This window comes from Pseudomonas fluorescens (assembly GCF_000802965.1).
In the GTDB taxonomy this organism is placed as follows: Bacteria; Pseudomonadota; Gammaproteobacteria; order Pseudomonadales; family Pseudomonadaceae; genus Aquipseudomonas; species Aquipseudomonas fluorescens_A.
Map to the genome: position 1 here is coordinate 1 of NZ_JSAK01000017.1, position 101,107 is coordinate 101,107.

Below are 101,107 nucleotides of genomic sequence, written 5' to 3' on the forward strand. Positions count from 1 at the left end.
GTTTTCGGTCAGCGGCAACACTGCAGCCTCAACAGGCTCAGTTTGTTCGATAAACCGACAAAGAAGGACAAAACTGCAAATACGTAGCAAAGGTGCTACTTTGTACATGTGAGGAATAAGGTCTGAATTATCAAAGACTTGGTATGTCACGCCGCAGGCCGCGGCGACCCGCGAACTGGCGACTAATTTCGACAACAGGTTGTCCTTATCGACAACGCCCGCCCTAACATCATGCCATACTCTTTGGCCGGCTGAATCAATAACTATTGCATCCGGCCGTATTAATGGCCCGCCTAAATTGTCTGAGTATGTTTCATCGGCATCCGGGATCCAAAAACTTGAAACTTGATTGTTAAACTCCAGAAATATCAACCAATGAATAAGCTCTTCATGGCTTTCAAGTATAAGGTCGGCACCCGTTTTATGGCTGTAGCAAGTCCATAGGTAACTCGCACCTGACCTACGACTGCGCGCTTTGGAAATGAGGCGATTGGCAGGGCTTTTGCCGAAACGGACATGATCATACCCACTCTACATTGAGAGAACGTAGTTAGTGATATGACCAGCCTCGATAGCATTCCCTTAGGTGAAAAATGGGCGGGCATTCGTAAAAAGGATAGCAATGCAGTCCGCCAATCGTTATATTAAATTGGCAATAAAAATAAATTCTTATAAGCTTTCGTTTTATAAACATGGCAAGCTGCGGATATAACCATTTGGCATAAGCAGTTCGGAGTCCAACGGAAACAAGCGATCACATTTTCTAACTATTAGTTCCTTTGCCCGTTTCAAATGATTTATCAGACCAAATAACGAAACTAAAAAGCCAAGCCTCTTCAAAGGAAGAATTTATATACCTTTGATTTTTAAAGCTCTTTCTGCCATAAAAAATTCTAGATTTTAGTTCAGAGCACTTCTCTCGTGCGCGTTTCGGGCTGCTGAGATTTGTTGCCAGGTGCGTTCTCGTCAATGTCCATGCTGACCCTCCGTACAGATGCGCGGGAATTCCGTGCTTGTACATGAGAACCAGCAAAGCGTTTACAAGTGCAGCTCACTGGTTGAACCGAGAGAAAAAACCGGCTCACTGGCCAGGCTTTCTCTCCTATCTACGGCAATCTCACTGCATCTAGACCTGCGCAGCGAGATTCGCCTACGTGGCATCGAAGGACCCTATGGATATCCGAAACTACCTGCATCGTTGCATCTTCGATCGTTCCTTCATTACGGCATAAAACCCAGCCGTTATCTGAAACCGCTTGTTCAAACGCCTTGGTACACGCGACATGTTCCTCCAGCTTATGCATCACCGTGCTGCTCAGCCCACGCCGTCGTGCCGCTGCCCTCGCCCATGAAATTTCAGGGGCGGTGACCACCCCGACATGCAGGTCTGGCACGCGCACGTTTCGATCAATGTTCAATTGTAGAATTTCTGCAAACGGGACTATCCGGCGAAACGCCGCATCAGACGGGTACCAGCGATCAATCAAGATGATGCTGCCTGGTGGCTGTTTAGGCAGCACGTGCCGGGAAATCCAGCTACGGCTATCAGCGAGGCGCTGACAAACCTCCCACTCCAGATCCCGGATGGGATTTCTGACGAGTTTGTTTACGAGGCTCATTGTTTCACCCCTATGGGGATCGCTTTTTCTCTCGCAAAGCCGGATCACCATTATGTTGTCGGCCCTTAGCGCTTTGGTAATGGCCTCCAACAGTGTGGTTTTGCCGGCGCCCTTGGGCCCATCCAGAGAAACAAACAGCGGACGATTCATTTTTCACATAACGATAGATGTACGGTTGTTTTTGCCCGGATCGTTCGCTGAAACCGCTTGGCGCGACTCCGCGAATCGAGTGGCGGGAGCTTGTGAGCAGACATTGATGACCACTTTAACCCGCTTTCTGGCTCACGGGTCTCAACACTGCACCGTCGTTGGTCGGCGTCCCGCAATGGCAAGCCGCGATCTATACCTGTCACAAATCCGCCAATCCCTGACAAAAAAGAGCCTTTTGCTAACCTTTCAACGATCCCGCCAATCCCTGAGGCGCGCTGGTCTTCGATCAGGCACGTAATTGAGCAGCGATCTACGCTTGAATCAGAATTTATGATTTAACTAGGTAGTTAGCTATCTATATAATGCGCAAATCATTTCAACGGGACATTTAACGTGAAGCAGAGTCAACGCCTCTCGGGCATATCAAAATTCATTCTGGTCGGGTTGGGCGTGATCATCACCCTCCTCGGCTTGGCACTTGCTGCTGGGGGCATGAAATTGGTCAGCCTGGGAGGGTCCTGGTACTTCCTGGTGGGTGGGCTGGTGATGGCCGTTTCCGGTCTGCTGATCGCTCGCTTCAAAACGGCCGGTGCCTGGTTGTTCGCTGCGTTTCTGGTGGGCACGGCGATCTGGGCGGTGAGTGATGCCGGGCTGGTTTTCTGGCCGGTATTCTCGCGCCTGTTCATGTTCAGCGCCGTTGGCCTGGCGGTCACGCTGGTCTACCCGCTGCTAAAGCGTGCCAATGGCGGCGTCCCGGGTCGCGGCGCCTATGGCATTGCTGCTGTGCTGGCGATCGCGCTGGCGGTGGCTGCTGGCAACATGTTTGTTGCGCACCCGACTGTCGCCGCCACGGGCACTGGCCCGGGTCTGACGCCCGTCGAGCCAGCCAACGCGCAAAAGGACTGGGCTCACTATGGTAATACCGAGGGCGGTAGCCGTTTTGCTGCGCTGGATCAGATCAACCGCAACAACGTCGACAAGTTGAAGGTCGCGTGGACGTATCACACCGGTGACGTCGCCGAGAGCGATGGCAATGGCGCCGAAGACCAGCTCACCCCGCTGCAGATCGGCAACAAGGTGTTCATCTGCACCCCGCATAACAACCTGATCGCACTGGATGCGGACACCGGTAAGGAACTCTGGAAAAACGCGATCAATGCGAAGTCGAAAGTCTGGCAGCGTTGCCGTGGCATGGCTTATTTCGATGCAACAAAGACCATCGCTCAGCCAAGCAACTCGAGCATCATCGAAGCCACACCTGCCCCGGCAGCCAATTGCCAGCGCCGTTTGCTGACCAACACCATTGATGCCCGCCTGATTGCGGTCGATGCCGACACCGGCGAGTTCTGCCAGGGCTTCGGCAACAACGGTCAGGTTGATCTGAAGGCAGGCCTGGGTGATGTTCCGGACAGCTATTATCAGTTGTCTTCCGCACCGCTGATGGCGGGCACCACCGTGGTGGTTGGCGGTCGCGTGGCCGATAACGTGCAAACCGACATGCCGGGTGGCGTGATCCGTGGCTTTGACGTGATCACCGGCGCCATGCGCTGGGCATTCGACCCGGGCAACCCGCAGGATCGCAACGCGCCGGCCGACGGCAGTATTTATGTGCGCAGCACGCCGAACAGCTGGGCGCCGATGTCCTACGACCCGGCGACCAACACCGTGTTCCTGCCGATGGGCAGTTCCTCCACCGACATCTATGGTGTGGAGCGCAGCAAACTTGATCACACCTACGGCGCTTCGATCCTGGCGCTGGACGCCACCAGCGGTGAAGAACGCTGGGTTTTCCAGACCGTTCACAACGACCTCTGGGACTTCGACCTGCCGATGCAGCCGAGCCTGATCGACTTCACCAAAGACGGCAAAACCGTACCGGCGCTGGTCATCGGCACCAAGGCCGGGCAGATCTACGTGCTCGATCGAGCCACCGGCAAGCCGCTGACCGACGTTAAAGAAGTGCCAGTCAAAGCCGCAAACATCCCCAACGAACCGTACTCGCCAACGCAGCCGAAATCGGTGGGCATGCCGCAGATCGGTGCTCAGCACCTGACCGAAGCCGACATGTGGGGCGCGACGCCGTACGATCAGTTGCTCTGCCGTATCGACTTCAAGAGCATGCGTTACGACGGCTTGTACACTGCGCCGGGCATGGACAAATCGCTGAGTTTCCCAGGTTCGCTGGGCGGCATGAACTGGGGCAGCATCTCCACTGACCCGGTGCACGGTTTCATCTTCGTCAACGACATGCGTCTGGGTCTGTGGATTCAGATGATCCCGTCGCAGAACAAAGGCCAGGCCACTTCCGGTGGCGAAGCGTTGAACACTGGCATGGGCGCCGTTCCACTCAAAGGCACGCCTTACGCAGTGAACAAAAACCGCTTCCTGTCGGTGGCCGGCATTCCTTGCCAGGCGCCACCGTTCGGCACGCTGACTGCCATCGATATGAAGACGCAAAAAGTCGCCTGGCAAGTTCCGGTCGGCACCGTTGAAGACACCGGTCCACTGGGCATCCGCATGCACCTGCCGATCAAGATCGGTCTGCCGACCCTCGGCGGCACCCTGTCGACTCAAGGTGGCTTGATCTTTATCGCCGGCACTCAGGACTTCTACCTGCGCGCGTTCAACAGCGGCAACGGCGAGGAAGTGTGGAAATCGCGTCTGCCGGTCGGTAGCCAAGGTGGCCCGATGACCTACGTTTCGCCGAAAACCGGCAAGCAATACATCGTCATCACCGCCGGTGGTGCGCGCCAGTCGACCGATCGCGGCGACTACGTGATGGCTTACGCCCTGCCTTAAGCCGCAGTGCCCGCCTCACTGGTGGGCAATCTCTCTGAGCGCGGCACCTGCGGGTGCCGCGCTGCTTTGCGAAATCATTCAAGATTCCCCCAGGAAGATTCACATGTTTTTGGCTGTCCGCTTTTCTCATGCAGGCTGGCTTAACGGCTTGCTATTGGGCCTGACCTGCAGCACCACCCTTCCCGCCTTCGCCGATATCGACTCGAATCTATTGACCCGCAATACCCTGACCGGTGATTGGGGTGGCCTGCGCCAGCAGATGGATCAGGACGGCATTAAATTCACCGGCGATTACAGCGGCGAAACCGCTTACAACGCCGATGGCGGCCTGCGCCGTTCGGCCCGTTACTCGCAGAATATCAAGCTCGGCGCGCAGTTCGACCTGAGCAAACTGTATGGCGTGGATAACGCCGGCAAGATTCAGCTGACCATCAACGACCGACGCGGCAATAGCGCCTCCGAGGATCTGGTCGGCAACCGTCTGCCCATCCAGGAAAACTACGGCGGTCTCTACACTCGCCTGACTGAACTGAGTTACGAGCGCAGCCTGTTCACCCCGGCGCTCAATGTGAAGCTCGGTTACATGGCCATGGGCAACGACCTCGGTGGCCTGGACAGTGGCATTCTCTGCAACTTCATGAACGCTGGTTTCTGCGGCCATCCGCTGAACATGTCTGGCGGTAGTGGCTGGACCAACTACCCCAACGCCCACCTGGGCGTGCGCGTGAAGTACGACCTTTCGTCGTCCTGGCAGCTGCGCGTGGCAGCCTTCAATGTCGATCCTGAAAGCAACGGCAATTCCAGCCGTGCCTGGCATCTGGGCCCGAAACATACGACCGGCACCGTGGTGCCAATCGAACTGGTGTACAAGCACGCGGGTGAGTTGCCCGGCGAGTACAAGGTTGGCTACTACTACGACAGTTCTGACGTGACACGCATCGGCAGTGATAAAGAAGTGTCCGGCCGCAGCGGTCATTACCTGCTGATTGATCAGGCCGTGTGGAGCTCGCAAACGTCCGAGGGCCGCAGTCTGCACGCCTTCGGCCAATACTCGGCAGCCAGCGAAGCGGCTTCACCGTTCACCAAGTGGTACGGCACCGGCGTGGTTCTGTACAAACCGTTCGAAGGTCGCCCGCGCGACACCGTCGCTCTGGGCTATGGCCGTGCGGTGCCCAATCCACGCAGCCGCGATGTGCAGCAGGACGCCTCGCTCGCCAATGGCACAACGTACCCGAATCTGGACAGTGCCGAACAACTGATCGAGCTTGGCTATGGCTACCAGGCCACTCCTTGGCTGACGCTGCGCCCGAATGTGCAATACATCATCGAACCGGGCGCGTTTTCCGGGCAAGACATCGACAATGCGCTGGTGCTCGGTTTGCAGGTCAAAGCTACGCTCTGAGCTCTCGATCAGGGGGGGGGCAAAGAAACAGGAAAACCGGCGCAAGGCCGGTTTTTTTTGTCGTTTGATTAGTTGTGTTGCTCGCAAAGAATGTCATGTATGCGCTTATGTGGCGGCCAAAGTCTTTCATTCATGAACGTTCAAATACTCACGGTTTCGTTCGCTAATCGCACGACATCGCGTGTCGGGACACCCTCCTTCACTCATTGTTTGGCACGCTATGCACTACGCAATAACCGCGATTCATGCGGTTTGCAGTCGGATCATTCTGTTCGGCCAAATAAAAACAGGAGTACGCCTTGATCAACAAAACATTCGAATCCGTCGCTGCTGCACTGGACGGCATCGCCGATGGTTCGGTCATCATGGTCGGTGGCTTCGGCACCGCCGGGATGCCGTCGGAATTGGTAGATGGCGTCATCGCGTCGGGCGCTCGCGAGCTGACCATCATCAGCAACAATGCCGGCAATGGTGAAATCGGCCTGGCCGCATTGCTCAAAGCCGGGCGCGTTGCCAAGGTCATCTGCTCGTTTCCACGCCAATCCGATTCCTATGTCTTCGACGAACTCTACCTGGCAGGAAAGGTGCAGCTTGAGGTCGTGCCACAAGGCAACCTGGCCGAACGTATCCGCGCGGCAGGCTCTGGAATCGGTGCGTTTTATTCGCCGACCGGATATGGCACGTTGCTCGCCGAAGGAAAAGAAACACGGGTGATTGACGGTCGCAACTATGTGCTGGAAATGCCGTTGCACGCCGATGTCGCTCTGATCAAGGCCGAGAAAGGCGATCGCTGGGGCAATCTCACCTATCGCAAAGCCGCGCGTAACTTTGGCCCGATCATGGCGATGGCCGCGAAAACCACAATCGCCCAGGTCAAGCGGATCGTCGAGTTGGGAGAGCTGGACCCCGAACACATCATCACGCCGGGGATCTTCGTTCAGCGCGTGGTCGCCGTGCCGCAAGCCCCCATCTCGAAAGCCAACGTCAACTGAGGCCTGCCATGACTGTTATGAAAAAACTCTCGCGTAGCGAAATGGCCCAACGTGTGGCCGACGACATTCTCGAAGGCTCCTACGTGAACCTGGGCATTGGCGTGCCCACGCTGGTGGCCAACTACCTGGGTGACAAGGAAGTGTTCCTGCACAGTGAAAACGGTGTACTGGGCATGGGCCCGAGTCCTGCGCCGGGTGAGGAAGACGATGACCTGATCAACGCAGGCAAACAGCATGTGACGCTGCTGCCCGGTGGTGCCTATTTTCACCACGCCGATTCGTTCTCGATGATGCGCGGCGGCCACATCGATATTGCCGTGCTGGGCGCCTTCCAGGTCGCAGTCAACGGCGACCTCGCCAACTGGCACACCGGCGCCGAAGGTTCCATTCCGGCGGTGGGTGGCGCGATGGACCTCGCGACAGGCGCGCGCCAAGTGTTCGTCATGATGGATCACCTGACCAAGACGGGCGAAAGCAAATTGGTGCCGCAATGCAGCTACCCGCTGACCGGCATTGGCTGCGTGACTCGGATTTATACCGACCTGGCTATTCTGGACGTCACAGCGGAAGGCTTGAAGGTCCGGGAAATTGTTGCTGATATCAGTTTTGAGGACTTGCAAACGCTCAGTGGCGTGCCGTTGATTCGATAACGGATCGAGTTAGCGTGGTCACGCCGCAATGTGCCGGACGGTTTCAAGCCTGTCCGGCAACGGGTATTCACAGCTCCAGGGCTCAAGCTAAAGCGCGGGTTCCAGCCATTGGCCACCGGATCCACACCAAAGAAAGTGCCGCAGTTGTCAGTGGCGGTCTTGTCCCATTCCTGCAAATAAAACCCCTCGGCAACGAAGTTCTCTGACAGGTTCTGCGAGAGGTAAATCATGTCGTTGAAGACCTGCTCACGGCCTGCCAGATCCCGTGATGGCGCCCGCTAGTTACCCCGCCCTCCTCCAAACGACCACTCCTCACTGGCCGTAGTGGTGATCACCACCATGACATCCTCCGCGTTCAGGCCCGTCGCCCGCCCCAATTTCTCGACCAGGTCGCGGTAGAAACGCTGTTTGGTCTCGACACTTCGAGGCCGGCCTGCGGTAATCGTGATGAGTACAAAGTCATAGCTGCGCGGGCCGCCCAGGTAGTGGGGATCAAATATCAGCTCGCCGACCTCATGTTGGTGAATGGCCTGGAAGCGATCGGTCTTCGGCACTTCGAAGCTCTCGACCAAGGCATCGTGCAACCCCTCAGACAACGCCTGCAAATACTCGACCGACTTCCCGCGGTGTAGTGAAATTCGTGCAAACGGCATCAGCGCTTATTCCTGATTTTCTGGAAGGCAAACCTGAAGCTCACTGAGCAAATTCAGCGCCGAAGCAGCCGTCGGCCAACCGGAATAAAACGCCAGGTGGGTGATGACTTCGGCCAGTTCGTCGGCACTCAACCCGTTATCCAACGCACGTTGCAAATGGAATGGCAACTGCTCAAGCCGGTACATCGCCACCAGCGCGGCCACCGTCGCCAGACTGCGTTCACGAGGCCTCAATTGCGGACGTGTCCACATGTCGCCAAACAAGACGTTGTCGGTCAGCTCGGCAAACTTTTGCGGGTAGATGCTCTGTTGTTCCCGCCTCGTCACCATTGATGCGCTCATGATGTTTTTTCCCTGATATCCCAATTGACGGGGGCAAACTATCAAGTCGCGACAATTCCGAATATCAGATTTAATAGCGCCCATCATCCCGAATTAGTGGACTATTTCATGCGCCGCCCAACCTTCGACCTTGACGTATTGCGCACCTTCGTCACCGGCGTGGAGTTCAACAGTTTCGCCAAAGCGGCGGATCGTCTCGGTCGGTCGACGTCTGCCGTAAGCGCTCAATTGAAGAAACTCGAGGAGCAGATCGGTACGCCGGTACTGGCTAAATCCGGTCGCGGACTGGTCTTGACCCCCACAGGAGAAACACTCCTCAGCCATGCCCACCGTTTGCTGGAACTGAACGACAGCACTTTCCAGACCCTGCATGAAAGCCAGACCGCGGGGACCATACGCCTCGGCCTTCAAGAGGACTTTGGGGAGCACTTCCTGAGTGAAATCCTGCGACGCTTCGTCCAGCTTTACCCGATGGTGAAACTTGAAGTCCGGATCGCCCGCAACGCCGAATTACTTGCACGGGTCGAAAGCGCTGAACTTGACCTGGCCCTGACCTGGGACACCGGGCACATGTCGCCTTATGCCACGCGTCTGGGCGAAACACAGATGCACTGGATCGGAGCCCGGGATACGCCATTGCTGACGGCCCTTGATGGCTCACCGTTGCCATTGATCCTGTTCGACTCGCCTTGCGTCATGCGCAGCGCCGCCACCCAGGCGCTGGATGCCGCGCAAATACCCTGGCGGATTGCCCTCACCAGCCCCAGCGTCGGTGGTATCTGGGCGGCCGTCGCTGCCGGATTGGGCGTGACGCTGCGCACCCGCATCGGGCTGCCGAGCCATCTCACTGTCGTTCCCGCGTTACCCCCGGTGCCAAGCCTTGGCTATGTGCTTCACAGTGGAGGCGACAACACAACACCGGCTACCCGACAATTGTCCGCTTTGATCAAAGCGAGCCTGCAAGAACAGGCGTTTCGTTTCACGATGACGAAATAATCGACGGTACCCAAGTGTTCAATTCGAGCGATACGGATGGAAACTTTCGAAGCACTGAGGTGATGGGCCAATGACGGCTACCGGTGCAACATCCTGAACCGTAGGAATCGAACTGTGGATCCTTTGCCGAGGAATAACCGTTAACGACCGATAATCGAACGCTTTATTTATAGCTATAACCGATTGATATTAAACGATTAAATCTATTAAACAGAAAACTCAGCGGTAAATAATCAATTAACGCACTTTTCAATGGATCCATAAATTGATTGACTGGCACTGCACGGTGTCAGGTACAGCACCTGCCCGCTCATAAAAATAACAAGGGTGTCAGGATGAATGAGTTCTCAATCGGGTTCGAGCTTCGGCTTGCACCCAGCTTCGTATGCCTTCCTCGCTTTGCCGTTATGCAGCCTCTTCTCGAGGGGCAGCCATGAGTGTCGATCTGAAGAGCGTGGTAGATGAGCGTGCCATGGCGCGCTTCCAATGGCTGGCCGTGGGCATCTGCATTGTCCTGAACATGATCGATGGCTTCGACGTGCTGGTGATGGCCTTCACGGCTTCCTCGGTGTCTGCCGAATGGGGCTTGAATGGCGCGCAGATCGGATTGCTGTTGAGTGCCGGATTGTTTGGCATGGCGGCAGGCTCGCTGTTCATTGCGCCGTGGGCGGATCGTTATGGACGTCGGCCATTGATCCTGTTTTGCCTGCTACTTTCGGGGATCGGCATGCTGTTGTCGGCCCTGAGCCAGACGCCGCTCCAACTGGCGCTGCTGCGTGGCTTTACCGGCCTGGGTATCGGCGGAATCCTGGCCAGCAGCAACGTGATTGCCAGCGAATATGCCAACAAGCGCTGGCGCGGGCTGGCGGTGAGCCTGCAGTCCACCGGTTATGCCTTGGGCGCGACCCTTGGCGGGCTATTGTCGGTGTGGCTGCTGACGCACTTTGGCTGGCGTTCGGTGTTCATCTTCGGCGGCGCCGTGACCCTGGCGGTGATTCCCCTGGTGTTGCTGTACCTGCCTGAATCGCTGGACTTCCTGATCGCCCGTCGTCCCGCAAATGCCTTGGCACGCATCAATCGCCTGGCCGCACGTCTTGGCCAGCCGGAACTGCGTGAACTGCCCGTCGCCACATCAGCGCCGATTTCAGGCCGTGGCCGCCTGGCGCAGTTGCTCTCGCCGGATTCGCGACGCACCACCCTGCTGATCTGGCTGCTGTTTTTCCTGGTGATGTTCGGCTTCTACTTCGTGATGAGCTGGACGCCGAAGCTGCTGGTCTCGGCCGGGCTATCGGCACAGCAAGGCATCAGCGGCGGCGTGCTGTTGAGCGTAGGCGGCATCTTCGGCGCCGCGCTGATTGGCGGCCTCGCCTCGCGCTGGCGCCTGACCCGGGTGCTGTCGCTGTTCATGCTGATTACCGCGGGCCTGCTGGTGCTGTTCGTCGGCTCTGCATCATCGGTGTCGATGGCACTCGGCCTGGGCCTGCTGATCGGCTTGTTCGCCAACGGTTGCGTGGCTGGCTTGTACGCGCTGTCGCCGATTGTCTATGACGCTTCAGTGCGCACCACGGGGGTCGGTTGGGGCATCGGTATCGGGCGCATCGGCGCGATCCTGTCGCCCACCGTTGCCGGCCTGTTGCTCGACAGCGGTTGGCAGCCACTGCACCTGTATGGGGTGTTCGCCGTGGTCTTCGTGATTGCCGCTGCCGTGTTGCTGCAACTGCGGCCCAAGGCCCAAGCACAACCAGGTGCCGAGCCTATCCAGGCCTGAGCCATGCAGACTTGAGCCGCGCAAAACAGTAGCGAGGGCACGCCCTCGCTACTGACAACATCCTCCAGGAAAACAACAATAATGACTTACTTTCCTCTCCCTCCCCGGGCCCTGCTCGGCGGTGCCATAGCGCTTGCCCTGATGCCTTCGGCGCACGCTGAAAGCAACGGTTTTTTCGAAGATTCCAAGACCAGCCTGACCCTGCGAAACTACTATTTCAATCGTGACTTCAACGATCCCGGCGCCAGCAAGAGCAAGATAGAAGAATGGGCCCAGGGCGCGATCCTCAAGTTCAGCTCCGGTTATACACCGGGCGTTGTCGGCTTTGGCCTTGACGGTATCGCGATGCTGGGCGTCAAGCTCGACAGCGGCCCGCAACGCAGCGGTTCGGAGCTGCTGCCGGTGCACGACGATGGTCGCGCCGCCGACGACTACGGACGCGCGGGGCTGGCGGCAAAAATGCGTATTTCCGATACCGAGTTGATGCTCGGCGAGCTCATGCCGGATATTCCGCTGCTGCGCTACGACGACGGACGCCTGCTGCCGCAGACCTTCCAGGGCGCCATGCTGGTGTCCCGGGAGCTTCCCGGCCTGAGCCTGCAGGGCGGTCAATACACCTCGGTGAGCCTGCGCAATTCCTCGAACATGCAAGACCTCTCGGCCTGGGCTGCGCCCACCGTCATGTCGGACGGCTTCAACTATGCGGGTGCCGAATACCGCTTCAACGAACAACAGACCCTGATCGGCGCCTGGCACTCGCAACTCGAAGACATCTATCAGCAAAGCTATCTGAACCTGCTGCATAAACAGAAAGTCGGTGACTGGACCCTGGGCGCAAACCTGGGCTACTTCATCGACAAGGATGACGGCAGCGCCCTGATCGGCAACGTGCAAAGCCATACCGCCTACGGGCTGTTCTCGGCCAACCTGGGTGGCCATACCCTGTACCTGGGGCTGCAAAAGGTCAGCGGCGATACCGGCTGGATGTCAGTGTATGGCAGCAGCGGGCGGACCCTGGGCAACGACATGTTCAACGGCAACTTCAGCAACGCCGACGAGCGCTCCTGGCAGGCGCGCTATGACTACAACTTCGTCGCCGTCGGTATTCCCGGCCTGTTGCTGATGACACGCTACGGTCACGGCGAAAACGCCACCACCAAGGCCGGCAGCAACGGCAAGGAATGGGAACGTGACACCGAGGTCAGCTACACCCTGCAAAGCGGCCCACTAAAAAACCTCAGCGTGCGCGTCAACAACGCCACCAACCGTCGTAGCTTCAACAGCGACTTCGATCAGACCCGGGTGATCGTCAGCTACCCACTGTCACTCTGATCCTCCCCGCCAGGGGCGCTTGTCGCCCCTGCATCTCCTCACTCCTTGCGGTACTATGGCGCCCTCCCCTCTGGAAGTCGCCTGCATGAGCAAACCGGGTCAAATGGTGCTGGTCGCACTGCGCAAAATGATCGCCTCGGGCGAGCTGGCGGCCGGCGAACGACTGATGGAGATTCCGACGGCGGAACGCTTCGGCGTCTCGCGCATGCCGGTGCGCATGGCCTTCCTGACCCTGGAACAGGAAGGTTTGCTGGTGCGCCATGGTGGTCGGGGCTATCAGGTGCGCTCGGTGAGTGCCGACGATATCGCCGGGGCCGTGGAGGTGCGCGGGGTGCTGGAGGGTCTGGCTGCGCGGCAGAGTGCCGAACGCGGCTTGAGTGAGCAGGCGCAGGCGGCGCTGCGCGAATGCCTGGTGCAAGGCGATGCACTGTTCGACAAAGGCTACGTGACGGAAGAAGACCTCGAGGCGTTCCATGACCTCAACATGCGTTTTCATCAGGTGATCGTCGAAAGCAGCGCCAACCCGGCGATTGCCGAAGCCCTGGCGCGCAACGACCATCGCCCCTTCGCTTCAGTCTCGGCGCTGGCGATCGATCGCCAGGACATGGCCCGCGAATACCGGCGCTTTAACTTCGCTCACATGCAACACCACTCGGTCTTCGACGCGCTGGTCAGCCGCCAGGGCGCACGCGCTGAAGCCATCATGCGTGAACACGCCAATGCGACACTGCGCTACGCCGAAGTCTTCGGTGCGATCAGCAACAGCGACCGGATGAAAGTGATCGCACGCGGCGAGTGACCGACGGGTTCAGAGGTCCAGCACCAACAGCTTGGACTTGGCCCTCGAGCAGCAGGGCGTGAACTGATCATTGGCCGCTTGCTCTTCTTCGGTGAGGAACAGGTCACGGTGCTCCGGCACTCCTTCCAGCACACGGGTCAGGCAGGTGCCGCAGATGCCCTGCTCACAGGAAAGCGCAATCTCGACGCCGTGGCTTTCCAGCACCTGGACCACCGTCTTGTCGGCCGGTATGTCGAACACCTGTCCGCTGCTGCCCAGCTTGACCTGGAACGACCCGTCGGCACTGGTATCCACCGGAGCCGCGGCGAAGTATTCACGGTGCAAGTACTCGTCGCTCCAGCCCTGGGCCTTGGCGCTGTCGAGCACATGCTGCATGAAACCTGAAGGACCGCAGACATACAGGTGCACGTCAGGCTGCGGATTGGCCAGGACCTCGGCGGCATCCAGGCGCGAATCGGCCTCTTCATCGAAATGCAGGTGCACGCGATCGGCAAAGGATGCCCCTTTGAGTCGCTCGACAAACGCTGCGCGCTCACTGGAACGAGCGCAGTAGTGCAGCTCGAAATCGGCACCATCGTGGGCCAGGTGCTCGGCCATGCACAGGATCGGGGTGATGCCGATGCCACCGGCGAACAACAGGCTGCGCCGTCCCTCGGCCACCAGCGGGAACAGGTTGCGCGGCTCACTGATGAACAGCCGATCGCCGCTGTTGATCTGCTCATGCAGGCTCTGGGAACCACCGCGCGAGGCGACATCCTTGAGTACGCCGATCAGGTAGCGATGGCGTTCTTGCGGGTGATTGCACAGCGAGTACTGGCGGATCAGCCCGCCGGGCAGGTGCACGTCGATATGGGCACCGGCACTGAAGCCGGGCAACTCCCCTCCCTGCGCACAGGCCAACTCGTAGCTGCAAATATCCAACGCTTCGTTGTTGCGGGATGTCACGACGACTTCAATCATGGCGCACCTTCAAGACCGGCCACCGCAGTGGCCGGGAACAGTATCAATGGGAGTGGATGGCGTAGCGCTCGAGCTAGTTTGCCGTGGCGATAAGCTCGACAGCCGGCGCGCGCTCACGGGCGATGATTCGCTCCAGCACGCGCCTGGACTGCACACCACCGGCATCGATATTGAGCTTGAGCAAGTTGCGCTCGGGATTGGCCAGCAGGTTTTTCTGCTGCTGTTCGAGCATGTCGAGGTCTTCGCTGAAGATCTTGCCCTGGCCCTCGCGAATGCTGGCGGTCAGTGCTTCGTCGTGAGGATTGAAATTGCGCGCCATGCCCCAGAAGTACCAGATCGATGTTTCGGTCTCCGGGGTAATGAAGTCGACCACGATGCTCGCGGCCTTGTGTTGCGGCTCGGCGTGGTAACCGCCCTTGCCGGCGTGGGCCACGCCCACCTCGATCAACACGTGGCTGGGCGGACTGAAGCGGCAGATCTGCCAGCGGTCTACCGGCACGTCGTCGGCCAGGTTGTTGCCACGCAGGGCCATGCGCCAGAACGGCGGCGCCATGATGTTTTCCATGTGTCGCGCGGTGACCACCTCGTCACCCTCGACGGTGGTGACCGGCGCCGCTTCATCGATCTCTTTCTGGCCGATGCTCGAGGCGTGCACGTAGGTTTCGTGGGTGAGGTCCATCAGGTTATCGATCATCAATCGATAGTCGCAGTTGATGTGGAACAGCCCCCCGCCATACGCCCACTCATCGCTGACCGCCCACTCCAGATGATGGATCAGTGCAGGGTCAGCCTTGTCCTGCTCCCCGGGCCAGACCCAGATGAAACCGTAACGCTCTTCAACGGCGTAAGTCTTGTTGCACGGAAAGCCCCGTACGCGCTGACCGGGCATTTCGACGGTCTTGCCGTCACAGCCCATGACCAGGCCGTGGTAGCCGCAGACCAGGTTGCCGTTTTCAACATAACCCAGTGAAAGGGGGGCACCGCGGTGTGGGCAAAAATCTTCGACGGCGGCAACGCGCCCTTCTTGTCCACGATAGAAAACGATTTTCTCACCGCATATCTGCCGCCCCAGCGGCTTGGAAGCGATCTCGTCAGGGGTGCAGGCGACATACCAGGTGTTTTTCGGATACATAGGATTCTCCGGACAGGCTTGTTTTTATGGATCCAGTAAATCGGATCAACCCAATACAAGTCAAGTTTTCTCCGAAATAATAAGATTAATGGATCCATTAAAGCCTAAACAGTGACTCCAACATTTTGAACACCTGATGCATGCATAGTCAGTCCTGACTAACTCGATAAAACTTTTAAAGTGAGCCGCTTCAGCGCCTGCCTCGATAGTTAGTAGCTTACTGACGAACTGTCGAGGTCAAGCCTGACGAGCAAAACTACGGATTAAGTCAGCCCGAAACACTGAGAAGAGTGATAGTGGCCGCCGGCGGAAACCTTTGGGCGCAGCGAATCAGCGACAGGGAATCGGTGCCGTGACCCCGATCGCAGCGCTGCCCTGGATGACGCGCAGGCGCAGGGCAAAGGTGCAGGCGTGAGCGCTGCGGCGTGTAGCACCAGCTGCCTGCGGTGAATGGCGGATAATCTGCGCGCCTGCTCTCGGTCCGATAAGGGAGAAATCATACGGAGATCTGATTACCGAGATGCCAAGCGTGCTGCACTCACCAAGCCGTCCAGCCAGTCCTGGTGGCCGTTGATCATCGGATTGGGCTTGGCCTTGGCCAGATCCTCAGCAGGCTTACCCTTTTGTGTTTCCTGAGTGAGGATGCGAACGCGTCCTCCGGATAGATCTTCAATCAGCCAGGCATGGTGAACATCCAGCCGCGTATCAGCCTCACCCGCCCATCCATGCCATGCAATTCGGCCCGGGGAGGTGGGGGTTGGAGGCACGTACTCATTGCATTGGGCCTCGACCGGAAAGCCGAAGGTTTCGAAGTAGAAACACACGCCGTCTTGCAGATCCGGCCCGCTGTAATCATGAAATTGAATGTTTGCCGAGTTGGCGTAGTACGTGGGCCACTTGTGCGCCTGACTCAGCAGCGGCCAGATCTGCGCTGCATTCAAACCCGCGATAATGACTTCGTTAGAGACAAAGTTTTCGGTAAACCCTGGCAGGTAGCCTTAGGGCCAAATGATCTCGTTCATGGAAAATTCAACGCTCGATTGATGGGTTGGCGCCATGATGGGTGTAGGCTTGAAATAAGACCAATCGCCATATTTTATCTAGAGCATCATGAATCCTGATATCCGAAAACTCGAACTCAACCTGCTCAAGGCACTGGATGCATTGCTTGATGAGCGTAGTGTGACGCGAGCCGCGGATCGCCTGTCGCTCACGCAACCTGCCGTGAGCGGCATGCTCAACAGGCTCCGAGAAAGCTTCGATGATCCTCTTTTCGTGCGCGCCCAACGGGGTATCGTGCCGACATTACGCGCCGAACAACTTGCAACCCCGGTCAAGCAATTGCTGGCCGATATCGAAGGCATGCTTCAACCGCAAAACTTTGATCCGCTGACGGCAAGCATGACGATCAGAATTGCTTCGACCGACTATGCACTGCGCGCCGTAGTCGTGCCCTTCCTGAGCGCCTTAAGGAAGAAAGCGCCAAACATTCGCGTTAGCGTCCAACCCGTCGACCATCAAGAACTTCAGAGTCAGCTGGATCGAGGGGAAATCGACCTCGCATTGGTTACCCCTGAAGCAATAACACCAGGACTGCATTCGATAGCACTTTTTGATGAAAGCTATGTGTGCGTGATGCGTGCTGATCATCCAGATGCCCTGGATAACACCCTTTCACTGGATCGATTCTGCGCATTGGATCACGCCTTAGTCTCGCCCTCCGGAGGCGGGTTTCACGGGGTGACGGATGAGGCACTGGAAAAGCTTGGGAGATTACGGCGGGTCACGGTATCGGTGAGCAGCTTTCTGGTACTCCCTGAGATTTTGTTGTACAGCGATCTGATTGCTGTCGTCCCGCGCCGATTGGCCATACACAACGTTGGGCTGACGACGCTGGAGCCGCCTGTGGAAATACCAGGATTCAGGAAAACCCTGATCTGGCACGAACGGACGCATCGTGATGCTGCTCATCGCTGGGTGCGTTCGCTCATGGTTGAAACCGTTCGGACGGGCGGCGTATTCCGGTCAGGAATACGCCCATGAAAATCATGAATTTTATTTATCGCTGTGGATCTCGTAGCGTGCCTCCTTCTGCATAAGGAGATGACCCTGTGAATAGTTCCCGCCTGCGCTTGTACGTTGACTCTCAATTTTCCAGCCCCTATGCCATGTCGGCTTTCGTGGTACTGCGCGAAAAGGGCATCGAATTTGAAATGATCCCGCTAGACCTCGACGCATCCGAAAACCAGTCAGAGGACTATGCCAGCCTCTCGCAGACCCAGCGGGTACCCACACTTGTGCACGGCGACTTCGCCTTATCAGAATCCTCGGCGATCACTGAGTACCTGGAAGACGTTTTCCCCCAGGCGCCGGTTTACCCACAAGGCCTGATGCAGCATGCAAAGGCACGACAAGTCCAGGCATGGGTGCGAAGTGACCTGCTGCCCATTCGGCAGGAACGATCCACATTGGTTGTGTTTTATGGGCTCAAATCAAACCCCTTGTCGCCAGCTGCCGAGTCGGCAGCGCGCAAGCTGTTCGGTGCCGCACAAATGCTACTGGCCGACAGCCCCGAGTACCTGTTCGGCCAATGGTCGATCGCCGATGTGGATCTGGCCTTGATGCTCAACCGGCTGATATTCAATGGTGACTCCGTACCACCCGCGCTGGTGGAGTACGCGCAGCGCCAATGGCAACGACCAACCGTACAGGAGTGGGTCAAATTGCAACGTCCTCCGATGTAGTCGGCACACGTATCATTTTATGGAGAGCGGCTTATTTTTAGAGAGAGGGTTTCGGGCTCGTTTCAGAAACCAGGCCTGGGACCCTTTCTCGATGGCCGGATGTAACGCAGGCAGCTTCGGGAATAGGTACAGGGTACCCATCGAAAAACGCTTTCGATCAGCGGCGGCGATTGTAATCGGAGTGGGCATCGCGTTTCTGAGTAAACTCCAAGTTCGCCGACTGACCGACGGCTGGCCATCGTTCCCTTGGTTGCAGCATTCAGCGCCCGTTACCCGAACATCGTCGTCGACCTCACCCTCGGCGACGAAGTGGTCGACATTCTCGGCGGGCAGGCCAACGTCGCAGTCCGCTTTGGCCATCTTCCCGACAGCCCGCTGACCGCGCGCAGGATCGGCGACACGGGCCAGGTAGTGGTGGCATCGCCCGAGTATCTGCAGCGCCACGGCATCCCCCAGGAACCAGAAGACCTGCTACGGCACAACTGCCTGCGCTTCAATTTCCGGCGTGCCGAACCCAACTGGCCGATCATCCGCGATGGAAAAGAGTTTTCCCTGAAGGTCAGCGGCAACATCGAATGCAGCAGTGGTGAAGCGCTGGCACAACTCGCGCGAGTAGGTGCCGGCATTGCGCGTATCGGCGAGTTCAGCGTGAGTGAGGATCTGCAGCGCGGTGACCTGATACCGCTGCTGGAAGCCTGGAACCCTGGCGACCAGGAACCGATTCATGCGGTGTTCGCAGGTGGCTCGGCAATGCCGGCGCGGGTGCGGTTGTTCGTGGACTTCCTGTTGGAACACCACCGGATGTAAGCGGTGGCGTGACTTGATCCTTGCGGGTCCTCGTGGTGGTGTTTGCGTCAAGCGAGTTGGCTGGGATCCGTCTGCGAGCGTTTAACACTGTCGTTGCGAGCAGCCCATCGACTGCTCAAGGTCGCGCGCCTGTTGGCGGACCTTGAACAAGCCGACGGGATCAGACGCGAACTTTTTGCCGAGGATCCGCACTATCGGCAGACCATGCTCCAGCCGGTGTCACCCCTTGGTCAGATCAACCAACGGCGTCTGCCGCACCTCAGTCTCCCGCCCATCCTGAATCCCGCTCACCTGCTTCAAGGCCTTATTCACCGCCGCCTTGTCCACCAACAAGCTGTAGCTGATGCGGAACTGCTTGTGTTCCTGTGGCCCAATTGTCGGTACCAGGTTCAGTGGTCGCTGATAACGGCGGTTGTAGGAAAAACTTGTCCCCGGCTCCAGCCCCGTGACATAGCCCTGACCTTGGGTATCGGTGTTTTTCCACAGGGAAAACACAGGCAGTGTCTGGGTATTGAAGCCGACCGAAACGCCCAGGCTGCCGGCCTTGTTATGCAACACGGTCAACGTATCGCCCTTGGCATCGGCGTACGGCACCACGTTGTAAACCGTTTCGTCGTAGTCCCTGGTCGGTGCGCGGTAGGTTTGCCAGTCGGGCAGATCGCCCCTGGCCTTGTCGTTGAACGGCGACACCTGTTTCACCGGCGCGGCGAAACGAGCGCCCTCCTCCAGGAACGGGGTACTGAAGTTACTGTGATACAGCGCCTGGTATTCCTTCGGATAGTCGCCGTTGTTGGTCAGGGTATCGTTTAGGGCGAACTCTACGCTGCCGGGTTCGGTGACCAGTTCGGTCGCGACGGAGAAGTCGACCTTCTTGAATGCCTGCTCTTTCAGTTCGCCGCGCAGGGTGATGGCGTACGGTGGTTTTTCATCGATGTGCAGGGTGACTTTGTTCGCAGGAATGTTGGCGGCCCGACCGTGCAGGGTCAGCAGTTCGCCGTTGTCGACGCCGGGGTGGCCGACCCATTCGTATCCGCAGCGGGTGACCAGCTCATTGAAACCTTCCAACCAACCCAGACCACCGCGGCCATTGAGTTCGATGAAGGACGGATTGACCACTTCCTTGACCGGCGAATCCCAGCCCATGCGCACATTGCCGACCGAGGCCTGCAAGACGTTCATTCCGCGAGTCGGCACTACCGAGAGCTTCATCGTGCCGTTATCGATGTCGACGATGCTGACCCCCTCCTGCCGACCGCCGTGCAAAGTGCGCAGGGCAACGCTGAAGGGTTTGTCGGTTTTTATGCCGAGTTGCTGGCTGGTGACCTGCCAGTTCTGGGCGGCTTTGTCGGTGTCGAGCAGAACGTAATCCCAGGCCATGGCGTGGGAGGCAGCGGACAGTGCGCTGAGGGTCACAAAGAGTTTGAGCGGGGTCATGGCAGCAGCCTTTCTTGGAGTTGTGCGATTTTTATAAACTCGATGAAACGTTTCAGCAAGCTTAAAATGCCGAATAACGCAGGCAAATACCAAGAAAGATTTGGGACAAATCAAAAAGTAGAGTCGATGCCATCGGGGTAGCTGTCGTTGGCTGCCATTCCCCATCCAGTGCTCCCAGACAGAACCTGACCCAGCTATTTCAACGGGGCATCACTGATCAACGTCTTCGGTTCCAGATACGCGCTCATCCCCCACCTGCCCATTTCGCGCCCAAGACCTGAATGCTTGAATCCACCAAAGGGGGCACGCGGTTCGTGGGCCAGGGTGTTGATGAGCACGCGTCCGGAATCGATCTGACGAGCGACGTTCATACAACGTTCGGCACTTTTTCCCAGCACCAGGGCGCTCAGCCCGTAGTCCGTATCGTTGGCAATGCTGATCGCATCGGAATCATCCTCGTAGGGAATGATCGTCAGCACGGGGCCGAAAATTTCCTCACGCGCGATGCGCATCCGGTTGTTGGCATCCGTGAAGATCGTGGGCTTCACGAACCATCCGGCGTGCAAGCCTTCCGGACGACCTTCGCCACCCGCCAGCAGCCTCGCGCCCTCCTCCTGGCCGATACGGATATAGCGCTGCACCCGTTCCCATTGTTTCAGGCTCACCATCGGGCCGATATCGGTGTCGGCGTTGCGTGGATCGCCCGATTGAATCCGTGCTACCCCCTCCTTCGCAATCCGCTCGAACTCTGCCAGCCGGCTGCGCGGTACGAGGATACGAGTGCCCGCGATGCAAGCCTGGCCGCTGTTGAGAAATCCGGCCTGCAGCACCAACGGCATGACCGCCTGGAAATCAGCATCCTCAAGCACCACGGTGGGCGACTTGCCGCCCAGTTCGAGCGTCACGCGCTTCATGGTGTCGGCACCGGTTCTTACCAGATGCTGACCGACAGCGGACGAACCCGTGAACGAGATCTTGGCAACGTCGGGATGACGGGCGATCTCCTCGCCAACCACCTCGCCCCGTCCGTTGACGACATTGAATACACCCGGTGGCAGACCCGCCTCGTGCAACGCCCTGACCACGACCTGCGTCTGCAACGCGCTCATCTCGCTGGGCTTGATGACGGCGGTGCAGCCTGTCGCCAGCGCGGTGGCCAGCTTGTTGCAGATGAAGCCCGCATTGCTGTTCCAGGGCGTGATCAGACCAGTCACGCCTACGGGCGTCAGAATGACCCTGGCCATGCCGACCTGTTCCTCGAAATCGAACGCCTCCAGTGCATCGATTGCTTGCGCAATCACATCGACCGGATAAGTCGCCATCCAGCGCCCGCGAACCGCAGGCGCGCCGTATTCCACGAGAATGGCTTCCAGCAGCTCCTCCTCCCTTGCCGCCATGGCCCGGTGCATGCGCTGCAGTGCCGCAATGCGCTCCTCTCGGCTAGTGCGAGCCCACGCCGGGAACGCAACCTTCGCGGCTGCAATCGCACGCTGTGCGTCCAGTGCATCGCCCAGCCGAACCTGACCGATGACTTCCTCGGTGCTCGGGTTATGAAGGTCGAACCATTCCAGGCCGTGTGGAATGACGAACTCGCCGTTGATGTAGATATGTTCAATGCGTTGCATGGCGACTCCTCGCTCAAATGACTCGCCTGAATCGAGCCTCTGTGATGAAGTCTAAGAAAGGTTCATTATTCCGATAAGCCATCCTTTGGCTTATGACGTATCCTTGTATTCAGGACAATCCATGCACAGAACAGGAATGACCGAGCTGGAAGTGGTTCTGGCCGTTGCGCGCCGCAGCAGTTTTCGCGGCGCAGCACAGGAGTTGGGCATGTCCACTACCGCCGTAAGCAGCGCGGTGGCCGGCCTGGAAGCACGCCTGAAAGTGCGCCTGTTCAATCGCTCCACGCGCAGCGTTGCCCTCACTGATATCGGGCAACGCTATGTGGCACGCATCGCACCTGCGTTGGCACAGATCAAAAGTGCCGGCGAAGAAGCTAGCGTCGGCCCCGATGAACCCAGCGGCACATTGCGCATCAATGCACCGTATGGCGCGGCCTACCTGCTGCTCGATCCGCTATTGAAGCAGTACGCCCAACGCTATCCAGAAGTGCGCATCGACATCGTTAGCGAATCAAGCATGGTCGACATCATCGCCAGTGGCTTCGACGCCGGGATTCGCCTGGCAGAGTCTGTACCGCAAGACATGATTGCCGTGGCACTGTCAGGTGACATCCGGATGCTCGTGGTAGCAACGCCCGAGTACCTCGAACGCCACGGCGTGCCTGAGCATCCGCGAGATCTACTCACCCACCGGAGCATCGGCATGCGCATGGCCCATGGTGGCCTCTACCACTGGGAGTTGGAACGCGATGGCCAAAAGCTGCAGATGGATCTGCCGGTAAGCTTCGCCTCCAACGAGTTGCTGGCCATCAAACAGGCCGTGTTGTTGGGCCTTGGCATTGGTTTCATTTCGGAGTGGTTCATCCTGGAAGAACTGGCAAGCGGCACCCTGGTGCCGGTGTTGATGCCGTGGTGCCCGTCGTTTGGCGGGTTGAGGCTTTACTACTCGGGCCATCGCTTCGTGCCGGCGCGATTGCGTGCCCTGATTGAATTGGCGCAAGAGTTGCGGCCCGCTGTGGTTTGATGTTTCGCCGTTTTTTGATCGTCCAATGTTATACCCCATGAAAACCCGCCACCCGCATCGCTTGCGGGGGCAGTACCATTGCAGCGTTCATTCGACCCGATTTTATGGTTGTCATGCACAGGGCGCTTTCGAAACTGCCGGTCTACTCGCGTACTGGTCTATAAACCACGTTGGTATGAAATCCAGGATCAGTGGCCACAGTCCCGATGACAGCTTCGGGTCAGCTGCTTACCAGTCCTCGACAAAGCGCACGCGCTCAACGGTCAACCCAAACCTGCGACAATGCTGCCTCTTCGGGCCTCGTAACTTGCGTGGCAAACGTTCAGGTATTTGAATAACAAATTCGCGGGGAGCAGCCACATTGGAATTGAGACAACTGCGCTATTTCGTAAAAATCATCGAGCTTGGCAGCCTGGGGCGTGCGGCACTTGAACTGGACGTTGGTGTGTCAGCCCTCAGTCAGCAAATCTCCAAGCTGGAAAGCGAACTGTGCACCCGCCTCCTGAATCGAACCTCCACCGGCGTGACGCCCACTAGCGCCGGATTTGCGTTTTTACACCATGCCCAACTAACGCTACGCCAGGCGGAAAACGCAATCATGGCCGCCCATCGCGGGCGAATGAGCGGTTATGTCAGCGTCGGCTTACCACCGACTACCGCGACGGTGCTCGCGTTGCCGTTGATCAACGCAATGCGTGCGCGTTATCCGGACATACAGCTGCATTTGGTGGAAATGCTTTCCGGCCACTTGGCGGGGCAGCTCAACGCACGGCAAATTGACCTGGCCATCCTGTTCCAGCTCGAAGGGGGTAAACGCTGGAGCGTGACTCCGCTGCTGGATGAAAAGCTGTTTGTCATTGCCTCGCCCAGCCTGCCTCAAGCGCCTTCTGGTGACAGCGTGCAGTTAGCCGACCTCGGCGGCCTGCCGTTGGTGATGCCCAGCGCACAACATGGATTGCGCTCGGCATTGATGAGCGCGTTCGAGCGGGTCGGGCTAACACCCAATGTCATTATGGAAGTCGACGGTCTCGCTGTTTTGATGAACGCCGTTCGGGCCGGCCATGCGGCAACGATACAACCGGGGGCCGCCGCTGCATTGAAAGACGGGTCCGGACTTTCACTGATCAGGATTGCCGATCCCCATGTGGGCCGGCGTAATCTTCTGGCGACGCTGGCTGACGACGAACTCTCTCCGGCGGCTCTGGCAACGCGGTTGGTCATCGTTGATGTGGCGCGACAGTTGGTCGTCGACAAACAGTGGCCTGGAGCTACGTGGATAGAAGGAATAGACGCGTAATCCTCCTTCAACCCCGGACACATATGTCTCTCCTGACGACCAGGCCTTTAGAAAAACTAAACACCCCGCGTCAAAAGCAGCCTTTCGGCCACTCCTTCCCCGCCCTATCGTTCTCCCCACTCGCAAGGAGCACTTCGTTCCCGCTTCCTTGCAAATTGAGGAGCGATAATGATCGATGTCTTAATCATAGGGGGTGGCAACGCTGCCTTGTGCGCCGCTCTGATGGCGCGAGAGGCGGGCGCCAGCGTGATGCTGCTGGAAGCCTCTTCGAAAATCTGGCGCGGTGGCAACTCCCAACACACCCGAAACCTGCGGTGCATGCACGACGAACCGCAGGACGTGCTGATCGATGCCTATCCGGAAGAAGAATACTGGCAAGACCTATTGAAGGTTACCGGTGGCCTCACGGATGAAAAGCTTGCACGCATTGCCATTCGGGCATCGTCTTCTTGCCGCGACTGGATGCGTTCACACGGCGTGCATTTTCAGCCACCGTTGTCCGGCGCGCTGCATGTTGCGCGGACTAATGCGTTTTTTATGGGCGGCGGCAAAGCGCTGGTCAATGCGTATTTCCGCAGCGCCGAGCGCCTGGGTGTAAAAGTTCGCTACAACACGCAAGTGACCGACATCGAGTTGGATGAGGGGAAATTCGTCGCCGCCCATGTGGGCGAACATGAGGTCGATGGTCAGCGTTTCGCCGCCGAGCGCATCGAAGCCCGGGCCTGCGTTTTGGCGGCCGGCGGATTCGAATCCAACCGTGAATGGCTGCGCGAAGCCTGGGGGCAGAACGAACGCGGTGAATGGCCATCGGACAATTTCCTGATCCGGGGCACCCGATTCAACACCGGCATTTTGCTACGGCGCATGCTCGACCTTGGCGCAGATGTGATCGGCGATCCGACGCAAGCACACATGGTCGCGATTGATGCCCGTGCGCCACTCTACGATGGCGGCATCTGCACCCGAATCGACTGCGTATCGCTGGGTGTGGTGGTCAATCGTGATGGCGAACGCTTCTACGACGAAGGTGAGGATTTCTGGCCAAAACGTTATGCGATCTGGGGGCGTCTGGTGGCCGGACAACCCGGTCAGCAGGCCTATTCGATCATCGATCAACAAGCCATCGGCCGCTTCATGCCGCCGGTCTTTCCCGGCACCACCGCCAATACTCTGCAAGACCTTGCCCGCCAGTTGAAGCTGCCTCAGGAAAAATTCGTCAAGACGGTCGAGGACTACAACAGCGCCTGCCGCGTTGGCACGTTCGATCACACGGCGTTGGACGACTGCCACACCCAAGGACTGATGCCCGCCAAAACCCATTGGGCGCGGCCATTGGTGAAACCACCTTTCTACGCCTACCCGCTTAAACCGGGTGTCACGTTCACCTACCTCGGTCTCGCCACCGATGAAACCGCTGCCGTGCATTTCAACGGCAAAGCGAGCCCCAACCTGTTCGTCGCTGGAGAAATGATGGCCGGCAATGTTCTGGGCAAGGGCTACACCGCCGGCATCGGCATGGCCATCGGTACCGCGTTTGGTCGCATCGCCGGTGTGCAGGCGGCCGCTTCGGTGGGCTTTGGCGTTTCATCTGCAAACACGGAGTCTCGACATGCAACTGTTTGATCCCCAAGCGTCGGGCGGGTTGATCCCGGTGTTGAATCTTGACGAAAGTGAAGTCCAGCGGCAGATGACCATCTGCAATGCCTGCCGTTATTGCGAAGGCTTTTGCGCGGTATTTCCGGCGATGACCCGGCGCTTGGAATTCACTCAGGCCGACATCCATTACCTGGCGAACTTGTGCCATAACTGCGGCGCGTGCCTGCACGCCTGTCAGTACGCCGCCCCACACGAATTCGACGTCAACATACCCAAAGCCATGGCCAAAGTGCGCCTGGATACTTACGCCGAATACGCCTGGCCGCAAGTGATGGGCAGGTTGTATCAGCGCAACGGCCTGACCCTGGCACTGGCTTCCGGTGGGGGACTGGCCTTGTTTTTATGCCTGACCCTGATGCTCATGGGCAACCTGTTCACGGCCATTCCCGGGGGCAACTTCTACAGGATTTTCCCGCATAACACCCTGGCGCTGATGTTCGGCTCAGTGTTCGGCTTTGCGGTACTTGCCCTGACCATGGGTGTACGACGCTTCTGGCGCAACGTTTCACCGGTCGCAGCGCCACTGCCGCTGAAAACGTCCGCTGCACTGGAGGCTACGGCCAACGTCGCGAAGCTCAAATACCTGGACGGCGGCCATGGCGAAGGCTGCAACAACGCCGACGATCAATTCACCTTGTGGCGACGTCGATTCCACCACCTCACCTTCTACGGCTTCATGCTGTGCTTCGCCGCCACCGGTGTCGCCACGCTCTTTCACTATCTGCTGAAGTGGTCGGCGCCTTATCCGATCTTCAGCTTGCCGGTGATGTTGGGTATTGCCGGTGGCATCGGCCTGCTGATCGGCCCGGCGGGTCTTCTTTGGCTGAACCTGCGTCGCAACCCTGCGCACGGCGATGAGAACCAAAAACCCATGGATCGCGGCTTCATCGCGCTGCTGTTTCTGGTCAGCGCAAGCGGCCTCGCGCTACTGGCTTTGCGTGAAACCAGCGCCTTGGGCTTGATGTTGGCGATTCATCTCGGCCTGGTCATGGCGTTTTTCTTGACCATGCCCTACAGCAAATTCGCCCATGGAATATTCCGCAGCGCAGCGCTGCTAAAACACGCCATCGAGAAGCGTCAACCCAACCCGATCAACGCCGGCAGCGACTGACGGCTAAAGCACTCATTCCAAAAACAATAGTGAGCATAACGGTAGCCATGATGAAAACAAAAACGGCAACAACCCGAGCCAAGGGGTCCAAATTGGGCGCCATTTTGCGGGTCACCAGCGGTAACTTTCTCGAGCAGTTCGACTTCTTTCTGTTCGGGTTCTATGCGACCTACATCTCCCAGACCTTCTTTCCAGCCACCAGCGAGTTTGCCTCGCTGATGATGACCTTCGCGGTTTTCGGCTCCGGATTCCTGATGCGTCCGTTAGGCGCCATTGTGCTGGGGGCGTACATCGACAAGGTGGGCCGTCGCATGGGGCTGATCGTGACGCTGTCGATCATGGCCGCCGGTACCGTATTGATCGCCCTGGTGCCGGGCTATGCCACCATCGGCGTGGCGGCACCGATTCTGGTGTTGTTGGGCAGGCTGCTCCAGGGCTTCTCCGCCGGCGCGGAAATGGGCGGTGTTTCCGTGTATCTGGCGGAAATTTCCACCCCCGGTCACACCGGTTTCTACACCAGTTGGCAATCGGCCAGCCAACAGGTGGCGATCGTCGTCGCGGCCGCATTGGGCTACACGATCAATGCCACGATGCAAGCCGCTGAAATCGCCGATTGGGGCTGGCGTATTCCGTTCTTCATTGGCTGCGTGATCATCCCGTTCATTTTCATTATTCGCCGCTCACTTGAAGAAACCGCTGCCTTCACTGCTCGCAGCCATCGTCCAACCACTCGCGAAGTTTTTCGCTCGATGCGTGACAATTGGCGCACCGTCCTGGCGGGCGGCTTGCTGGCGTCCATGACCACCACCACGTTCTACCTGATTACGGTCTACACACCGACGTTTGGCAGGACAGTACTGAACCTGAGCACCACCGACAGTCTGGCAGTCACACTGCTGGTCGGCATCAGTAACTTTATCTGGTTGCCTATCGGCGGCGCCCTCTCCGACCGCATTGGCCGTCGGCCACTGTTGCTGGCGATATCGTTGCTGTGCATCTTCACCGCCTATCCCGCCATGCACTGGCTGGCAGAGGCGGCGAGTTTCGAACGACTGCTCGCTGTTCTGCTGTACTTCTCGTTCTTCTTTGGCATTTACAACGGCGCCATGGTCGCGGCACTGACCGAAGTCATGCCACAGAATGTGCGGGTAGTCGGGTTTTCACTGGCCTTCAGTTTGGCCACCGCGGTGTTTGGCGGGTTTACCCCGGCAATCTCGACGCTGCTTGTCCAGGCCACGGGCGACAAGGCATCACCTGCCTACTGGCTGATGTTCGCGGCGGTGTGCGGGTTCACGGCGACGACGATTCTGTATCGTCGGCAAAAATCTTTGGCAGTCAGAACCGTTTAGTTCCTTGATCACAGATTTTTCGAATGATTTCTCAATACGTGGCCCACGATTCCACTCGATCAAGGGCCGGAAGCAGGGATGCGGCTTTTCCAAAAGCGCAAGAGACGGTCGATTTAACATCATCGTAGTACGAGATCTAACTTGCGCTTATTCGTATGGCCCACGACCGGCTGCTATGAGTCGGAAGCAGCCCTCCGCGACAGGCAGCAACCGGCCAAAAATAGGCTTTCCTGAATGTCCGCTTCTGGCCGATTCTGTTGAAAAAGTCGAAATTTCAGACTGGAAGACATTAGGGTTGGCCGTCACTTCAGAATCTGTTCACCACGCTGGGTGGTTTTTGGGTTCTGCGTTGATCTTTGCAGCTTGGTCAGTGGGTTAATTTGAGGGTTTTTGCTGATTCCGGGCGTACCTATCCCGTGGCCGGCGGCCCTTGTGAGGTCAGTTTTGCCAGTCTTCTTAAATTCTGTACCGCAGCGGCCAAGGTAAATTCGTCGTTTGCACCGGTCATTCCTCGTAGCCTTAATCGATCCAGCTTCAGGATTCGTTTGAGGTGAGCGAACAACATTTCGACCTTTTTGCGCTCATGGCGAGAGCACTCGTATTGCGGTGTTGCGGCAATTCGCCGAGCAACATTGCGTGCCGCCTCATGGACGCTACGGGCGATTTTTCGGAACGAGGTGTTTGGACAGCAGCGCTCTTTCATCGAGCATTTAGAGCAGTCTGTTTGCCGGGATCGAAAGATGATGGTGTCGGCTTTCGTGATATGTGAGCGCTGGTTCTTGAAGGCCCGCCACTCGCTACGCAGGGCGTGCCCCGTGGGGCAACGATATTCATGCACTTCTTCATTCCATTGAAAATCACTGATCGAGAAGCTCTCGTTCTTACGCTCGGTTTTGTCCCAAACCGGCACATGCGGCTCGATGTCTTTTTCGTCGACCATCCAGGCCAACATCTGTGCGGTTCCATAAGCGGTATCGCCGATGAGCCGATCCGGCTTGATATCGAAGTGCTCTTCGACCCGCTCAATCATGGTCTTGGTGCTCTCGACCTCGGCGGTTCGATGAGCTGGCGTCGGTTCGACGGATCGCTCCAGTTGATCTCTTCATTTCCGGGTACGCCACGTTGCCGACTGGCGTCCGCCTTGATGATGCTGGCGTCCACAGCAAAACCTTCGCCCTTGACCAGACCTGCGTCCATGCAGCGACGCAGCACTTCGTTGAACAGCCAGCGAAACAAGGAGCTGTCGCGAAAACGACCGTGCCGATTCTTGGAAAACGTAGAGTGATTGGGGACTTCGTCTTCGAGGCTCAACCGACAGAACCAGCGATATGCCAGGTTCAAATGAGCCTCTTCGCACAACCTGCGTTCGGAGCGAATGCCGTAGCAGTAGCCCACGATCAGCACGCGAATCATCAGTTCAGGATCAATCGAAGGACGCCCGATTGGGCTATAAAAGTCGGCGAGATAATGGCGTAGATCGCTTAGATCGAGGCACCGATCAATGTTGCGCAGGAGGTGATTGGCTGGGATGTGATCTTCAATGTTGAACGAGTAAAACAGTCTCTCTTGCCCACTCGACAATTGTCCCATCATGCTGCGAATCTCCCCGCTGGCCGATGACCTGATTTTGCCGCAGTGATCCTACGGAATAAAGTCTGTCGGATTGTGCTCAGCAATTTCAGGGACTAGTCAGCGGGCTAATCAGAAATAAAGTCTGTCGGGGACATGCCAAGCTATTGGTTAAAAATAGTTTTCCAATGCTCCGACACTTAGGTTGTGCACATCAACCCTGTGCAAGTTGCTCAGCCGAGCAGCCGAGAATTGGGCCTGGGAGGACGCGAAACAAAACACGTCCCTGGCTCTGGTTTCGCTGATGAGCCTACCTTCAGGCTGCCACGCTGAGAGTCCGGGGCCGTAATACAGCCAACAGAACAACACACGATGACCACTACACAGATTCCCGGCGCGCCGAAAATCAGAAAGCCCAAAAATAGTGGTTACGCAGCCATTTTCGGTTAATATTTTCTGAGTGTTCGGCGCGTATTTTAAGAAAATCTTGGCTCGGTTAAAAAAATCTAGCCAACGACAGGGGAAAAAATGGGAAATCTAGTGGGTTACGCCCATTTGATCAATGCGATGGGGCTGAAGGCTATCGGGGTAAAGACGCCGGCACTCGTTCAACCCGTCACCCGCATTGAGCGGATCAACGGCGCGCTTGCAGTGCCGCAAGCGGTTGCACCGGAGGCTGGGGATTTTCTCGCCCACATCATCTTTGCGCTCAAACATGAGGGCGTCAATCTCTCTATTTTGGCGCAGGCTCTGCCTCGCATTGAAGGTCAACTCCTTGTCGAGGCCATAACCCAATCTCCCAGCAGTGGCTATATGCGCAAAGTCTGCTTCCTCTGGGAAGTCTACTCCGGCGCTTTACTGGACTACACGGATAAGCCTCGGGGCCCCGGCGTCCTCCTTTTTGATCCAGAGCGGTACATCACTGGCCCATCGGTGCGAAACAACCGCTGGCGCGTGGACTTCAACGGGCTGGGGACACTCCAATATTGCGCGACGGTAGAGCGCACGCCTGAGGTCCAAGCCCTGCTTGAATACGACATTCTAGGGCGTTCGAAAGAGTTCATTGCTTCCTTGCCTAAGGAAATGATGGATCGCGCCATCAACTGGGCGTACCTGAGCGAGACAGATTCCTCATTTGCGATTGAAAAGGAAGCACCAAGCCAGCAGAAGTCAGAGCGTTTCGTTCAGTTGCTGCGCCAGGCACATGACCGCCAGCCGCTTACCGAAGACTACTTGGTCTCTCTGCAAAACAATGCAATTTCCCAACCGCTTGAATGGGCGGTGGCCTTCCGGCATGAACAAAACCACCTGACCAACTCCTTTCGAGGAGCGGCAGGGGTCACCTATATCCCCCCACCTCCAGACCTTTGCCGGGATCTGATGTTCGAACTCATGGCCTTCGCAAACCGTGCACCGTTGGAGCTTGACCCGCTGGTGGCCGCCGGCATTGCCTCATTCGGGTTCGTGTTCTTGCATCCCTTCATGGATGGGAATGGCCGACTGTCGCGCTTCTTGATACACCAGGCATTGTGCTGCAGCGGTGCGCTGGAGAACGGTTTGTTACTCCCTGTCTCCGTTGCCATGAAGCGAGAGGAGCAACGCTACCTTGAAGCTCTGCAGACCTTCTCGAAACCTGCCCGGCAATTCTGGGACGTTCGTTGGATCGATGCCGACAACATGTCGCTTAACTTCACCGGCGACCCAAGCCTCTATCGCTACTGGGATGCGACTGAATGTGTGGCCTTCACGCTGGAAATGGCCAAGCGGGCATTGGAAATTGAACTGAGGGAAGAAACCGAGTATCTGCAACGATACGACACGTTGCTCAAGGTGGTTAATGACAACTACGACGTGCGCGGCAGCCTCTTGAGCAAGCTGATAATGCAGTGCTTAGACCAGAATGGGGTCGTATCAAAGGGCCGGCGGAAGCAATACAACGGGTATATCCAAGAGGAGGTTTTCGACTTCCTAGAAGGTCACGCCCAGGCCCTTTTGGCAGAAGCCTACGCAGAGCCCGACGACTAATAGTCTAGCGACCGGGGCGGTTGAATGACCGCTGGCAGATCCCTTGGGTGAAGCCATGTCCATCTCAGTCCCGCCATCTCCACTAGCTATTAGGCGGCCCAACCTTTCAAGCTCCTCAGCTTTGAAAGGGCCCAAAGCGTGCGGTCGTTCACCCACGTGGCCAACACTGGAATACCTCAAGCCTGTAACAGGCGCTGATCAAAGCAATCAGCAGCCTGCGACAGACTCCATTTATTCCCGACAGACTTTATTTCATAGCTCAAGCAGGCTAGGCAGGAGATCTACTTTTTCAACAGAATCGGCCGATTTCTGCCTGTCGCAAAGGGCTGCAAACGACCCAAACTGCTTGGTCATTGACTGGTGAAAACGCCTTTTTTGCACGCTGCTTCGTGAAATCCGAGTCCAGAAGCCTCTACCAAAAAGTAAAAATTTCGCGCTCAGGCGCGTACTTTTCCGATACGCAAACCATGGTCGACTGTTTTCAACAGGATCGTTTGACATGAGCTGCATGACCCGCCCTGCCGGGGTATGTCAGCTCGATGGAAGGGTTATCTATCGCAGCGGCAAACAGGACGGCGATCGCAAGAACGCCTTGGGCAACACCCCCGAATACAACTACGACCTGACCGCCTTTCAGGTCGGCACCGACCTCTACCGTAAAGTCAGGGCCGATGGCAGTCATGAACAGGCCGGTGTGTCGCTATCGGCCGGCACCATCGACGCTGGCGTCAGCCACTACACCCGCCGTCCCGCCGGTGAAGACACCTTGCGCGCTTACGGTGTGGGCGCGTACTGGACGCACTTCGGCCCTTCCCGCTGGTATCTGGACGGCGTGCTGCAGGTCAACCGCTTCGATATCGAGGCCAAACCCAACGACCTGGCCAAACTGAAAACCCGCGGTTGGGGCTACACCGCCTCACTGGAAAACGGTTACCCCTACGAGTTCGACAAGGACTGGTATGTCGAACCGCAGTTGCAGGCCATCTACAGCTACGTCGACCTGGACAGCAGTGACGACGTCGGCGCCAACATTCGTTTCAAGGATGTGGAATCGCTGATCGGACGGCTCGGCGTGCGCATCGCCAAAGACTGGGAAACCGAGGGCGTCGACAAGAGTGAACGGCGCACCAACGCATGGGTTCGTCCCAGTGTCTGGCATGAGTTCAAAGGGCAACCGAAGACCGAGTTTTCCTCTGAGTCGGGTTACGTCCCGTTCGAAGCCGACATCCAGGGCACCTGGGGCGAGGTGAATGTTGGGGTGGATTACCAGGCCAACCGTCGCACTACGTTTACCGCTTCGGCGGGTTACCGCCAGGGGTTCGACGGGGATAGCCATGGGTACGACGCGATGCTGGGCTTCAAAATCAACTTTTAGAGGCTGTGCATTCGGGGGTTGATGCAATAGCTTGATCAGCAGAGTCAGCTCTTGGCCAAAGGGGGCATCTCGGATGTCCTCTTTTGGCGGTGGATTCAATCGGTCGGTGGCAAACGATCAACCCGCAACGCATCAACTACCAGCGAAAACGCCTGGGAGGGTTGTCGGCGGCTGGGGTAATACAGATGAAAACCGCCGAAGGGTTCACACCAGTCCTCCAGTACCCGGATAAGCCGCCCGTCGGCGAGTTCCGGGGCAAACTCGTCCTCGGGCAGATACGCGATGCCCAGGCCACCGACCGCAGCATCGGCGATATGGGTGGTGGAGTTGAATACCAACTGGCCGTCTACACGAACTTTAACCTTCTTGCCCAGACGTTCGAATTCCCAGGCATCCACGCCGTCATAGGTGGGAAAACGGATATCGATACAGCGGTGTGCTGCCAGATCGCGAGGGTGTTCCGGGGCGGGGTTTTTCGCGAAATAGCCTGGCGCAGCAACGACGGCCATTCGTATAGGCGGGCCAATGGGCACGGCGATCATGTCCTGGGCGACCGTGTCGCTGAAGCGAACGCCGGCATCGAAGCGGTCGGCGACGATATCGCGAAAGCCATAGTTGATATCGAATTCCAGCTTGATATCCGGGTACATCTGCAACAGCGGTGTCAACTTGGGCAGTAGCGTTGTCTTGATGACATTGTCGCCGCAGGTGATGCGTACCGTCCCGGCCGGTTTATCGCGCAGCTCGGTCAACGCTTCCACTTCGGCCTCGATTTCATCGAAGCGACGGCCCACCGCTTCCAGCAATCGCTCGCCCGCCGCCGTCAGCGATACGCTGCGCGTGGTGCGGGTGAGCAAGCGAATTTTCAAACGAGCTTCCAGCGCGGACACCACCTGGCTGACTGCCGATTGCGTCACCCCAAGCTGTACCGCCGCGCGGGTAAAGCTGCCCACCCGCGCCACGGTCACGAAAGCCAGCAAATCATTGAAATTGGGTTTGGCCATAGCGAGCACGCTCGATTGATTGATTAGCTAGGGTTATATCCGCATTAAGCATTCATTAGCTAATCAAAATCTCGTTATTGCGTAACACTACCCCGCATCCCAGTCTCTCGCCATGAAGAGAGACGATCTTCGCGCTAACTGCCTGCGTCACCTCTAGCTTTCCCAAAACAGGACGCCCCATGAAAAAACTTCTAGTAATGCTCGGATTTCTATTCAGTTCATTCACCGTGTCAGGCGCCGATATGTCGAACGGTGCAGGCCATGTCGATCTGTACGATCGCGTCGACCTGATTCCTTTCGCCAAGCTGACCCGGTTCTTTCAGGAACACCTGCAATGACCGCTGAAATCCACCTGCGAGCCAGCGCCTTGAGCGAGACAGCTACGCCTACCGGTCATTGGGGAGGTGTTTATGCGATGACACTCTGCGTATTCGCGCTGATTGCCTCGGAGTTCATGCCAGTCAGCCTGCTGACACCCTTGGCAAACGACCTGCAGGTCAGCCAAGGCCTGGCGGGCCAGGGCCTGGCCATATCTGGCGCGTTTGCGGTGTTGGCCAGCCTGTCGATCAGCTGGATCGCCGGCACCCTGAACAGAAAGACCCTGTTGCTGGCCCTGACCGGTTTGATGGCCGTATCGGGCACCATTGTGGCGCTTGCCCCGAACTACCTGATCTACATGGCTGGGCGAGCCCTGATCGGCGTAGTGATTGGCGGATTTTGGTCGATGTCGGCAGCCACAGCGATGCGCCTGGTACCTGCTGCACAGGTGCCAAGGGCGCTGGCCGTTTTTAACGGCGGCAACGCCCTGGCGACGGTGGTGGCAGCGCCGCTGGGCAGTTATCTGGGCTCAGTTGTGGGGTGGCGCGGTGCGTTCCTGTGCCTGGTTCCGGTGGCGCTAATTGCGCTGGTTTGGCAATGGATTACCTTGCCAAGCATGGCAACGCAGAAGCGTTCGCCGGGTGCTGGCAATGTTTTCAATCTGCTGAAAAATCGCACAGTGGCGCTAGGCATGGCCGCCGCTGGCTTGTTTTTCATGGGCCAATTTGCGCTGTTTACCTACCTGCGCCCGTTTCTGGAAACCGTCACCCAGGTCAACGTGCCGATTCTTTCCCTGCTGCTATTGGTCATAGGCGTAGCTGGCTTTTGCGGCACAACGCTGATCGGTTTAGTCCTCAAGCGCAGCCTCTACGGCACCTTGAGTACCATCTCGCTGCTGATGGCGGTTATTGCGTTAGCGCTGATTCCTGCTGGCACCTGGGTTATCCCTGTAGCGGTATTGCTCGGACTATGGGGCTTTATTGCGACGGCAGCGCCCGTGGGCTGGTGGAGTTGGATTGCGCAGGCCTTGCCGGATCACGCCGAGGCAGGCGGCGGCCTGATGGTGGCGATTGTTCAATTGGCTATCGCAGTGGGTTCTACCGTCGGTGGCGTACTGTTTGACGCTCTCGGCTACCAGAGCACCTTTATCGCCAGCGCCGCGATGCTGATGCTCGCCGCTCTGCTGACCTTTCTGACCTCACGTTCGTCGGTGCCGCACTCCCAGTAATCCCTTGGTATCCCCCTGTAGGAGCTGCCGGAGGCTGCGATCTTTTGATTTTGTTTCTTAAAATCAAGATCAAAAGATCGCAGCCTGCGGCAGCTCCTACAAGGCCTGCCGATTTACCCAGTACCCCACACAATTCGGAGACAACGAGAGTGACTGAACAAACCCTGACTGCAAAACAACTGACTGTCGCCCCTATCGGCGCCAGCATGGCGACCGGCGATATGCCCCGTTTGCGCGATGCGCTCAATCGCGGTCTCGATGCCGGTCTGACGATTAGTGAGTGCAAGGAAATCCTCGTTCAGCTTTATGCGTATGCCGGTTTCCCGCGCAGCCTCAATGCACTTGCGCTACTGATGAGCGTGTTGCAAGAGCGCGAAGCACGCGGCGCTCACGACGAACCGGGACGCGAACCCGGCCCTGTACCGTCGGGCCATGCTTTGCTCGAGCTGGGCACCGACAATCAAACCCGTCTGGTGGGTGCGCCGGTCTCAGGGCCGCTGTTTGAGTTCGCCCCTGCGATTGACCAGTTTCTGAAGGTTCATCTGTTCGGCGATATCTTCGCCCGGGACAACCTCGATTGGGCTGCTCGGGAATTGGCCACTGTTGGGGCACTCGCCGCGATGCCAGGGTTAGCGCCGCAGCTGGAGTCGCACCTGAGGATCAGCATGAATGTTGGTCTCACGGCGCAGCAGTTGAACCAAGTGGCCAGCGAATTCAAACACCGTGGTGACCAAGAGGCGGCTGAGCGCATTGTTTCGGCCTTGGAAAAAAATCAGAGGCTGACCAGGCCACCGATGGCGACGGGATATCGACGAGTTCAGATATAAACGGGCTGAGACCTCTACCCAACGCTCAGTTATCGAAACGTTTGAGCGAGGTGTACGGATCAAAGGGAACATAGCGTGATTGCCGGTCACGCATGACTTTGACCATGGCGATGTCCGGGTCCAGGGAAAAGAACAAGCGCCCGCGCATCGCCACCAGATGATCGAGCAGGCGCTCCTTGTCCCCGGCCACGCATTCGGGATTGCGGTCATAGGCGCTGTTGACGTTCAGGCTCAGCCAGTGCGTTCCCGGGATCAGGTCGCCGACAAACACCACAGGCCCGCCGGGCAGCAGGATTTCCGGCAACAGTTGCCCCGGTGTATAGCCGTCGCTGAAATGAAAATGCCAGCCGTTTCCGAGACGGTCGCAGCTATGGCCATCGATCAGGATCAGGCGCCCGCTGTTTTCCAGGCGATGCAAGAGCGGCGAGATGAACAGCTCTCGATCACGTGGATGCGGGTGGCGTGCTCGCACCCAGTGACGTTCGCCCACCAGGTAATGCGCTTTGCGAAACAGCAGCCGTGGCATCTCCCCTTCCCTGACCCGTTCAAGCAACTCCTCGGACAGCGGTGCATGCAGATGGGTCAGCACCACCGCATCGATATCGTCTTCGCCCAAGCCATGCTGTGCCAGGCTTTCCAGCAACCCTGAAACGGATGGCTGGCAGCGGCAGACACGGGGTATCGGCGCCAGCAGCGCATCGGCACCGGCCAGCACGAGGATGTTTTTTCCATCCTGTTGCACCAGCAATGCCCGTGACGCAATGTCGACCCGATTGTCCAGGTCCGGCGTCATCCATTGCGACCATTTCTGCCGCGGTGTATGGCCGAACAGAACGCCGCCGTCCAGTTTGCGGCGGGTTCCTGCCAGAGTGGAAATGGTACGACTCACGACGCTTAACCCCTTGTTCCTGACGGCCCCGCACACTGTGCACGAGGCCTCGAATCAGGGTTTCAGGTTAAGCCATGGCCACCCGTCATTAACCCACCCGCGTGGAGTGGGTCGGATCATCCACGTTTCGGGCGACGATGATGGCTTCGTAGCGGCTGGAAAACCCAGTTTGTTGCTCAATCTGCCGACGCTGGAAGAAGGGGTAGCAACTTTCTTCGAAAAGCGACTGCCCAATTTTCCTGGTCGAAGCTGATTGACGCCCCTACATGCAGTAGTGAGCGCAAGTCTGTCTGGTATCCGCACCGCATCATATTCACAGCATCTTCGACAGCGTGCAGATGGCCAAAAGCACCCGCTGGACAGACTAGTGGCTAATAGGTAGCGTCGACCTCAGGCGTATTGGTTGGAGGAGTTGCAATGACAACAATCGATGTGAAATCCCGATTCGAAGCAAAGCTTCTCCGTCCGGCAAAGCCTGGTAATGATACGTCGTGGGCGTTCCTGGTACTGCCAGGAGACGCGAGTGAACGGCTTCCGAGGCGAGGCAGGACGACAGTTGAAGGCACAATCAATGCGCATCACTTCCAGGCAACCCTTGAGCCGGATGGTCAGCTGAGTCATTGGCTGCGGGTCAGCAAAGAGTTACTCGAAGCCGCAGGCGCGGCTGTTGGCGACATCGTTACGCTGCAACTAGCCCCTGTGAAGAAGGAACCCGAGCCTGAAATCCCGGCAGATTTTCAGGAGGCACTGGCAGCCACTCCTGAGGCACGTAAAGTCTGGAACAATACGACGACCATCGCACGAGTAGACTGGATTCACTGGATTACCTCAGCCAAGCAACTCAAGACCCGCACAAAACGCATCGGTGATGCCTGCGAGATGCTCGCATCCGGCAAGAAGCACGTTTGCTGTTTCGACCAGTCCGGTTACTACAGTAAGGCCTTCCGTGCGCCCGAGGCGGATAACTCTTAAATGGGGCATCAGGTTCAAATCGTTCGGCTCGTTCACCCGGACCCACCAAGCCGGCCTTTTAACTTGATTGTTCGAGGCGTAAAAAAGCCCGCGTTGCGCGGGCATCGGAAATCATCCGAACTCATTCAGGCACCTGATTCAGGGTCACTCGCAGGCATCCCGCGAGCCTCCTTATCGTTTTCGTCCTGGTCGTTCATCTGTGGGTCGTTGTCCGGGTTATCGACGTGGCTGTTCGTACCAGTTTTTGGATGCTCACTCGATACCGAATCAGTAGCAGCCACATCAGCCATATCTGCATCGACAGGCGCTTCATCGTCGGTCGGTAACGGAACTTCGTACTGGTTCCAGCTCGGGTCGTGGCCAGTTTCGTTGTCCGTGGTGCGTGTTTCGCGCTGCTGCGACTTATTGCCTGGTGCGTTTTCGTCAATTTCCATGGTGGCTCTCCGATCTAATGCGCGGGTTTTCCGTGCTTAAACATGAGAAGCGGTCGTGCGCTGCAAGTGCCTGCCATTGGACAGACGGCGAACACAAAAAACCCGGCTTGCTGGCCGGGCTTTCTCTCCTATCGCATATCGTCTGATAGCGGCGTTATTTCATCTGCCTCTGGTGTAGTCCTCTCACCCGGTTCTTTCCAGTCTTCTGGACGATCATCGCTTGGGTTTTTCAACGGATCGTATTTATTCGGATCGTCTGGATCCAGCGTCGGCTCATCTGAGCCTGGCTCAGGCTTGGATGGAACAGAACCTTGTGTTTGGTCTTGAAAACTCGAATCGGTAGACATACCCACCTCACCAGTGAGGTCCAGCTTTTCTGGGCCGTATCTGTTTGAAGTTGGTAGGTGAAAACTGTGCGACCGAGCAGATGAGCGGGCGGTAAATAGCGAACGCTCGGACCAAGTCTGCATCCTGTCAGAGTCCGAAACTCGTCAACTTGACCCGCAGTCATCAGGAGGTTGGTAAGGATTGTTTTTTGTAACGCAAAGCATCCACCAGCAACGCAAACGCGGGCGACGCCTGGCGCCGACTCGGGTAGTAAAGATGAAAACCGGAAAACCAGGGCGACCAGTCTTCCAGCACTTGAATCAGGCTTCCGGCTTTGAGATGAGGCTCGACAAGGTCATGGGGCACGTAGCTCAACCCGAAACCGTCCAGTGCCGCTTCTAACAACTGATACACGCCGTTATAGGTGACTTGGCCAGTCACGCGAACCTTGAGACGTTCGCCATCCTTGGCGAACTCCCAGGCGTACAAGCCACCATTCGTTGGCAACCGCAGGTTGTTGCACAAGTGAGCCGTGAGCGCCCGAGGGGTCGCGGGTATTTCACGTTCGGCAAAGTAGCCAGGAGATCCAACCACTGCCATTCGCATATCCGGCCCGATGCGCGTGGCAATCATGCCCTCCCCCACGTCCTCGCCTAACCTGACCCCGGCATCAAAGCCCTGTGCGGCGATGTCGACGAAGCTGTAGTCGCAACAGACTTCCACCGAGATGTCGGGATATTTGGGAAGGAAGTCTTTGAGCACGGGCCGAATGATCTGATCCAGCACATGGTCCATCGCGTTGATACGAATATTGCCAGCGGGGGTATCGCGCAGATCACTCAGGCCAGCCAGCTCTATTTCGATTTCTTCGAAGTGGGGGCCCACTCGTCTCATCAGACGCTCGCCTGCCTCGGTGGGCGAAACGCTGCGCGTTGTACGCGTCAACAAACGCAGGCCAAGCCGCGCTTCCAAGCCACGAATCGTATGGCTCAGCGCTGATTGGGACACCCCGAGTCTGGCGGCGGCCTTGGTAAAGCTTCGCTCCTTGGCGACGGCGAGGAAGGCAAGCAGATCACTGGCATTTTCCCTAAGCATTAATGAATTCCCCACATATGTATTTTCTGATTCTAGCGCCTAATCATATTAATGAGGAGCTGATAGATTTCAGATCTCGCTTCCAGCCAGTCATCTTTTCGCTCCACCATTAATCGATTCAAGTCGTCAGTGACGGCTATTGCCCTGAGGGAACCGTCATGAAAAATCTCGCGTGCGCAGCGTTGTCGCTGTCATTGCTCGCTTTTGATGCAACCGCAGAGGGGGACAAATCCATGCTCGTCATTAACCCGAACGGCTCGCAACCCTCTGCCAAGGGACCAGCCGATTACTTCACTGGCACTGTACGTGTCGACGCGCCTTTCAAGGGGACAAAAGAGGCTCGTGTCAGCGGTGCCACCGTGACCTTTGAACCGGGTGCTCGCACGGCCTGGCATACCCATCCGCTAGGTCAGACCTTGATCGTCACGGCAGGATCCGGCCTGGTCCAGGAGCTGGGGCAACCGGTTCGTTCAATCAAACCGGGCGACACCGTATGGATCCCACCTAATGTCAAACACTGGCATGGCGCAACCGCCACCACTGCTATGACTCATATCGCCATTGCCGAAGTGCTGGACGGCAAAGTGGTCGACTGGATGGAACAGGTCAGCGACGAACAATACGCCCCAGGGTTTTAATCGAGTTCAAACGAGGTCTTCATGCAAAGCACCAGCAAAGTCACGGTCGTCATAGGGGCGGGTTCAATTGGTCAGGCGATTGCCCGCCGTGTCAGCGCGGGTAAGCATGTCGTGCTGGCGGACCTGCGCCAGGAGAACGCCAACTCAGCGGCCAAGGTGCTGCTCGACGCAGGCTTCGAAGTCACCACAGCCGTGGTCGACGTTTCTTCGCGCGAATCGGTCGAGGCACTGGTCCGAATGGCATCGGCCATCGGTGACATCACCGGCGTGATCCACGCGGCAGGTGTTTCACCGTCACAAGCGCCGGTAGCAACCATCCTGCGAGTAGACCTCTATGGCACCGCACTGGTGCTGGAAGCGTTTGGCAACGTGATCGCCGAGGGTGGCTCAGCCATAGTCATCGCTTCGCAATCCGGCCACCGCTTGCCCGCACTGACGCCGGAGCAAAATAAAGCGTTAGCCACGACCCCCGTGGAGGAATTGCTGGCGCTACCAATGCTTCAGGCCGACAAGGTGACTGAGCCATTGAACGCTTATCAGATCTCCAAACGCGCCAATTCGCTTCGCGTGATGGCCGAGGCCGTGCGTTGGGGCAAGCGCGGAGCACGGGTCAACACCATCAGCCCCGGCATCATCCTCACCCCGCTGGCCAGAGACGAACTGAGCGGCCCGCGTGGCGAAGGCTACCGCCGCATGATCAGTCTCAGCGCTGCCGGGCGTTGCGGTACACCTGATGAAGTTGGTGCAGTCGCGGCGTTATTGATGGGGCCTGAAGGCACCTTCATCACCGGCAGCGACTTTCTCATGGATGGCGGCGTCACCGCTGCCTACTGGTATGGCGACCTGGCGCCTCAGTAAGTCACCGCCCTTCGATCAAAACGGTTCCGCCCCTAACCGCTTCCCCCCTCCTCAACGCGCTAACAGCACCGTTTGGCAGAAACGTCTGGCCACCAGGCTTAATTTGCGAAGCAACATGATTTGTCCAGTCATTGTAATGGGAAGCGCACGCACTGAGGGCAACCGTAGTACTGGGCCGACTTCAGGATTTTTCGCTCGCAAGATAATTACGTAAATCATGAATTTTCCATAAGCTGACCTTATAGGCGAAAAACATGGCGCCCCGTCACCCGGCGGCGCCACGGTTGAACCTGATTCCGACAGAAAATGAGAAAATGAGAAAATGAAAGCAGCTTGCATTTTGAAAACTGTTTTCACTATAGTGGGTCACTTGCCAATTTCGGCCATGTAACCGCTTGGACTACGACAATCTATGAGCGCCGTTGCTGAACGCATCCTTCGTGTTTTGGAAGAGCTTGCAAACTCGCCAGAGGGCATGACGCTCTCTGAACTCACGGCTGTTCTCGATCTGCCTATCACGGCCGTACACCGGTTGCTCGGGGATTTGATCGAGCAGGACTACGTCCGCAAAGACGAAAGACGAGGTGAATTCACCTTGACCATGAAATTGCCATCCCTGGGGCTGCGTTTCTTGAGCGCCGGCGGCGTGGTTGATATTGCTCAGCCTATCCTTGAACGGCTGGCGGTCATTTCTGGCGAGTTGGTACGCCTGGCCATCGTTGATGGGGAGCAATTGGTCTACGTCGCCAAGGCCCAGGGCGCACGGGGAGGGTTACGCTATGACCCGGAAATGGGCCGCCCTGTGACACTGTCGTGCAGTGCCGCCGGGATAAGCTGGCTGGCCGGCAAGAGCGACGAAGAAGTCATGCGGCTTGTCTCCGGGCAAGGGTTTGGCCTTCCGGCCAACTTTGGTCCCAACGCACCCACTACCTTCAAAACTCTCCTTCCACTGATTGAAGCTGCACGCAAGAACGGTTATGCCACGACGCAAGATATGTTCCTGCCAGCAATGAGTTCCCTGGCGACAACGGTGACTACCGGCAATGGTGAAGTTGGTGCGCTTCTCATTATTGCAGGACCGATGTCACGGCTTACTCACGAAAGAATGAAAGAACTTCTGCCGGCGCTGCTGTCCACCGCAGCAGAGTTATCTGAGGCAAGTAGCGTTTCACCGGTAATGCGCCGCGCATCTATCTAAATTTAATTAAGCTGCCAACTTTGTCGACAAAGTTGGCGGGTTAGTCTGTGCCTGAGCGGTAAGTTAAAAACTTAAGCTGTAAGACTTCGTGTGCCTGAAAATAACTAACAATAAACAGTACTGGTGTTTGTATCTGCGAGCATCTTGTACAGCGGAGGTAATAAGTATGGGGAACGATTCAAACAGTTCGTCGCGTTCCATGGCGAATCGGGCAGTCACCGCTGCCACGGTCGGAACCGCTTTGGAATGGTTCGATTTCACGTTGTATGGGGTGGTGGCAGCTACTGTGTTGCCCAAGTTGTTTTTCCCTGCGATGGAACCTGGTTCTGCACTGCTGGCATCTTTGGCCACTTTCAGCGTAGGCCTCGCTGCACGGCCACTTGGAGCCATTATCTGTGGCCATTTGGGCGACAAGATTGGTCGACGAAACTTGATGCTCGGCACCGTTTCGGCAATGGGTATTACTTCCGTGCTGATGGGACTGCTTCCGACCTATGCGCAGATCGGGATACTCGCCCCCATCTTGCTGGTCTTGCTACGCATCATTCAGGGATTTGCGCTAGGTGGCGAATCCACCGGCGGGCAACTCATGGCGCTCGAACATGCGCCTGCAGCCCGACGCGGCCGGTATTCAGGCCTCATCGGCATGTGTGCACCGCTCAGCCAGATAGTCGCTAACGCCGTGCTCCTTCTGCTTTCGGCCTCCTTGAGCGCAGATGACTTTATGAGTTACGGCTGGCGAATCCCCTTCGTCATGAGTTTCCTGTTAGTTCTGGTGGGTATCTACATACGAATGCGAGTAGAGGAGACGCCCGCTTTTGTACAGATGAAGCAGTCTGCGGTCGCGACGGTCAGTAGCCCACTTCGCGACGCGTTCAGACTTCACTGGAAAACCATTCTGCGGCTGATGCTGTTCTTCTGCGGCCCTACGGCAATGTTCTATCTCGCCGTTGTGTTCACCCTCGGCTATTTGACCAATACCCTGGGTATTCCTAAACAGACGGGGTTTACGCTGTTAATGATCGCTAACGCCTGCGCGATAGTCGGTTCAATTATGGGCGGCCTGCTCAGTGACCGGATCGGGCGCAAACGCACGCTCCTTCTTGCGTCGACCGCGACGTTCATCATGATGATGCTGTACTTTCCTTTGCTTGAAACCAAAGACTTCGCCACGATGGCGATTGCAATGGGCTTGTTCTTGGGTTTCACGCAAGTCCAGACCGGTATTCAGCCTGTTGCGTTCGCCGAAGCATTTCCGACCAATGTCCGCTATTCCGCTTCGGCCTTGGCTTTCACGGGAGCCAGCCTGTTCGCGGGTGGCCCGATTCCCATTGTCGCCACCTGGCTCTTGAACTTGAGCAACGGCTCGCCATGGGCGCTCGTGGCACTTGTCGGAACGCTGAACGTGATCTCTTTCTGCATGATTGCAATAGGTCCCGAAACAGCGGGTGTCGACATGAATCGCCTCGATTCAGTCGATGAGGTCGCCGGAAACCCGCATGCGCAAGTGCGTCACGCGAACTCTTGATCTAATCCAGCGGTGCGCTGGTCGCACCGCTACATCGAAACCGTAAAAGCGAGAACATTGATGACCGACCAATCCAAAGGCTTGCTTGCGATCTGGAGCACGATTGCGGCGGATGCGGAAACAGACTATTTGCACTGGCTTACACGCGAACATATTTTCGAGCGTGTCAGCGTGCCGGGCTTTCTCTCTGGCCGTGTGTTCAAGCGGCGCGACAGTCAGCCATCGCAATATTTCATGCTGTATGAGTTGGCTGAAGCGAGCGTGATGTCCAGCCCGGCGTATCTCGCACGACTCAATGACCCTACGCCATGGACGCAACGGATCATGCCCCGGCTGATGCAGTTCCGTCGCGGTGGCGGTTCGGTCGATATCAGCGGTGGGCATAGCGGCGCACATGGAAGTCATCTCGCCATTGCACGTTTCGATGGCACCCTGCCTGACGCATTGACAGGGTCGAAGGGACGTCAATTGGCCGCGTCGCTGGCGGAGCTGGATTGGGTCGTAAACGTTCAGATGATGACAGTGCAGACCGACGCCACGGCTATCGCCACTCGAGAGAAGTCGATGCGCAGTAGCCAGGAAGGAGCGTTTTCGGGGTTGTTGATTATCCAGGCACTTGATAATGCCGCCCTGGAACGCGCCGTGAACCGCGCGAGAGCGCTGCTTATGGTAGACAACGCATTCGAAATCTATGAAGCGGTTTTCTCCTGCCACACCAGTCAACAATGAAATCTGCCAGATAGTTTTGGTCTTGCTTGGTCATTTTTAACGTCTGCTCATGGCCTTTTTCTGCCTGTCACGACAGTGTTTGACGTGCCGTTCCCTTCGCCGGTCGCCTACTATTTTGTCTGTCCGAATGGAATCGAATCGCTGGCGCACGTCGTCAGCTTTCGTGATTGGCCAATGGCCGAATCGGAGCAGGCTGAAAAAGGATATCGATGAAGCATGAGGATTTACTCATTAAATGATGAGATGACTTCGCTTTAGTCAAGGTGCCCGATTGCTTAGGATGGCGCATGCCCTATCACATCATCTTGCTCATACTTTTCGCAGCGCTCTTGCACGCCAGCTGGAATGCCGCGTTGCGCGGTGGCGCCGACAGACTTTGGTCGATGACGATCATGTGCGTGGCGGTAGCCATCGCCAGCGTCGCAATAGCCTTGTTTTTGGAGGCTCCAGCCAAGGCTAGCTGGTTCTATGCAGTGCTTTCAGCGGTCCTGCATGTTGGCTACAACTTGTTCCTGGTGCGCAGCTATAAGGTGGGAGACCTTGGGCAAACTTACCCTATCTCGCGGGGGTCTTCGCCGATCCTGATCACCCTCGCCGCTTCGGTTTTTGCCGGGGAAACGGTTGGGGCAGTGGCGATGTTTGGCATTTTGCTGGTGTCCGGCGGCATCATTTCGCTGGCTTTTAGAGGTCGCAAGCTGGCTGTTCCCAGTCTGCCCTACGCACTGGGAACCGGTTGTTTCATTGCGGCTTATAGCGTGACGGATGGCATTGGCGTGCGCCTGTCCGGCGCGCCGATGGCCTACACGGTATGGATGTGCGCCTTGTGGGGCATCTTGATGCCATTGGTGTATGTCGGCGTGCGCGACGCGAAGAGTTTATTCACCTTCCGGCCCGGGTTCATGACGGCCTGCATCGGCGGGCTGGTTTCACTCCTGGCCTATGGAATCGTCATCTATGCCATGTCCGCCGCGCCCATGGGCGCGGTATCGGCATTGCGCGAAACCAGCGTGTTGTTCGCCGCATTGATCGGATACTTCTTCCTGGGCGAGACACTGACTGTCCGAAAGGTACTGGCATGCGCGGTGATTGCCATCGGTACGATCATCATTGGTTGACGGCAGGGGCGCAAAGCCGATGGTCAGGGCCAATGAATCATGCGCCGACCCGCGGCGCCCGCAGGCAACCGGTATATCAGGTGCGGGTCGGGTAATCGGTGTATCCCGCCGCGCCTCCACCGTAAAAGGTATTGCGGTCCGGTTCCGTGAGCGGCGCATCGAGCTTCAGCCGCTCCACCAGATCCGGATTACTGATGAAGGGGCGCCCGAAAGCCACCATGTCGGCGTGGCCTGAGGCAACGGCGTCGAGGGCCATCTGCCGGTCGTAGCTGTTGTTGGCGATGTAGCGACCGCCATAAGCCGCATGCAGCGCTTTGAAGTCAAAGGCGTCGGCCTCATTGTCGCTTTGAGTCTGACCTTCCACGCAATGCAGATACGCCAGCCCCAGTCGCCCGAGCTGCTTGGCAAAGTAGCCATAAGTCCCCTGCGGATCACTGTCCAGTGGCGTATCGCCGACCGCGCGGGTGATGGGCGACAGTCTCACGCCAACTCGATCTGCACCCCAGATCTCCGATACCGCCTGCACCACTTCCAGCGGGAAACGAATGCGGTTTTCCACCGAACCGCCGTACTGGTCGGTACGCAAGTTGGTGCTGTCGCGAATGAACTGCTCCAGCAGGTAGCAGTTGGCCGAATGCACCTCGACGCCATCGAATCCGGCCTCCAGGGCACAGCGAGCGGCGCGTTTGTAATCCTCCAGAATCAACGGGATTTCCTCGGTGCCCAGTGCTCGGGGCATCGAAGGCGCATCCAGGGTTTGCGATTCGAGAAAAACCACTTCCCCGGCCTGGATGGCCGAGGGCGCCACAGGCGCGGCGCCGTTCTCTTGCAGGCTCACATGAGACATCCGGCCGACGTGCCACAGTTGACACACGATCTTGCCGCCCGCCTCGTGTACCGCATCGGTGATTTGACGCCAGGCAGCCACGTGCTCAGGTGTGTAGATGCTCGGCGTAAAGGCATAGCCGCGGCCCTGCCGTGAGATATTGGTGGCCTCCGAGATGATCAGCCCCGCACTCGCCCGCTGCCGGTAGTACTCGACTGCCAGCGGCGTGTGCACGCCATCCATGTTCGCGCGAGAACGTGTCAACGGGGCCATGGCAATGCGGTTGGCGACTTTGATTGCGCCGATCGTGAGTGGCGCGAACAGATCGGATCGTTGGTTATCGGACATGGTTTTGACTCCAGGTAATCGGGTATCGATGGCGTCGGGAAGCCGGTTTCACAACTGTTTGGGTGTAGTGGAAATCGACTTCAACAGCCAGTTCGAGGGGATAAAACCGGATCAATGGCGAGGCTGTTTGCGCTGTGTAGGAGCTGTCGAGTGCAACGAGGTTGCGATCTTTTAAAGGCAGATCAAAAAATCGCAGCCTGAGGCAGCTCCTACGTTGGATGGGGACGCCCTGGAATACATCAAAAAATCCAGATGTCAGCCTAAGAACATATGAATTTTCTTTGATGTTTGGCCGATGCAAGCTCCTGCCGTCTTCTTTCCTGAAGGAATTTGAGCACTGACTATCTCGCTGGCCGTTGAATGCTCGCGCTACGACGCGTTTAAAAGTCGCTCATTCAAAGGCCTGGGTTTTTGCACGTCAATTATTAGCCTCTTTAGGTAGCGCAAATGTGCGCTCATGGTTGTTTCACGACTTGTGCAAAACCTTTTTTCCCCATAGATCTTCACGGAGTGATCGCCACCTTCATCACCCCATCCCGTTGGTGTGCAAACAGTTCATACGCCGCTTCGATGTCATCGAGCTTGTAGCGATGAGTGACCAGCGGCGACAGGTCGACCCCGCCACTTGCCACCACCGCCATCAAACGTCGCATGCGTTCTTTGCCACCGGGACACAAGGTCGTGATGATGCTGTAATCCCCAAGGCCAGCAGCGAAAGCATCGAGCGGGATTCGCAGGTCACTGGAGTAAACCCCCAGGCTGGAAAGTCGACCGCCCGGACGCAGAACCCGCAGCGCCGATTCAAAGGTCGCCTGAGTGCCCAATGCTTCAATGGACACATCGACACCACGCCCATCAGTCAGGGCCATGATCTGCTCAACCACATCGCCGTCCTTGAAATTGACTACATGGGTTGCGCCCAGTTTTTTGGCGACGCTCATGCGTTCGGCGACTGCATCGACGCCGATAATCGTGGTGGCGCCTTTAAGCCGTGCACCGGCCACCGCGCAAAGCCCGATCGGCCCCAGGGCAAACACCACGACGGTATCGCCAATCTCCACCGCGCCTCGCTCCGCCCCTGAGAATCCAGTGGACATGATGTCCGGGCACATCAGCACCTGTTCGTCGATGAGACCATCCGGTATCCGACACAGGTTAGCCAGCGCATCGGGCACCAATACGTATTCGGCCTGGCAACCATCAATGATGTTGCCGAACTTCCAGCCACCGGTGGCGCGAAAGCCGTGCCGGGTATCCGGGCCATCCTGTGAACCGCAGCCGCACAGGCAGGCGTAACTTTGCCCACTGGGGGTAATCGCGCCCGCGATCACCCGTTCGCCTTCGACAAAACCGCGCACCTGCGAGCCGAGCCGCTCGATGATGCCAACCGGTTCATGACCGACTGTCAGGCCCTTGGCCACAGGGTATTCGCCACGCAGAATATGCACGTCGGTGCCGCAGATCGTAGTGGTCGTGATGCGAACCAGGGCATCGAGTGGCCCGACTTCGGGGATGGGTTTGTCGTCGAGCACAATCCGGTTTTTTTCGACGAATATTGCGGCTTTCATGGTGGCCATGGTGATCCCTCCTGATCAGTGCTGCGATTGAGTTCAGCACGAAATCAGCACACTGCCGGATGGACTGATCAAAGGTTACTGGCACGGATGTCTTCAGGTTCACCGCGTTATCGTTCATCGCTGGCAAGCCAGCTCCCACAGAAATCGATGGCGAACACAATCTTCGTGCATGCCGTACCCCCTGTAGGAGCTGGCTTGCCAGCGATGGCGTCGGTACATTCAGCAATGCAATATCAGCTGTCATGCCACAACAGCGTCTCCTGCGCGGGCGCTCGGGTGGTGTAGAAGCCATTGGCAGGTGAGTCGGGGTCGGCATAGCCAAAGGAAGCACCGCATACCACGAGGCGATCCTCGTCGATTCCCAAATGTCGATGGACAAACGCAGCGTGGCTGGCCAGCGCGGCCTGGGCAATGATCCCCAGGCCAAGTGCCTCGGCTGCCAGCAGCAAGTTGGCAACGTAGCCGCCGCAGTCGACCGCACCATAGGTGCCTAGCGCGCGATCACTGGTAATAATCGCGACATGCGGCGCGTCAAACAGTGAAAAATTGCGCAGGGTTTGCTGCTGGCTGGCGATGCGGTCTCCCGGTGCGATGCCGATGCTTTCGTACAGTTGTCGTGCACATTCACGGCGACGCTGCTGATACACGTCCCGGTATTCACCGGGGAACGGCAAGTCAGGCGCCGGCGACCCCGTCTGCAGCTCGTTGATGTACTCGGCGCGGAAGCGCTCGGTGGCGGCGCCACGGGTCACGATCACCTGCCAGGGCTGCGTGTTGCACCATGACGCAGTACGTTGCGCCAGGGCGAACAGGCGAGTGATCAGTGCGGGGTCAACAGGTTGCGCAAGAAAAGCGCGGCAGCTGCGGCGCCGCTGCAGCAACCGTTCAAGCGCCTCAAATTCGGTCGAATTCAAGATCCGGTCTCCGTTGATGAAAGCTGATACCAGGCAACGTTCTGAAACCTGATGTTTTCATCTTTCGCCTGCGGTGATACCCCCCCATGGCTGGTGGTATAGAGGGGGGATTAGCTATCGCGCCTGAACAACCTTAACGACCGGCCAGCGCAGTCGCCAACAACATCTCCAACCCCATCGGCTTGGCAAAGTAATAACCTTGAGCCTGCCCGGCGCCCATTTCGCGCAGCAACACCAACGTCGCTTCATCCTCGACGCCTTCAGCCACCACGCTCAGGTCCAGCGATTCCGCCATGCGCACAATCGCGCGGACGATCGCGCGACTGCGAGCGCTGGTGGTCAGTTCGAAGATGAACGACTTGTCGATCTTCAAGCCGCTGAAACGGTACTGATGCACATAGCTCAGGGATGAAAACCCGGCGCCGAAGTCATCGAGCACCACCGACATGCCGTTGTCGGCCAGTTGCTGCATGGTCTGACGAGCAATCGCCGGCTCGGCCACCAGTGCACCTTCGGTCAACTCCAGGCAGATCCGCGACGGGGCGACGCCGTGCTGGGCCAACAGTGCCAGCACATCAGTGGCGAAATCCGGGCGCGTCATGCTGTAGCTGGAGCAATTGACGTGCACCGGCGGCCAATTGGCGTGCAGGGGTTGGGCGAGGATCACGGCAATGCTGTTCAGCATGTACAGGTCCAGCCGACCGATCAGGCGCAAACCCTCGACATCCGGCAAGAACTCGCCCGGCGCGATGATCCGACCGCCCGGCTGATGCCAGCGGATCAGCGCTTCAAGGGCCAACAATTCACCGGTTTCGACACTGACAATCGGCTGGAAATACGGCAGCAGTTCGTCAGTACGTTTGAGCGCGTTGCGCAACGCCCCTTCTCGCTCAACCTGGTCCGAGACTTCACGGCGCACTTCCTGGTTGAACACCGCGTAGCTGTCACGCCCGGCGCTCTTGACCCGGTACATCGCCGCATCGGCATCGCGCAACAAGTCGGCTGGTTCGTGATGGAACTGACTGTCGGCGCTGACAATGCCGATACTGCAGGACGAAAACACTTCATAGCCATTGATGAAAAACGGCAGGTCAAACGCCACCAGGATCCGTTCGGCGATTTCGATCACCACGTCCAGCGGCGCCTCGGGCGCGAGCACAGAGAATTCATCACCGCCCAGGCGCGCCAGCATGTCGGTCTCGCGAAGGCAACCGCGCAAACGGTGTGCGGCCTGCATCAACAGCAGGTCGCCAAAATGATGGCCGAGGCTGTCGTTGACCATCTTGAAACGGTCGAGGTCGATGAACATCACCGCCAAGTGCCCTCCTGCGCTGCCGAACTGCGACCACGCCAGGTTCAGGCGCTGTTGCAGGTAGGTACGATTCGGCAACCCGGTCAGCGCATCGTGGGAGTTTTCGTGTTGCAACTTGGCGTTGGCGTGGTCGAGCTCGCGGGTGCGGTTTTGCACCCGGGCTTCCAGTTTGAGGTTGGCGGCGTGGATCGCTTCGGCGGCCGTACGACGGGACAACGCGGTGTCGATGTGTCGCGACACAAACGTCAACAGTTCCTGGTCACGCTGGGTATAGCGCACCTGTGAGGTATAGCTTTGCACCGCCAGCACGCCACGCACCACATCGCCATCGAACAATGGAATGCCCAGCCAGGAGTAGGATCGGACAGACTCATTGGCCAGTTCGATTTCACCGTGTGCGGCCAATCGTTCAGCCTCGCCAACGTCAATCAGGCAAGGCCCGCGCTGACGAATAACGTACTCGGTCAAGCCCCGGCACCCACGCCTGGCCGGCGGGCAAATCGTCTGCCGCTCATCGACATAATAAGGAAAGGTCACTTCACTGGTCGCGTCGTCGAACAGCGCAATGTAGAAGTTCTGCGCAAACAGCAGATCACCGACAATGCCATGCAAGGTCTGAAACAGCTCAGACATGTCGCCGGGTCGGCTCGACAATTCGGCAATCTGGAACAAAGCGCTCTGTAGATGTTCGGCGCGTTGTCGCTCTGCCACTTCCTGCCGCAATGCGTCGTTGAGTGCAGAAAGCTCCAAGGTGCGACGCATCACCGTCGCTTCCAGATCCTCCCGGTGCAGAATCCGGTCCAGGGCCATGGCCACGTGGCGAGCCACCACCAGAAACAGCGCGCGATCTTCGGCGCTGTAGGTTCGGGAAACCTCGTAGACCTGCATGGCCAGCATGCCAAACACTTCATCCGAAGCGTTTTTCAGCGGCGCGCCCATCCAGAACTCTGGACGATCACCCACGCAGTAGAAACGGTCCTCGGCCTGCGCCGCGAGAATGCCGGCGGCGTCGATCAGCAACGGCTGGCCGGTGGTCAACACCTGGCCGGTCAACGACAGGTGCGATGGGTCAAGGTATTCGTAGTGCGACGACTCCACGGCATCCACGTCGATGATGTCGACGTAATACGGGTAGTCGATCTTGCCCGTGTGCGGGTCATACAGCGCGAGATAGAAGTTCTCGGCGTCGATCAGGCTGGCCAGCAGTTGGTGAACCCCTACCAGAAACACCGAGCGGTCGCGGGTCGAACTGGCGAGATAGGTGATTTCATACAGCACGCGCTGAGTAATCTGTGCACGGGCAAGCGTATCGGCCTGTATTTGAATGCCCAGGCGCTGGGCGAAGTCGGCCAGCGCCGGCTCCGCGGCATCACTGGCTGGCGCAAGTAACCATCCGAGCACACTTTCGCCTTTGCCGGTGGGCCAGCGCTGCAAACGCCAGGTCAGGCAAAAGGCTTCAAACTCATCATTGGCGATACTTGACGGCCACTGCACCCGAGGATCGCCCTGCCCGACCCGATGCAGTTGCTCACCGGCACGGTAAACCACCCACGCGGTTGAATGACTCCAGTTGCGCGCAGTGGCCAGTAATTGCTCGATCGTGTCCGCGTTGCTTGCGTAGGCCATGCCGACAGCACCCGAATTCCCTTTTGGTTGAGATGCGACGACGTCGCAGTCGTTCGATTGCTGCGGGGAGTCGATCAATGGACGAATACGCATCACCTCTCCCTGGGTCAAAACTGCCGGTCTCACTTACTGATTACTAGCAATGTGCCATTTAGCAACCCGTTTAAAGCTTATGAGAATTTTTTTCAATCGTTTTATTCGCTTTAGTGCCAACAAAAGGACAGACAAGGAGTTAAACGCGAGTTCTTCAACAAGACAACCGTTTCCACGCTGCTACGCTTGAAACATTAGCTTTAGTGCTTTGCAGCCAACCGGCGCACGTGCCTTCTGCGGGCTGATGGAACAGTCGAATCAACAGATCCTGTGCCCAGGCGAGTCAGACGTCGTTGAGCAAAGGAGTAGACATGTCCCCCCACAAAAACAGGCCTGCCAACAACATCGCAGGGCAAAAGAAAGACAACGGGGACGAGCCAGTCTTTCACTCGCGCAAGGAACGACTGTACGAAGGTGAGCGATTACGCGAACGTCTTCCGCACGCGCTTCACGCTGAATGGAAACCGACCGGCAAGCACCGTGACTCGATCAAACTCCTCGAAGAGTCCAACCGCTATCGACTGCCCGAACTGGTGCCTGTTCGCTACGGCCGCATGTTGCGCACACCGTTCACGTTCCTGCGGGGCTCTGCCGGGTTGATGGCTCATGACCTGGCGACAACCCCGACCACCGGCATTCAGGTGCAGGCCTGTGGGGATTGTCACCTGATGAACTTCGGGTTGTTCGCGACACCTGAGCGCAATCTGATATTCGACATAAACGATTTCGACGAAACGCTCCCAGCGTCCTGGGAGTGGGATGTAAAACGTCTGGCGATCAGTTTTGCCGTGGCCGCGCGTGATAATCGCCTCAGCGATAAATGGGCGCGGGCCGCCGCGGCCGAATGCGTCCGTGCTTATCGCGAACGCCTGCGCAAGTTTTCCAAAATGAGCCCGATGGAGGTCTGGTATGACCGCCTCGATGCCCAGGCGATCATCGACATGGCACCCAACGCCGAGATCAAGAAAATCCGCGAACAATTGGTCGCAAAGGCCAGGATGCGTGTAGGCGATTATCTGTTTCCCAAGATCAGCGGCGAAGTCGGAGGGCGCCGTCGCCTGATCGATCAACCCCCGATACTGTTTCATGTGTACGAAAAGAGCTTCGTGAAGAACGTCCAGTTGGCTTTGCAAGATTATCGATTGTCACTGCCCCACGAGCGGCGCGTTTTGTTCGATCGCTACCGTCTTGAAGACATTGCCGTCAAAGCGGTCGGGATCGGCAGCGTCGGTACCTATTGTTTTGTCGGCCTGTTCTTTTCCGCGGAAAATCACCCGCTGCTTCTGCAATTCAAGGAAGCCACGCCCTCAGTGCTGTCGCCCTATGCAGGCAAGAGCAATTACGAGAACCAGGGACAGCGTGTCGTCACGGGGCAGCGTCTGATGCAGTCGTCCAGCGACATCTTTTTAGGATGGACACGCAGCCAGAACGGCCGGCACTTCTTTGTCCGTCAGTTGCGCGACATGAAAATGTCAGCGCCCATCGAAGGTATATCCGGCCCTCGATTGAAGATGTACGCCGAGTGGTGCGGTCTTACCCTGGCCCGCGCCCACGCCAAATCGGGGGATGCGGCGCTCATCAGTGGCTACCTGGGCAAGACCGACTCCTTCGACCAGGCCATCGGAAAATTCGCCATTGCCTATGCCGATCAAAATGCAAAAGACCATGGTGCGCTGGTGGAGGCAGAAAAATCCGGGCGGATCATTGCGTTGAGAGAGGATGAGTGACCCTCAAGCCAGGAACGCGACTATTGGGCAATACCCGCTAATCTCCCATGACAGACAATCAATATGGGAGATGTGCAATGACGTTCCGAGACTCAGTTGCAGCTCTACTGGTCACCGCGAGCCTGTTCGGTTGTAGCACTACATCTGAACACGGGGTGACCATGCCTTTGACCGCCACCCGACACAATGCCGGGCAGATCGCCAACACCACGTTGACCAGCTGGGATAAACAAATCACCGGATTCAGTTTCTTCATCAGTGGTGTTCCAACCGGAAGCTCACTGCCTTTGCGTGTCTACACCTTCATCTACAAAGGCAGCTGCCAGCAACCCGGGCCGGTCGCCTACGAAATGAATGATCAAGTCACCACCGAGCGTGTCGCCACCAGCGGTTGGACATTTGAAAGAAGCGCTCCGGTCGCAATGTCCATTCTTCTATCTGGCGGGTACTCGATCGTCGTGCGATCTGTACCCGAAGATGGCAACGCCGATCTATTTTGTGGGGACATCAAGGCACAAGAACCTACGAAGTAGACAAGAAAACCGTGCCCATACGGAGCAAAAATGGAGATCAGGCAGGGAAGCCCCCGATCACCCATTAGCCAGTGGGTGAGATAAGGCTTAGTCTCTGACCAAATCCCTTTGAACCGCCGACTGATGACCCACGCAGATTTTTCACTCGATATCGAAGCCGTCCGCAGCATTGAGGCTGTGCCGGTCATCCTGAGCATGGTCAGGCACCTTACCGGTATGCGATTTGCCGCGGTGGCGAGAGTCACCGAACAAAACTGGGTGGCCTGCGCGGTGGACGACGCCATCGATTTCGGATTGAAACCGGGTGGTGAGTTGGTTCTCGAGTCGACCATCTGCCATGAAATCCGCCAACACCGACAACCGGTGATTTTCGGCCATGCCAGTTCACACCCTGTTTTTTCGATCCACCACACGCCTCGCACGTATGGTCTGGAGAGCTATATCTCCATTCCTATCATCAAAGCCAATGGTGAGTTTTTCGGCACGTTGTGCGCGATCGATTCCGTACCGGCGAATCTTGACGAGCCAGCCATCGCCAAGACACTCACCCTCTTCGCCCAACTGATCGCCATGAGCCTCGACACTCAGAACCACCTGGAAAAAACCAAAGCGGCCCTGGTGGATGCCAATGAAAGTGGCCGTCTTCGCGAGCAATTCATTGCCGTGCTGGGCCATGATTTGCGCACGCCGCTCAGTGCCATTCGGATGAGCGCCGATCTGCTGGAAACCAAAACCGAGGACAAACGCTCTCTCAACCTGATTTCCGCCATCCGCAACAGCTCCACTCGTATGGGTCATCTGATTGAAAACGTTCTGGACTTTGCGCGGGGGCGATTGGGCAGTGGGATTCCGATCAAGCGTCAACTGGTCGATGACCTGGGGCGAGTACTGCGTTTGACTGTGGACGAGGTGCAGGCCTCGCATCCACGCGTGTCCCTCGAACATGCGCTGGCGTTGCCGACCGGCGTCTATTGCGACCCGCTACGTCTCAGCCAACTGTTGTCCAACCTGCTGGGAAATGCTGTCACGCACGGATCAAAAGAGGCCTGCATCAGCGTCCGGGCCTACACCGAAGCAGATGAAATTGTCATATCGGTCACGAATCAAGGTGCCCCGATTCCGGCTGAACTGATGCCCTTGCTGTTCCAGCCTTTCACCCGATCGGAAGCCGGGCAGCGCGGTGAAGGTCTTGGGTTGGGGCTTTACATCGCTTCGCAGATCACCGCCGCCCATAACGGGGCGTTGAGCGTTACCTCGACGTTGGAGTCGGGCACCTGTTTTGTTGCCAGATTTCCCGCCCGATTCAAATGGGTTTGAATGGGGTTTCAATTTCTTAACTTGGGATATCGGGCGTAAAGAAGTAGGCCAGTCCGAGGATCAGATACACCGCAATTAACTGGACGCCTTTGAGCCAGTCCGATCGCCCGTCACCGGCTACCTGGCCGGTAATAAGAACCGCCAACAACACGGTTAGAACCAGGCCGCCAGAGAACGCCAGGTCCATCGCTGCCGAGCCAATGGCATAACTGGCCAATACCAGAACGGGCGCCACGAAGAGCGCGACCTGCACACTTGAACCAATCGCAATAGAGAGCGAAAGGTCCATTCGATTTTTCATCGCAGCGGAAATCGCTGAGGAATGCTCAGCCGCGTTGCCCAGTATCGCGACAATGAAAACGCCGACAAATAGATTGCTCAAACCGAGTTGATGGGCGCTGGGTTCAATGGCGGCCACAAGAATTTCGCTGATCCAGGCGATCATCAGTGTCGCCATCGCTAACACCACTACAGCCTTGCCAGTTGACCAGAGCGCAGTCGGGTGAGCCTCGCGCGCCAGGTTGGGGTCCCCTGCAAACAGGCTCTTGTGGGTGATCAGCGAATACACCAGAAACAAGGCGTAGACCACCAGCAATACCAGCGAGATATACAAGCTCAGTACCTGAAGGCCATGGGGTGCACGCGGCGAAACGACGGCGTTATAGGCTGCGGGCAGGATCAGTGCGATGGTCGCCAGCGTCAGTAACGTGGCCTGAGAACGTGCGGCCGAAGCGTTGTAATGCTGTTCCTTCTGACGCAAGCCCCCAGCCAACATGGATGCGCCCAACACCAGCAGGATATTGCCGACGATTGAGCCAACCAGGGAGGCTTTGACCACATCGTGCAGACCGGCACGCAAAGCGCTCAGGGCGATGATCAGTTCAGTGGCATTGCCGAAGGTGGCATTGAGAAATCCGCCGACGCCCTCCCCGGACCTCTCCGCCAGTTGTTCGGTGGCACGCCCCAACCACCCCGCCAATGGCACGATAGCCAATGCGGCGGCCAGGAAAATAAGCAAGTGCTGCTGGGGGACCATGAACTCCAGAACGATGGCGATTGGAACGAAGACCAGCATCCATAAGAGCATGACTGTACCCGCACAAAAGCATTGATGAAGTAACACTCGGAAATTGCGCTAAGAATGGCCCACATTCCTGACTTCGTCGAACAACAGCTTTCAATAGCAATACGTGTCAGACGCTATTAATAAATGCATTAGCAAACTCAATAAAATCGTCGAACGACTGGTACCTACAAAAATGCGGAAAAAAGTTCATTAAAATTTTCAACGGCTAAAAAATGATCTATACCCAAAAGGGCAATCAGTACGGACCTCGGAAACAAGCCTGTTTACAGGCGTTTGTCCGGTAACTCAACGTCAAGAACGACTGAGAGACTCTGGTTATGAATGTTTTGAAAGTCGCCGCAAGCGATGCCGTTCGTGACTGTTTCCACACTTCCCGCCCGATTGTTGCCCTTGATCAGACTGACTTTACCGATGTCGCCGTTGCGGTGCTGACGGTTGACGATGTCATGGGCGGCGTACTGGATTCCATTCAACGAACAGGCTTCGACATCCCGCTTTTCCTGGTAGTACCGCGTGGCGGTGCCGGCAACCGTGCACTGGATATCTACAAGCGTTTGCACGAAGTGATTCTGCTGGTCAACGGGGTGTTCGACCTCTCCACCAACAACGCCGAGTACTACGGCAACCAATTGGAGACAGCCGCCAAGGCCTATGAAGAAGGTCTGCTGCCGCCCTTCTTTGACGCGCTCAAGCATTACACCGAAGCCGCCAATGCTACGTTCGCCTGCCCCGGTCACCAGGGTGGTCAATTTTTTCGCAAGCACCCTGCCGGTCGCCAGTTCTTCGATTTCTTCGGCGAAACCCTGTTCCGCGCCGACATGTGCAACGCCGACGTCAAACTCGGTGACTTATTGATCCACGAAGGCCCAGCGCTGCTTGCGCAAAAGCATGCCGCCCAGGTGTTTAACGCCGACAAGACTTACTTCGTGCTCAACGGCACATCGGCCTCGAACAAGGTGGTCACCAACGCGCTGCTGACGCCTGGCGACCTGGTGTTGTTCGACCGCAACAACCATAAATCCAATCATCAGGGTGCATTGCTCCAGGCCGGCGCCACGCCGGTGTACCTGGAAACCGCGCGCAACCCTTACGGCTTCATCGGCGGCATCGATGCACATTGCTTTGAAGAAGACTACCTGCGTGAGTTGATCAAGGAAGTCGCCCCGGACAAGGCTGAGTTACCACGCCCATTTCGACTGGCGATCATCCAGTTGGGCACTTATGACGGCACCATCTACAACGCTCGCCAGGTGGTCGACCGCATCGGCAAGCTGTGCGACTACATCCTGTTTGACTCGGCGTGGGTCGGTTACGAGCAGTTCATCCCGATGATGAAAGATTGCTCGCCGATGTTGCTCGACCTGGGTGAAAACGACCCCGGGATTTTCGTCACTCAATCGGTGCACAAACAACAGGCCGGCTTCTCCCAGGCCTCGCAGATCCACAAGAAAGACCGCCACATCAAGGGCCAGCCGCGTTATTGCAATCACGCGCGGTTGAACAACGCCTTCATGGCCCAGGCCTCCACCAGCCCGTTCTATCCGCTGTTCGCCTCGCTGGATGTGAATGCGCGTATCCACGCCGGTCGCAGTGGCTTGCGCCTGTGGGAAGACTGCGTGAAGTTCGGCATCAACGCGCGCAAGCTGATCCTGGAAGCCTGCACCCTGATCCGCCCATTCGTGCCGGAAACCATCGACGGGCGCCCATGGCAGGACCATCCCACCGACGCGATCGCCAGCAACTTGCGTTTTTTCGAGTTCCACCCCAAGGATCGCTGGCACGCCTTCCCCGGCTATGCCGAAAAGCAGTACTTCATCGACCCCTGCAAGCTGCTGTTCACCACCCCTGGCATCGACCCGATCGATGGCAGTTACAGCGACTTCGGTATCCATGCCGGCATCCTGGCCAACTTCCTGCGCCAGAACGGCATCGTCCCGGAGAAGTGCGACCTCAACTCGATTCTGTTCCTGCTCACGCCCGCCGAAGACTGGGCGAAGATGAGTCATCTGGCTGCGCAACTGGCGCGCTTCGAGCAGTTCCTTGCCGATGATGCGCCCATGAGCCGGGTACTGCCGGCGATCTACGCGCGCTACGAAGCACGCTACCGCAACTACACCATCCGCCAGCTCTGCCAGGAAATGCACGACCTGTACCGCAGCCATAACGTGCAGCAACTGCAAAAGGACATGTTCCGCAAGGCGCACTTCCCGAAAAAAGCCATGAACCCGCAGCAAGCGCAGATCGAATACATCCGCGGCAATGTCGAGCTCGTCGCCCTGAGCGATGCCGATGGCCGTATTGCCGCCGAAGGCGCTTTGCCCTACCCGCCCGGCGTGTTGTGCGTGGTGCCGGGTGAGATCTGGGGCGGCGCGGTATTGAAATACTTCCTGGCGCTGGAAGAAGGCATCAACGCGTTGCCCGGGTTCACGCCGGAACTTCAAGGCGTGTACCTGAAAGAAGAAGGTGGCCGTATTCGCGCCTATGGCTACGTACTCAAGACCTGATCCTCGCCCCGCTCAAGGCGCAGCGTTTGCACCACCTTACAAGGTTTATCTGATCAAGCAGCAAGGCTTGCCCCCTACCTGGCGATTGGCAGTGCGTCGCCAGGCGGAGGGTCAACATTTGAACAGGGCAAGGAGTACGCGATGGCTGATTCAAGCAAGAAAATGGGCCTGATGGGGCTCACCACGCTGGTCACGGTCAACATGATGGGGTCAGGCATCATCATGCTGCCCACCAACATGGCCCAACTGGGTGCAGTCTCGCTGTTGTCATGGATTTTCACGGCGATCGGCTCGATGGCCATTGCCTATTGTTTCGCCCAGTGCGGGGTGTTCTGCTCGCGTTCCGGCGGCTTGTCCGCCTACACCGAAGAAGCCCATGCGAAGTCGGGGTTCTTCCTCTGCTCGTATCTGTATTTCCTGTCCCTGGCCATCGCCAACGTCGCAGTCGCGATCTCGGCGGTGGGCTACATGAGCGCCTTCCTGCCGTGGCTGAGCAGTGGTGCCATCCCGTTATTCGTCGGCACGGTCGGGCTGATCTGGATCACCATCATCGCCAACTTCGGCGGCCCGAGCATCACCGGCAAGATCGGCGCGTTTACTGTGTGGGGTGTGATCATTCCGGTGGCGGGCCTGAGCATCATCGGCTGGTTCTGGTTCGACTCCAAAGTGCTGGAAGCCGCGTGGAACCCCAACAACCTGGCCATCTCCGAAGCCATTGGTAAGGCGATTCCCCTGACCCTGTGGGCCTTCCTCGGCATGGAGTCAGCGGCCCAGGCCACCGATGCGGTGGAAAATCCCAAGCGCAACGTACCGCTGGCGTGCCTGTTCGGCACCCTGGGCGCAGCCGCGGTGTACGTGCTGTCGACCACCGTTATCCAGGGCATCATTCCCAACGCCGAACTGGCCAGTTCCTCGGCACCTTTCGCGCTGGTTTACGCCAAGATATTCAGCCCGATGGTGGGTAACATCGTCATGGCGCTGGCGGTCATGGCTTGCATCGGCTCGCTGCTGGGCTGGCAGTTCACCCTGGCCCAGACCGCCAAGATGACCGCCGACCAGAACCTGTTCCTCAAATTGTTCAGCAAGGTCAACGCCAGCGATGCGCCCGTCATCGGCATGATCGTCTGCGGTGTGTTGCAGACCGTCATGGCCTTGTCGACCATCTCGCCCGATGCCGCTGCGCAGTTCAGCAAACTGGTGAGCCTGGCGGCAGTGACCAACCTGATCCCTTACATCACAGCGCTGACCGGCTTGCTGGTGATCATGCACAAGGCCCAGGTGAGTCCTGGCGTGTACACACGCAACCTGGTGGTTTTACTGATTGCGGTGGCTTACTCGTTGTATGCCCTGTTTGCCTGCGGCAAGGATGCGGTGATGGGCGGCACACTGGTGCTTGCCTTTGGTTACCTGCTCTACGGCTTCCTCGCCAAGCGTTTCGTCGACGTACCGCCCGCCGCTCAAGCCAGGACCGGCAATGTTTAGGCATGGCAATCACGACTGCACAGACCTCTGTACACGGGGAAACCGGATATGAACGCACCCTTCGCAAAAACCACTCGCCTGCTGTTCGCCTTGGTGTTCACCGCGCTGCCGATCGTGGCGAGTGCCAACACCCTGGAGCGCGTACGCACCAGCAATACTTTCACCCTGGGTTACGTGCCGGACCTGGCGCCCTTCAGCGTTCAGCAAGGCGACAAAGCCAGCGGTTATGGCATCGACCTGTGCCTGAAGATCGCCGACAAACTCAAGACTGAACTCAACCTGCCCAACCTGCAGGTGCGTTACCAACCCGTGACGGTTTCCGAAGAAACCAGCGCGGTGAAACTGGGCACGGTCGACATCCTCTGCACGCCGACCCCGCCAACCCTCGAACGGCGCAAAACCATCAGCTACTCGATTCCGGTGTATACCGCCGGCCTCTCGGTTCTGGTGCGCAAGGATGCCGCCGAACCCCTGCTCAATGCACTGAACGGCAAAGAGGCCAATCCAGGCCCGACCTGGCGCGCAACGATCAACCGAGGCCTGTCCAACCAGACCTACGCCACCATCGAGGGCGGCGTGACCGAGGACTGGATTCGCGAACGGATGCGCATGCTCGGCGTGATCGCTTCCCTGGTGACCGTCGCCAACACCGACGAAGGCGCCAAACTGGTGGCAGCACGCAAGGCTGATGCTTTCTTCGCCGAGCGCATGCTGCTGAAAAACCAGGTCGCCAAAGGCGATGCCAACAACGACCTGATGGTCCTGGACCGCATCTTCGAGTACACCCCGGTGGCGATGATCGTCGAGCGTGGAGACGAAGACTTCCGCCTCCTGGTCGACATGGCCCTGAGCGAGGCTTATCACTCCGGCGCCATCGAGCAGGATTACGACAAGTACCTGGGCGGGATCAACGAAACCATGAAAAAGCTGTTCCGGGCCTACGCATTGCCTTGAGGATGAAGGGCTACAGAAATCCTGCGTGAAGCTGGCACACGGATGTGCCAGGCGACGTTTGATGGACGCTTCACTCGCTCAAGGATCCTTCGGTTCTTGCGCCCGCGCTGTAAACCATTTGTCCCTGGGCACCCACTTCTCTGCTGGCGGATCACTCAGATAGTGAGGCGACATGATCTGCACGCCGTACTCGTTGAACACATCCTGAATGTTCGCGTGCAGCATGCTGAGCAGCACCGTACGCGGGCATGGCTGACTCGGAATGGCCTGCGCCACCAGCCGATACTCGGGATAGAAGTCCGACAGCAAGGTCCGGGTGTACGTCAGGATCAATCCCGCCGCCGCTTGCCCGACCACACTCGAAGCGCCAGGTGAAATCATCACACCGATCAACACCGAAAAACCGTTGAATGCATCTGTGCCTCGCGCCCGGCAGATAGGGGGTAAGCCATCGCCGACGCAAACAGCCAGATCGCCAGGGAGTTGTCAGATCTCGAGGTTGCGGGCTACACGACGATGACCCGCGACAGCCGGTTGAAAAAGACCGACTGCGCGGGAGATCTGAAGATGGGGGTCAGAAGTTGGTGTCGCGGCCCTTCCCTGTTGCCTGGAAGTGGCGCGGGCCGAAGGACCGCGACGACTGGAGCGGGGTCTTTAATACTCTTCTTCCACTGGCGGCCGATCTTCCACCCACTGCCAGAACAGCTGATAACCGACCGCAAGCACTACGGGCCCGATGAACAAACCGAGGATGCCACTGGTGACCATGCCGCCCAGCGCACCGATCAGCACCACCGGCATCGGCACATCCACGCCACGGCCCAACAGCAACGGTTTGAGCACGTTGTCCACCAACCCGGCAACGAAGACGAACACCGAGAAAATGATGGTTGTGGTATTGGCGCCTTCGGTGGCGAGCACATAGGCAATCACCGGCACCGTAATCAAAGTCGCCGGCAACTGCATGATGCCCAGCAGCAACACCGCCAATGCCAGCAGCCCGGCACCTGGCACGCCCTTGAAGACAAAGCCCAGGCCCACCAACAGCATCTGAATGAACGCGATACCGACCACGCCAAGTGCCACCGCACGAATCGTTGCGGTACACAAAGTGGCGATTTGCGGGCCTTTATCCGGGCCGCTGATTCGCGACGCAATCTGCACGGCGGCATTACTGCCGGCCTTGCCATAGGCCATGAAGATCCCGGCGATGATCAGCGCAATGATAAACATGAGAAAACCCATGCCGACGCCGGCCAGTTTGCCCAACAGGCCCAGGCTGACGTCCTTGATTTGCGGTATGTACTTGGCGGTCAGGCCTGGAAGGTCAGTCGACGCCTGAAGCCACAGGGCTGAAAGCGGTTTGCCTATCAATGGCCATTGCGCGACGGCGTCGCTGGGTGGAGGAATCTGGATGCCTTCACTCTTGACGGCCGCCATGGCGCTTTCGACCGAATCGGCAATCGAGACACCGAGCAAGTAGATCGGCACCATGAGGATCGCAATCGCCACCAGCACGATCACCGTGGCGGCGCGCCCTTCTTTTTGCCCCAGCGGCCCCATGAGCCGTTCTTGCAAAGGGTAAAGGGTAATCGCCAGGATAACCGACCACAGCATAAGGTCGCGGAAGGGGCGGAAGATCTCGAAGCAGAACAGCACCAGAACCACAATCAGTCCGGCACGGATCAGCACATCAAGCATCCCGCGGGACAACGCTTTCAGTGAGAGCGAAGTGGGCACCATGGAAGTCTCCTGACTTTACGCTGTGGGTTTGAGGAATCCGTTAGCCCAGCATAGACGCTCATTACACAACGTAAAGGATCAACGCAGCTTCTGTGGATCCACCGTAATGGCAGGTCGAACCCGCGCGTTTCCCTGTAGGAGCTGTCGAGTGCAACGAGGCTGCGATCTTTTGATTCTGGCGTGCCCCTATATCAAGGAAAATGGCGGAAGGTAGCCGGAGTCGAACCTGCCCGGGAACGGATGCCGTCCCCAACCGGGTTTGAAGCCCGGCCGCGCCACCGGGCGCGATTACCTTCCTTGAATCAGTGTCCGGCTTCCCGGGCCAGGGCATTGTCCGGGCGGATCTGGCGTCGATCGCCAAAACGCCGGGTCAGGCCGAGCCGGTCGAAGTATTCGAGTATCTGGATGCTGCGCTTGCGCCCCAGGCCCACCGCGTCGCGAAATGCCGAAACCTGGATCACCGGGTTGTCCTCGGCCAGTTGCAACAGCATAGCCGCCAAACGCCGGATCATCGCGTCGGTGTAAAACAGGTCGCGGACCACTTGATGCAACAGCCCCAACCGGGCCATTTTGCGCAGCAGCAAGCGAACCCTGGTTTCGTCATGGCCCAGCTCGCGCACCCACGGTGGGTCGAAACCGGCCCCGTCGAACAATGGCTGCAGCTGTTGCCAGAGCGTTTCGTCTTCTTCACTCAAGCGCACTTGATGGTCAGGCAGATGCAGCCATGGTCCGCTGCTGCTGATGGTGCGGTCGGCCAGCAGTTCGTCGAGCAGACTGACGAAGGTCGGGCGGTCGAGGGCGGTGCCGGTGAAGCGACGCAGGCGATCACGGTCCGGGCCCATTTGGTCCGGCTCCAGTTCATGAAAGCGTGCAAGGTGTTCGAGCAAATCCGTTTTCAGGGCCTGCCATCGGGCCTCACTGAACAACAACGGTCCTTGCCGCGTCTCGATCCATCGCACGTCATCGGGCAAGGTCCAGAGGGCGCGCGGGCTGTTGAACTGGCGCTCAAGCCGTTGGGGATCGAGGCCTGTATCGCTGTTGACCAGCAACACTGGCAGTACGTCTTCCAGGCAATCGCGCGTCGCCAACGCTTGTAGCTGCGCCAATCGCTCGGGGCTGCGTCGCTGGCGGGACGGCGCGAACGGGTCGAGCACCCGTCCTCCACCGAGGGTGCGTTGTGCGCTCTGGTCACGCAGGATCAGCGGATCGCCTTTCACTGCCTGCACCGGTGCATTCAGCAAGATCTGAGCGAACATCCTCTCGCCCAGTGCAAGGCTGGTGCCCTCCAGCAAGGCCACGCGCCCGGTCAGATCTTGCGTGCCGATATGCACATGCACCGGCTGAAAATGCTCGAAGGCGCGGGGCTCGCCGCTCAGCAAACGCAGATCAATGTCCAGACGCTGGCTCGGTGCATACAACCACTGCGCCGACAACCACTGACCGCGATGAATCTGCTCCAGCGCCAAGCGTTCGGCACTGATGTTCAACGCAACACGCTGCCCGGCCATGGCGACTTCGGCGGCTTGATTCTGCGCGTGCAGACCCCGCACCCTTACGGGTTTGCCGAGGGGACCGAGCATCAACGTATCGCCCACCGCCACTTGACCGGACAACGCCGTACCGGTGACCACAATACCCGCTCCCGCCACGCTGAACGCCCGATCAATCGCCAGGCGAAAACCACCGTCGAGGCTGCGTTGAGCGACGTCGCGCTGAGCGGTGACCAAGGTCTGGCGCAGGGTGTCGATGCCCTGCCCGGTGACGCTCGACAGCGCAATCAACGGCGCATCGGCATAAGGGCCGGGTGCCAACAAGGATTCGATTTGCTCGCGCACCCGTTGCACCCGGCTCGCTTCGACCCGGTCGCACTTGCTGATTGCCACCAGTGCCCGCGGGATACCCAGCAGTTCGACAATGGCCAGGTGTTCGCGGGTCTGCGGCATCACGCCGTCGTCGGCGGCCACCACCAACAACACCAGATCAATGCCCTGTGCCCCGGCGAGCATGTTGTGGGTGAAGCGTTCGTGTCCGGGCACGTCGATAAAACCAGTGAGGCCCGCGCCCGGTTCCAGCTCGGCATAAAGGTAACCGAGGTCGATGGTCATGCCGCGTTCGCGCTCTTCCCGGCGCCGATCACCAGCCTGACCGGTCAAGGCCTGGAGCAACGCGGTCTTGCCGTGATCGATGTGCCCTGCGTTGCCGACGATCACCCTAAATCTCCAATTGATCGAGTTGCGCCAGCCACGCGGGCTCATCGTCCAGTTGCCGCAAGTCTAGCCACAAGGCGTCGTCATCGATGCGCCCGAGCACCGCAATCGGCAAGGCACGCAATGCTTCTTCGAGCCCGTGCAAACATCTTCCGCGCAAGCGTTTGGACGTTTGCGGCCGCAGGCATAACGCGGCACTGGGCAAACGCGCTACCGGTTGGCTGCCGCTGCCGATCATGCCCAGCGCCGGCTCCGCGCTGACGCCCCAGGCGTCGCCCAGCACTCGCGCCAGTGACGGTTGCAAGCGCTCAGCCTGGGCCAGGATATCCGCTTGAGGCCGGGTCAGCAGACGCAAACTGGGCAGACGTTCTGCCAGGCGATCGGGGTTGCGGTAAAGACCAAGTACGGCTTCGAGGGCGGCCAACGTCAGTTTGTCGACTCGCAGTGCGCGTTTAAGCGGGTTCTTCTTGATCCGTGTGATCAAGTCTTTGCGACCGACAATCAGCCCGGCCTGCGGGCCACCGAGCAGTTTGTCGCCGCTGAAGGTGACGATGTCGGCGCCATCGAGCAGTGCCTGGCGCACCGTCGGTTCGGCCGGCAACCCCCAGCGAGTGAGGTCCAACAGACTGCCGCTGCCGAGGTCTTCCAGCAGCGGCAAGCCATGCTGGTGCGCCAGTTGCGCCAGCTCTGCGGTAGGCACGCTGGTGGTGAAGCCCTGAATGTTGTAGTTGCTCGCATGCACGCGCATGAGCAAACCACTGCGCGGCCCGATGGCGGCTTCGTAGTCGCGGGCGTGGGTGCGGTTGGTGGTGCCGACTTCGTGCAGCTTTACCCCGGCGCGGGCCATGATGTCGGGAATGCGAAACGCACCGCCGATTTCGATCAGCTCGCCCCGGGAAATGATGCCTTCCTTGCGCGCGCCGAGGCTGTTGAGGGTTAGTAATACGGCGGCGGCATTGTTGTTGACCACGGTCACCGCTTCAGCGCCGGTCAGTTCGCGGATCAGCCCCTCGATCAGATCGTCGCGGTCGCCACGCTTGCCGCTGTGCAGGTCGAATTCCAGATTCAGCGGATAGCGCGCGGCCATTTGCACCGCTTCAATCGCTTCCTCAGGCAACAGCGCCCGCCCAAGGTTGGTGTGCAGCACGGTACCGGTGAGGTTGAACACCCGGCGTACGTGACTGCGATGTTGGGTGGAGAGGCGTTCCCCCGCCCTGCCCGCCAACACTTCCGGGGCGAGTTCAACGGCGTTGAGTTGCCCGGCCAGAACCGGTTCGCGCAAGTCATCGAGCAACTGCCGCAGGCTGGCAAGCAAGGCGTCGCGCCCGTAGCGTTCGGCCAGCGGTTGGCAGGACGGGTGGCGCAGCAAACTATCGATGGAGGGCAGACGCAAGGTTTCACTGGTGGATCGGGCGGACATCAGGCGCTCCCGCAAAGGTTGACCGCCTGAGTGTAGACGTTCGCGTCAGTCGCCCCCGGGTGCCAGCAATAGATTGGGCGCCGGGCGCTGAAAGCCTTCCTGCTCCAGCCGCATGTCGAGCATCAGGCTGCTCAGGTCGGCGGACAACGCTTCGCCCTCGGCGTCGCACTCCAGGTAAATCTGCTTCAGATAACTCATGCAGCCCGGACAGGTTTCCGCGCGCAATGGTGCCTTGTCGGCCGCATGACGGTCGCTGTCGAAGCTGACGTATTGCAGGCCTTTGCTCTGCTCGCAATACACGCACTTGACCCGCACCACATGCCATTCGCAGGCACACAGGGAACAGACCAGATAGCGCAAGCCGTTGTACTTGCCGCGATGGCGAATGACGCCGGCCATGGCGGGTGATCCGCAAGCCGGGCATTGATGGAGGCTGTTGCCGGGTTTCAAGGCCAGGTTCGGTGTACTCAATAACCAATGGCTCCAGGCTGTCTGTAACGCAGCGCCGAGAAACGGCACCAGCGCCGGCGGCAGCAAGGCGTATTGACCGCTGACCAGCGCCAGTGCCCAGGTTTTGGCCTGCCCGTCGCTGGCACTGCGCAACGTCGCGACAGCCTTCTCTACGGCAGGTTGTGGAGGTAACCGAAAGTTTGGCAACAGCGCATGCAGAAATGCCAACCAGCCGTCCTCACGCACCAGGCTGTCGGCGGCAAAGGGTGGCAAACCGTGATCGAGGCACAATTGGATGCGTTGCGGGTCCGGTGCAGCGGCGGGCGGCGGATCGTCGAGCAAACGCTGTTGCGCGTGGCACAACCCGGCGACCAGCTGCAGGTAATCGGCCAAGGGATGCCCTTCGGCCAAGCGTTCCAAACGCAGCGCCCGCAGGGTGAACAGGTTGTGCGGTGCAAGGTGCAGAAACGGCGGTGAAGTCGCCGCCGCTTCGATCTGTCCTGGCTCCAGAATGGTGGCCAAATCGTTATCCTTTTTTGCTCAACGGAGGGTCGCGACGCGGACGCTCGTCGCGCGTCACCTCGCGGTACCACAGTTCATGGTGTTTCTTCGCCCAGGCGCGGCTGACCCAGCCATGCATCATTGCGCTGACTGAACCCTTGATCCAGATACCAGCATAGATGTGCACGATGATGCTCAGGATCAGCACAAAACCGGCCAGCGCATGCAGCAACATCGCCCAGCGGATCGTGGTGATGCCGAAGTAGTCGCTGAAATACGCACGCCAAATCACCAGGCCGGTCAACAGCAGCCCCAGCATGCACAGCAGTAAAGTCCAGAACAGCAACTTCTGCCCCGGGTTGTACTTGCCAATCGGTGGCACGCCCTCCTCCTGGTTTTTCATCACCCGGTCGATACGCCGCAGCCACAAGCGATCATTGGCGATGAAGTAGTTGGCGCGCCAGAAACGGAACACCAGCCCGAGGAAAAACACGAACATCAGTACGCCCATGAACGGGTGCAGGATGCGCGTCCAAGGCCCGCCGCCGAACAGGTTGCTCAGCCAGAACAGCGCCGGATGAAACAGCGCCAATCCGGACAGCCCCGCCATGAAAAACAGGATCGCCACCAGCCAGTGATTGGTGCGCTGGTTGGCGGTGTAGCGAAGGATCTGTTTACGGATCATGGCCTGTCCTCCCGCTTCGGATCATAGGTGTGCACCGACGGATCGACTTCATGCACCGATGGATCGTTGAGCGGTGGCAGTTCATCCTCCTCGACGATCTGCGGCCCGACGCGCACGTAGTGGAAGAATCCGGCCAGCACCGCCAGGCCCATGGCCAACAAGCCCAAGGGTTTGCTCACGCCTTTCCACAGTTCAACCAGCGGGCTGATGGTCGGGTCGATCGGCAATCCGGCGTAAAGCTTCGGCGTATCGGCATGGTGCAGCACGTACATCACGTGGGTGCCGCCGACGCCAGCGGGGTCATACAAGCCGGCATTGTCGAAGCCTCGGCTCTTGAGGTCGACGATGCGTTCGGCGGCGTGTTCCTTCATGTCTTCCTTGGAGCCAAACACGATCGCCCCGGTCGGACAGGTTTTCACGCAGGCCGGTTCCAGCCCCACCGCCACCCGGTCTGAACACAGCGTGCACTTGTAGGCCTTGTGGTCCTTCTGCGAAATGCGCGGAATGTTGAACGGGCAACCGGTGATGCAGTAACCGCAACCGATGCAATGGTCCTGGTTGAAATCGACGATGCCGTTGGCGTGCTTGATGATCGCGCCGGGGCTGGGGCACGCCGCCAGGCAACCGGGTTCGGCGCAGTGCATGCAGCCGTCCTTGCGGATCAGCCATTCAAGGTTGCCGGCATCGGTTTCATGCTCGGTGAAGCGCATCAGGGTCCAGGTTTCGGCCGTGAGGTCTTGCGGGTTGTCGTAGGTGCCGTGGTTGTGGCCGACCTCGTCGCGCAGCTCGTTCCATTCCGAGCAGGCGACCTGGCAGGCCTTGCAACCAATGCATTTGGTGGTATCGATCAGCTTGGCGACTTCCTCCTGGTTACGCACCGAGGACGGCACGGTGGTGGTGGCCGAGCGGGCAATGATGTCTTGGCTGGCCATTTAGATTTTCTCCACGTTAACCAGGAATGACTTGGATTCCGGGGTCTGTGTGTTGCCATCGCCGAGGAACGGCACCAGGGTGTTGGTCAGGTAACCGTGACGCGTGAGACCGGTGAAGCCCCAGTGCAACGGGATGCCGATCTGGTGCACCACCTGATTGTTGACCTGCAACGGCCGAATCCGCTTGGTCACCACCGCCACTGCTTCGATATGCCCGCGCTTGCAACTGACGCGTACCCGGTCACCGGCGACGATGCCTTTTTCCCTGGCCAGCACTTCGCCGATCTCGACGAATTGCTCGGGTTGGGTAATCGCGTTGAGCTTGCAGTGCTTGCTCCAGAAGTGGAAATGCTCGGTCAGCCGGTAGCTGGTGGCGGCATACGGGTAGTCCTTGGCCACGCCGAGGGTATCCCACACCGAATCAAAGATCCGTGCCGCCGGGTTACTGGTGGCTTTCTTGTTGTCCGGGTGCAGGGGGTTGATGCCGATGGGCGTCTCGAACGGCTCGTAGTGTTCGGGGAACGGGCCTTCGTTCATCTTGTCGACGGCGAAGAACCGCGCCACGCCTTCGGGGTTCATGATGAACGGATTCATCCCGGCTTCCGGCGGCACGTCGGCCTTATAGTCGGGCACATCGGTGCCGCCCCAGGCTTTGCCGTTCCACCACACCAGGCGTTTTTTCTCGTCCCACGGCTTGCCTTGCGGGTCGGCCGAGGCGCGGTTGTAGAGAATCCGCCGGTTCGCCGGCCACGCCCAGGCCCAGCCCTGATGCTGGTGCATGCCAAACGGATCGTTGTTGTCGCGGCGGGCCATCTGATTGCCGACTTCGGTCCAGCTACCGCAGAAAATCCAGCAACCGGAAGCCGTGCTGCCGTCGTCCTTGAGCTGACCGAACCCGGCCAATTGGGCATTGGCCTTGATCAGCGCGCCGGTGGCGTCGGTGAAGTCGGCGGTGGCGTTGCCGTTGATTTCCTTGGCCAGCTCTTCCGGTGAAGGTTCGTCGGCGATTTTGTACGGCCACGACAGTTTGAGGAGCGGTTCTGCATAGGCGCCGCCGTTGGCCTGATAGCGTTGGCGCAGGCGCAGGAACAGTTCGCTCATGATCCGCACGTCAGTGCGCGCTTCACCAGGGCCGTCGGCGCCTTTCCAGTGCCACTGCAGCCAGCGACTGCTGTTGACCAGCGAACCGTCCTCTTCGGCGAAACACGTAGTGGGCAGGCGAATCACTTCAGTCTGGATATCGGCGCTATTGACGTCGTTGTACGGACCGACCTTTTGCCAGAACTCCGAGGTCTCGGTGGCCAGGGGGTCCATCACCACCAGCCATTTGAGCTTGGCCAGCGCCGCCATCACACGGTTCTTGTCAGGCAACGCGGCGATCGGATTGAAGCCTTGGCACATGTAGCCGTTGACCTTGCCCTGGCCCATCAGGTCGAACACTTTGAGGATGTCGTAGTTGGGAATGTCGAGTTTTGGCAAATAGTCGTAGCACCAATTGTTCTCGACCGTGGCATTGGCCCCGTACCAGGCTTTCATCAGGCTGACGTGGAATTTGCTGTAGTTCTGCCAATAGGACAATTGCCCTGGCCGCAGCGGTTTCTGCGTGCGTTTGACGATGTAGGCGTTGTAATCCTGCTCGGCATCGCCCGGTAGCGTCAGATAGCCCGGCAGTGAGTTGGACAACAGGCCCAAGTCGGTCAACCCCTGGATATTGGAGTGCCCGCGCAAGGCGTTGACGCCGCCGCCGGGCATGCCGACGTTGCCCAGCAACAGTTGCACCATCGCCGCACTGCGGATGATTTGCGATCCAATCGAGTGCTGGGTCCAACCGAGGGCGTAGAGAATCGTCATGGTCTTGCCCGGAACCGAGCAGGTGGCGATTTCGTCCCAGATTTTCTGCATGGCATCGACCGGCATGCCGCAAATCTGGCTGGCCAGTTCGATGTTGTAGCGGCTGTAATGCTGCTTCATCAATTGATAGACGCAGCGCGGATCTTGCAGGCTCGGGTCGGTTTTGACGAAGCCGTCCTCACCCATTTCATAACCCCAACCGGACTTGTCGGTATACGCGCGTTTGGCCACGTCGTAGCCGCTGAAGATCCCGTCCTCGAAGCCATAGCCGGCTTTGACGATGAAGGACACGTCGGTGTAGTTGCGCACGTATTCGTGCTGGATCTTGTCCTGGGTCAGCAGGTAATTGATCAGCCCGCCCATGAAGGCGATGTCGGTGCCGGTGCGAATCGGCGCGTAGTAGTCGGCCACCGAAGCGGTCCGGGTAAAACGCGGGTCGACCACGATCAGGCGCGCCTTGTTGTGCGCCTTGGCTTCGGTCACCCATTTGAAGCCGCACGGGTGCGCTTCTGCTGCGTTGCCGCCCATCACCAGAACCAGATTCGCGTTGGCGATATCGGTCCAGTGGTTGGTCATGGCACCACGGCCGTACGTCGGGGCAAGACTTGCCACCGTCGGGCCGTGTCAGACACGCGCCTGGTTATCAAACCCCAGCATGCCGAGACTGCGAATGACCTTGTGGGTGATGTAACCCGCTTCGTTGGACGCCGCCGATGCCGCGAGGAAACCGGTGGTCAGCCAGCGATTCACCGTTTGGCCCTGTGCGTTTTTCTCGATGAAGTTGGCGTCGCGGTCGGCCTTCATCAGGTCGGCGATGCGATCCAGCGCTTCATCCCAGGAAACACGCGTCCATTCGGTACTGCCGGGCTTGCGTACCTGCGGGTACTGCAGGCGGCCGGGGCTGTGAATGAAGTCCAGCAGGCCCGCGCCTTTGGGGCAAAGGGTGCCGCGGTTGACCGGGTGGTCGGCGTCACCTTCGATGTGGATGATGCTTTGCGCAACGTTCTTCGCAGTATCGCCCTGGCTGTACATGATCAACCCACAGCCGACCGAGCAGTACGGGCAGGTGTTGCGGGTTTCATGGGTGTGGGCAAGCTTGAAGTGGCGCACCTGCTCGGCGAAGGCTGGCGTCGGGGCCATGCCCAACGCGCCCAGGCTAGAGCCTGCAAGGCCGATACCAGCGACCTTGAAGAACTGACGACGGTTGAGGTCCATCGTTCACTCCTGATCAGGTGGAAACCCGGTACTTTTGCCGGATTTTCTGGACAGTCACGGTGGCGGCAGACGGGCTGCCGACACTTCAACTCTAGTCAAGGCTGTCGAAACCGCGATGAAACCCGACCGTCGGGCATTCACGAGACCTGTAGGAGCTGCCGCAGGCTGCGATCTTTTGATCTTGCTTTTTTTAAGATCAAAAGATCCCAGCCTCGTTTCACTCGACAGCTCCTACAGGTCCTAAAGGTGTTTCGTAAACCCGGCTCGCTCCCGCAGGGTCTGGGGATTATCATGGCCGGCATGATTAACCCGACTTCAAGAGACCGCGCATGACTTTCGATTTTGATCAGGTGTTCGATCGCCACAACACCGGCAGCACCAAATGGAGCCGCTACCCGGCCGATGTGTTGCCGATGTGGGTCGCCGACATGGATTTCGCCGCGCCACCGATGATCATCCAGGCGCTGCAAAAACGCCTGGAACACCCTATGGTCGGCTACAGCGTGGCCCCGGACGATCTGCGCGAGGCCATCGTCGCCGACCTGTGGAACAAGTACGCCTGGCGTGTCGAACCGCAAGAGTTGATCTTCCTGCCGGGGGTCGAGTCAGGTTTCAACATGGCCCTCAAAGCGCTGGTGCAGCCGCAACAGAATGTCGTGGTCCAGGTGCCGAACTACCCGCCGTTGCGCCATGCGGCGGGTCACTGGGGGCTGAACAAGGTTGAACTGAGTTTTGACGCTCAAGCGGACGGCACTTACGCCACTCCACTGGCGACCTTGAGCCAGTCGCTGCAAGGTGGCGGTGCCCTGCTATTGAGCAACCCGCACAACCCGTTGGGCAAAACGTTCCCGCGCGAAGAGCTGCAAGCCATCGCCGACATCTGCGTGGAGCACGACGCCTGGATCATCTCCGACGAAATCCACGCCGAATTGTGCTTTGACGGTCGCCAGCACATTCCGATGGCAACTTTGAGTCCGCAAGTCGCCCAGCGCACCATCACACTGATGTCAGCCAGCAAGGCCTACAACATCGCCGGGCTGAAAACCTCGTTCATGATCATTCAAGACCGCCACCTGCGCGAGCGGGTCAACCACGCCCGTTGCGGCATGGTCGACAGTGTCAACCCGCTGGGCCTGGAAGCCACCCGCGTTGCCTACAGCGAAGCGGCGCCGTGGCTGAACGAGCTCAAGGTCTACCTGCAAGGCAACCGTGATTACCTGGTCGATGCCGTGCGCAACCGCTTGCCGGGTATCACCATGAACGTGCCGCAAAGCACCTACCTGGCGTGGCTCGATTGCTCGGCGTTGGGGCTGGACAACCCGCAGCAGTTCTTCCTGGAACAAGCCAAAGTCGGTTTGAGCGCGGGCCTGGATTTCGGCGATGAGTGCCGCCAATTCGTACGCCTGAACTTCGGCTGCCCGCGTTCGTTGCTGGAAGAAGGGATTGCGCGGATGGAGCGCAGTTTGCGTCACCTCAAAGCCTGACACCGCTCCCCCTGTAGGAGCTGGCTTGCCAGCGATGGCGATCATTGGGTCGAAATTGATTTTGCCTGAGCGGGCGCTATCGCTGGCAAGCCAGCTCCTACAGGGATTGTGTGAACTCCAGCCAAACCCCCACAGTCAACCCCGAACACGCCCCCTGTTCGGAGACTGATGATGAACTACCCCAAGCCCCCCTTCCCAAAACAACACCAACCCGTCCCCGGCTCCCAGCGCAAAATGGACCCTTACCCGGACTGCGGCGAGCAAAGCTATAAAGGCTCGGGCCGTCTGGAGGGCAAGATCGCCCTGATCACCGGTGGTGACAGCGGCATCGGCCGCGCCGTGGCGATCGCCTTTGCCCGTGAAGGAGCGGACGTGGCCATTGCTTATCTTGATGAGCAGGAAGATGCGCAGGAAACTGCGCGCTGGGTCGAACAGGCCGGTCGTCAATGCCTGTTGCTGCCCGGCGACCTGGCGCACAAGGTGCATTGCCAGGCACTGGTGGAAAAAACCGTCGAACGCTTTGGCCGCATCGATGTGCTGGTGAATAACGCCGCGTTCCAGATGACCCACGAAACCCTCGAAGACATTCCGGACGAAGAATGGGTGATGACCTTCGACGTCAACATCACCGCCATCTTCAGGATTTGTCAGGCCGCGTTGAAACACATGAGACCCGGCAGTTCGATCATCAACACCAGCTCAGTCAACTCGGACATGCCCAACCCCACCCTGCTCGCTTACGCCACGACCAAAGGCGCTATCGCCAACTTCAGCGCCGGTCTGGCGCAAATGCTCGGGCCGAAAAATATCCGGGTCAACAGCGTGGCCCCCGGGCCGATCTGGACACCGCTGATCGTATCGACGATGCCTGAAGAAACCGTGCAGAACTTCGGCGCCAACACCCCGCTTGGTCGCCCGGGCCAGCCCGTGGAAGTGGCGCCGATTTATGTGCTGCTGGCTTCGGACGAAGGCAGCTATATCACCGGCCAGCGCTTTGGTGTGACCGGTGGTAAACCGATTCTTTGAGGTGACGCCGATAAATTGAACCCGTGGACATTTCCGCCGCTCAACACTTTATCGGGCCTCAACGGTTTAATGCTGTTCACTGATCTTGAGACAAGCGCTCCCCAGTGGCGAGGGAGCTTGCTCCCGCTGTGCCGCGAAGCGCCCCCTCTTCCCCCAAAAGAAGGGGCCTGCTACGCAGTCCAGCGGGGGCAAGCTCCCTCGCCACAGATACAGGGTTGCCTTCAATTGAACAGCACTCTTCCACGACAGGCCTTTGTATATCTGGAGGTCGCCATGTCCGCACCTATCGTCAAGCTGTTTACCCAACCGAACTTCGCGTGGACGGATATCCGCAAGGAAGAGGAAGCGCATCCGCGCCACTATCTTGCTCATTTGCTACTGCTCGCCTTGATCCCGCCGGTGTGCCTGTTTTTCGGGACCACCTACGTAGGCTGGAGTCTGGCGGAAAACGAAACGGTCAAGCTCAGTGCCGCCAGTGCGCTGCAACTCTGCGTGTTGCTGTACGTCAGTATCCTGGCTGGCGTCGCGTTGATGGGGCTGTTCATTCGGTGGATGTCGCGCACCTTTGATTCCCGCCCGACCGTCAATCAATGCATCGGTTTTGCCGCCTATACCGTCACCCCGTTTTTCCTCGCCGGCATCGCTGGCCTGTATCCGAGTCGTTGGCTGGCCATCCTGGTGTTAGGCGCAGCGTCGGCGTATTCGACCTTCCTGCTGTTCGTCGGTTTGCCGACGTTCATGCACGAGCGCAAGGAACAAGGCCTGCTCAACGCCACTTGCGTCTGGGGCGTCGGGCTGCTGGTGTTGGTTACGATTCTGGTGGAAATGATCCTGGTGTGGTTCAACGTGTTGACGCCCGAGTATCTGCGCGCCACGGTCGGTTGATGCCCGCCGCGATGAGCTTCATCGCCTGGGTCGCCGTGCTGGGCGCCGTGCTGCTGACGCTGGCCCTCACCTCGTCATACCTGCGCTGGATGCCGGTGACCACCTCGGCCGTGTGCCTGGTCCTGGGTGTGGCCATCGGGCCGGCGGGGCTCGGCTGGCTCAGGCTGGATATAAAGGACGCGTCGTTCTGGATGGAGCACCTGACGGAAGTTGCGGTGCTCTTTTCTTTGTTCGTCTGCGGCCTCAAGTTGCGCCTACCGCTCAAGGATCGCAAATGGCGCGTGGCGTATGGGCTGGCGGGGCCGGTCATGCTCCTGAGCATCACCGGCGTCTGCCTGTTGCTGCATTTTGCATTTGACCTTGCGTGGGGGCCGTCGCTGCTGATCGGCGCGATATTGGCGCCCACCGACCCGGTATTGGCCTCGCTCGTCCAGGTCAACGATGCCAAGGACGACGACCCGGTGCGCTTCGGGCTCTCTGGCGAAGCCGGTCTGAACGATGGGATCGCTTTTCCGTTTGTGATCCTCGGTCTACTGTTCTTGCAACAGGGCGATTCCTCTTCAACAACCTGGCTTGATGACTGGGCACTCAAACGCCTGCTGTGGGCCGTGCCCGCGGGTTTATTGATCGGCTATTGCATGGGCCGTGGCATTGGGCGTTTGACCTTGTCGATGCGCATCCGGAACGCCGACAGCACGCTCTCCCCCAATGATTACCTGACCTTCGCGCTTATCGCTCTGGCCTATGTCGCCGCCGAATCCGTTCACGGCTATGGGTTTCTGTCGGTATTCGCCGCAGGCCTTGGTTTGCGTGGCGCCGAGGTCAAGTCCACGGGTGATTCACAGCCACCGGCCGAGCATTTGGTTCAGGCGGTGGTCGGCCACCAGAACGTCGAGCCCGATGCTGCCGTGCATGGCGATGTGGAGCATCTGCAAGACACACAAGTCGCGGCCGGGATCATGATCGGCGACATGCTGTCCTTTGGCAGCCTGGTGGAACGGGCAATGGAAGTCTTTTTGGTGACGTTGCTCGGCGTCGTGCTGATGGCCCACTGGGACTGGCGCGCCCTGGCCATCGGTGGCGTGTTGTTTTGCCTGATTCGCCCCTTAAGCGTCGCGTTCATACCGTGGGGCAACTTGTTGGACGGTCGACAGCGGTTATTGATCGGCTGGTTCGGCATTCGCGGGATTGGCAGCTTCTATTACCTGTTCTATGTCCTGAACCATGGATTGAATCCGTCAGTCGCAACGCTTTGTACCGACCTGACGTTGTCCGTGGTCGCGCTGAGCATTTTGATCCACGGCATCAGCACGCAACCGGTCCTCGCGCGCTATGAGCAAACCAAGAAGCCCATCGTTGAACCGCGAACTGCATGAGGCGATTTCCCAACTCATGCAGCCTGCATGACCTCTATTCGCCAGCACGCAATTTATCTCATTGATTTGGCGAGGTTTATCCAGCCGTCGAAAGCGGCACGACAAATGCTCCAGTCCCATGAGCGACTTTCGGCATCGAGACCGTTCGCGCCCTACCCATCCGTGATGACTTGAGAGACCTCACCATGAACGCTATAGACTTGTTAAAAGCCGACCATGAACGCGTAAAAGGCATCTTGAGCCAATTGAGCGAGTCCACCGAGCGTGGCGTTAAAAAACGCACGGAACTGCTCGCCAAGCTGGAAATGGAAATCTCCATCCACACCCGACTGGAAGAAGAAGTCTTGTATCCGGCGTACAAAAAAGCCGGCGGCAAAGAGCAGGACGTCATGTACTACGAAGCCAAGGAAGAACACCGCACCGTTGATTCTCTGGTACTGCCGGATTTGAAAGTCACTGACCCGTCGACACCGGAGTTCGCCGGTCGCGTCAAAGTGGTCAAGGAGTTGCTGGAACACCACATTGAAGAGGAAGAAACGGAGATGTTTCCTCAGGCTAAAAAGCTGCTCGGCAAAGCAGAACTGGAAGAGTTGGGGGCGCAGATGGAAGCGCTGAAGGCTCAACTGAAGAAAGAGATGGGTGCGCCTAATATGGCGGCTTGATCACGTATACGCACGAAACCTTGTGGCGAGGGAGCTTGCTCCCGCTGGACTGCGCAGCAGGCCCCTTCTTCTGGGTGAAAAGGGGGTCGCTTCGCAACCCAGCGGGAGCAAGCTCCCTCGCCACAGATAGAGGTGACTACTTCATCGCAGATGCAATGATTTCGACCAGATTGAGCTGGGTAAAAGGTTTCGACAACCTGGGCAGCCTCGCCGCAAAACCTTCCAGCCGTTCGGCATATCCCGTGGCAAGAACGATCGGCATATCTGACTTCAATGTTCGGATAGCATCAGCCAGTTGCGCCCCGCTCATTTGCGGCATCGCCATGTCGGTGATCACCAGGTCGATTGTTTGATCACGCTCGAATAACTCCAGCGCCTGAGCGCCAGACGTCGCGGCGATCACCCGATGACCAAGATCCTCAAGCAACAGACAAGTACTGGTCAGCACCAGGCTGTCGTCATCCACCACCAGCACACACAGCCGAGGCACTTCCGGCGTGGCCGGCTCATCGATAGCTGACGCCTGTTGTGCAGCGCTGGCAGCAACGGGCAACCATAGCTCTGCGGTAGTACCTTGGTCTTTCTTGCTCTTGAGGACGAACCGGCCGCCCAGTTGTTCAATAAAACCGTGGACCATCGACAATCCCAGCCCGGTGCCTTTACCCAGCCCTTTTGTGGTGAAAAACGGGTCCATCGCCGAGGCCAGCGTCGCCTCATCCATACCTTCCCCGGTATCGGTGACGGTCAGGCATACATATCGACCGGCCGCCATATGCGGCTTGACTTCATCACGGACTTCTTCGGTGCGGGTACTGATGACGATTTTTCCGCCATGAGGCATCGCATCACGGGCGTTGGTCGCCAGGTTCAACACAGCGAGTTCAAGCTGATTGACGTCGGCCATCACCGGTTCAAGTTGCGGTGGAAAACGGGTTTCCAGAACGACTGAAGGACCCAGCGAACTGCGCAACAACCCGGAGATTCCTTGCACCAGAGCCGGTATCTCAACGGGTTCGGATTTGAGTTCCTGGCGCCTGGCAAAGGCCAGCATGCGCTGGGTCAGCGACACACCCCGCAGTGCTCCCTGAGTGGCGTTGTCGATCAGTCGGGTAATTTTCGGGTCGTCCGCAATTCGTTTGCGGACAATTTCGAGATTGCCAAGGATGACGGTCAGCAGGTTATTGAAGTCGTGGGCAATCCCCCCGCTGAGCTGGCCGATAGCCTGCATTTTCTGCGCCTGGAACAGCGCTTCACGGGTTTTCTCAAGGGCTTGCTGCGCTTGTGTCACCTCGGTGATATCGCGGGTGATCTTGGCAAACCCGAGCAAAGTGCCGGTCTCGCCCCAGATCGGATCAACCACAACATGGGCGAAGAATCGGGTGCCGTCCTTGCGCACACGCCAGCCTTTGTTTTCAAACCTGCCCTCACGAACTGCGATATCCAGGGTTCGTTTCGGTTCACCCGCCGCGCGATCTTCGGGGGTGTAAAACATCGAAAAATGCTGGCCGATGACTTCTTCGGGTGCGTATCCCTTGATGCGCTGAGCGCCCAGGTTCCAGTTGGTCAGGCGTCCATCCGGAGCAAGCATGTAGATGGCGTAGTCGGTGACGCTTTGCACCAGCAGGCGGAATTGTTGCTCGCTTTGCTTGAGCACTTCCTCGGCCATTTTTCGGTCGGTCAGATCCCGTGTGATCTTGGCAAACCCCAGCAAGGTGCCCGACGGGTCATAAATCGGATCGATCACCACGTGGGACCAGAAATGCGTGCCGTCCTTGCGCACGCGCCAGCCTTCCCCTTCAAAACGTCCTTCGCGAATTGCCGTGTCCAGCGCCATTTGGGGCTTGCCGATACGGCGATCTTCATGGGTGTAGAAGCGTGAAAAGTGCTGACCAAGAATCTCGGCCTCTTCATAGCCTTTGAAACGCCGCGCGCCAGCGTTCCAACTGATGATGACGCCGTCGGGATCAATCATGTAAATCGCGTAGTCAATCACCGCATCGATCAACAAGCGAAAACGCTTGTCCTCGAAGGCGGCGGTTTTGGTTTGATCTTCGCTCATTGATCCCTCTGCACTGTTGTATCCGAGCAGTATGCGACAAACCACCAAATTGGAAAGCCGTAATAACAGCGGGTCCGAGGTTATCGGTAAACGTACTTCACGATATAGGCGTACAGGTCGTTATAGACGAAATCAGGCACCTGTTTGGCGAATGTTCCAGCCTTCAGCAGCGACAGGTGACATTCCTTCACCATCTCGTCGCGCTCCTGATGGGTGTAGACATGGTTGTTGATGATGGTGGCGTAGGCGCTGTAGCTATATTTGGTGGATGTCGAGGTAATAGTCAGATCACCTTTGGAGTCTTGGCTGTACGTGCTATGCGCCCGCAACGTACGCTCTTTCAGTGCACCGAGTCCGCGTTCATACAAGTAAATCTGTGACCCGCTTTCGGTTTTGGCAAGGTTTTCGAACGCGAGAATGATGGCCTGGGCATTACTCATGCTCGTTACCAGGGCCGAATAGCTGACAAACCGTTCCAGCTCCTTGTTTTCCAGGCTCTTGAGCGCCCGTTTGATACTCGATACGTGAGCGAAGGGCTGGTTGCAGGCCACGATATGCGCTTCTATTTGATAACCGGGTGCGAAAGTTGCGATGCCGGCAAAATCGATGCTGTCGAAGGCGCATTCCATGATGATGTTGTATTGGCGTTTGAGCACCTCAGTGAAGATTTTCGTGCCAAGTTCACGGACAAAGGCCTCGGTATGCTCGTAGGCGTGAAGCACGCCAAGCTTGATCATCTCAGCGTACTGCGGGTGTTTTTCCCGGTACTCGGGCAAGTACAACCGAACATAATTGGCGTAACGCCCAGACGGTATCAGGCTCTTTTCCAGTAGATAGGTTTTACCGGAACCCTGCAGGCCGGCGGTGACCAGCAGCTTGGGTGGGGTTGCGGCAGTTTTCTCGGCGAACAGTGTGGCAGTGATTTCATCGAACGCCTTGGTCACGTCCTCGGGGGTGTAGGTGTATTTCTCTGCATCTGACATACCTTGATTTCCTTATCAAAGAGTTAGGTAAAAGTGATAACCAGCTCATTGAATAAAGTGTGCTTTCGGCAATTGTTCAAATGGCTGTTTGCATCAAGGTATGTCGATGTTTTCTAAGGTAAAAAATCCTACTACGCCGAGTTAAAAATCGTCGGCGCAATCGCCCACCAACGCGGGAGTAATTGCTTGACCTTGCTCTCGCCAAACCGGTCATCGATCAACATCACTACCCCTTGGTCCTGTTGGGTGCGAATCACCCGCCCAGCGGCTTGCACCACTTTCTGCACACCCGGAAACAAGTACGTGTAGTCGTAGCCAGCGCCGAAAATCGCCGCCATGCGCAGCTTCAGTTGTTCGTTGACCGGGTTGAGTTGCGCCAGCCCCAAGGTGGCAATGAACGCGCCAATCAGCCGTGCGCCGGGCAAGTCGATACCTTCGCCAAACGCCCCACCCAGTACCGCGAAACCGACGCCCTGGCTCTCGGCGGTGAATTGGTCGAGAAACTGCTGACGCTGCTCCTCTGCCATCCCTCGGGATTGCGACCATAGATTGATCTGCGGATACCGCTCGGCCAGCAACTGTGCGACTTGCTGCAAGTAATCGAAACTGCTGAAGAACGCGAGGTAATTACCGGGGCGCTGGCTGAACTGTCGGGCGATCAGCTCGACAATCGGCTCCAGGGACGCCTGGCGATGCACGAAGCGGGTCGAGATCTGGTTGACGATGTGCACTTGCAATTGATCAGCGTGAAACGGCGATTCGACGTCGATACACACCGTGTTGGCCGGCGTGCCAAGCAAATCAGCATAATAGTGCCGAGGGCTGAGTGTCGCGGAAAACAGCACCGTGCTGCGCGCTGCCGTCAAGCGCGGACCAATAAAACCGGCAGGCACCACATTGCGCAGGCATAACTGCGACAGACTTTTCTTGCGGTCGAGGTCGCGTTTGCTGATATCGAACAGAAATTGCTCGTCGAAGAGTTCCGCTACCCGGCAAAACTGCAGCATGTCGAAGTAAAAGCTCTGTAGCGCACTGTCCAGCCCCTGCGGGTGATCGTTCAGGTAGTCGCCGATGCTGGCGCTGCATGATGACAACGCCTGGAGCAGTTTTTCCGGTGGTTTGTCATAGGCCTGATAGGCGCCCGGTTGCTGATTGTGCAGGGCGTTCCATTCGCGATTGACCCGTTGCAAGGGTTTTTTCAACGCTTCGGGGGCGGTTTTTCGTACGCCATTGAAGGACGATTGATCGAGGCTGGCGCTGTACATCTGACGGCCGCGCTCCACCAGATTGTGGGCTTCGTCCACCAGCGCCGCGACTTTCCAGTTATTCGCCTGGGCCAGGCCGAACAACAAGGCGCTGAAGTCGAAATAATAGTTGTAGTCGGCCACCACCACGTCTGCCCAGCGGGCCATTTCCTGGCTGAGGTAGTAAGGACAAACCGTGTGTTCCAGTGCGATCTGACGCAATGCACTCTGGTTTAACAGACTGACTTCGCTGGCAGCCTGACGCGCCGCCGGCAAGCGATCGTAGAAACCCTGGGCCAGCGGGCAGGATTCGCCGTGGCAAGCCTTGTCCGGATGTTCGCAGGCCTTGTCCCGGGCAATCATCTCCAGAACCCGCAACGGCGGCGCATCGGCGCTGTCGAGAATCACCTGTGCAGCGTCCAGTGCCAGTTTGCGTCCCGGGGTTTTCGCGGTAAGGAAAAACACCTTGTCCAGCTGCTGCGGCGCCAGGGCTTTGAGTATCGGAAACAAGGTGCCGACGGTCTTGCCAATCCCGGTCGGCGCCTGGGCCATCAGGCAACGACCGGTACTGACGGCCTTGAACACTGACTCGGCCAAATGACGTTGGCCCGGTCGAAAACCGGCATGGGGAAACGACAGTTGCTGCGCGGCCCGATTTCGCCCGTCGCGGTGAACCATTTCCTGCTCGGCCCAGTGCAGGAACCGTGCGCAATGCTCATCGAAAAACAACCGCAGATCCGTGGCCGTGAAACTCTCGACCAGGCAGGTTTCCTTTTCGCTGACGATGTCGAAGTACACCAGCGCCAGATTGATCTGCTCAAGTTCGAGTTTCTGGCACATTAACCAGCCGTAGACCTTCGCCTGAGCCCAGTGCAGTTGACGGTGGTTGGCCGGTTGCTTGTTCAAGTCGCCGCGGTAGGTTTTGACTTCTTCCAGGCGGTTTTGCCCGGGGTCATAGCCGTCCGCCCTGCCCTTCACGGTCAGGTTTTGGTGCTGACCTAGCAGCGCAACTTCACTTTGATAGCCCTCGCTGCGCCGGGACGCCACTGTGCGATGGCCGACGATGCCCTCCAGTGCGGTTGGCGACGGCGTAAAACGCAGGTCGAGGTCACCGACCTTGGCGGTGAATTCACACAGCGCCCGCACGGCAATGCTGTAGCTCAAGCGCTCTGCTCCGCCCATTGCACGTAACAAACAGCAATCGGCATCCGGTGTTCATGGCAGAACTCCAGCCAGCGCAGCTGGTTGTCCTGCAAGCGATCCCCCGGGCCTTTGACTTCGATCATGCGGTAGGTCTTTTGCTGCGGCCAGAACTGGATCAGGTCCGGCATGCCGGCGCGATTAGCCTTGATGTCCAGCAGCAGGCGGTTAAACCAGTGCTTGAGATGCGCGGCCGGCAGGCAATCTAGGGCTTGTTCGAGCAGCTCTTCGCTGAGCATGCCCCAGAACACGAATGGCGATTGAATGCCCCACTTTTGCGTGTAGCGTTCACGGATCGTCTGCTGATAGCGCCCGTCATCGAGTTCCGCGAGGCAAGCCTGAAACAAATCAGCCCTGCGGCTATGGAAATCCTCATTCAGCAAATCCACCGGACCGCGCTGGAACGGGTGAAAAAACGCACCCGGCAGCGGCGCGAAAATCGCCGGCCAGCACAGCAGACCGAACAGCGAGTTGATCAGGCCGTTTTCGACGTAGTGCACTGGCGCGGATTCTTCCGACAGGTGCGACTGCACGTAATACTCCACCGACATTACCGGGTCGGTCCTGGGCAGTTGCAGGTCCAGACGCAGCATTGCTTGCGGAGAACGACGCTTCATCGGCGGCCCGCCCAACTTGCGGCGTAACCTCGGCAACATCCTGAGCAACAGCTGTTGTTCGGCGGCGCTTTCGGGCGCTTGTTCCGCTCGGGCAGCCAGCTCCAGCGCCAACTCATATTCGCCACACCGCTCCAGCACGCGGATCAGCCGCAGGCGTGCGCCGGGATACGCGCAAATTCGGTACAGTGCCAATGCAGTAGAGAAATCCGCCATGCGTTCGCAATGCTGGGCCATCTGGAATAGCAGTTTGTCGCGACGCCGTTGTAGCCAGGGATTGCTCAATGTCAGTCCGTTGACCTGCTCAACAATGCCCGCCAGCGCCTCACCGGCTTCGAACAATTGTTGGCACTGGTGCAGAAACAGGCAGGCGTCGACGTCTTCACGGCTGCGCAAGCCTCGGGAGTCGGCACAGAACTCGACTTTTTCGTAGGTAAAAATGCCCAGGTCAGCCAGCACAAACTCGGACCAGTCCTGGTAAAGATTGCCGAAAAACATCAAGCGCAGTCGATCGCACACGCTCATGATGGTCAGGCTGAACAAGCGGTCATCCAGTGTCGGGCACCAGTCCCTGAAGCCCTTTATTTCAGGGAATTGCTCACTCAGTGCCGGCAGCCAATCGGTTTTTTTTCCCTTGGGATGATCAATGACACTGCCCAGACATTGAAGAATCTCAGCCTTGAGCAACACTTCGAACAGCGCCTCGATCGACAGTGGCAACTGCTCATCGATCCACCCCAGCGCCAGTAACGGCTCGGCAGCACGGGCGATATCACCGATCTCGGCGTAGTGCAATTTGCTGAGTCTGAAGTGAATTCCTTTGCGCATGACTATCCTGACCAGTAGCGCCCTGGATTCACGTGGCAACCGATTGCAGTCGGCAATGAATTGCTGCTCCTCGACGCTCAATACATCGGCATAGCGATGTTCAAGCCAATCAAGCACTTGCATGAAGTTGTTAAGGTAATAGAACGGATCGTCGAGCGGATTTGCAGTCACTGGAAAAAGGGCCATGGCAAGCGAGTACTGGTTATGCGTACAGATACCAGCATCACCCTGCCCGGTGCAAACGGAAAAGGATAAGCGGCGACGCTGTCAGGTAAATTTTCTGGCGCGTCGAACTTTATGCCGATCCGTTGCACCAATCGCGATAGAGATGCGGGAGCTCACAAAATCCGCACAAATTATTTACAGACAAGAGAGGTGATCATGAACATCAAGACTCTGGGTCTACCCTTGGCGGTAGCGGCGTTTCTGGCACTGACCGGTTGCTCGACGCCAACGGTTGTCACCCTGCAGAACGGCACCCAATATCTGACCAAGGACATGCCGAAAACCAAGACCAAGGATGGCTTCTACGAGTTCGAGGATATTTCCGGTGCGACGGTCAAGGTCAGGGCCGACGAAGTAGCCACGATTCGCCAGGAAGACTGAGGACCCGGCCAAATGAAAATGGTCGCGCCCCTTTTGGCCTCCCTCCTCGCCGCCAGTGCGTGTGCGATAACGAGTACCTGTGCCAGCGCTGGCACGTTTCCGACCATCCTCAATACCAGCTTCGACTGCGCCCGGGCTTCTGCATCCATCGAAAAACTCATCTGTCGCGATCCGCAGCTGAAGCGAATGGAGATCGAACTGACGCGCCTTTATCGCCTGGTACTCACGGATGATCATTCGGTACCGCGTCCGGATAAAGTCGAGGCGGAACAACGATTCTGGGTCCTTGAACGTAATGCCTGTGCCTCCGAAGCGGAGCCAAAAGCCTGTACGATCCGCAGCTATGCCGAGCGGGCGTTCCAGTTGCGCCAGGGTTCGGCCATTGCGCGGACCAAAGACCCCAGCAGAATGACCGAAGGCCCCGTAGCCTTTCGTTGTGAAAGGCTGAACGCATTAGTGGCTGCCACTTACTTCACGATTGAACCTGGTGTCGTGTATCTGAAATGGGCCAACGCTTCGGTGACCCTCAGCCAAGTGCCGAGCGATTATGCAACGCTCTACACGGGCAAGGACTCCAAGGGCAGCTACAGCTTCTCGCAAAACGGCGCCGATGTGCTTTTGCAGATACCCGGTTCCGGGACGCTGCGATGTACGGCCGAGCCGGTCGGCTGAAATCCTGCCACCGGCCCGGCGCTCATCACCGTCAGCTACCGGTGCGAATCTTGTTCCACACCCGGGTACGAATCCGGTCGATGTTCAGCGGCATCGCCTCCAGGGCGAACAATTTCCCCATCATTTCCGGGCTCGGGTAGACCTTGGTGTCGTTCTTGATGGCCGGGTCGATCAAGCTGTCAGCCTGCTCGTTACCATTGGCGTAATGCACGTAGTTCGTGATGCTGGCCATGACCTCGGGGCGCAGCAGGTAGTTCATGAAGGCGTAGCCGGCCTTTTCGTCCGGGGCATCGACCGGCATGGCAACCATGTCGAACCAGATGGCCGCGCCTTCCTTGGGAATCGCATAGCCGATGTCAATGCCGTTCTTGGCTTCCTTGGCGCGGTTTTCCGCTTGCAGGATGTCACCGGAGAAACCGACCGCCACGCAGATATCGCCATTGGCCAGGTCGCTGGTGTATTTGGACGAGTGGAAATAGCTGATGTAAGGCCGCACTTTCATCAGCAACGCTTCGGCCTTCTTGTAGTCTTCCGGGTTTTTACTGTGATGCGGCAAGCCTAGATAGTTCAGGGCGGCTGGCAGCAGTTCCGGGCCATTGTCGAGAATGGCCACGCCGCACTTCTGCAACTTTTCCATGTTCTCGGGCTTGAAGATCAAGTCCCAGGAGTCCACCGGCGCGTTGTCGCCCAACACTGCTTTGACCTTGGCGATGTTGTAGCCGATACCCGTACTGCCCCACAGGTACGGGAAGCCGTGTTCGTTACCCGGATCGTTGGTTTGCAAGGCCTTGAGCAGCACCGGGTTGAGGTTCTTCCAGTTCGGCAACTGGCTCTTGTCGAGTGTCTTCAGCGCCTTGCCTTCGATCTGCCGCGCCATGAAGTGGTTGGACGGGAACACCACGTCGTAGCCGGATTTGCCGGTCATCAACTTGCCATCAAGGGTTTCGTTGCTGTCGTACACGTCGTAAGTGAAGGCGATGCCAGTTTCTTTCTGGAAGTTCTTGGTGGTGTCGGGTGCGATGTAATCCGACCAGTTGTAGATCTTGACGTTTTCAGCCGCCTGACTGATTGAAGCGACCAGCATGAGCGGCGCAAGGGCCAGTGTCTTTCGGAGCATGAGTCGATTCCTGTGGTTTTTTATTGGAAAGCTGTTTGGCAGGCAATCAAAGGATCAGATTTCAAGTTTCAAAAAATCAAAACATAGGTCTTGCGCACGGTTTCCTGGATGTCCCAAATACCGAGGGTGTTGGCGGGCAACATCAGTGCGTCACCGGCTTCTATGTGCAGGGTTTCGCCGCCGCCATCCGGGGTGAACGTGCAGCGCCCCTGTATGAAGTGACAGAATTCCTGAGCAACGATCTGCCGCCGCCAACGACCGGGCGTGCATTCCCAGACACCGGTTTCGACGCCGTCATCGCGCTCGACGCTGGTGGTCGACGCCACGGCGACGGGTGTGCCCAGCGGCACGGCGACCGGGTTGGATTCTTCGAGTTTCAGGGTGGCAGTGTTTTTGAATTGAGTGATGCTCATGGGAGTACCTGTCGATCCAGCCTATAGATGAAGAACGTGTCGTTTAGTGCATGAAACCTTCCATGAACCCCGCGACCCCGCTGGCGAGTTTGCGCCGCCAGGGCGCGGTGGCCGGGTTGGCCAGGGTCTGGTCTTCGTGGACGAAGCTGCGGATGATCGCGTTGTAGCCGAGCCAGCGGCACGGCTCGGGCTCCCAGGCCCGGAGTGTGTCGAGCCCGCCCTGCGGGATGACCCAGGGTTGGTGAACCAGCTCGGTATCGCGTTCCAGGATCAGGTCGGCAAGGGTTCGCCCGCCGAGGTTACTGGCGCCGACGCCCTCCCCGCCGTACCCGCCGGACAAGGCGATGCCGCTGGCGCGGTCACACAGCATGTGCGGTTTGAATCGCCGCGACATGCCGAGGTTGCCGCCCCAGCCGTGAGTGATCTGTACATTCTTGAGTTGCGGGAAGAGTTCGCCGAACAGATAGCGCCGTAGTTCGACTTCGCTGTTGGTCAGGTCGAAGTCATGGCGCAGCTTGCCGGCAAACTGGTAGCCGCCCCGCGCGCCAAAGATCAAACGGTTGTCCGCCGTGCGTTGGCCGTAAGTGACCTGGCGGCTGCTTTCGCTGAACGCCTGGCCGCGACTCAGGCCGATCTCGTCCCAAGTGGCGGCGGACAGTGGTTCTGTAGCGACAATCAGGCTTTGCACCGGCAACTGATAACGCCCCAACGGCGGCAACGTGACCGAATAGCCTTCCACCGCGGGCACCACCCAGCGGCTGCGTACCGAGGCTTTTGCCGTGCGCAGGCTGCCCGACTGCCATTGAGTCACCGGGCTGTTTTCGTAGATCTTGACGCCCATGCGTTCGACCGTACGTGCCAGGCTGCGAACCAGTTTGGCCGGGTGCAGGGTCGCGACATGCGGCGCGTAAATGCCGCCATAGGGTTTGGCGATACGAATCTGTTGCGCCAACTGCTCACGAGTGAGCCAGCGGTAATCGTTTTCGTTGAGGCCCTGGCTGTAGAGCTTATCCAGATACTGTCGCAGGCCGGTTTCCTGCTCCGGATAACGCGCGGCGCAATAAAGCACCCCGCCTTTACGGAAGTCGCAGTCGATGCCTTCACGTTCGAGGACGATTTCCACTTCATCGGGAATACTGTGCAACAAGTCGTAGGAGGCCCGGCGTTGCTCCGGGGACAGCTGTGCCAGGAGCCGGTCCTCGCCCAGCAAATTACCCATCAACCAGCCACCATTGCGCCCCGAGGCGCCAAAACCGGCGGTTTGCGCCTCGATGATGGCAATGTTCAACCCGGGCGCCTGACGTTTGAGGTAATACGCGGTCCACAGCCCGGTATAACCGGCGCCGATGATCGCCACGTCGACATCCAGATCCTGCTCCAGCGCCGCACGCGCCTTCAGCGGCTCGTCGAGTTGGTCCATCCATAAACTGATAGTGCGCCACGCCGGCATATCTGACTCCGCCACTCAAACTTCGATGACGGTGATCCTAGTGCGTGGCCTCAGAGGCTGTCTTGCGCGCGTGCACGCAAAGAAATTTGTTTGGCGTAGGCCTTGGGTGACTGACCGGTGTGCTGGCGGAAACAACTGTAGAACGCCGACAGTGAATTGAACCCGGCCGCAAACGCCAACTCGTCAACGCGAACCGGTGGCGTGGCATTGTCCAGTGCGGCGAGCAGGTGTTGCAGGCGTGCCTGGTTGACGTAGCGGTAAAAGCTCTGGCCCAGCACCTGGTTGAGTAGATAGGAAATTTGATTGCGGCTGTACCCGCACTCCTTCGCCACCCGTTGCAGGTCGAGCTCAGGATCGAGGTACGGTTGCTGGCGTTGGAAGTATTGCTGGAGGTCTTCGGCCATGAAGCTCAACTGACGAGGCGACAAGCCGAGCCGGCTCTCGGCCGGACGCCGTTTGCTGGCGCTCTGGCTGGCCGGTTGTTCGCGCACCAGCGAGGCATATTCGTTGACGCGCCAGATCAAGCCATCGCGCACGGTAATCGCTTCACTGGAGCGAAACGACACCAGCCCATCGGTGCCGCGCAAGGTCATTTGGTATTGAATGAACGCCGTGTTGCCATCCAGACGGATGCGGTCCGAGTGCTCCAGCGCCTCATCGGGATTGCGCGGCATGCTGACGCGCACGTACTCACGCAGTTCATCCAGGCCCATCACTCGGTTCTGAAAAAAATCGTTGTACTGGACGTCGGGGTGATAGAGCGCCATGACGCCGTCCAGGTCCCGGTGCTTCCAGCACAGGTGATAGCGCATGACCGTCTCGCCCGTGGCCAGGGTTTGCAGCGGGCCATCATCATCGGTGCGCATAAAGGTCTCGGCGGAAAAAGCCCGAGCTTGCCGAAATTCTGCTGCAGCTTCAATGGCTGGGCGGACGCGGTTAATTGATTGAGAAATCCGGGCTTTCGTGACCTGTATCAAAAAAACACTAACAATCGCCAAACGGCCTGAAGAATCCACATTATTTTCACATCAGGGTGCTACTTTTAAAGACTGTCACCGGTTGAACCATTGAAGGTTCTTCCCTCCTACCATGAGCTAACGGAAGCGCTCGATGAAGAAGGCGGGCAACATATGAATAAAGGGTTCAGTAAGGTCACCTTTCCAAACGCCTGCCAGCTGATGCGCTGGCATTTTCATCCCATGGGTTTTGAGGCGAGCATGGACGCCCCAGGCAGCATGATTGCCCGTTTGTTTGATCGGGCCACTGGCGAGACCATGATCGCCATTGCCGGTATTCCTTGTGCCACGGTCATGAATGCCGCCGATGTAGAACGAATAATCGAAGCGGTGGAGGATGAGCTTGAAGCCTTCATTCCCCCGGTGGCGCTCAGGAGTTATGCCTGAAGGCCAAAAGTTAAAACGATGTCCGTTTTGCTAATGCCGATCAGTTTCGACTGATCGGCATTTTTCATTCAGCCATCGTTCGGTGTCAGGCAACTTGCAAACAACTGCTGAATCGGTTGCGTCCGCTGGCTATAGCGCTGCAGCAACACAATCTCCCGATAAAACGTCAAGTCGCCCAAGCGAATTACCCTGACCTTCGCCCCATGTTCAAGCCATAGCCCCGCTTCGGGCAGCAGGGAAATGCCCAAACCGCATTCGACCATTTTGACGATGGCCTCCAACTCATCCAGCTCCAGTGCAACGTGCACGTCGATCTGCTGTTCGCGCAGAAAACGCGTCACCAGCCGACCGCCGAAAGAGTTGCGGTCGTAGCGCACATGGGGATGCTCGGCGAGCAGATGTAACGGCTCATCACCTTCGAGATCCGCCGGCACGATCAGCACAAAGGGTTCGCGGCGTATCACCTGCGCCGAGAGTTCCTTGGGCAGCTCGAATGGCGGCTTGATCAGGATCGCCAGGTCGACTTCGCCGGTGTCCACCTGGCTCAATAAATTGAGCGACACACCGGGTACGAGTTTCGGCTCCAGCAGCGGCGCCTGCTGACGCAAACGCAACAATGCCTGGGGTAACAATCCGGTCTGAGCGGTCGCCACAGCGCCAATTTTCAACTCGCCACGGTATTCGCTGACATCGTCGCTAACGGCCATGCGACCGAAGGTTTCGAGGATTTCCCTGGCCATGGGCAGCGCACGCTGGCCCGCCGCATTGAGCAGCGCCTGACGTCCGGTGCGATCGAACAAGCGAATGCCGAGGCTGTGTTCCAGATTGCGAATCTGCGCACTGACCGCCGACTGCGTCAGGCCGATGTGCATGCCGGCCGCCGCGAACGTGCCGTAACGCGTCACCGCGATGAAGGTTTTCAGTTCTCGCAGCATGGCGACCTCGACTGATCGAAATAATTTGAGCTCGGCGCAAAAACTATCGTCTTTTCATCGAAAAGCACAGGGTTAAACTCAGCTTCAAATTCCCTGAAACCGAGGTACGCCCGATGCAACTCTCACCTTTTCACCTGGCCATCCCGGTTTATGACCTGGCCGCCGCGCGGCACTTTTATGGCAGCGTTTTTGGCCTGGAAGAAGGTCGCTCCAGCGAGCATTGGGTCGACTTCAACTTTTTTGGCCATCAACTGGTGATTCACCTCGCACCGAAGAATGCCTCGCAGGAAGCCGCCCACACCAATGCCGTAGACGGCCATGACGTACCGGTGCCGCATTTTGGTGTGGTGTTGGGGATGAAGGAATGGGAGGCGTTGGCCGAGCGATTGAAGTCGCTGGAAACTCGCTTCGTTATTGAGCCTGGGATTCGCTTTCAGGGATTGGTGGGTGAGCAGGCGACGATGTTCCTGTTCGATCCCTGCGGGAATGCGTTGGAGTTCAAGGCGTTCAAGGATATCGGGCAGTTGTTTGCCAAATAAGTGTTGTCTGCAAGGCCTCATCGCGGGCAAGCCAGCTCCCACAGGGTCGTGGTGTATTCGTCTCATATGCACGACTAGTCACTGTGGGAGCCGGCTTGCCCGCGATGGGGCAATTCCAGCCAATACACTTCTAGCCGCCCAACACCTTTTCCGCCTCAGCCAAGAACTCTTCAACCGAACCATGCGCTGTAGGGTCATGTTCGATCTGACCGATGCTGAACCTTATGTCATACCCGCGATGCGCCGTGGCATTTCGCTCATCTAGCATTTCCTCAAGCCGGGCCTTGATTGCGTTGGTGTCCACGGCACTGGAGCCGGTCAACAAGGCGACGAACGTGGCACCTTCAAGCCGCCCGATCACGTCGCTTTCCCTGAACCCGATCCGCAACACATCGGCAAAAACCTTGAGGGCGTTGTCGCCCTCAGCACGGCCAAACAGGTAGTTGATGCGCTTGAAGTCATCCAGGTTGAAAAACAGCAAGGTTGCCGGCCTCTCCAACTGCATGCAGGCCTCCAGCCCCGCTTGAGCCAACGCCAGAAAGCTGTGGCGGTTAGGCAGCAACGTGAGCTCATCCATGCTCGCCATTTGCACGCCTATCAGTTCTTGCTCTGCCTTGCGGGCGAGGTCGCGCAGGAGTTCCCGCTCCTGCTGTGGCGTCCGCATGGGGTCGGCGCGGACGCCGGGTTTGTGCGGTTTGCCTGAAATCAACATCACATACTCCTTTGGAGGGTATGTTTCTTAGAGTCCTCGATACCGGGTTTAACTCCGTGTTTACTGGCCGTTGGTCAGCTACCCGCCTGTCGGACACGGCCCTCCGGCGTCTGCCCAGAGTTTGAATTGGCTGACAAATATGTCGTGCGGCACTGGCACCGGAGCGCGATTGCCCCCCGGATTCCAGCCCCAGAGCACCAGTTTGTCCTCGCTGACATGCTTGATCAGCGCCGGGAAATCACGATCGCCGTTGCTGGCGCGGTCCTTGATCATGGTGCACAACCGGTCGGGGGGCAGACCGATCCAGGCCATTTTGTGCGCGGTCGGTGGAAGGCTCCAGTGCGGCGCCCCCGGCGGTGCCTTGGGATCGTAACTGACGGGCGGATTGGTCTCGGCGTGACAGGTGGCGCACGGCAAACCGGCCGCGCCCTTGCCGTCCATGCCACGCACGACGTTCATCGCGTGGGGTTTTCCGGCATCGAACTGCAACGGCGAATCGCCGGGGATGTGGCAGTTCTGGCAACGCGGGCTCTGGAAGACTTGCTGTACTGTCTCGAACGCCTTCAAGGCTTCGCGGTCATCGGCGAACAACTCGGTTGTGTAGATAAACAGGCAAACCAGCAGCACCCCGCCGAGCAACCAGTGATGTCGTCTCATTTCATACCCCCGACAGTTGCAGCGGCAGTTCCCGCAGGCGTTGCCCGGTGAGGGCGAACACGGCGTTGGCAACTGCCGGCGCCGTGGGCGGAACACCCGCCTCGCCGATGCCGCCCGGTTTTTCGCTGCTGGGCACAATGTGCACTTCCACCACCGGCATTTCGTTCAGACGCAGCACTTGATAGTCGTGGTAATTGGACTGCACCACCTGCCCGTCCTTGAAGGTCAGTTTGCTGTGCAAGGTGAAGCCGAGACCAAACGTGATGCACGATTCCATTTGCGCGGCGATGCTCTGCGGGTTGACCGCAATCCCGCAATCCACGGCACACACCACCCGATGCACACGAATCGCCAGGTTGTCCTGGGACACCTCGGCAACCTGCGCCACGTAACTGCCAAAGGATTCATGCACTGCCACGCCCAAGGCATGACCATCCGGCAGCGGCGCTTTCCAGTTGGCTTTTTCCACGGCCAGGTTCAGCACGCCGAGGTGGCGTGGGTGGTCCTTCAGCAACGTTCGTCGGTACTCCACCGGGTCCTTGCCCGCCGCCGTAGCCAGTTCATCGATCAACGATTCCATGACAAACCCGGTGTGGGTGTGCCCCACCGACCGCAGCCACAGCACCGTGATGCCGGTTTGCGGTGAATGCAGGTCAACCTGGTGGTTGGCCAGCCCTTCGAGGTAGGGACTGTCGGCCACGCCTTCGACGGACGTTTTATCGATGCCGTCCTTGACCATCGCCGCTTCCAGCATGGTCCCGGCCATGATCGATTGGCCGACCATCACATGTTTCCAGGCCGTGGGCAGGCCATCGGCACCCAGGCTAACCGTGGCATGGTGGAGGAACGCCGAGCGATAATAGCCGCCACGAATATCATCCTCCCGCGCCCAGACAGTTTTGACCGGCCCGCCTGCTGCCTTGGCGACGTGCACCGCTTCAGCGACAAAATCCGACGTCGGGTTGGCTCGCCTGCCAAAGCCGCCGCCGAGGAATTCGGTGTGAATCTCGACCTGCTCGGGTTTGAGCCCGGTGATTTTCCCGGCGACCATTTGGTCGAGGGTCTGGAATTGCGTCCCGGTCCAGATCTCGCATTTGTCCTGGGTGATGCTCACGGTGCAGTTGAGCGGCTCCATCGGTGCGTGGGCCAGGTAAGGCACGCTGTACTCGACGTCGATGGTTTTCGCCGCTTTGGCCAGTGCAGCCTTGGTATCGCCGGCCTGGCCGGCGGACATACCGGGCGTGGTCGCGAGTTTGCGGAAGCGCTCCAGCAGCTCCTGACTGTCGAGGCCGATATTCGGTCCCAGATCCCATTCGACCGTCAACGCATCACGACCCAACTTAGCCGCCCAGTAGTGATCGGCGATGACGGCCACGCCGGTCGGCACCTGCACCACCTTATGCACGCCGGGTATCGCCAGCGCCCCGGCACCTTCGAAAGATTTGACGCTACCGCCAAACACCGGCGAGCGAGCGACCATCGCCGTCATCAAGCCGTCGAACTGCACGTCCATGCCGAACTTCGCCCGCCCGGTGATTTTCTCCGGGGTGTCCAGGCGCTTGGTGGGTTTGCCGATGAGTTTCCAGTCCTTGGCCTCTTTCAGCTTGATCGTCGTTGGATCCGGCACCGGCAGTTTGCCGGCGTCATCGGCCAGCTCACCGTAGGTAGCGCGCTGGTCGCCAGCAATCACCACGCCGGATTCGGTGCGAATCTCGGCAGGCGCGACGTTGAAGCGCTTGGCGGCTGCCTCGATCAACATCAACCGCGCCGCCGCACCGGCCTGGCGATAACGGTCGAACTCCATCCAGGTCGACGTCGAGCCACCGGTAATCTGCATTCCGCCAAACCCGGCCAAGCCGTAATCCTTGGCCGAGGCCGGGGAATGCTCGACGCGAATTTTCGACCAGTCGGCGTCCAGTTCTTCGGCGATCAACATGGTCAGGCCAGTCCAGATGCCCTGACCCATTTCCGAATGCCCGAGCAACACGGTGACGCTGTTGTCATTGCCGATGCGCAGGAACGCATTCGGCGCAAACACATTGCCCTGATTTTCGGCGCCCATGGCAAAACGGTGGGCACCGGGAATGACAAATGCCACCACCAGTCCGCCGCCCAACACGGCGCTGCCCTTGAGGAAATTGCGACGTGTTAACCGATCGAGGCTTTTCATGACCATCAACCCAGCTCAGCGGCGCGTTTCACCGCAGCGCGAATTCTTGGGTAAGTGCCGCAGCGGCAAATGTTGCCGGATAGGGCCTGATCGATGTCGCTGTCGGTGGGTTGCGGGATCTTCGCCAACAACGCTGCTGCCGACATGATCTGCCCGGACTGGCAATAACCGCACTGGACGACATCAAGCTCGGCCCAGGCTTGCTGCACCGGGTGCGAGCCGTCGGTGGACAAGCCTTCGATGGTGAGGATTTTTTGCCCGTGGGCCACCGCCGTGGCCGGAGTGATGCAGGAGCGCAGCGGTGCGCCGTCGATGTGCACGGTACAGGCACCGCACTGGGCCATGCCGCAGCCGAACTTGGTTCCGGTGAGGTGCGCGACATCGCGCAGGACCCAAAGCAGCGGCATGTCCGCGGGGACATCCAGCTCCTGGTCCTGACCATTGATATTGAGGGTCAGCATTGCGAAATTCCTCAGACTCACGGTGTTCTGAAGGGGGCGTCGCTGTGACCATCAAGAGCCTACGCGCGCCTCGGGTTATCCCTACAGCTAAGCGCAATTTGACCGGCAGGCCGAGGCGTATCGACCACCGGTCGTGCAGATGTACACGCCGCATTTGTTTGTGTACGACATCGATCAACTGTAGGAGCTGCCGCAGGCTGCGATCTTTTGATCTTAAAAAAACAAAATCAAAAGATCGCAGCCTGCGGCAGCTCCTACAGGGATCACGTTGTTTCAGAACAATTCGTTGAATGTAATATCCGCGCTGTAGGGTGGCTAAGTCCGTGGCTTGATCAGAATCCCGGTATACCGCAACAGGAACAGCCCGAACGCCGCACACCAAAGCAACGCCGACAGTCCCAGCCCCCATCCGGAAAACGGCACCAGCAACACCCGCGACAGACCGGCCAGCAGCACCAGGGCAAACCCCACAACAATCGCTTTCGAAGGAAGCAACGGCCGACCGGTATGCCCAAGGCTGACCCGGGCAATCATCGCCAAAATCAGCCCGCCGATACCGCCCACCGCCAGCGCATGAGTGGCCAGACTTTGTTGCGGCATCAGGCCGGCGTGCCATAGCGCCATGGCAAATACCGCAACCACCAGCCACACATACGACAGATACAGCGACCACAGCAGCGGCGCGCCCCAGATACCGCGGTCATGCCAGCGCCACAGGCGCAGTAAATGCAAAGTGCCCATCAGTAAAAACAATGCCGCCAGCCAAATCCTCGGAATGTCATTCAAATCCAGGGCAAAGGTAAGCGCCGTCAACAACCCGCTCACCAGCAGGATTTTGGTCGGTAACGGATTGGCCGCAGGCTGTGCCGGACGATTCAGGCCGCGCAGGATGAAGAACGGAATCACTCGCCCACCAATCACACTCACCAGCGCGCCGACCAGCCACAAGGCCGCCAATACACCGCGCCGTTGCAGGCCGACATCATCAGTTGCGATCCCCCACACCGTCATGGCCTGACAGCCGGCCAGCAACATGACCATCAGCAGAATCGGATAGTTTTCACGCTTGCCAGCGGCCACCAGATCGCGCCCCAGCACCCAGGCCAGTAACGGCAAGAACGGTAGCTGTAACAGTAGCAACCAGGCAGGAGGAATCGGCAGTAGCCAGACCAGTCGCGCCAACAGCCAGACCAACACCAGCCCGATCAGCGGCCAACCGTTGAGCCCGGCCCTGCCAGTCCAGTTCGGCACTGCGGTCAGCAGAAACCCGCCGATGATCGCCGTGGCAAATCCGAACGGCATCTCGTGCCGGTGCCAGGCGAGCATACCGCCCAGCGGTTGCGCATCGGGCAACCGGCCGTACAACCAAAGGGCCCAGATCGCCACCGCCAGTGCGGCGAACGCAGCGCCCGCCAGAAAGAAGGGACGAAAGCCGAGACTGAAGACGGGAACGGCGGCCAGTTTACGCATCAGGCCAACGCCACGCGTTGAGGTTTGCTCAACCGATGCTGGGCCAGCAAACGCATGACATAGCCGATTTTCAGCAGGGTTGGCCCGACGATGGTCATGGCATGCAGCGTCACCTGTGCCAGGATCGACAGCTGACCGGCGTAGAGGTAGGCGCCGTAAATTCCGGCCAGCAGCATCGCCAGGCCAACGCCGAGCACGCGGCTCGACAGGTGCAGAACATTCTGAGGATTGCTGAAGAAATGGAACATTTTCCGTACTCCTGTAGCAGTTCAGTTGTACGTTGGATGTATCAAGTGTCGTGCCAATTATTTAAGCCCATTGAATCAGCCGTTTAGTGGCATACGCGTCAATACGACTCCTTCGCAGAAGAGTCGTATTGACTCGTAATCTAGTCATATCGACTGCAGTCACTACAAATTCCTTGCGCACTTGGCGATCTACGGCGCGGCCAGCCATCCGCAGGCTAGCTACGCTGATAGTCCAGCATGCAAAAACCTGCCAAGGAGACCCGCCATGCTTCACGTACAAAAACTCACACCCTGCCTGTGGTTCGACGGTCAGGCCGAAGAGGCTGCCAAGTTTTATTGCGCGATCTTCGACCATTCAAAAATCACCGCCATCACTCACTATGGCGAGGCTGGTAAAGAATTCCATGGTCGCGAAGTCGGTTCGGTCATGACGGTCAGTTTCGAACTCGACGGGCAGACGTTTACCGGCCTTAACGGTGGTCCGAACTTCATTTTCAACGAAGCGATCTCGTTCCAGGTCAACTGTCAGACCCAGGAAGAAGTCGACCACTTCTGGGGACGCCTGTCCGCCGGCGGACCGGTCGAAGCTCAACAGTGCGGCTGGCTCAAGGACAAATTTGGCGTGTCCTGGCAGATCGTGCCGATCGCCATGATGGAGATGATCAAGGACCCCGACACGGTAAAGTCCCAGCGCGCCATGCTAGCGATGATGCACATGAAAAAACTCGATATCGCTGAGTTGCAACGAGCCTTTAACGGCGAGAGCTAATACACTCGACGCTGATCTGCCAAGGACTGACCATGAAGCTCTCCAAGCCCAAGGACACCGACAAGGCCCCGCGTTTCTGGCGTGATGACGCCCTGCCCTTCATTGAAGCCCGGTCCATCGCCGACGGGCGCGAGGTCTGTTACACCCGGCATTCCCACGAGCACTTTTCCATTGGGGCGATTACCGCCGGGCGCAGTACTTATGTGCATGAGCAATCGCACTTCGAGGTCAGTACCGGCACCGTCGTGCTGATGAACCCCGGTGATGTCCACGCCTGCAATCCGATCGACGATCAGCCCTGGTCGTACCTGATGCTGTATGTGGACACCGCGTGGCTCACCGATTTGCAACATCAACTCGGGTTCAGCAATGACCTGGCGTTTCGCCGGTTCGCGGTCACCCATGTCGCGGATCGCGAACTGTTCGACGGCTTGAAGGATTTGTATGAGGTGCTGGTCGATCAGCAGCAGGACGTGTTGCGCAAGCACAGCGCAGCGGTGGAGTTTTTTACCGAGGTGCAGCTACGGTTGAATCCGATCGATCAACCGCTGCGCGAGCCGAACTTCAAACTGGAACGCGCGGCCGATTTCATCCGCGATCACTGCACGCAAATGCTCAAGCTCGAAGACATCTGCGAGGCGGCGCAACTGTCGCCGTCCTACCTGATCCGCGCGTTCAAGCAGCATTACGGCATGACGCCTCACGCCTTTTTGGTTAACCGGCGCATCCAGTTCGCTCAGGATCAACTGCGCAACGGCAAGCTGATCGCCGACGTGGCGCTGGAAGCGGGATTTGCCGATCAGGCGCATTTTCAACGAGCGTTCAAGCAGCACCTGGCGGCGACACCAGGACAATATCGCGGCTGACTCCGGAACGGTCCCCCCTGTGGCGAGGGAGCTTGCTCCCGCTCGGCGGCGTAGCCGTCGCAAAACCTGCCTGCAAGGTTTACCTGAATGAATGCCAAGGGCCGCTTCGCAGCCCAGCGGGAGCAAGCTCCCTCGCAAAAGTTTTCCACGATATCAAGAGCCACTGAGTGCCCGTGACTCGGCA

The 101,107-nt window shown here is 58.3% G+C and carries 86 protein-coding genes, 1 tRNA gene and 4 pseudogenes; 46 read left to right on the forward strand and 45 right to left on the reverse strand.

What is annotated here, in order from left to right:
- Together NL64_RS30480 and NL64_RS14475 are read right to left on the reverse strand one after the other, a co-directional pair.
- The coding region (locus tag NL64_RS30480) for a hypothetical protein (RefSeq protein ID WP_216594572.1) at positions 1 to 195 on the reverse strand (195 nt) is incomplete at its 3' end.
- 911 nt (positions 196 to 1,106) lie between these two features.
- Positions 1,107 to 1,769, reverse strand: a complete 663-nt coding sequence (locus NL64_RS14475; RefSeq protein WP_034148754.1) for a dTMP kinase — start codon at positions 1,767 to 1,769, stop codon at positions 1,107 to 1,109.
- 393 nt (positions 1,770 to 2,162) lie between these two features.
- Here NL64_RS14475 and NL64_RS14480 point away from each other — a divergent pair, with 393 nt between their 5' ends.
- From NL64_RS14480 to NL64_RS14495, 4 genes are all read left to right on the forward strand, one after another.
- Positions 2,163 to 4,568, forward strand: a complete 2,406-nt coding sequence (locus NL64_RS14480) for a glucose/quinate/shikimate family membrane-bound PQQ-dependent dehydrogenase (RefSeq protein WP_034148755.1) — start codon at positions 2,163 to 2,165, stop codon at positions 4,566 to 4,568.
- A 103-nt stretch (positions 4,569 to 4,671) separates the two neighbouring features.
- A complete protein-coding gene (locus tag NL64_RS14485) occupies positions 4,672 to 5,970 on the forward strand; it encodes a carbohydrate porin (protein WP_034148756.1) in 1,299 nt (432 codons plus the stop codon).
- 299 nt (positions 5,971 to 6,269) lie between these two features.
- Entirely contained in the window at positions 6,270 to 6,962 is a 693-nt protein-coding gene (locus NL64_RS14490) for a 3-oxoacid CoA-transferase subunit A (RefSeq protein WP_034148757.1), read from the forward strand.
- An 8-nt stretch (positions 6,963 to 6,970) separates the two neighbouring features.
- Positions 6,971 to 7,612: a 3-oxoacid CoA-transferase subunit B gene (locus NL64_RS14495; RefSeq protein WP_034148758.1), complete on the forward strand. Its 642-nt coding sequence runs from the start codon at positions 6,971 to 6,973 to the stop codon at positions 7,610 to 7,612.
- Here NL64_RS14495 and NL64_RS30140 read toward each other — a convergent pair.
- From NL64_RS30140 to NL64_RS14505, 3 genes are read right to left on the reverse strand one after another with little or no spacing between them, the layout of a single operon-like run.
- Entirely contained in the window at positions 7,495 to 7,842 is a 348-nt protein-coding gene (locus NL64_RS30140) for a DUF1302 family protein (protein ID WP_155292757.1), read from the reverse strand. The two genes, NL64_RS14495 and NL64_RS30140, sit on opposite strands and share 118 nt — an antisense overlap.
- Positions 7,843 to 7,890: 48 nt before the next feature.
- The gene (locus tag NL64_RS14500) at positions 7,891 to 8,265 is read right to left on the reverse strand and encodes a tautomerase family protein (RefSeq protein WP_034148759.1); all 375 of its coding nucleotides are present in this window, start codon (positions 8,263 to 8,265) and stop codon (positions 7,891 to 7,893) included.
- A gap of 6 nt (positions 8,266 to 8,271) precedes the next feature.
- Positions 8,272 to 8,607, reverse strand: a complete 336-nt coding sequence (locus tag NL64_RS14505; protein ID WP_034148760.1) for a carboxymuconolactone decarboxylase family protein — start codon at positions 8,605 to 8,607, stop codon at positions 8,272 to 8,274.
- A 108-nt stretch (positions 8,608 to 8,715) separates the two neighbouring features.
- Between NL64_RS14505 and NL64_RS14510 the strand changes: the two genes are divergently transcribed.
- The 4 genes from NL64_RS14510 (at position 8,716) to NL64_RS14525 (ending at position 13,502) form a co-directional block, all read left to right on the forward strand.
- Positions 8,716 to 9,603, forward strand: coding sequence for a LysR substrate-binding domain-containing protein (locus tag NL64_RS14510; protein ID WP_034148761.1), 888 nt, complete (start codon positions 8,716 to 8,718; stop codon positions 9,601 to 9,603).
- A gap of 433 nt (positions 9,604 to 10,036) precedes the next feature.
- Positions 10,037 to 11,371, forward strand: a complete 1,335-nt coding sequence (locus NL64_RS14515) for an MFS transporter (protein WP_034148762.1) — start codon at positions 10,037 to 10,039, stop codon at positions 11,369 to 11,371.
- Between the two features lie 141 nt (positions 11,372 to 11,512).
- Positions 11,513 to 12,703: an OprD family porin gene (locus tag NL64_RS14520; protein WP_253277091.1), complete on the forward strand. Its 1,191-nt coding sequence runs from the start codon at positions 11,513 to 11,515 to the stop codon at positions 12,701 to 12,703.
- Positions 12,704 to 12,788: 85 nt separating this feature from the next.
- Positions 12,789 to 13,502, forward strand: a complete 714-nt coding sequence (locus NL64_RS14525) for a GntR family transcriptional regulator (RefSeq protein WP_034148764.1) — start codon at positions 12,789 to 12,791, stop codon at positions 13,500 to 13,502.
- A 9-nt stretch (positions 13,503 to 13,511) separates the two neighbouring features.
- On the opposite strand, the gene NL64_RS14530 is transcribed toward NL64_RS14525, so the two are convergent.
- The 3 genes from NL64_RS14530 to NL64_RS14540 all read right to left on the reverse strand — a co-directional run bounded on the left by NL64_RS14530 (position 13,512) and on the right by NL64_RS14540 (position 16,535).
- Positions 13,512 to 14,462, reverse strand: coding sequence for a PDR/VanB family oxidoreductase (locus NL64_RS14530; RefSeq protein WP_034148765.1), 951 nt, complete (start codon positions 14,460 to 14,462; stop codon positions 13,512 to 13,514).
- A 73-nt stretch (positions 14,463 to 14,535) separates the two neighbouring features.
- Positions 14,536 to 15,594: an aromatic ring-hydroxylating oxygenase subunit alpha gene (locus tag NL64_RS14535; RefSeq protein ID WP_034148766.1), complete on the reverse strand. Its 1,059-nt coding sequence runs from the start codon at positions 15,592 to 15,594 to the stop codon at positions 14,536 to 14,538.
- A 512-nt stretch (positions 15,595 to 16,106) separates the two neighbouring features.
- Positions 16,107 to 16,535 carry an SRPBCC domain-containing protein gene (locus NL64_RS14540; protein WP_253277089.1) on the reverse strand — a complete coding sequence of 143 codons (429 nt, stop codon included), beginning with the start codon at positions 16,533 to 16,535 and terminating at the stop codon, positions 16,107 to 16,109.
- Between the two features lie 169 nt (positions 16,536 to 16,704).
- Here NL64_RS14540 and NL64_RS14545 point away from each other — a divergent pair, with 169 nt between their 5' ends.
- The 4 genes and pseudogenes from NL64_RS14545 to NL64_RS29620 form a co-directional block, all read left to right on the forward strand.
- Complete coding sequence (locus NL64_RS14545) at positions 16,705 to 17,637, forward strand: LysR family transcriptional regulator (RefSeq protein WP_034148767.1); 933 nt, start codon at positions 16,705 to 16,707, stop codon at positions 17,635 to 17,637.
- Positions 17,638 to 17,705: 68 nt separating this feature from the next.
- Entirely contained in the window at positions 17,706 to 18,338 is a 633-nt protein-coding gene (yfcF, locus tag NL64_RS14550) for a glutathione transferase (RefSeq protein WP_034148768.1), read from the forward strand.
- Between the two features lie 228 nt (positions 18,339 to 18,566).
- Positions 18,567 to 19,145 (forward strand): annotated as a pseudogene (locus tag NL64_RS14555) (LysR substrate-binding domain-containing protein); the annotation flags it as partial.
- A gap of 54 nt (positions 19,146 to 19,199) precedes the next feature.
- A pseudogene (locus NL64_RS29620) lies at positions 19,200 to 19,349 on the forward strand (YifB family Mg chelatase-like AAA ATPase); the annotation flags it as partial.
- 15 nt (positions 19,350 to 19,364) lie between these two features.
- Here NL64_RS29620 and NL64_RS14560 read toward each other — a convergent pair.
- Complete coding sequence (locus tag NL64_RS14560) at positions 19,365 to 20,579, reverse strand: aldose 1-epimerase family protein (protein ID WP_034148769.1); 1,215 nt, start codon at positions 20,577 to 20,579, stop codon at positions 19,365 to 19,367.
- Between the two features lie 194 nt (positions 20,580 to 20,773).
- Positions 20,774 to 22,204: an aldehyde dehydrogenase family protein gene (locus NL64_RS14565; RefSeq protein WP_034148770.1), complete on the reverse strand. Its 1,431-nt coding sequence runs from the start codon at positions 22,202 to 22,204 to the stop codon at positions 20,774 to 20,776.
- A gap of 121 nt (positions 22,205 to 22,325) precedes the next feature.
- On the opposite strand from NL64_RS14565, the gene NL64_RS14570 reads away from it, so the two are divergent.
- The 5 genes from NL64_RS14570 to NL64_RS14590 all read left to right on the forward strand — a co-directional run bounded on the left by NL64_RS14570 (position 22,326) and on the right by NL64_RS14590 (position 28,641).
- Positions 22,326 to 23,228 carry a LysR family transcriptional regulator gene (locus NL64_RS14570; RefSeq protein WP_034148771.1) on the forward strand — a complete coding sequence of 301 codons (903 nt, stop codon included), beginning with the start codon at positions 22,326 to 22,328 and terminating at the stop codon, positions 23,226 to 23,228.
- Positions 23,229 to 23,589: 361 nt separating this feature from the next.
- Positions 23,590 to 24,525 (forward strand): LysR family transcriptional regulator, encoded by a 936-nt coding sequence (locus NL64_RS14575; protein ID WP_034148772.1) that lies wholly within the window; start codon positions 23,590 to 23,592, stop codon positions 24,523 to 24,525.
- 168 nt (positions 24,526 to 24,693) lie between these two features.
- A complete protein-coding gene (tcuA, locus tag NL64_RS14580; RefSeq protein ID WP_034148773.1) occupies positions 24,694 to 26,148 on the forward strand; it encodes an FAD-dependent tricarballylate dehydrogenase TcuA in 1,455 nt (484 codons plus the stop codon).
- The gene (gene tcuB / locus NL64_RS14585) at positions 26,135 to 27,292 is read left to right on the forward strand and encodes a tricarballylate utilization 4Fe-4S protein TcuB (RefSeq protein ID WP_034148774.1); all 1,158 of its coding nucleotides are present in this window, start codon (positions 26,135 to 26,137) and stop codon (positions 27,290 to 27,292) included. The genes tcuA and tcuB overlap by 14 nt, the downstream gene beginning before the upstream one ends.
- A 47-nt stretch (positions 27,293 to 27,339) precedes the next feature.
- On the forward strand, positions 27,340 to 28,641 hold the full coding sequence (locus NL64_RS14590; protein ID WP_034148775.1) for an MFS transporter: 1,302 nt from the start codon (positions 27,340 to 27,342) through the stop codon (positions 28,639 to 28,641).
- Between the two features lie 409 nt (positions 28,642 to 29,050).
- Here the strand turns inward: NL64_RS14590 and NL64_RS14595 are convergent.
- A pseudogene (locus NL64_RS14595) lies at positions 29,051 to 30,234 on the reverse strand (transposase).
- Positions 30,235 to 30,738: 504 nt separating this feature from the next.
- Between NL64_RS14595 and NL64_RS14600 the strand changes: the two are divergent.
- On the forward strand, positions 30,739 to 32,235 hold the full coding sequence (locus NL64_RS14600; RefSeq protein ID WP_034148776.1) for a Fic family protein: 1,497 nt from the start codon (positions 30,739 to 30,741) through the stop codon (positions 32,233 to 32,235).
- Positions 32,236 to 32,734: 499 nt separating this feature from the next.
- The gene (locus tag NL64_RS14605; RefSeq protein WP_034148777.1) at positions 32,735 to 33,610 is read left to right on the forward strand and encodes an autotransporter family protein; all 876 of its coding nucleotides are present in this window, start codon (positions 32,735 to 32,737) and stop codon (positions 33,608 to 33,610) included.
- Positions 33,611 to 33,705: 95 nt separating this feature from the next.
- Here the strand turns inward: NL64_RS14605 and NL64_RS14610 are convergent, their stop codons facing one another.
- Positions 33,706 to 34,614 carry a LysR family transcriptional regulator gene (locus NL64_RS14610; protein WP_034148778.1) on the reverse strand — a complete coding sequence of 303 codons (909 nt, stop codon included), beginning with the start codon at positions 34,612 to 34,614 and terminating at the stop codon, positions 33,706 to 33,708.
- A gap of 179 nt (positions 34,615 to 34,793) precedes the next feature.
- On the opposite strand from NL64_RS14610, the gene NL64_RS30145 reads away from it, so the two are divergent.
- The 3 genes from NL64_RS30145 to NL64_RS14620 all read left to right on the forward strand — a co-directional run bounded on the left by NL64_RS30145 (position 34,794) and on the right by NL64_RS14620 (position 36,987).
- The gene (locus NL64_RS30145) at positions 34,794 to 34,952 is read left to right on the forward strand and encodes a hypothetical protein (protein WP_155292758.1); all 159 of its coding nucleotides are present in this window, start codon (positions 34,794 to 34,796) and stop codon (positions 34,950 to 34,952) included.
- Positions 34,949 to 36,160: an MFS transporter gene (locus NL64_RS14615; protein ID WP_052321250.1), complete on the forward strand. Its 1,212-nt coding sequence runs from the start codon at positions 34,949 to 34,951 to the stop codon at positions 36,158 to 36,160. Before NL64_RS30145 ends, NL64_RS14615 begins: the two co-directional genes overlap by 4 nt.
- A 149-nt stretch (positions 36,161 to 36,309) precedes the next feature.
- Complete coding sequence (locus tag NL64_RS14620; RefSeq protein WP_052321251.1) at positions 36,310 to 36,987, forward strand: carboxymuconolactone decarboxylase family protein; 678 nt, start codon at positions 36,310 to 36,312, stop codon at positions 36,985 to 36,987.
- A 25-nt stretch (positions 36,988 to 37,012) separates the two neighbouring features.
- Here the strand turns inward: NL64_RS14620 and NL64_RS14625 are convergent, their stop codons facing one another.
- A complete protein-coding gene (locus tag NL64_RS14625; RefSeq protein WP_034148779.1) occupies positions 37,013 to 37,876 on the reverse strand; it encodes an MBL fold metallo-hydrolase in 864 nt (287 codons plus the stop codon).
- 417 nt (positions 37,877 to 38,293) lie between these two features.
- Here NL64_RS14625 and NL64_RS14630 point away from each other — a divergent pair, with 417 nt between their 5' ends.
- Positions 38,294 to 38,848, forward strand: a complete 555-nt coding sequence (locus NL64_RS14630; RefSeq protein WP_034148780.1) for a YdeI/OmpD-associated family protein — start codon at positions 38,294 to 38,296, stop codon at positions 38,846 to 38,848.
- A gap of 125 nt (positions 38,849 to 38,973) precedes the next feature.
- Here the strand turns inward: NL64_RS14630 and NL64_RS14635 are convergent, their stop codons facing one another.
- The 3 genes from NL64_RS14635 to NL64_RS14640 all read right to left on the reverse strand — a co-directional run bounded on the left by NL64_RS14635 (position 38,974) and on the right by NL64_RS14640 (position 40,704).
- Complete coding sequence (locus NL64_RS14635) at positions 38,974 to 39,282, reverse strand: hypothetical protein (RefSeq protein WP_034148781.1); 309 nt, start codon at positions 39,280 to 39,282, stop codon at positions 38,974 to 38,976.
- Positions 39,283 to 39,410: 128 nt separating this feature from the next.
- Positions 39,411 to 39,629 (reverse strand): hypothetical protein, encoded by a 219-nt coding sequence (locus NL64_RS29630; protein ID WP_080757979.1) that lies wholly within the window; start codon positions 39,627 to 39,629, stop codon positions 39,411 to 39,413.
- A gap of 163 nt (positions 39,630 to 39,792) precedes the next feature.
- Complete coding sequence (locus NL64_RS14640; protein WP_034148782.1) at positions 39,793 to 40,704, reverse strand: LysR family transcriptional regulator; 912 nt, start codon at positions 40,702 to 40,704, stop codon at positions 39,793 to 39,795.
- A 233-nt stretch (positions 40,705 to 40,937) separates the two neighbouring features.
- On the opposite strand from NL64_RS14640, the gene NL64_RS14645 reads away from it, so the two are divergent.
- From NL64_RS14645 to NL64_RS14670, 6 genes are all read left to right on the forward strand, one after another.
- Positions 40,938 to 41,342: a (R)-mandelonitrile lyase gene (locus tag NL64_RS14645; protein ID WP_034148938.1), complete on the forward strand. Its 405-nt coding sequence runs from the start codon at positions 40,938 to 40,940 to the stop codon at positions 41,340 to 41,342.
- A gap of 21 nt (positions 41,343 to 41,363) precedes the next feature.
- Complete coding sequence (locus tag NL64_RS14650; protein ID WP_034148783.1) at positions 41,364 to 42,200, forward strand: SDR family oxidoreductase; 837 nt, start codon at positions 41,364 to 41,366, stop codon at positions 42,198 to 42,200.
- 412 nt (positions 42,201 to 42,612) lie between these two features.
- Positions 42,613 to 43,398: an IclR family transcriptional regulator gene (locus tag NL64_RS14655; protein ID WP_034148784.1), complete on the forward strand. Its 786-nt coding sequence runs from the start codon at positions 42,613 to 42,615 to the stop codon at positions 43,396 to 43,398.
- Positions 43,399 to 43,564: 166 nt separating this feature from the next.
- Entirely contained in the window at positions 43,565 to 44,926 is a 1,362-nt protein-coding gene (locus NL64_RS14660; protein ID WP_034148785.1) for an MFS transporter, read from the forward strand.
- 60 nt (positions 44,927 to 44,986) lie between these two features.
- On the forward strand, positions 44,987 to 45,655 hold the full coding sequence (locus tag NL64_RS14665; protein WP_034148786.1) for a hypothetical protein: 669 nt from the start codon (positions 44,987 to 44,989) through the stop codon (positions 45,653 to 45,655).
- A gap of 287 nt (positions 45,656 to 45,942) precedes the next feature.
- Positions 45,943 to 46,770: a DMT family transporter gene (locus NL64_RS14670; protein ID WP_034148787.1), complete on the forward strand. Its 828-nt coding sequence runs from the start codon at positions 45,943 to 45,945 to the stop codon at positions 46,768 to 46,770.
- 76 nt (positions 46,771 to 46,846) lie between these two features.
- On the opposite strand, the gene NL64_RS14675 is transcribed toward NL64_RS14670, so the two are convergent.
- The 4 genes from NL64_RS14675 to NL64_RS14690 all read right to left on the reverse strand — a co-directional run bounded on the left by NL64_RS14675 (position 46,847) and on the right by NL64_RS14690 (position 53,466).
- Complete coding sequence (locus tag NL64_RS14675; RefSeq protein WP_034148788.1) at positions 46,847 to 47,944, reverse strand: alkene reductase; 1,098 nt, start codon at positions 47,942 to 47,944, stop codon at positions 46,847 to 46,849.
- 503 nt (positions 47,945 to 48,447) lie between these two features.
- Entirely contained in the window at positions 48,448 to 49,521 is a 1,074-nt protein-coding gene (locus NL64_RS14680; protein ID WP_034148789.1) for an NAD(P)-dependent alcohol dehydrogenase, read from the reverse strand.
- A 233-nt stretch (positions 49,522 to 49,754) separates the two neighbouring features.
- Positions 49,755 to 50,435, reverse strand: coding sequence for a nitroreductase family protein (locus tag NL64_RS14685; RefSeq protein WP_172668674.1), 681 nt, complete (start codon positions 50,433 to 50,435; stop codon positions 49,755 to 49,757).
- A 133-nt stretch (positions 50,436 to 50,568) separates the two neighbouring features.
- On the reverse strand, positions 50,569 to 53,466 hold the full coding sequence (locus NL64_RS14690; RefSeq protein WP_034148791.1) for an EAL domain-containing protein: 2,898 nt from the start codon (positions 53,464 to 53,466) through the stop codon (positions 50,569 to 50,571).
- A 554-nt stretch (positions 53,467 to 54,020) separates the two neighbouring features.
- On the opposite strand from NL64_RS14690, the gene NL64_RS14695 reads away from it, so the two are divergent.
- The 3 genes from NL64_RS14695 (at position 54,021) to NL64_RS14705 (ending at position 57,043) form a co-directional block, all read left to right on the forward strand.
- Positions 54,021 to 55,193 carry a DUF2252 domain-containing protein gene (locus NL64_RS14695; protein WP_034148939.1) on the forward strand — a complete coding sequence of 391 codons (1,173 nt, stop codon included), beginning with the start codon at positions 54,021 to 54,023 and terminating at the stop codon, positions 55,191 to 55,193.
- 77 nt (positions 55,194 to 55,270) lie between these two features.
- Complete coding sequence (locus NL64_RS14700; protein ID WP_034148792.1) at positions 55,271 to 55,726, forward strand: hypothetical protein; 456 nt, start codon at positions 55,271 to 55,273, stop codon at positions 55,724 to 55,726.
- A gap of 216 nt (positions 55,727 to 55,942) precedes the next feature.
- On the forward strand, positions 55,943 to 57,043 hold the full coding sequence (locus tag NL64_RS14705; RefSeq protein ID WP_253277092.1) for a GAF domain-containing sensor histidine kinase: 1,101 nt from the start codon (positions 55,943 to 55,945) through the stop codon (positions 57,041 to 57,043).
- A 16-nt stretch (positions 57,044 to 57,059) separates the two neighbouring features.
- Here the strand turns inward: NL64_RS14705 and cax are convergent, their stop codons facing one another.
- The gene (gene cax, locus NL64_RS14710; protein WP_034148794.1) at positions 57,060 to 58,130 is read right to left on the reverse strand and encodes a calcium/proton exchanger; all 1,071 of its coding nucleotides are present in this window, start codon (positions 58,128 to 58,130) and stop codon (positions 57,060 to 57,062) included.
- Positions 58,131 to 58,447: 317 nt separating this feature from the next.
- On the opposite strand from cax, the gene speF reads away from it, so the two are divergent.
- The 3 genes from speF to NL64_RS14725 all read left to right on the forward strand — a co-directional run bounded on the left by speF (position 58,448) and on the right by NL64_RS14725 (position 63,070).
- Positions 58,448 to 60,634, forward strand: a complete 2,187-nt coding sequence (gene speF, locus NL64_RS14715) for an ornithine decarboxylase SpeF (protein ID WP_034148795.1) — start codon at positions 58,448 to 58,450, stop codon at positions 60,632 to 60,634.
- Between the two features lie 141 nt (positions 60,635 to 60,775).
- Positions 60,776 to 62,116, forward strand: a complete 1,341-nt coding sequence (gene potE, locus NL64_RS14720) for a putrescine-ornithine antiporter (protein WP_034148796.1) — start codon at positions 60,776 to 60,778, stop codon at positions 62,114 to 62,116.
- A 48-nt stretch (positions 62,117 to 62,164) separates the two neighbouring features.
- Positions 62,165 to 63,070 carry an amino acid ABC transporter substrate-binding protein gene (locus tag NL64_RS14725; protein WP_034148797.1) on the forward strand — a complete coding sequence of 302 codons (906 nt, stop codon included), beginning with the start codon at positions 62,165 to 62,167 and terminating at the stop codon, positions 63,068 to 63,070.
- A gap of 78 nt (positions 63,071 to 63,148) precedes the next feature.
- Here NL64_RS14725 and NL64_RS14730 read toward each other — a convergent pair.
- From NL64_RS14730 to fdnG, 9 genes and pseudogenes are all read right to left on the reverse strand, one after another.
- Positions 63,149 to 63,552: pseudogene (locus tag NL64_RS14730) on the reverse strand (hypothetical protein); the annotation flags it as partial.
- A 172-nt stretch (positions 63,553 to 63,724) separates the two neighbouring features.
- Entirely contained in the window at positions 63,725 to 64,813 is a 1,089-nt protein-coding gene (locus NL64_RS14735; RefSeq protein ID WP_034148799.1) for an AI-2E family transporter, read from the reverse strand.
- Positions 64,814 to 65,014: 201 nt separating this feature from the next.
- Positions 65,015 to 65,110: transfer RNA gene (locus NL64_RS14740), tRNA-Sec, on the reverse strand.
- Positions 65,111 to 65,115: 5 nt separating this feature from the next.
- Positions 65,116 to 67,023 carry a selenocysteine-specific translation elongation factor gene (selB, locus tag NL64_RS14745; RefSeq protein WP_034148800.1) on the reverse strand — a complete coding sequence of 636 codons (1,908 nt, stop codon included), beginning with the start codon at positions 67,021 to 67,023 and terminating at the stop codon, positions 65,116 to 65,118.
- A 1-nt stretch (position 67,024) separates the two neighbouring features.
- Positions 67,025 to 68,440: an L-seryl-tRNA(Sec) selenium transferase gene (gene selA / locus NL64_RS14750; protein ID WP_034148801.1), complete on the reverse strand. Its 1,416-nt coding sequence runs from the start codon at positions 68,438 to 68,440 to the stop codon at positions 67,025 to 67,027.
- A 45-nt stretch (positions 68,441 to 68,485) separates the two neighbouring features.
- The gene (gene fdhE, locus NL64_RS14755) at positions 68,486 to 69,412 is read right to left on the reverse strand and encodes a formate dehydrogenase accessory protein FdhE (RefSeq protein WP_034148802.1); all 927 of its coding nucleotides are present in this window, start codon (positions 69,410 to 69,412) and stop codon (positions 68,486 to 68,488) included.
- 4 nt (positions 69,413 to 69,416) lie between these two features.
- On the reverse strand, positions 69,417 to 70,076 hold the full coding sequence (locus NL64_RS14760) for a formate dehydrogenase subunit gamma (RefSeq protein WP_034148803.1): 660 nt from the start codon (positions 70,074 to 70,076) through the stop codon (positions 69,417 to 69,419).
- The gene (gene fdxH, locus NL64_RS14765) at positions 70,073 to 71,008 is read right to left on the reverse strand and encodes a formate dehydrogenase subunit beta (RefSeq protein WP_034148804.1); all 936 of its coding nucleotides are present in this window, start codon (positions 71,006 to 71,008) and stop codon (positions 70,073 to 70,075) included. Before fdxH ends, NL64_RS14760 begins: the two co-directional genes overlap by 4 nt.
- Positions 71,009 to 74,074 carry a formate dehydrogenase-N subunit alpha gene (fdnG, locus tag NL64_RS14770; RefSeq protein WP_155292760.1) on the reverse strand — a complete coding sequence of 1,022 codons (3,066 nt, stop codon included), beginning with the start codon at positions 74,072 to 74,074 and terminating at the stop codon, positions 71,009 to 71,011.
- Between the two features lie 329 nt (positions 74,075 to 74,403).
- Between fdnG and NL64_RS14780 the strand changes: the two genes are divergently transcribed.
- From NL64_RS14780 to NL64_RS14800, 5 genes are all read left to right on the forward strand, one after another.
- Positions 74,404 to 75,558 carry a MalY/PatB family protein gene (locus NL64_RS14780; RefSeq protein WP_034148807.1) on the forward strand — a complete coding sequence of 385 codons (1,155 nt, stop codon included), beginning with the start codon at positions 74,404 to 74,406 and terminating at the stop codon, positions 75,556 to 75,558.
- A gap of 168 nt (positions 75,559 to 75,726) precedes the next feature.
- Positions 75,727 to 76,584: an SDR family oxidoreductase gene (locus NL64_RS14785; protein ID WP_034148808.1), complete on the forward strand. Its 858-nt coding sequence runs from the start codon at positions 75,727 to 75,729 to the stop codon at positions 76,582 to 76,584.
- 273 nt (positions 76,585 to 76,857) lie between these two features.
- A complete protein-coding gene (locus tag NL64_RS14790) occupies positions 76,858 to 77,469 on the forward strand; it encodes a Yip1 family protein (protein WP_034148809.1) in 612 nt (203 codons plus the stop codon).
- Between the two features lie 11 nt (positions 77,470 to 77,480).
- Entirely contained in the window at positions 77,481 to 78,845 is a 1,365-nt protein-coding gene (locus NL64_RS14795; RefSeq protein ID WP_034148940.1) for a cation:proton antiporter, read from the forward strand.
- Positions 78,846 to 79,030: 185 nt separating this feature from the next.
- Complete coding sequence (locus NL64_RS14800) at positions 79,031 to 79,507, forward strand: hemerythrin domain-containing protein (RefSeq protein WP_034148810.1); 477 nt, start codon at positions 79,031 to 79,033, stop codon at positions 79,505 to 79,507.
- Positions 79,508 to 79,643: 136 nt separating this feature from the next.
- Here NL64_RS14800 and NL64_RS14805 read toward each other — a convergent pair whose 3' ends face one another.
- The 4 genes from NL64_RS14805 to NL64_RS14820 all read right to left on the reverse strand — a co-directional run bounded on the left by NL64_RS14805 (position 79,644) and on the right by NL64_RS14820 (position 86,621).
- A complete protein-coding gene (locus NL64_RS14805) occupies positions 79,644 to 81,566 on the reverse strand; it encodes a hybrid sensor histidine kinase/response regulator (RefSeq protein WP_034148811.1) in 1,923 nt (640 codons plus the stop codon).
- An 80-nt stretch (positions 81,567 to 81,646) separates the two neighbouring features.
- A complete protein-coding gene (locus tag NL64_RS14810; protein WP_034148812.1) occupies positions 81,647 to 82,549 on the reverse strand; it encodes a zeta toxin family protein in 903 nt (300 codons plus the stop codon).
- 131 nt (positions 82,550 to 82,680) lie between these two features.
- The gene (locus tag NL64_RS14815; protein WP_034148941.1) at positions 82,681 to 84,957 is read right to left on the reverse strand and encodes an ATP-dependent DNA helicase; all 2,277 of its coding nucleotides are present in this window, start codon (positions 84,955 to 84,957) and stop codon (positions 82,681 to 82,683) included.
- Positions 84,954 to 86,621 carry a VRR-NUC domain-containing protein gene (locus tag NL64_RS14820; protein WP_034148813.1) on the reverse strand — a complete coding sequence of 556 codons (1,668 nt, stop codon included), beginning with the start codon at positions 86,619 to 86,621 and terminating at the stop codon, positions 84,954 to 84,956. The genes NL64_RS14815 and NL64_RS14820 overlap by 4 nt, the downstream gene beginning before the upstream one ends.
- A 195-nt stretch (positions 86,622 to 86,816) precedes the next feature.
- Between NL64_RS14820 and NL64_RS14825 the strand changes: the two genes are divergently transcribed.
- Positions 86,817 to 87,041 carry a YgdI/YgdR family lipoprotein gene (locus NL64_RS14825; RefSeq protein ID WP_034148814.1) on the forward strand — a complete coding sequence of 75 codons (225 nt, stop codon included), beginning with the start codon at positions 86,817 to 86,819 and terminating at the stop codon, positions 87,039 to 87,041.
- A gap of 12 nt (positions 87,042 to 87,053) precedes the next feature.
- Positions 87,054 to 87,713: a hypothetical protein gene (locus NL64_RS14830; protein ID WP_034148815.1), complete on the forward strand. Its 660-nt coding sequence runs from the start codon at positions 87,054 to 87,056 to the stop codon at positions 87,711 to 87,713.
- 31 nt (positions 87,714 to 87,744) lie between these two features.
- Here NL64_RS14830 and NL64_RS14835 read toward each other — a convergent pair whose 3' ends face one another.
- The 4 genes from NL64_RS14835 to NL64_RS14850 all read right to left on the reverse strand — a co-directional run bounded on the left by NL64_RS14835 (position 87,745) and on the right by NL64_RS14850 (position 91,559).
- Positions 87,745 to 88,830 (reverse strand): polyamine ABC transporter substrate-binding protein, encoded by a 1,086-nt coding sequence (locus NL64_RS14835; protein WP_034148816.1) that lies wholly within the window; start codon positions 88,828 to 88,830, stop codon positions 87,745 to 87,747.
- Between the two features lie 68 nt (positions 88,831 to 88,898).
- Positions 88,899 to 89,243 carry a cupin domain-containing protein gene (locus NL64_RS14840; RefSeq protein ID WP_034148817.1) on the reverse strand — a complete coding sequence of 115 codons (345 nt, stop codon included), beginning with the start codon at positions 89,241 to 89,243 and terminating at the stop codon, positions 88,899 to 88,901.
- Between the two features lie 43 nt (positions 89,244 to 89,286).
- Positions 89,287 to 90,693, reverse strand: coding sequence for an NAD(P)/FAD-dependent oxidoreductase (locus tag NL64_RS14845; protein WP_034148818.1), 1,407 nt, complete (start codon positions 90,691 to 90,693; stop codon positions 89,287 to 89,289).
- A 50-nt stretch (positions 90,694 to 90,743) separates the two neighbouring features.
- Positions 90,744 to 91,559, reverse strand: coding sequence for a helix-turn-helix domain-containing protein (locus NL64_RS14850; RefSeq protein WP_034148819.1), 816 nt, complete (start codon positions 91,557 to 91,559; stop codon positions 90,744 to 90,746).
- A gap of 264 nt (positions 91,560 to 91,823) precedes the next feature.
- On the opposite strand from NL64_RS14850, the gene NL64_RS14855 reads away from it, so the two are divergent.
- The gene (locus NL64_RS14855) at positions 91,824 to 92,096 is read left to right on the forward strand and encodes a DUF1652 domain-containing protein (RefSeq protein ID WP_034148820.1); all 273 of its coding nucleotides are present in this window, start codon (positions 91,824 to 91,826) and stop codon (positions 92,094 to 92,096) included.
- Between the two features lie 68 nt (positions 92,097 to 92,164).
- On the opposite strand, the gene NL64_RS14860 is transcribed toward NL64_RS14855, so the two are convergent.
- On the reverse strand, positions 92,165 to 93,031 hold the full coding sequence (locus NL64_RS14860; protein ID WP_034148821.1) for a LysR family transcriptional regulator: 867 nt from the start codon (positions 93,029 to 93,031) through the stop codon (positions 92,165 to 92,167).
- Between the two features lie 113 nt (positions 93,032 to 93,144).
- Between NL64_RS14860 and NL64_RS14865 the strand changes: the two genes are divergently transcribed.
- On the forward strand, positions 93,145 to 93,570 hold the full coding sequence (locus NL64_RS14865) for a VOC family protein (protein WP_034148822.1): 426 nt from the start codon (positions 93,145 to 93,147) through the stop codon (positions 93,568 to 93,570).
- Between the two features lie 130 nt (positions 93,571 to 93,700).
- On the opposite strand, the gene NL64_RS14870 is transcribed toward NL64_RS14865, so the two are convergent.
- The 6 genes from NL64_RS14870 to NL64_RS14895 form a co-directional block, all read right to left on the reverse strand.
- Positions 93,701 to 94,282, reverse strand: coding sequence for a GGDEF domain-containing protein (locus NL64_RS14870; RefSeq protein ID WP_034148823.1), 582 nt, complete (start codon positions 94,280 to 94,282; stop codon positions 93,701 to 93,703).
- Between the two features lie 78 nt (positions 94,283 to 94,360).
- Positions 94,361 to 94,939: a hypothetical protein gene (locus NL64_RS14875; RefSeq protein ID WP_034148824.1), complete on the reverse strand. Its 579-nt coding sequence runs from the start codon at positions 94,937 to 94,939 to the stop codon at positions 94,361 to 94,363.
- Position 94,940: 1 nt separating this feature from the next.
- Positions 94,941 to 97,115, reverse strand: coding sequence for a molybdopterin cofactor-binding domain-containing protein (locus NL64_RS14880; protein WP_437176920.1), 2,175 nt, complete (start codon positions 97,113 to 97,115; stop codon positions 94,941 to 94,943).
- Positions 97,115 to 97,570, reverse strand: a complete 456-nt coding sequence (locus NL64_RS14885; RefSeq protein ID WP_034148825.1) for a (2Fe-2S)-binding protein — start codon at positions 97,568 to 97,570, stop codon at positions 97,115 to 97,117. The genes NL64_RS14880 and NL64_RS14885 overlap by 1 nt, the downstream gene beginning before the upstream one ends.
- Before the next feature lie 315 nt (positions 97,571 to 97,885).
- On the reverse strand, positions 97,886 to 99,040 hold the full coding sequence (locus tag NL64_RS14890; RefSeq protein ID WP_034148826.1) for an NnrS family protein: 1,155 nt from the start codon (positions 99,038 to 99,040) through the stop codon (positions 97,886 to 97,888).
- Complete coding sequence (locus tag NL64_RS14895; protein ID WP_034148827.1) at positions 99,040 to 99,288, reverse strand: hypothetical protein; 249 nt, start codon at positions 99,286 to 99,288, stop codon at positions 99,040 to 99,042. Before NL64_RS14895 ends, NL64_RS14890 begins: the two co-directional genes overlap by 1 nt.
- 265 nt (positions 99,289 to 99,553) lie before the next feature.
- Between NL64_RS14895 and NL64_RS14900 the strand changes: the two genes are divergently transcribed.
- Positions 99,554 to 100,057 carry a VOC family protein gene (locus NL64_RS14900; protein WP_034148828.1) on the forward strand — a complete coding sequence of 168 codons (504 nt, stop codon included), beginning with the start codon at positions 99,554 to 99,556 and terminating at the stop codon, positions 100,055 to 100,057.
- Positions 100,058 to 100,089: 32 nt separating this feature from the next.
- A complete protein-coding gene (locus tag NL64_RS14905) occupies positions 100,090 to 100,923 on the forward strand; it encodes an AraC family transcriptional regulator (protein WP_034148829.1) in 834 nt (277 codons plus the stop codon).
- Positions 100,924 to 101,107 lie beyond the last annotated feature (184 nt).

Excerpts from the sequence above, each read along its gene's own strand:
- NL64_RS14475 (WP_034148754.1), bottom strand. The coding sequence starts at position 1,769 with ATGAATCGTCCGCTGTTTGTTTCTCTGGATGGGCCCAAGGGCGCCGGC.
- NL64_RS14485 (WP_034148756.1), top strand. The coding sequence starts at position 4,672 with ATGTTTTTGGCTGTCCGCTTTTCTCATGCAGGCTGGCTTAACGGCTTG.
- NL64_RS14495 (WP_034148758.1), top strand. The coding sequence starts at position 6,971 with ATGACTGTTATGAAAAAACTCTCGCGTAGCGAAATGGCCCAACGTGTG.
- NL64_RS30140 (WP_155292757.1), bottom strand. The coding sequence starts at position 7,842 with ATGATTTACCTCTCGCAGAACCTGTCAGAGAACTTCGTTGCCGAGGGG.
- NL64_RS14500 (WP_034148759.1), bottom strand. The coding sequence starts at position 8,265 with ATGCCGTTTGCACGAATTTCACTACACCGCGGGAAGTCGGTCGAGTAT.
- NL64_RS14505 (WP_034148760.1), bottom strand. The coding sequence starts at position 8,607 with ATGAGCGCATCAATGGTGACGAGGCGGGAACAACAGAGCATCTACCCG.
- NL64_RS14510 (WP_034148761.1), top strand. The coding sequence starts at position 8,716 with ATGCGCCGCCCAACCTTCGACCTTGACGTATTGCGCACCTTCGTCACC.
- NL64_RS14515 (WP_034148762.1), top strand. The coding sequence starts at position 10,037 with ATGAGTGTCGATCTGAAGAGCGTGGTAGATGAGCGTGCCATGGCGCGC.
- NL64_RS14520 (WP_253277091.1), top strand. The coding sequence starts at position 11,513 with ATGCCTTCGGCGCACGCTGAAAGCAACGGTTTTTTCGAAGATTCCAAG.
- NL64_RS14525 (WP_034148764.1), top strand. The coding sequence starts at position 12,789 with ATGAGCAAACCGGGTCAAATGGTGCTGGTCGCACTGCGCAAAATGATC.
- NL64_RS14530 (WP_034148765.1), bottom strand. The coding sequence starts at position 14,462 with ATGATTGAAGTCGTCGTGACATCCCGCAACAACGAAGCGTTGGATATT.
- NL64_RS14535 (WP_034148766.1), bottom strand. The coding sequence starts at position 15,594 with ATGTATCCGAAAAACACCTGGTATGTCGCCTGCACCCCTGACGAGATC.
- NL64_RS14545 (WP_034148767.1), top strand. The coding sequence starts at position 16,705 with ATGAATCCTGATATCCGAAAACTCGAACTCAACCTGCTCAAGGCACTG.
- NL64_RS14560 (WP_034148769.1), bottom strand. The coding sequence starts at position 20,579 with ATGACCCCGCTCAAACTCTTTGTGACCCTCAGCGCACTGTCCGCTGCC.
- NL64_RS14565 (WP_034148770.1), bottom strand. The coding sequence starts at position 22,204 with ATGCAACGCATTGAACATATCTACATCAACGGCGAGTTCGTCATTCCA.
- NL64_RS14570 (WP_034148771.1), top strand. The coding sequence starts at position 22,326 with ATGCACAGAACAGGAATGACCGAGCTGGAAGTGGTTCTGGCCGTTGCG.
- tcuA (WP_034148773.1), top strand. The coding sequence starts at position 24,694 with ATGATCGATGTCTTAATCATAGGGGGTGGCAACGCTGCCTTGTGCGCC.
- tcuB (WP_034148774.1), top strand. The coding sequence starts at position 26,135 with ATGCAACTGTTTGATCCCCAAGCGTCGGGCGGGTTGATCCCGGTGTTG.
- NL64_RS14590 (WP_034148775.1), top strand. The coding sequence starts at position 27,340 with ATGATGAAAACAAAAACGGCAACAACCCGAGCCAAGGGGTCCAAATTG.
- NL64_RS14600 (WP_034148776.1), top strand. The coding sequence starts at position 30,739 with ATGGGAAATCTAGTGGGTTACGCCCATTTGATCAATGCGATGGGGCTG.
- NL64_RS14605 (WP_034148777.1), top strand. The coding sequence starts at position 32,735 with ATGAGCTGCATGACCCGCCCTGCCGGGGTATGTCAGCTCGATGGAAGG.
- NL64_RS14610 (WP_034148778.1), bottom strand. The coding sequence starts at position 34,614 with ATGGCCAAACCCAATTTCAATGATTTGCTGGCTTTCGTGACCGTGGCG.
- NL64_RS30145 (WP_155292758.1), top strand. The coding sequence starts at position 34,794 with ATGAAAAAACTTCTAGTAATGCTCGGATTTCTATTCAGTTCATTCACC.
- NL64_RS14615 (WP_052321250.1), top strand. The coding sequence starts at position 34,949 with ATGACCGCTGAAATCCACCTGCGAGCCAGCGCCTTGAGCGAGACAGCT.
- NL64_RS14630 (WP_034148780.1), top strand. The coding sequence starts at position 38,294 with ATGACAACAATCGATGTGAAATCCCGATTCGAAGCAAAGCTTCTCCGT.
- NL64_RS14635 (WP_034148781.1), bottom strand. The coding sequence starts at position 39,282 with ATGGAAATTGACGAAAACGCACCAGGCAATAAGTCGCAGCAGCGCGAA.
- NL64_RS29630 (WP_080757979.1), bottom strand. The coding sequence starts at position 39,629 with ATGTCTACCGATTCGAGTTTTCAAGACCAAACACAAGGTTCTGTTCCA.
- NL64_RS14640 (WP_034148782.1), bottom strand. The coding sequence starts at position 40,704 with ATGCTTAGGGAAAATGCCAGTGATCTGCTTGCCTTCCTCGCCGTCGCC.
- NL64_RS14645 (WP_034148938.1), top strand. The coding sequence starts at position 40,938 with ATGCTCGTCATTAACCCGAACGGCTCGCAACCCTCTGCCAAGGGACCA.
- NL64_RS14650 (WP_034148783.1), top strand. The coding sequence starts at position 41,364 with ATGCAAAGCACCAGCAAAGTCACGGTCGTCATAGGGGCGGGTTCAATT.
- NL64_RS14655 (WP_034148784.1), top strand. The coding sequence starts at position 42,613 with ATGAGCGCCGTTGCTGAACGCATCCTTCGTGTTTTGGAAGAGCTTGCA.
- NL64_RS14660 (WP_034148785.1), top strand. The coding sequence starts at position 43,565 with ATGGGGAACGATTCAAACAGTTCGTCGCGTTCCATGGCGAATCGGGCA.
- NL64_RS14665 (WP_034148786.1), top strand. The coding sequence starts at position 44,987 with ATGACCGACCAATCCAAAGGCTTGCTTGCGATCTGGAGCACGATTGCG.
- NL64_RS14670 (WP_034148787.1), top strand. The coding sequence starts at position 45,943 with ATGCCCTATCACATCATCTTGCTCATACTTTTCGCAGCGCTCTTGCAC.
- NL64_RS14675 (WP_034148788.1), bottom strand. The coding sequence starts at position 47,944 with ATGTCCGATAACCAACGATCCGATCTGTTCGCGCCACTCACGATCGGC.
- NL64_RS14680 (WP_034148789.1), bottom strand. The coding sequence starts at position 49,521 with ATGGCCACCATGAAAGCCGCAATATTCGTCGAAAAAAACCGGATTGTG.
- NL64_RS14690 (WP_034148791.1), bottom strand. The coding sequence starts at position 53,466 with ATGCGTATTCGTCCATTGATCGACTCCCCGCAGCAATCGAACGACTGC.
- NL64_RS14695 (WP_034148939.1), top strand. The coding sequence starts at position 54,021 with ATGTTGCGCACACCGTTCACGTTCCTGCGGGGCTCTGCCGGGTTGATG.
- NL64_RS14700 (WP_034148792.1), top strand. The coding sequence starts at position 55,271 with ATGACGTTCCGAGACTCAGTTGCAGCTCTACTGGTCACCGCGAGCCTG.
- NL64_RS14705 (WP_253277092.1), top strand. The coding sequence starts at position 55,943 with ATGCGATTTGCCGCGGTGGCGAGAGTCACCGAACAAAACTGGGTGGCC.
- cax (WP_034148794.1), bottom strand. The coding sequence starts at position 58,130 with ATGCTCTTATGGATGCTGGTCTTCGTTCCAATCGCCATCGTTCTGGAG.
- speF (WP_034148795.1), top strand. The coding sequence starts at position 58,448 with ATGAATGTTTTGAAAGTCGCCGCAAGCGATGCCGTTCGTGACTGTTTC.
- potE (WP_034148796.1), top strand. The coding sequence starts at position 60,776 with ATGGCTGATTCAAGCAAGAAAATGGGCCTGATGGGGCTCACCACGCTG.
- NL64_RS14725 (WP_034148797.1), top strand. The coding sequence starts at position 62,165 with ATGAACGCACCCTTCGCAAAAACCACTCGCCTGCTGTTCGCCTTGGTG.
- NL64_RS14735 (WP_034148799.1), bottom strand. The coding sequence starts at position 64,813 with ATGGTGCCCACTTCGCTCTCACTGAAAGCGTTGTCCCGCGGGATGCTT.
- selA (WP_034148801.1), bottom strand. The coding sequence starts at position 68,440 with ATGTCCGCCCGATCCACCAGTGAAACCTTGCGTCTGCCCTCCATCGAT.
- NL64_RS14760 (WP_034148803.1), bottom strand. The coding sequence starts at position 70,076 with ATGATCCGTAAACAGATCCTTCGCTACACCGCCAACCAGCGCACCAAT.
- fdxH (WP_034148804.1), bottom strand. The coding sequence starts at position 71,008 with ATGGCCAGCCAAGACATCATTGCCCGCTCGGCCACCACCACCGTGCCG.
- NL64_RS14780 (WP_034148807.1), top strand. The coding sequence starts at position 74,404 with ATGACTTTCGATTTTGATCAGGTGTTCGATCGCCACAACACCGGCAGC.
- NL64_RS14785 (WP_034148808.1), top strand. The coding sequence starts at position 75,727 with ATGATGAACTACCCCAAGCCCCCCTTCCCAAAACAACACCAACCCGTC.
- NL64_RS14790 (WP_034148809.1), top strand. The coding sequence starts at position 76,858 with ATGTCCGCACCTATCGTCAAGCTGTTTACCCAACCGAACTTCGCGTGG.
- NL64_RS14795 (WP_034148940.1), top strand. The coding sequence starts at position 77,481 with ATGAGCTTCATCGCCTGGGTCGCCGTGCTGGGCGCCGTGCTGCTGACG.
- NL64_RS14800 (WP_034148810.1), top strand. The coding sequence starts at position 79,031 with ATGAACGCTATAGACTTGTTAAAAGCCGACCATGAACGCGTAAAAGGC.
- NL64_RS14805 (WP_034148811.1), bottom strand. The coding sequence starts at position 81,566 with ATGAGCGAAGATCAAACCAAAACCGCCGCCTTCGAGGACAAGCGTTTT.
- NL64_RS14810 (WP_034148812.1), bottom strand. The coding sequence starts at position 82,549 with ATGTCAGATGCAGAGAAATACACCTACACCCCCGAGGACGTGACCAAG.
- NL64_RS14820 (WP_034148813.1), bottom strand. The coding sequence starts at position 86,621 with ATGGCCCTTTTTCCAGTGACTGCAAATCCGCTCGACGATCCGTTCTAT.
- NL64_RS14825 (WP_034148814.1), top strand. The coding sequence starts at position 86,817 with ATGAACATCAAGACTCTGGGTCTACCCTTGGCGGTAGCGGCGTTTCTG.
- NL64_RS14830 (WP_034148815.1), top strand. The coding sequence starts at position 87,054 with ATGAAAATGGTCGCGCCCCTTTTGGCCTCCCTCCTCGCCGCCAGTGCG.
- NL64_RS14835 (WP_034148816.1), bottom strand. The coding sequence starts at position 88,830 with ATGCTCCGAAAGACACTGGCCCTTGCGCCGCTCATGCTGGTCGCTTCA.
- NL64_RS14840 (WP_034148817.1), bottom strand. The coding sequence starts at position 89,243 with ATGAGCATCACTCAATTCAAAAACACTGCCACCCTGAAACTCGAAGAA.
- NL64_RS14845 (WP_034148818.1), bottom strand. The coding sequence starts at position 90,693 with ATGCCGGCGTGGCGCACTATCAGTTTATGGATGGACCAACTCGACGAG.
- NL64_RS14850 (WP_034148819.1), bottom strand. The coding sequence starts at position 91,559 with ATGCGCACCGATGATGATGGCCCGCTGCAAACCCTGGCCACGGGCGAG.
- NL64_RS14855 (WP_034148820.1), top strand. The coding sequence starts at position 91,824 with ATGAATAAAGGGTTCAGTAAGGTCACCTTTCCAAACGCCTGCCAGCTG.
- NL64_RS14860 (WP_034148821.1), bottom strand. The coding sequence starts at position 93,031 with ATGCTGCGAGAACTGAAAACCTTCATCGCGGTGACGCGTTACGGCACG.
- NL64_RS14865 (WP_034148822.1), top strand. The coding sequence starts at position 93,145 with ATGCAACTCTCACCTTTTCACCTGGCCATCCCGGTTTATGACCTGGCC.
- NL64_RS14870 (WP_034148823.1), bottom strand. The coding sequence starts at position 94,282 with ATGTTGATTTCAGGCAAACCGCACAAACCCGGCGTCCGCGCCGACCCC.
- NL64_RS14875 (WP_034148824.1), bottom strand. The coding sequence starts at position 94,939 with ATGAGACGACATCACTGGTTGCTCGGCGGGGTGCTGCTGGTTTGCCTG.
- NL64_RS14880 (WP_437176920.1), bottom strand. The coding sequence starts at position 97,115 with ATGGTCATGAAAAGCCTCGATCGGTTAACACGTCGCAATTTCCTCAAG.
- NL64_RS14885 (WP_034148825.1), bottom strand. The coding sequence starts at position 97,570 with ATGCTGACCCTCAATATCAATGGTCAGGACCAGGAGCTGGATGTCCCC.
- NL64_RS14890 (WP_034148826.1), bottom strand. The coding sequence starts at position 99,040 with ATGCGTAAACTGGCCGCCGTTCCCGTCTTCAGTCTCGGCTTTCGTCCC.
- NL64_RS14895 (WP_034148827.1), bottom strand. The coding sequence starts at position 99,288 with ATGTTCCATTTCTTCAGCAATCCTCAGAATGTTCTGCACCTGTCGAGC.
- NL64_RS14900 (WP_034148828.1), top strand. The coding sequence starts at position 99,554 with ATGCTTCACGTACAAAAACTCACACCCTGCCTGTGGTTCGACGGTCAG.
- NL64_RS14905 (WP_034148829.1), top strand. The coding sequence starts at position 100,090 with ATGAAGCTCTCCAAGCCCAAGGACACCGACAAGGCCCCGCGTTTCTGG.